Annotated in this window: 113 protein-coding genes and 2 tRNA genes (1 of these 115 only partly in view); 60 read left to right on the top strand and 55 right to left on the bottom strand. The window is 65.7% G+C overall.

The window, feature by feature from the left end; genetic code table 11:
* Nucleotides 1-133: 133 nt before the first annotated feature.
* Together ggt and BM167_RS11760 are read left to right on the top strand one after the other, a co-directional pair.
* Nucleotides 134-1,765, top strand: coding sequence for a gamma-glutamyltransferase (ggt, locus tag BM167_RS11765; RefSeq protein ID WP_092892672.1), 1,632 nt, complete (start codon nucleotides 134-136; stop codon nucleotides 1,763-1,765).
* Between the two features lie 537 nt (nucleotides 1,766-2,302).
* On the top strand, nucleotides 2,303-2,809 hold the full coding sequence (locus BM167_RS11760) for a DUF7974 family protein (RefSeq protein ID WP_092892670.1): 507 nt from the start codon (nucleotides 2,303-2,305) through the stop codon (nucleotides 2,807-2,809).
* Nucleotides 2,810-2,816: 7 nt separating this feature from the next.
* Here BM167_RS11760 and BM167_RS11755 read toward each other — a convergent pair whose 3' ends face one another.
* From BM167_RS11755 to BM167_RS11735, 5 genes are all read right to left on the bottom strand, one after another.
* Nucleotides 2,817-4,103 (bottom strand): ABC transporter ATP-binding protein, encoded by a 1,287-nt coding sequence (locus BM167_RS11755; RefSeq protein ID WP_092892668.1) that lies wholly within the window; start codon nucleotides 4,101-4,103, stop codon nucleotides 2,817-2,819.
* On the bottom strand, nucleotides 4,100-5,218 hold the full coding sequence (locus BM167_RS11750; protein ID WP_092892666.1) for an ABC transporter ATP-binding protein: 1,119 nt from the start codon (nucleotides 5,216-5,218) through the stop codon (nucleotides 4,100-4,102). The genes BM167_RS11755 and BM167_RS11750 overlap by 4 nt, the downstream gene beginning before the upstream one ends.
* A complete protein-coding gene (locus tag BM167_RS11745; RefSeq protein ID WP_177213345.1) occupies nucleotides 5,218-6,258 on the bottom strand; it encodes an ABC transporter permease in 1,041 nt (346 codons plus the stop codon). The genes BM167_RS11750 and BM167_RS11745 overlap by 1 nt, the downstream gene beginning before the upstream one ends.
* A 2-nt stretch (nucleotides 6,259-6,260) precedes the next feature.
* Nucleotides 6,261-7,259, bottom strand: coding sequence for an ABC transporter permease (locus BM167_RS11740; RefSeq protein WP_092892664.1), 999 nt, complete (start codon nucleotides 7,257-7,259; stop codon nucleotides 6,261-6,263).
* Nucleotides 7,260-7,355: 96 nt separating this feature from the next.
* On the bottom strand, nucleotides 7,356-8,999 hold the full coding sequence (locus BM167_RS11735) for an ABC transporter substrate-binding protein (protein WP_092892662.1): 1,644 nt from the start codon (nucleotides 8,997-8,999) through the stop codon (nucleotides 7,356-7,358).
* Between the two features lie 379 nt (nucleotides 9,000-9,378).
* Between BM167_RS11735 and trmY the strand changes: the two genes are divergently transcribed.
* The 4 genes from trmY (at nucleotide 9,379) to BM167_RS11715 (ending at nucleotide 13,044) form a co-directional block, all read left to right on the top strand.
* Entirely contained in the window at nucleotides 9,379-9,975 is a 597-nt protein-coding gene (gene trmY, locus BM167_RS11730; RefSeq protein WP_092892660.1) for a tRNA (pseudouridine(54)-N(1))-methyltransferase TrmY, read from the top strand.
* Nucleotides 9,976-10,043: 68 nt separating this feature from the next.
* A tRNA-Pro gene (locus BM167_RS11725) sits at nucleotides 10,044-10,116 on the top strand.
* A gap of 155 nt (nucleotides 10,117-10,271) precedes the next feature.
* The gene (locus tag BM167_RS11720; protein ID WP_092892658.1) at nucleotides 10,272-12,608 is read left to right on the top strand and encodes a PAS domain-containing protein; all 2,337 of its coding nucleotides are present in this window, start codon (nucleotides 10,272-10,274) and stop codon (nucleotides 12,606-12,608) included.
* Nucleotides 12,601-13,044 (top strand): response regulator, encoded by a 444-nt coding sequence (locus BM167_RS11715; RefSeq protein ID WP_092892656.1) that lies wholly within the window; start codon nucleotides 12,601-12,603, stop codon nucleotides 13,042-13,044. Before BM167_RS11720 ends, BM167_RS11715 begins: the two co-directional genes overlap by 8 nt.
* 24 nt (nucleotides 13,045-13,068) lie before the next feature.
* Here BM167_RS11715 and BM167_RS11710 read toward each other — a convergent pair whose 3' ends face one another.
* A complete protein-coding gene (locus BM167_RS11710) occupies nucleotides 13,069-14,847 on the bottom strand; it encodes an amidase (RefSeq protein ID WP_092892654.1) in 1,779 nt (592 codons plus the stop codon).
* Between the two features lie 397 nt (nucleotides 14,848-15,244).
* Nucleotides 15,245-16,756 (bottom strand): DUF4397 domain-containing protein, encoded by a 1,512-nt coding sequence (locus tag BM167_RS11705; RefSeq protein WP_177213344.1) that lies wholly within the window; start codon nucleotides 16,754-16,756, stop codon nucleotides 15,245-15,247.
* Between the two features lie 292 nt (nucleotides 16,757-17,048).
* Here BM167_RS11705 and BM167_RS11700 point away from each other — a divergent pair, with 292 nt between their 5' ends.
* The 13 genes from BM167_RS11700 (at nucleotide 17,049) to BM167_RS11640 (ending at nucleotide 27,924) form a co-directional block, all read left to right on the top strand.
* Nucleotides 17,049-17,789 carry a profilin-fold protein gene (locus tag BM167_RS11700; RefSeq protein ID WP_092892650.1) on the top strand — a complete coding sequence of 247 codons (741 nt, stop codon included), beginning with the start codon at nucleotides 17,049-17,051 and terminating at the stop codon, nucleotides 17,787-17,789.
* Nucleotides 17,790-17,995: 206 nt separating this feature from the next.
* Complete coding sequence (locus BM167_RS11695; protein ID WP_092892648.1) at nucleotides 17,996-19,459, top strand: sodium-dependent transporter; 1,464 nt, start codon at nucleotides 17,996-17,998, stop codon at nucleotides 19,457-19,459.
* Nucleotides 19,460-19,461: 2 nt separating this feature from the next.
* The gene (locus BM167_RS11690; RefSeq protein ID WP_092892646.1) at nucleotides 19,462-19,779 is read left to right on the top strand and encodes a DUF8026 family protein; all 318 of its coding nucleotides are present in this window, start codon (nucleotides 19,462-19,464) and stop codon (nucleotides 19,777-19,779) included.
* A complete protein-coding gene (locus BM167_RS11685) occupies nucleotides 19,776-20,780 on the top strand; it encodes a proline racemase family protein (protein WP_092892644.1) in 1,005 nt (334 codons plus the stop codon). The genes BM167_RS11690 and BM167_RS11685 overlap by 4 nt, the downstream gene beginning before the upstream one ends.
* Before the next feature lie 55 nt (nucleotides 20,781-20,835).
* Nucleotides 20,836-21,558 carry a helix-turn-helix domain-containing protein gene (locus BM167_RS11680; protein ID WP_092892642.1) on the top strand — a complete coding sequence of 241 codons (723 nt, stop codon included), beginning with the start codon at nucleotides 20,836-20,838 and terminating at the stop codon, nucleotides 21,556-21,558.
* A 66-nt stretch (nucleotides 21,559-21,624) separates the two neighbouring features.
* Nucleotides 21,625-22,014, top strand: a complete 390-nt coding sequence (locus BM167_RS11675; RefSeq protein WP_092892640.1) for a VOC family protein — start codon at nucleotides 21,625-21,627, stop codon at nucleotides 22,012-22,014.
* Nucleotides 22,015-22,073: 59 nt separating this feature from the next.
* Nucleotides 22,074-23,357: a hypothetical protein gene (locus tag BM167_RS11670; RefSeq protein ID WP_092892638.1), complete on the top strand. Its 1,284-nt coding sequence runs from the start codon at nucleotides 22,074-22,076 to the stop codon at nucleotides 23,355-23,357.
* 47 nt (nucleotides 23,358-23,404) lie between these two features.
* Nucleotides 23,405-23,971 (top strand): NUDIX hydrolase, encoded by a 567-nt coding sequence (locus BM167_RS11665; protein WP_092892636.1) that lies wholly within the window; start codon nucleotides 23,405-23,407, stop codon nucleotides 23,969-23,971.
* 162 nt (nucleotides 23,972-24,133) lie between these two features.
* Entirely contained in the window at nucleotides 24,134-24,841 is a 708-nt protein-coding gene (locus tag BM167_RS11660; RefSeq protein ID WP_092893087.1) for a CPBP family intramembrane glutamic endopeptidase, read from the top strand.
* A 70-nt stretch (nucleotides 24,842-24,911) separates the two neighbouring features.
* Nucleotides 24,912-25,565, top strand: coding sequence for a type 1 glutamine amidotransferase (locus tag BM167_RS11655; RefSeq protein WP_092892634.1), 654 nt, complete (start codon nucleotides 24,912-24,914; stop codon nucleotides 25,563-25,565).
* 155 nt (nucleotides 25,566-25,720) lie between these two features.
* Nucleotides 25,721-27,208: a tRNA guanosine(15) transglycosylase TgtA gene (gene tgtA, locus BM167_RS11650; RefSeq protein ID WP_092892632.1), complete on the top strand. Its 1,488-nt coding sequence runs from the start codon at nucleotides 25,721-25,723 to the stop codon at nucleotides 27,206-27,208.
* A gap of 80 nt (nucleotides 27,209-27,288) precedes the next feature.
* Nucleotides 27,289-27,564 carry an ArsR/SmtB family transcription factor gene (locus tag BM167_RS11645; RefSeq protein ID WP_092892630.1) on the top strand — a complete coding sequence of 92 codons (276 nt, stop codon included), beginning with the start codon at nucleotides 27,289-27,291 and terminating at the stop codon, nucleotides 27,562-27,564.
* Between the two features lie 54 nt (nucleotides 27,565-27,618).
* Entirely contained in the window at nucleotides 27,619-27,924 is a 306-nt protein-coding gene (locus tag BM167_RS11640; protein WP_092892628.1) for a DUF8036 family membrane protein, read from the top strand.
* 86 nt (nucleotides 27,925-28,010) lie between these two features.
* Here BM167_RS11640 and BM167_RS11635 read toward each other — a convergent pair whose 3' ends face one another.
* Nucleotides 28,011-28,973, bottom strand: coding sequence for a Yip1 family protein (locus BM167_RS11635; protein WP_092892626.1), 963 nt, complete (start codon nucleotides 28,971-28,973; stop codon nucleotides 28,011-28,013).
* A 27-nt stretch (nucleotides 28,974-29,000) separates the two neighbouring features.
* Nucleotides 29,001-29,495, bottom strand: coding sequence for a pyridoxamine 5'-phosphate oxidase family protein (locus tag BM167_RS11630; RefSeq protein WP_092892624.1), 495 nt, complete (start codon nucleotides 29,493-29,495; stop codon nucleotides 29,001-29,003).
* 92 nt (nucleotides 29,496-29,587) lie between these two features.
* On the opposite strand from BM167_RS11630, the gene arcS reads away from it, so the two are divergent.
* The gene (arcS, locus tag BM167_RS11625; protein WP_092892622.1) at nucleotides 29,588-31,345 is read left to right on the top strand and encodes an archaeosine synthase subunit alpha; all 1,758 of its coding nucleotides are present in this window, start codon (nucleotides 29,588-29,590) and stop codon (nucleotides 31,343-31,345) included.
* A 7-nt stretch (nucleotides 31,346-31,352) separates the two neighbouring features.
* On the opposite strand, the gene BM167_RS11620 is transcribed toward arcS, so the two are convergent.
* The gene (locus BM167_RS11620; RefSeq protein WP_092892620.1) at nucleotides 31,353-32,645 is read right to left on the bottom strand and encodes a sialidase family protein; all 1,293 of its coding nucleotides are present in this window, start codon (nucleotides 32,643-32,645) and stop codon (nucleotides 31,353-31,355) included.
* Nucleotides 32,646-32,773: 128 nt separating this feature from the next.
* Here BM167_RS11620 and BM167_RS11615 point away from each other — a divergent pair, with 128 nt between their 5' ends.
* From BM167_RS11615 to BM167_RS11570, 10 genes are all read left to right on the top strand, one after another.
* The gene (locus tag BM167_RS11615) at nucleotides 32,774-34,816 is read left to right on the top strand and encodes a hydantoinase/oxoprolinase family protein (protein ID WP_092892618.1); all 2,043 of its coding nucleotides are present in this window, start codon (nucleotides 32,774-32,776) and stop codon (nucleotides 34,814-34,816) included.
* Nucleotides 34,813-36,576 carry a hydantoinase B/oxoprolinase family protein gene (locus BM167_RS11610; RefSeq protein ID WP_092892616.1) on the top strand — a complete coding sequence of 588 codons (1,764 nt, stop codon included), beginning with the start codon at nucleotides 34,813-34,815 and terminating at the stop codon, nucleotides 36,574-36,576. Before BM167_RS11615 ends, BM167_RS11610 begins: the two co-directional genes overlap by 4 nt.
* Nucleotides 36,577-36,678: 102 nt before the next feature.
* Nucleotides 36,679-36,957, top strand: coding sequence for a DUF8103 family protein (locus BM167_RS11605; RefSeq protein ID WP_092892614.1), 279 nt, complete (start codon nucleotides 36,679-36,681; stop codon nucleotides 36,955-36,957).
* Between the two features lie 127 nt (nucleotides 36,958-37,084).
* The gene (locus BM167_RS11600; RefSeq protein WP_092892612.1) at nucleotides 37,085-37,381 is read left to right on the top strand and encodes a helix-turn-helix domain-containing protein; all 297 of its coding nucleotides are present in this window, start codon (nucleotides 37,085-37,087) and stop codon (nucleotides 37,379-37,381) included.
* Nucleotides 37,382-37,538: 157 nt separating this feature from the next.
* Nucleotides 37,539-37,940 carry a DUF7971 family protein gene (locus BM167_RS11595; protein ID WP_092892610.1) on the top strand — a complete coding sequence of 134 codons (402 nt, stop codon included), beginning with the start codon at nucleotides 37,539-37,541 and terminating at the stop codon, nucleotides 37,938-37,940.
* A gap of 48 nt (nucleotides 37,941-37,988) precedes the next feature.
* Nucleotides 37,989-38,267, top strand: coding sequence for a ubiquitin-like small modifier protein 1 (locus BM167_RS11590; protein WP_092892608.1), 279 nt, complete (start codon nucleotides 37,989-37,991; stop codon nucleotides 38,265-38,267).
* A 2-nt stretch (nucleotides 38,268-38,269) separates the two neighbouring features.
* Entirely contained in the window at nucleotides 38,270-38,545 is a 276-nt protein-coding gene (locus BM167_RS11585; RefSeq protein WP_092892606.1) for a MoaD-like domain-containing protein, read from the top strand.
* A 2-nt stretch (nucleotides 38,546-38,547) separates the two neighbouring features.
* Entirely contained in the window at nucleotides 38,548-38,937 is a 390-nt protein-coding gene (locus BM167_RS11580; protein WP_177213343.1) for a DUF8048 family protein, read from the top strand.
* An 87-nt stretch (nucleotides 38,938-39,024) separates the two neighbouring features.
* Nucleotides 39,025-39,759: an AzlC family ABC transporter permease gene (locus tag BM167_RS11575; RefSeq protein WP_092892604.1), complete on the top strand. Its 735-nt coding sequence runs from the start codon at nucleotides 39,025-39,027 to the stop codon at nucleotides 39,757-39,759.
* The gene (locus tag BM167_RS11570; RefSeq protein ID WP_092892602.1) at nucleotides 39,759-40,100 is read left to right on the top strand and encodes an AzlD domain-containing protein; all 342 of its coding nucleotides are present in this window, start codon (nucleotides 39,759-39,761) and stop codon (nucleotides 40,098-40,100) included. The genes BM167_RS11575 and BM167_RS11570 overlap by 1 nt, the downstream gene beginning before the upstream one ends.
* Nucleotides 40,101-40,263: 163 nt before the next feature.
* On the opposite strand, the gene BM167_RS11565 is transcribed toward BM167_RS11570, so the two are convergent.
* The 4 genes from BM167_RS11565 to BM167_RS11550 form a co-directional block, all read right to left on the bottom strand.
* A complete protein-coding gene (locus BM167_RS11565) occupies nucleotides 40,264-42,204 on the bottom strand; it encodes an aldehyde ferredoxin oxidoreductase family protein (protein ID WP_092892601.1) in 1,941 nt (646 codons plus the stop codon).
* A 36-nt stretch (nucleotides 42,205-42,240) separates the two neighbouring features.
* Nucleotides 42,241-42,879, bottom strand: a complete 639-nt coding sequence (locus BM167_RS18155; RefSeq protein ID WP_143095499.1) for an Ig-like domain-containing protein — start codon at nucleotides 42,877-42,879, stop codon at nucleotides 42,241-42,243.
* 275 nt (nucleotides 42,880-43,154) lie between these two features.
* Entirely contained in the window at nucleotides 43,155-44,297 is a 1,143-nt protein-coding gene (locus BM167_RS11555) for an Ig-like domain-containing protein (protein ID WP_092892597.1), read from the bottom strand.
* A gap of 73 nt (nucleotides 44,298-44,370) precedes the next feature.
* Nucleotides 44,371-45,426: an Ig-like domain-containing protein gene (locus BM167_RS11550; protein ID WP_092892595.1), complete on the bottom strand. Its 1,056-nt coding sequence runs from the start codon at nucleotides 45,424-45,426 to the stop codon at nucleotides 44,371-44,373.
* Between the two features lie 95 nt (nucleotides 45,427-45,521).
* Here BM167_RS11550 and BM167_RS11545 point away from each other — a divergent pair, with 95 nt between their 5' ends.
* Nucleotides 45,522-46,598, top strand: a complete 1,077-nt coding sequence (locus BM167_RS11545; RefSeq protein ID WP_092892593.1) for an archaeosine biosynthesis radical SAM protein RaSEA — start codon at nucleotides 45,522-45,524, stop codon at nucleotides 46,596-46,598.
* A gap of 275 nt (nucleotides 46,599-46,873) precedes the next feature.
* Here BM167_RS11545 and purQ read toward each other — a convergent pair whose 3' ends face one another.
* Together purQ and purS are read right to left on the bottom strand one after the other, a co-directional pair.
* On the bottom strand, nucleotides 46,874-47,557 hold the full coding sequence (gene purQ / locus BM167_RS11540; protein WP_092892591.1) for a phosphoribosylformylglycinamidine synthase I: 684 nt from the start codon (nucleotides 47,555-47,557) through the stop codon (nucleotides 46,874-46,876).
* Between the two features lie 112 nt (nucleotides 47,558-47,669).
* On the bottom strand, nucleotides 47,670-47,921 hold the full coding sequence (gene purS / locus BM167_RS11535) for a phosphoribosylformylglycinamidine synthase subunit PurS (protein WP_092893085.1): 252 nt from the start codon (nucleotides 47,919-47,921) through the stop codon (nucleotides 47,670-47,672).
* A 221-nt stretch (nucleotides 47,922-48,142) separates the two neighbouring features.
* Between purS and BM167_RS11530 the strand changes: the two genes are divergently transcribed.
* Complete coding sequence (locus BM167_RS11530; protein WP_092892589.1) at nucleotides 48,143-49,147, top strand: formyltetrahydrofolate deformylase; 1,005 nt, start codon at nucleotides 48,143-48,145, stop codon at nucleotides 49,145-49,147.
* Between the two features lie 3 nt (nucleotides 49,148-49,150).
* Here BM167_RS11530 and BM167_RS11525 read toward each other — a convergent pair whose 3' ends face one another.
* A complete protein-coding gene (locus BM167_RS11525; RefSeq protein ID WP_092893084.1) occupies nucleotides 49,151-50,380 on the bottom strand; it encodes an outer membrane protein assembly factor BamB family protein in 1,230 nt (409 codons plus the stop codon).
* A gap of 83 nt (nucleotides 50,381-50,463) precedes the next feature.
* Between BM167_RS11525 and BM167_RS11520 the strand changes: the two genes are divergently transcribed.
* The gene (locus BM167_RS11520; RefSeq protein ID WP_092892587.1) at nucleotides 50,464-50,673 is read left to right on the top strand and encodes a hypothetical protein; all 210 of its coding nucleotides are present in this window, start codon (nucleotides 50,464-50,466) and stop codon (nucleotides 50,671-50,673) included.
* Between the two features lie 4 nt (nucleotides 50,674-50,677).
* Here the strand turns inward: BM167_RS11520 and BM167_RS11515 are convergent, their stop codons facing one another.
* Nucleotides 50,678-51,700 (bottom strand): phosphoribosylaminoimidazolesuccinocarboxamide synthase, encoded by a 1,023-nt coding sequence (locus BM167_RS11515; RefSeq protein ID WP_092892585.1) that lies wholly within the window; start codon nucleotides 51,698-51,700, stop codon nucleotides 50,678-50,680.
* A 149-nt stretch (nucleotides 51,701-51,849) separates the two neighbouring features.
* On the opposite strand from BM167_RS11515, the gene BM167_RS11510 reads away from it, so the two are divergent.
* A complete protein-coding gene (locus BM167_RS11510; protein ID WP_092892583.1) occupies nucleotides 51,850-52,626 on the top strand; it encodes an SIR2 family NAD-dependent protein deacylase in 777 nt (258 codons plus the stop codon).
* Between the two features lie 60 nt (nucleotides 52,627-52,686).
* On the opposite strand, the gene BM167_RS11505 is transcribed toward BM167_RS11510, so the two are convergent.
* On the bottom strand, nucleotides 52,687-53,169 hold the full coding sequence (locus BM167_RS11505; protein WP_177213342.1) for a DUF5518 domain-containing protein: 483 nt from the start codon (nucleotides 53,167-53,169) through the stop codon (nucleotides 52,687-52,689).
* A 150-nt stretch (nucleotides 53,170-53,319) separates the two neighbouring features.
* Here BM167_RS11505 and cofH point away from each other — a divergent pair, with 150 nt between their 5' ends.
* Both cofH and BM167_RS11495 read left to right on the top strand, forming a co-directional pair.
* On the top strand, nucleotides 53,320-54,714 hold the full coding sequence (cofH, locus tag BM167_RS11500) for a 7,8-didemethyl-8-hydroxy-5-deazariboflavin synthase subunit CofH (protein WP_092892581.1): 1,395 nt from the start codon (nucleotides 53,320-53,322) through the stop codon (nucleotides 54,712-54,714).
* 14 nt (nucleotides 54,715-54,728) lie between these two features.
* Nucleotides 54,729-55,277: a hypothetical protein gene (locus tag BM167_RS11495; RefSeq protein WP_092892579.1), complete on the top strand. Its 549-nt coding sequence runs from the start codon at nucleotides 54,729-54,731 to the stop codon at nucleotides 55,275-55,277.
* A gap of 35 nt (nucleotides 55,278-55,312) precedes the next feature.
* On the opposite strand, the gene cofG is transcribed toward BM167_RS11495, so the two are convergent.
* The 5 genes from cofG to BM167_RS11470 form a co-directional block, all read right to left on the bottom strand.
* Nucleotides 55,313-56,470 carry a 7,8-didemethyl-8-hydroxy-5-deazariboflavin synthase subunit CofG gene (gene cofG, locus BM167_RS11490; RefSeq protein WP_092892577.1) on the bottom strand — a complete coding sequence of 386 codons (1,158 nt, stop codon included), beginning with the start codon at nucleotides 56,468-56,470 and terminating at the stop codon, nucleotides 55,313-55,315.
* A gap of 263 nt (nucleotides 56,471-56,733) precedes the next feature.
* Nucleotides 56,734-57,372, bottom strand: a complete 639-nt coding sequence (gene cofC, locus BM167_RS11485) for a 2-phospho-L-lactate guanylyltransferase (RefSeq protein WP_092892575.1) — start codon at nucleotides 57,370-57,372, stop codon at nucleotides 56,734-56,736.
* A gap of 22 nt (nucleotides 57,373-57,394) precedes the next feature.
* On the bottom strand, nucleotides 57,395-58,189 hold the full coding sequence (locus tag BM167_RS11480; RefSeq protein ID WP_092892573.1) for a DUF4398 domain-containing protein: 795 nt from the start codon (nucleotides 58,187-58,189) through the stop codon (nucleotides 57,395-57,397).
* Complete coding sequence (locus tag BM167_RS11475; protein ID WP_177213341.1) at nucleotides 58,158-59,342, bottom strand: tubulin/FtsZ family protein; 1,185 nt, start codon at nucleotides 59,340-59,342, stop codon at nucleotides 58,158-58,160. Before BM167_RS11475 ends, BM167_RS11480 begins: the two co-directional genes overlap by 32 nt.
* 227 nt (nucleotides 59,343-59,569) lie before the next feature.
* The gene (locus BM167_RS11470) at nucleotides 59,570-60,463 is read right to left on the bottom strand and encodes a complex I NDUFA9 subunit family protein (protein ID WP_092892571.1); all 894 of its coding nucleotides are present in this window, start codon (nucleotides 60,461-60,463) and stop codon (nucleotides 59,570-59,572) included.
* A 125-nt stretch (nucleotides 60,464-60,588) separates the two neighbouring features.
* Here BM167_RS11470 and tmk point away from each other — a divergent pair, with 125 nt between their 5' ends.
* Nucleotides 60,589-61,191 carry a dTMP kinase gene (gene tmk / locus BM167_RS11465; protein WP_092892569.1) on the top strand — a complete coding sequence of 201 codons (603 nt, stop codon included), beginning with the start codon at nucleotides 60,589-60,591 and terminating at the stop codon, nucleotides 61,189-61,191.
* 15 nt (nucleotides 61,192-61,206) lie between these two features.
* Here the strand turns inward: tmk and BM167_RS11460 are convergent, their stop codons facing one another.
* Nucleotides 61,207-61,527, bottom strand: a complete 321-nt coding sequence (locus BM167_RS11460; RefSeq protein ID WP_092892567.1) for a DUF7991 family protein — start codon at nucleotides 61,525-61,527, stop codon at nucleotides 61,207-61,209.
* Nucleotides 61,528-61,632: 105 nt separating this feature from the next.
* Here BM167_RS11460 and pdhA point away from each other — a divergent pair, with 105 nt between their 5' ends.
* The gene (pdhA, locus tag BM167_RS11455) at nucleotides 61,633-62,679 is read left to right on the top strand and encodes a pyruvate dehydrogenase (acetyl-transferring) E1 component subunit alpha (RefSeq protein ID WP_092893082.1); all 1,047 of its coding nucleotides are present in this window, start codon (nucleotides 61,633-61,635) and stop codon (nucleotides 62,677-62,679) included.
* 18 nt (nucleotides 62,680-62,697) lie between these two features.
* Here pdhA and BM167_RS11450 read toward each other — a convergent pair whose 3' ends face one another.
* Nucleotides 62,698-62,931 (bottom strand): Lrp/AsnC family transcriptional regulator, encoded by a 234-nt coding sequence (locus tag BM167_RS11450; protein WP_092892565.1) that lies wholly within the window; start codon nucleotides 62,929-62,931, stop codon nucleotides 62,698-62,700.
* An 85-nt stretch (nucleotides 62,932-63,016) separates the two neighbouring features.
* On the opposite strand from BM167_RS11450, the gene BM167_RS11445 reads away from it, so the two are divergent.
* The gene (locus tag BM167_RS11445; protein WP_092892563.1) at nucleotides 63,017-63,700 is read left to right on the top strand and encodes a potassium channel family protein; all 684 of its coding nucleotides are present in this window, start codon (nucleotides 63,017-63,019) and stop codon (nucleotides 63,698-63,700) included.
* Between the two features lies 1 nt (nucleotide 63,701).
* Entirely contained in the window at nucleotides 63,702-63,932 is a 231-nt protein-coding gene (locus tag BM167_RS11440) for an Lrp/AsnC ligand binding domain-containing protein (RefSeq protein WP_092892561.1), read from the top strand.
* Nucleotides 63,933-63,984: 52 nt separating this feature from the next.
* On the opposite strand, the gene BM167_RS11435 is transcribed toward BM167_RS11440, so the two are convergent.
* The 6 genes from BM167_RS11435 to BM167_RS11410 all read right to left on the bottom strand — a co-directional run bounded on the left by BM167_RS11435 (nucleotide 63,985) and on the right by BM167_RS11410 (nucleotide 68,765).
* Nucleotides 63,985-64,488, bottom strand: coding sequence for a DUF5813 family protein (locus tag BM167_RS11435; protein ID WP_092892559.1), 504 nt, complete (start codon nucleotides 64,486-64,488; stop codon nucleotides 63,985-63,987).
* 413 nt (nucleotides 64,489-64,901) lie between these two features.
* Complete coding sequence (locus BM167_RS11430) at nucleotides 64,902-67,172, bottom strand: methyl-accepting chemotaxis protein (RefSeq protein ID WP_092892557.1); 2,271 nt, start codon at nucleotides 67,170-67,172, stop codon at nucleotides 64,902-64,904.
* Between the two features lie 70 nt (nucleotides 67,173-67,242).
* Nucleotides 67,243-67,428, bottom strand: a complete 186-nt coding sequence (locus BM167_RS11425) for a DUF8015 family protein (RefSeq protein ID WP_092892555.1) — start codon at nucleotides 67,426-67,428, stop codon at nucleotides 67,243-67,245.
* Between the two features lie 164 nt (nucleotides 67,429-67,592).
* A tRNA-Leu gene (locus BM167_RS11420) sits at nucleotides 67,593-67,677 on the bottom strand.
* Between the two features lie 73 nt (nucleotides 67,678-67,750).
* Nucleotides 67,751-68,107, bottom strand: a complete 357-nt coding sequence (locus BM167_RS11415; protein ID WP_092892553.1) for a ferredoxin — start codon at nucleotides 68,105-68,107, stop codon at nucleotides 67,751-67,753.
* A 118-nt stretch (nucleotides 68,108-68,225) separates the two neighbouring features.
* On the bottom strand, nucleotides 68,226-68,765 hold the full coding sequence (locus BM167_RS11410) for a peptidylprolyl isomerase (protein ID WP_394327239.1): 540 nt from the start codon (nucleotides 68,763-68,765) through the stop codon (nucleotides 68,226-68,228).
* Nucleotides 68,766-68,852: 87 nt separating this feature from the next.
* On the opposite strand from BM167_RS11410, the gene BM167_RS11405 reads away from it, so the two are divergent.
* Nucleotides 68,853-69,857: a succinylglutamate desuccinylase/aspartoacylase family protein gene (locus BM167_RS11405; RefSeq protein ID WP_092892551.1), complete on the top strand. Its 1,005-nt coding sequence runs from the start codon at nucleotides 68,853-68,855 to the stop codon at nucleotides 69,855-69,857.
* A gap of 27 nt (nucleotides 69,858-69,884) precedes the next feature.
* Here BM167_RS11405 and BM167_RS11400 read toward each other — a convergent pair whose 3' ends face one another.
* Entirely contained in the window at nucleotides 69,885-70,970 is a 1,086-nt protein-coding gene (locus tag BM167_RS11400; protein ID WP_092892549.1) for an anthranilate phosphoribosyltransferase, read from the bottom strand.
* Nucleotides 70,971-71,138: 168 nt separating this feature from the next.
* Between BM167_RS11400 and ahbB the strand changes: the two genes are divergently transcribed.
* Nucleotides 71,139-72,191, top strand: coding sequence for a siroheme decarboxylase subunit beta (gene ahbB / locus BM167_RS11395; protein ID WP_092892547.1), 1,053 nt, complete (start codon nucleotides 71,139-71,141; stop codon nucleotides 72,189-72,191).
* A 56-nt stretch (nucleotides 72,192-72,247) separates the two neighbouring features.
* Nucleotides 72,248-73,726 carry a sensor histidine kinase gene (locus BM167_RS11390; RefSeq protein WP_092892545.1) on the top strand — a complete coding sequence of 493 codons (1,479 nt, stop codon included), beginning with the start codon at nucleotides 72,248-72,250 and terminating at the stop codon, nucleotides 73,724-73,726.
* 402 nt (nucleotides 73,727-74,128) lie between these two features.
* On the opposite strand, the gene BM167_RS11380 is transcribed toward BM167_RS11390, so the two are convergent.
* The gene (locus BM167_RS11380; protein WP_092892541.1) at nucleotides 74,129-74,905 is read right to left on the bottom strand and encodes a CehA/McbA family metallohydrolase; all 777 of its coding nucleotides are present in this window, start codon (nucleotides 74,903-74,905) and stop codon (nucleotides 74,129-74,131) included.
* A 217-nt stretch (nucleotides 74,906-75,122) separates the two neighbouring features.
* Between BM167_RS11380 and BM167_RS11375 the strand changes: the two genes are divergently transcribed.
* Together BM167_RS11375 and BM167_RS11370 are read left to right on the top strand one after the other, a co-directional pair.
* On the top strand, nucleotides 75,123-76,868 hold the full coding sequence (locus tag BM167_RS11375; RefSeq protein WP_092892539.1) for a Rieske (2Fe-2S) protein: 1,746 nt from the start codon (nucleotides 75,123-75,125) through the stop codon (nucleotides 76,866-76,868).
* Between the two features lie 55 nt (nucleotides 76,869-76,923).
* Nucleotides 76,924-77,433 (top strand): redoxin domain-containing protein, encoded by a 510-nt coding sequence (locus tag BM167_RS11370; protein ID WP_092892537.1) that lies wholly within the window; start codon nucleotides 76,924-76,926, stop codon nucleotides 77,431-77,433.
* 3 nt (nucleotides 77,434-77,436) lie between these two features.
* On the opposite strand, the gene BM167_RS11365 is transcribed toward BM167_RS11370, so the two are convergent.
* Complete coding sequence (locus BM167_RS11365; protein WP_092892535.1) at nucleotides 77,437-78,474, bottom strand: NAD(P)/FAD-dependent oxidoreductase; 1,038 nt, start codon at nucleotides 78,472-78,474, stop codon at nucleotides 77,437-77,439.
* Between the two features lie 164 nt (nucleotides 78,475-78,638).
* Between BM167_RS11365 and BM167_RS11360 the strand changes: the two genes are divergently transcribed.
* From BM167_RS11360 to msrB, 4 genes are read left to right on the top strand one after another with little or no spacing between them, the layout of a single operon-like run.
* On the top strand, nucleotides 78,639-79,448 hold the full coding sequence (locus BM167_RS11360) for an aldo/keto reductase (RefSeq protein WP_092892533.1): 810 nt from the start codon (nucleotides 78,639-78,641) through the stop codon (nucleotides 79,446-79,448).
* Nucleotides 79,449-79,505: 57 nt separating this feature from the next.
* Nucleotides 79,506-80,210, top strand: coding sequence for an RAD55 family ATPase (locus BM167_RS11355; protein WP_092892531.1), 705 nt, complete (start codon nucleotides 79,506-79,508; stop codon nucleotides 80,208-80,210).
* A gap of 4 nt (nucleotides 80,211-80,214) precedes the next feature.
* Nucleotides 80,215-80,622 carry a DUF8057 family protein gene (locus BM167_RS11350; RefSeq protein ID WP_092892529.1) on the top strand — a complete coding sequence of 136 codons (408 nt, stop codon included), beginning with the start codon at nucleotides 80,215-80,217 and terminating at the stop codon, nucleotides 80,620-80,622.
* Nucleotides 80,623-80,663: 41 nt separating this feature from the next.
* The gene (gene msrB, locus BM167_RS11345; protein ID WP_092892527.1) at nucleotides 80,664-81,080 is read left to right on the top strand and encodes a peptide-methionine (R)-S-oxide reductase MsrB; all 417 of its coding nucleotides are present in this window, start codon (nucleotides 80,664-80,666) and stop codon (nucleotides 81,078-81,080) included.
* Between the two features lie 36 nt (nucleotides 81,081-81,116).
* Here the strand turns inward: msrB and BM167_RS11340 are convergent, their stop codons facing one another.
* Entirely contained in the window at nucleotides 81,117-81,554 is a 438-nt protein-coding gene (locus tag BM167_RS11340) for a universal stress protein (protein ID WP_092892525.1), read from the bottom strand.
* A gap of 123 nt (nucleotides 81,555-81,677) precedes the next feature.
* On the opposite strand from BM167_RS11340, the gene BM167_RS11335 reads away from it, so the two are divergent.
* Both BM167_RS11335 and BM167_RS11330 read left to right on the top strand, forming a co-directional pair.
* On the top strand, nucleotides 81,678-82,469 hold the full coding sequence (locus BM167_RS11335) for a ZIP family metal transporter (RefSeq protein WP_092892523.1): 792 nt from the start codon (nucleotides 81,678-81,680) through the stop codon (nucleotides 82,467-82,469).
* Nucleotides 82,470-82,537: 68 nt separating this feature from the next.
* Entirely contained in the window at nucleotides 82,538-83,563 is a 1,026-nt protein-coding gene (locus BM167_RS11330) for an NAD-dependent epimerase/dehydratase family protein (RefSeq protein WP_092892521.1), read from the top strand.
* A 6-nt stretch (nucleotides 83,564-83,569) separates the two neighbouring features.
* Here BM167_RS11330 and BM167_RS11325 read toward each other — a convergent pair whose 3' ends face one another.
* Nucleotides 83,570-84,241, bottom strand: a complete 672-nt coding sequence (locus BM167_RS11325) for a helix-hairpin-helix domain-containing protein (protein WP_092892519.1) — start codon at nucleotides 84,239-84,241, stop codon at nucleotides 83,570-83,572.
* A 151-nt stretch (nucleotides 84,242-84,392) separates the two neighbouring features.
* On the opposite strand from BM167_RS11325, the gene BM167_RS11320 reads away from it, so the two are divergent.
* Nucleotides 84,393-84,785, top strand: a complete 393-nt coding sequence (locus BM167_RS11320) for a pyridoxamine 5'-phosphate oxidase family protein (protein ID WP_092892517.1) — start codon at nucleotides 84,393-84,395, stop codon at nucleotides 84,783-84,785.
* A gap of 44 nt (nucleotides 84,786-84,829) precedes the next feature.
* Here BM167_RS11320 and BM167_RS11315 read toward each other — a convergent pair whose 3' ends face one another.
* Both BM167_RS11315 and BM167_RS11310 read right to left on the bottom strand, forming a co-directional pair.
* Complete coding sequence (locus BM167_RS11315; protein ID WP_092892515.1) at nucleotides 84,830-85,486, bottom strand: hypothetical protein; 657 nt, start codon at nucleotides 85,484-85,486, stop codon at nucleotides 84,830-84,832.
* A gap of 136 nt (nucleotides 85,487-85,622) precedes the next feature.
* Nucleotides 85,623-86,231 carry a translation initiation factor IF-2 subunit beta gene (locus tag BM167_RS11310; protein ID WP_092892513.1) on the bottom strand — a complete coding sequence of 203 codons (609 nt, stop codon included), beginning with the start codon at nucleotides 86,229-86,231 and terminating at the stop codon, nucleotides 85,623-85,625.
* 122 nt (nucleotides 86,232-86,353) lie between these two features.
* On the opposite strand from BM167_RS11310, the gene BM167_RS11305 reads away from it, so the two are divergent.
* A complete protein-coding gene (locus BM167_RS11305; RefSeq protein WP_092892511.1) occupies nucleotides 86,354-86,569 on the top strand; it encodes a DUF8015 family protein in 216 nt (71 codons plus the stop codon).
* A gap of 22 nt (nucleotides 86,570-86,591) precedes the next feature.
* Here the strand turns inward: BM167_RS11305 and BM167_RS11300 are convergent, their stop codons facing one another.
* The gene (locus tag BM167_RS11300) at nucleotides 86,592-87,722 is read right to left on the bottom strand and encodes a hypothetical protein (RefSeq protein WP_092892509.1); all 1,131 of its coding nucleotides are present in this window, start codon (nucleotides 87,720-87,722) and stop codon (nucleotides 86,592-86,594) included.
* A gap of 210 nt (nucleotides 87,723-87,932) precedes the next feature.
* On the opposite strand from BM167_RS11300, the gene BM167_RS11295 reads away from it, so the two are divergent.
* Entirely contained in the window at nucleotides 87,933-88,892 is a 960-nt protein-coding gene (locus tag BM167_RS11295) for a nucleoside hydrolase (RefSeq protein WP_092892507.1), read from the top strand.
* A 6-nt stretch (nucleotides 88,893-88,898) separates the two neighbouring features.
* Here BM167_RS11295 and BM167_RS11290 read toward each other — a convergent pair whose 3' ends face one another.
* From BM167_RS11290 to BM167_RS11280, 3 genes are all read right to left on the bottom strand, one after another.
* Nucleotides 88,899-89,738, bottom strand: a complete 840-nt coding sequence (locus tag BM167_RS11290) for an ion transporter (protein WP_092892505.1) — start codon at nucleotides 89,736-89,738, stop codon at nucleotides 88,899-88,901.
* 80 nt (nucleotides 89,739-89,818) lie between these two features.
* On the bottom strand, nucleotides 89,819-90,256 hold the full coding sequence (locus BM167_RS11285) for a hypothetical protein (protein ID WP_092892503.1): 438 nt from the start codon (nucleotides 90,254-90,256) through the stop codon (nucleotides 89,819-89,821).
* Nucleotides 90,257-90,390: 134 nt separating this feature from the next.
* Complete coding sequence (locus tag BM167_RS11280; protein ID WP_177213340.1) at nucleotides 90,391-92,586, bottom strand: alkaline phosphatase PhoX; 2,196 nt, start codon at nucleotides 92,584-92,586, stop codon at nucleotides 90,391-90,393.
* A 320-nt stretch (nucleotides 92,587-92,906) separates the two neighbouring features.
* Between BM167_RS11280 and BM167_RS11275 the strand changes: the two genes are divergently transcribed.
* Complete coding sequence (locus BM167_RS11275; protein ID WP_092892499.1) at nucleotides 92,907-94,550, top strand: spermidine synthase; 1,644 nt, start codon at nucleotides 92,907-92,909, stop codon at nucleotides 94,548-94,550.
* 50 nt (nucleotides 94,551-94,600) lie between these two features.
* Here BM167_RS11275 and BM167_RS11270 read toward each other — a convergent pair whose 3' ends face one another.
* From BM167_RS11270 to BM167_RS11255, 4 genes are all read right to left on the bottom strand, one after another.
* The gene (locus BM167_RS11270; RefSeq protein WP_092892497.1) at nucleotides 94,601-95,845 is read right to left on the bottom strand and encodes a CBS domain-containing protein; all 1,245 of its coding nucleotides are present in this window, start codon (nucleotides 95,843-95,845) and stop codon (nucleotides 94,601-94,603) included.
* A gap of 256 nt (nucleotides 95,846-96,101) precedes the next feature.
* The gene (locus tag BM167_RS11265; RefSeq protein WP_092892495.1) at nucleotides 96,102-96,896 is read right to left on the bottom strand and encodes a hypothetical protein; all 795 of its coding nucleotides are present in this window, start codon (nucleotides 96,894-96,896) and stop codon (nucleotides 96,102-96,104) included.
* Between the two features lie 105 nt (nucleotides 96,897-97,001).
* The gene (locus tag BM167_RS11260; RefSeq protein ID WP_092892493.1) at nucleotides 97,002-97,856 is read right to left on the bottom strand and encodes a formate/nitrite transporter family protein; all 855 of its coding nucleotides are present in this window, start codon (nucleotides 97,854-97,856) and stop codon (nucleotides 97,002-97,004) included.
* A 66-nt stretch (nucleotides 97,857-97,922) separates the two neighbouring features.
* Nucleotides 97,923-99,068 carry a sugar-transfer associated ATP-grasp domain-containing protein gene (locus tag BM167_RS11255; protein WP_177213339.1) on the bottom strand — a complete coding sequence of 382 codons (1,146 nt, stop codon included), beginning with the start codon at nucleotides 99,066-99,068 and terminating at the stop codon, nucleotides 97,923-97,925.
* Between the two features lie 130 nt (nucleotides 99,069-99,198).
* On the opposite strand from BM167_RS11255, the gene BM167_RS11250 reads away from it, so the two are divergent.
* The gene (locus tag BM167_RS11250) at nucleotides 99,199-100,017 is read left to right on the top strand and encodes a GNAT family N-acetyltransferase (RefSeq protein ID WP_092892489.1); all 819 of its coding nucleotides are present in this window, start codon (nucleotides 99,199-99,201) and stop codon (nucleotides 100,015-100,017) included.
* A 15-nt stretch (nucleotides 100,018-100,032) separates the two neighbouring features.
* Here the strand turns inward: BM167_RS11250 and BM167_RS11245 are convergent, their stop codons facing one another.
* A complete protein-coding gene (locus BM167_RS11245) occupies nucleotides 100,033-100,863 on the bottom strand; it encodes an aldo/keto reductase (RefSeq protein WP_092892487.1) in 831 nt (276 codons plus the stop codon).
* Between the two features lie 160 nt (nucleotides 100,864-101,023).
* On the opposite strand from BM167_RS11245, the gene BM167_RS11240 reads away from it, so the two are divergent.
* Complete coding sequence (locus BM167_RS11240) at nucleotides 101,024-101,461, top strand: hypothetical protein (protein WP_092892485.1); 438 nt, start codon at nucleotides 101,024-101,026, stop codon at nucleotides 101,459-101,461.
* 84 nt (nucleotides 101,462-101,545) lie between these two features.
* Entirely contained in the window at nucleotides 101,546-101,788 is a 243-nt protein-coding gene (locus BM167_RS11235; protein ID WP_092892483.1) for a hypothetical protein, read from the top strand.
* Between the two features lie 28 nt (nucleotides 101,789-101,816).
* Here BM167_RS11235 and BM167_RS11230 read toward each other — a convergent pair whose 3' ends face one another.
* On the bottom strand, nucleotides 101,817-102,464 hold the full coding sequence (locus BM167_RS11230; RefSeq protein WP_092892481.1) for an ERCC4 domain-containing protein: 648 nt from the start codon (nucleotides 102,462-102,464) through the stop codon (nucleotides 101,817-101,819).
* A 119-nt stretch (nucleotides 102,465-102,583) separates the two neighbouring features.
* On the opposite strand from BM167_RS11230, the gene BM167_RS11225 reads away from it, so the two are divergent.
* On the top strand, nucleotides 102,584-103,129 hold the full coding sequence (locus BM167_RS11225) for a hypothetical protein (protein ID WP_092892479.1): 546 nt from the start codon (nucleotides 102,584-102,586) through the stop codon (nucleotides 103,127-103,129).
* 63 nt (nucleotides 103,130-103,192) lie between these two features.
* Here the strand turns inward: BM167_RS11225 and BM167_RS11220 are convergent, their stop codons facing one another.
* Nucleotides 103,193-103,435: a DUF7127 family protein gene (locus BM167_RS11220; RefSeq protein ID WP_092892478.1), complete on the bottom strand. Its 243-nt coding sequence runs from the start codon at nucleotides 103,433-103,435 to the stop codon at nucleotides 103,193-103,195.
* 165 nt (nucleotides 103,436-103,600) lie between these two features.
* Between BM167_RS11220 and BM167_RS11215 the strand changes: the two genes are divergently transcribed.
* Nucleotides 103,601-104,377: a YihY/virulence factor BrkB family protein gene (locus tag BM167_RS11215; RefSeq protein WP_092892476.1), complete on the top strand. Its 777-nt coding sequence runs from the start codon at nucleotides 103,601-103,603 to the stop codon at nucleotides 104,375-104,377.
* 580 nt (nucleotides 104,378-104,957) lie between these two features.
* Here the strand turns inward: BM167_RS11215 and BM167_RS11210 are convergent.
* From BM167_RS11210 to BM167_RS11190, 5 genes are all read right to left on the bottom strand, one after another.
* On the bottom strand, nucleotides 104,958-106,322 hold the full coding sequence (locus BM167_RS11210) for a GntP family permease (RefSeq protein WP_092892474.1): 1,365 nt from the start codon (nucleotides 106,320-106,322) through the stop codon (nucleotides 104,958-104,960).
* Nucleotides 106,323-106,477: 155 nt separating this feature from the next.
* Nucleotides 106,478-107,167 carry a triose-phosphate isomerase gene (locus BM167_RS11205; protein ID WP_092892472.1) on the bottom strand — a complete coding sequence of 230 codons (690 nt, stop codon included), beginning with the start codon at nucleotides 107,165-107,167 and terminating at the stop codon, nucleotides 106,478-106,480.
* Complete coding sequence (locus tag BM167_RS11200) at nucleotides 107,164-107,955, bottom strand: class I fructose-bisphosphate aldolase (protein ID WP_092893080.1); 792 nt, start codon at nucleotides 107,953-107,955, stop codon at nucleotides 107,164-107,166. Before BM167_RS11200 ends, BM167_RS11205 begins: the two co-directional genes overlap by 4 nt.
* 149 nt (nucleotides 107,956-108,104) lie before the next feature.
* Entirely contained in the window at nucleotides 108,105-108,953 is an 849-nt protein-coding gene (locus BM167_RS11195; protein ID WP_092892470.1) for a phosphogluconate dehydrogenase C-terminal domain-containing protein, read from the bottom strand.
* 63 nt (nucleotides 108,954-109,016) lie between these two features.
* A protein-coding gene (locus BM167_RS11190) for a four-carbon acid sugar kinase family protein (protein WP_092892468.1) crosses the window boundary here: on the bottom strand, nucleotides 109,017-109,890 show its 3' portion. Its footprint extends 527 nt past the window's final position; 874 of the gene's 1,401 nt are visible here — the last part of the coding sequence; its start codon lies beyond the right edge, outside the window; the stop codon is at nucleotides 109,017-109,019.

Raw genomic sequence — 109,890 nt, 5'->3', positions numbered from 1 at the left:
ATTTACGACCCCGGTCGGTGCCGCGGTCCGTCGGCGTCGGTCGGTCGGAGGCGGCGCGTCGCGGGCCGACCGATACCCGCCCTCTCGTTCCCCTTCGGGTGGACTTTTGGCCGCCGTTTTCGAACGTGCGAGCATGGATATCGACGGGAACGCCGACTTAGACCGGTTCGGGTCGCGGCGGTCGACGGTGTACGGAAAACGGGGCGTCGTGGCGACGAGTCAACCGCTCGCGGCGGAGGCGGGCATCGAGACGCTTCGGGAGGGCGGCAACGCGTTCGACGCCGCCGTCGCCACCGCGGCGGCCCTCAACGTCGTCGAACCCACCTCGACTGGACTCGGCGGCGACGTGTTCGCCCTCTATCGGACCGCAGAGGGCGAAGTGGGCGCGATGCGGAGTTGCGGCGGCGCGCCCGCCGACGCGACGAGAGAGAACGTCCGAGAGGCCGTCGCAGAGGCGGACGGCGTGGACCCCGAGGACGCGGAGATGCCCGACACGGGCGCACAGACGGTGACGGTGCCCGGCACCGCCCGCGGGTGGGAAGCGACCGTCGACGAACTCGGGCGACTCTCCCTCGCGGACGTTCTTGACCCGGCGATTCGCTACGCTACCGACGGCTACCCCGTCTCGGAGATAATCGCCGACGCGTGGCGACACGGAGAAGACCTGTTCGAGACCGACAACGCCCGCGAGGCGTACCTGTTCGACGGTGCCGCGCCCGAGGTGGGCCAGACCGTCACGTTACCGAAACTCGGCGCGACGATGGAGCGAATCGCAGAGGAGGGCGCGGACGTGGTGTACGAGGGCGATATCGCAGAACAGATCGCCGCGGAAGTACAGGAGGCGGGCGGCTTTCTGACCGTCGCGGACCTCGCGGCCTTCGAACCGGAGTTTCCCAACCCCGTCTCGACGACGTACAACGGCGCGGAGATATTCGAACTCCCGCCGAACAACCAGGGCCTCGTCGCTCTCGAAGCGTTGAACATCGCGGAAGAACTCGGCGCGGGCGACTACCCGCTCGACTCGCCGGAACGCGTCCACTACTTCGCGGAGGCGACGAAACTCGCCTTCCGCGACGGCCACCGGTACGTCACGGACCCCGAGTACGAGGAGATTCCGCCCCTCGCGTCGGAGGCGTGGGCGCAAAAGCGGGCCGAAGAGGTGAGAGAAGAGGCGAACCGCGACGTGTCGTTCGGCGTCCCCGACGCCAACGCCGAAGACGCGGATACGGTTCTTCTCACCGTCGCCGACGACGAGGGAAACGTCGTCTCCTACATCAACTCCCGGTTCGCCGGGTTCGGGTCGGGACTCGTCGCCGGCGACACCGGTATCGCACTCCAGAACCGCGGGAGTTCCTTCTCTCTCGACCCCGACCACCCGAACCGCATCGAACCGGGGAAACGACCGTTCCACACTCTCATCCCCGCACTCGCGAAGTTCGACGAGGACGACTGGGCGGCCTTCGGCGTCATGGGCGGCTATATGCAACCGCAGGGTCACGTCCAACTCGTCTCGAACATCGTCGACTACGAGATGCCGCTTCAGGCGGCGCTCGACTACCCCCGGTGGCGGTACCGCGAGGACGACACCCTCGCCGTAGAGGAACGCCTGAGCGACAGTCTCGGGACGAAACTCGTCCGCAAGGGACACGACGTCTGTCTGCTCTACCCGAGTCTGTTCGGCGGCGCGCAGATAGCGCGCAACGACGGCGGAACGCTCTCGGCCGCCACGGAACCCCGGAAGGACGGGAACGCGCAGGGCTACTGACAGGGGGCCATATCGAGTTCCCCACGGAAACAATCGAGTCCTCAGACTCGTCACGTGAGGACAATGACCGAGGGAGACCGGCGTAACTTTCTCGCACGCCTCGGAGCGACTTCGCTCGGCCTCTCCGCGGCGAGTTCGAGTGTCCTCGCCGAACGCGGCCCGAGGGGCCGTCGAACGGCGTTCGGCGGTGTTGCCGTTGAACGTCGCGTCGATGGCGACGCCGAGGACGACGGGCGGTAAGAGACCGACCAGTCGCCCGAAGATGCTCGCGAGCAAGCCGACGGCGAACCACCGGACGTCCGCGCGTCCGCGCGTCCGTCCGTCCGAAACAGTCGGACCATCGGGTCGCCGCGCGATTCGTCCGCGGCCGGTACCACACCGTCGTCTCCGTCTCTCGTCGCCGCAGTGCTCAACTCCCGTCCCGTCTACCGGTCGCGGTACCGAGGCTCCCCCCGAGTAAGCGTCGAGCGGAGATAACGAGAGCGGTCGCCGACCGACGAAAGTAAACGCGCTCTCGCCGTACGTCGGGGCGATACGATGCCGCCCTCGAACGGACCGACCGACCGGCAGAACCGCCACGGGTTCGACGAGACCAAGAGCCCCATCGCCGCCGCCGTCGGGAAGTTCGTCCCGCAGTCCGTCGTCCGCCGGTGTCTCTCCGTGACCGTCGAAACCGACCGCGAGGCGTACGAACGGGGCGACCCCGTGGAACTGACCGTCACCATCGCGAACTCGCTTCCCCTCCCCGTCGAAGTCGAGACGGAGACGCGACGGCTCTGGGGGTGGACGGTGGACGGCGAACTCGACGCAAGCGACGAACGCGTCTACGTCGGTGACGCCACCGGAACGCTCACCTTCCGGGCGAAAGAGCGGAAAGTCCTCTCTACGACGTGGGACGGCCGGTTCAAGCGCGTCGGGGGAGTCGGCGACGACGGCCGGACGCGGTGGGTCGAACCCGAACCGGGCGTCCACGAAATCGGCGCGTTCGTCCCCGTTCCGGGGGCGAACCCGAGCGACAGCGTCGAGATACGAATCGAGAGATAGCGCGGAGTCAGTCCGCGGTCTGGCCGCCGTCGTCGCGGTGGAGGTGACACGCCGCGAGGTGGCGTCCGGTCCCGACTTCGGACTCGACGTCGTACACCGGGAGTTCCTTCGCGCAGATGGACTCCTCTGCGAACGACTCGACGAGCCGTTCGGCGGCGGCGTCCCACTCGTCTTCGAGAACCTCGTCGATGCTCGTCTCGACGATGCGTCCGGGTTCGCCGCCGGGCGTCCCGTCGGGGAAGAACTCCGCGCGCAACGACGCCTCGCCGTCCGTCTCGAACGTCTTCCGTTCGACGGCGCGCATGAAGCGTCGCACCTCTTCCCACTCGTCTTCGGTCATGTCGTACTCGTCGGGTGCGATGAGTTTCGGACACCGCGTCCGGAAGCGACACCCCGAGGGCGGGTCGATGGGCGACGGCACGTCGCCTTCGAGGACGCCGCGTTGGCCCCTCGCCCGCGGGTCCGGTACCGGAATCGACTGGAGCAACGCGTCCGTGTAGGGGTGTTGGGGGTTCTCGAACAGTTCGTCCGTCTCCGCGAGTTCGACCAACTGGCCGAGGTACATCACGGCCACGCGGTCCGAGATGTGGCGGATGACCGAGAGGTCGTGGCTGATAAAGAGGTACGTCAGCCCGAACTCCTCCTGTAGGTCCCGCATCGTGTTCAACACCTGCGCTTGGATGGAGGCGTCGAGCGCCGACGTGGGTTCGTCGCAGACGATGAAGTCGGGGTTGACCGCGAGTGCGCGCGCGAGGTTGACGCGTTGTCGCTGTCCGCCGGAGAACTGGTGAGGGTACCGGTTGTAGTGTTGGGGGTCCAGACCGACCTTCTCCAACAGCATCCGGGCGCGTTTCTCGCGTTCGCCCTCGTAGAGACCGTGGGCCTTCATCGGTTCCTCGACGATGGGGCCGACTTTCATCCGCGGGTCCAGCGACGACTGGGGGTCCTGGAAGATCATCTGCATGTCCTTTCGCATCGAGCGCAGTTCCTCGCCGTCTATCTCGGCGAGGTTCCGGCCCTTGAACAGGACGGCCCCGTCCGTCGGTTCGAGCAGTCGGAGGATGGTCCGAGCGAGCGTCGACTTGCCGCATCCGGACTCGCCGACGAGGCCGACGGTTTCGCCCTTCGCGATGTCGAACGTCACGTCGTCGACGGCTTTCACCGTCTCGGTCTCGAAGAACGCAGAGAGCAGGCCGCCGCCCTGCGTGAAGTGTTTGGTCAGCCCCTCGATTTCGAGGAGCGTCTCGCCGAATCCGACCGAACTCGTCTCGTCTCTGGCTATGGCTTTGCTCATTCGTCGTCACCTCTCGCTTCGACGAGGCCGCCGCCGAACGCCGACGTGGCCTCCGTCTCTAACGGTTCGGCGTCGTCGTACCCGACGTTCTCGTACTTCACGCACGAGACCATGTGCCTCGACTCGCCGGGGTCGCTCACGTCTTGGTACTCCGGACGGACCTCCGGACAGACGGTTCGAGCCTCCGGGCACCGCGTGTGAAAGCGACACCCCGAGGGCGGATTGATTGCTTCGGGCATCACGCCTTTGATGGGCGTCAGTTCCCCCACCGACTGGTCCGGCCGGGGGATAGAATCCAAGAGCGCGTCCGTGTACGGGTGACGCGTCTGGTAGAACAGGTCGTCTACGTCCGCCTGTTCGATTATCTCGCCGAGATACATCACGTTCACTCGGTCGCATATCTCCGCGACGACGCCTAAGTCGTGGGTCACCCAGATGAACGACGTGTTGTACTTCTCTCTGAGGTCGTCCACCAGGTCGATAATCTGGCCCTCGACGGTGACGTCGAGCGCCGTCGTCGGTTCGTCGGCGATGATGAGGTCCGGTTGACACGACAGCGCCATCGCGATGAGGACGCGTTGTCGCATCCCGCCGGAGAACTGGTGCGGATAACTGTCGTAGCGTTTCTCCGGTTCGGGGATGCCGACTTCCCGGAGCATGTCCACCGCGATCTCTTTTGCCTTCTTCTCGGAGACGCCGCGGTTTATCTCGATGAACTCGCGGAGTTGCGCCCCGACTTTGAAAACCGGGTTCAGAGCCTCCATCGGGTCTTGGAAGATGATGGCTATCTCCTTGCCTCGAATCTGCTTTCGCATCTCGGCGTTCGAGAGCATCTCGGGCGAGCGACGGAGTTCGCCGTCCGGCCCCTCCTCGAAGTCGACTATCTTCGTTCCTTTGTACGTCACCGTCCCGCCGACGATTTCGCCGGGATCCTCGACGAGCCGCATGATGGAACTCGTCGCGACGGATTTTCCGGCGCCGGACTCGCCGACGAGGCCGACGAGTTCGCCTTCGTTCACCTCGAAGGAGATGCCGTCCACCGCGCGGACGGTTCCCTCTTCGGTGAAGAACTGGGTCTTCAGGTTCTCTACTTTGAGTAGTGGTTCTGCGCTCATCAGTTGTTTATCCGGGGGTCGAGTGCGTCTCTCAGCCCGTCACCGATGAGGTTGAAGCCGACGACGGTGACGAGGATGGCGATGCCCGGCCAGATGCTGAACCACGCGTTGGGTAGCATATACTGCCGGGAGTTCGCGAGCATCTGTCCCCACGACGCCGTCGGGGGCTGTGCTCCGTACCCGAGAAACGAGAGGCCGGCGATGATGAGGATGTTCACGCCGACCTGCAACGTCGCCTGCACGAGCACGGGTGCGAAACTGTTCGGGATGACGTGCCGGAGGATGATGTTTCTGTCGCGAACGCCTGCGGCCCGCGCCGCCTCGACGTAGTCCTCCTCGCGCACCGAGAGCACGCGAGAGCGGATGAGGCGGGCGAACGTCGGTATGGTGGCGATGCCGACGCCCACCATCGCGTACGTCAGGTTACGGCCGAACGCCGTCATGAACGCGATGACGAGCACGAGAAACGGGATGGCGTACAGCGTCTCGGACCCGCGCATCAGCGCGTCGTCTATCCAGCCGCCGTAGTAGCCGGCGACGGAACCGACGAGCATCCCCAGAGCCATCGCGATACCCGTCGAGACGATGCCGACGGTGATGGCGATGCGCGTCCCGTAGAACAGGCGCACGAGGATGTCGCGCCCGCGGTGGTCGGTTCCGAGCGGGTTCGCCCACGTCCCCGGCTCGTTCGGGTAGAGTTGGTTCGTGAGTCCCACCGGCGGGCGGAGAATCTGCGCGGAGTTCGGGTCGACGTTGGGGTTGACCCAGAACGTCTCTGCGAACCAGTACGGGCGAACGCCCATGTCCGCGAGGAACTGCACCTCCGAGAGCACGTCGAAGACGATGCTGTCTACGAACGCGATGGCGGCGACGAGCACCATGACCGCGATGATGAACAGTCCGGCCAGCGCCGTCGGGTCGCGCTTGACTTGCGACAGCGTGTACCGCCATCCGACGCGCGACTCTAGCTCCTCGGCGACGCCGTCGCCGGTGTCGCGGTCGGCGTCCGCGTCCATTCCGGTCGTTGATTCGTCTACCATCGTCACTCACCCCCCTCGAAGGTGACCCGCGGATCGACGTACGCGTACGAGAGGTCGGTGATGATGACCCCGATGACGAACACGAGACCGAACACGAGCGTCGTCCCCATGACGAGCGGGAAGTCTTGGTTCTGTATCGCCGTGATGATGAGCCGGCCCATCCCGTTGATGGAAAAGACCGTCTCCGTCAGTACGGCCCCGCCGAGCGCGGAGGTGAGCTGTAGTCCCACGAGCGTGATGAGCGGGAGCTGAGCGTTTCTGAAGGCGTGCTTCCGGACGATTTTTCCCTCGCTGACGCCGTAGGCGCGAGCGAGCTTCACGTACTCTTCGCCGAGCACTTCGAGCATCGAGGAGCGCTCGATGCGCGTGAACGCCGCCATCTGCAGCGTCCCCAACGTTATCGTCGGGAGGATGAGGTGGTGAATCGACGTGGTGATGACGCCGAGTTGCGTCGCCGCGCCGTCCACGCTCGCGGGCGGTGCCCACGGCAGGATGAGGCTCGTCGAGGGGAAGACGTCGAGCCAAAACGAGAACACGATGATGAGCATCAGCCCGATCCAAAAGGAGGGCGTGCTCACGCCGAGTAGCGCCACGACTCGCGAGACGTGGTCGGTCGGCTTGTTCCGGCGCTTCGCGGAGACGATACCCAGCGGTACCGCCGTCACCAGCGCGAAGGTGAAGCTCGAAAGCAGCAGATAGAGCGTTACCGGCAGTCGCTCTGCTATCTTCTGCGTCACCGGCACCTGGTAGTAGATGCTGGTCCCCAGATTCAACTGGACCACGTCGACGAGGTAGTTGACGTACCGGACGTACAGCGGTTGGTCGAGTCCGAACTTCGCTCGGATGGCGTCGGCTTGTTGTGCGCTCGGCGACGGTCCGAGCATTATCGATACCGGGTCTCCCGGGATGGCGTCGGTGAGGAAGAACGTGATAGTAATCACGCCCACCACCACCGGAATCGCCTGGAGCAGTCGGCTGATCGTGTACCGAAGACGTCCCATTATTGCACCACACGTTGTGAGGCGTTCATGTCTCTACTCGCCGTTTTGCGGACGTTTTGTACATAAATATGACGTAGCCGTCTCCGTTCTGTCAGTCTACTTGTTGACGGAGACGTTGTTGTGGCCCGTACACAGCGTGAAGCTGAGCACCGGGTGAGATGCGAAGTCATCGACGTAGTCCTTCACACCGAAGCTGTTTTTGAGGTTGTACGCGGGCAGGTGCGCGCGGTCTTCGAGAACCGTGGTGGTCCCCTCGACGTAGAGCTGTTTGCGCTCTTCTTGGTCGTTCGACTCGCGGGCTTGGAGGAACTTCTCGGTCGCCGTCGCCGCCTTGTCGCTGCTGTCGTGGTAGAACGTCCCGTCGGTGACGCCGAGCGTGGAGTCGTCCGCCCCGAACATGTAGTAACTGAACGCGTCGGGGTCCGGCGTTCCGGACCACCCGAGCGTGTAGATGTTGTAGTCGTCCTCGCTCCCGGAGATGTACTGGTCGAGGAACGCGCCCCAGTCGAGACGCTGGACGCTCGCGTCCCATCCGGCCTCCTTCAGGCCGTTGGAGATGGAGGTGCCTATCTGTTGGCGCTTGTCGTCCGGGGGGACGATGATGCGGAACGAGTAGTCGTCCGGCACGCCCGCCTCGTCGAACAGTTCCTTCGTTTTATCGACGTTCTTGTCGTGGGGAATCTGCTTCCACTCGTCGACGGGGAAGCCCCAGTCCTCGGCGATGGTCTTCGGGTACGGGCTGTACTGACGAACGCCCGTCGGTTCGACGTAGTTCGACACCGCCTGGTCCATGTTGAACGCGTAGTCGACGCCCTCGCGGACGAGGGGGTCGGTCGTGGGACCTTCCTTGCAGTTGAACGCGGCGTAGAAGTACCCGATGCCGGGGACTTCCTCGATGCTCGCGTCCTCGATGTTGCGGACGGTCGAGTACTGCTTCGGCGGAATCTCTTTTACGACGTCGTTCTCGCCGTTCTTGAGGGTCGTGACGCGCGTCGTCGCCTCCTCTACGGGGACGTACTCGACTTCGTCGACCTTCGGCTTTGGTTCGCCCCAGTATTCGGGGTCCGCTTTGATGCGCGCGTAGTCCCCTTCCTGCCATCCTTCGAAGGTGAACGGCCCCGACCCGATGAGGGCGTCGCCCGTGTTGAACGCGTCTTTGTCCTCTTCGCGGACCGACTTCGGAATCACGTACCACGTCAGAGTCGTCGGGAACGGCGCGAAAGCGTACTTGAGGTCGAACTGAACGGTCTTTTCGTCGACGGCCTCTATCGTGTCGACCATGTTCAGTTCCGAGGCGTTCTGTGTCTCCTCTTTCACCGGCGCCTCGAAGGAGTATTTGACGTCCTCCGCGGTCACGGCGTCGCCGTTAGAGAACGTCGCGTCCTCTTCGATTTCGACGACGTAGCGCGTCCCCTCTTGGGACACTTCGGGCTCACCGGTCGCGAGGACGGGGACGATGCCCGTGCTCTCGTCGTAGGTGTAGAGGCCCTCGACCACCCGGTCGACGACTTCGGTCGACGGGACGTCGTTCAGGACGATGGGGTCGAACTCGATCGGACTCTTCGTCTGACCGATCTTGAGTTTGGTCGACGACCCACCGTCGCCGGTCGTGTTACCCGTTTGGTCGCCGCTACCGCCCTGTCCCGAACATCCCGCGATGCCGGCCAGGCCGACGCCACCGAGTCCCTGCAGGACCCGACGACGGTTCAGCTTACTGTGGAAGGTTTTCTCGTCAGACATTGGGTTAGTACACCCTTTGTTGAGGGATACCGTGATTCAAACTCCCACCGAATAAATAACTGACGAATAACCTTGGTATCAGGCAATTCATGCAACACAGCACCTGTAAAGTCCGAATATTTCACATTACGTGGATAGATTGTAGAAATAAACCCGCGGAACAACTCTACCGCAGTAAATAATTTTTCCTGTCTGGGAACTACAATCCGAGATATTTTGGACAATATGCAAAATAGATCCCATATTAGAACGCGATTGATGATTTATGTATCCAAACGAACTTCCATTAACATTACGCGCCGTAAGTGAACGACCCATGTTAACGTTTCGGATGCAACAATGAGATAGACACATGAACCGGAGGGGCCACGACGTATCTATGCGACAGTTCCTCATCAGCGGGCACGACGCCCCGACGACGGCGGAGTTCTCCCTCGACGATATCGCCGGTGGCGCCGGGCGACTCGACGTTCTCTGCCGGTGTGTCAACTCCGCGTTCTTCCTCTCACACGACATCCGCGAGGCGGTTCGCGTCCACCTCGTCCTCGGAGACGAGTTCACCGTTCGGTTCGAGGGGGCGGAACTCCGTCGCCTGAACCCGGACGAGCGGACGACTGCGGCCCTGGTTCGGAAGGCCTTGGAGAAACGCGACGAGGCCGTCGGCCACATGCCCGCAGAGAGCACCCCCGGGGTGAGCATCCGCCGAATGGGGTTTTCGGAGACGCTCGAAGCGATTTCCCGCGACGCCACCGTCTTCGAACTCCACGAAAACGGTGACCCGGTCGTGGACGTCGAACCTCCCGAGAACCCCCTTTTCGTCCTCTCGGACCACCACGACTTCACCGACGAGGAGGCGTCGCTTCTCGCCGACGCGGCGGACAGACGCGTCCGTCTCGGGCCGCAACTCCTGCACGCCGACCACGCCATCACCGTCGCTCACAACTATCTCGATACCGATGGATTCAGCCGTTACTGACGCGTTTCGGCGTGATTCGACCGTGAATCACAACTGTTAAACGCGGCGCAGGACTCAAACAGACATGCGGGCCGGTGGGGTAGCTTGGTATCCTTCGGCCTTCGGGTGGCCGTAACCGCAGTTCGAATCTGCGCCGGCCCACTTCTCCCGCATTCTTCGCCTTCGAGCGGCGTTTGTTCGAATCTGCGCCGTCGTCGTGAGCGGAGCGATATCGCCGTGTCTCGCCGCTCTGGGGACTCCGAGTGACTCGTCTCCCCGCGAAGGTTTTAGGGTCGCTCCGCAGATAAGAGTGATAGATGGATTCCCCCGCCGAGGCAGACGCGGAACCGCACGTGCGTATCCGCCAACAGGAGGTCGTCTCCGAACTCGGCCAACGAGCCCTCGAATCGGACGACCTCGACCAGTTGATGCACGACGCGTCTGTCGCCGTCGCCGAAACGCTCGACGCCGAGTACGCGAAGGTTCTCGAACTGCTTCCCGACGGTGACGAACTGTTCCTCCGACAGGGCGTCGGATGGCGCGAGGGACTCGCCGGGTCGGCGACCGTACCGGTAAACCGGGCGTCGCAGGCGGGCTATACGCTCCGCTCTCAGACTCCCGTCGTCGTCGACGACCTCCGCACAGAAGAGCGGTTCTCCGGCCCCGAACTGCTCACCGACCACGGCGTCGTCAGCGGAATCAGCGTCGTCATCGGCTCCGTGTCGGACCCGTGGGGCGTCCTCGGCGCGCACGCGACGGAGGAACGCGAGTTCACCAGCCACGACGCACACTTCGTCAAGAGCGTCGCGAACGTTCTCGCGTCGGCGATCGAAAACGAGCGGACACAGAGCGAACTCGAGGAGATTTACGGCCGCATCTCGGACGCGTTCTTCGCGCTCGACGCGAAATGGACGTTCACGTACCTCAACGACCAAGCGCACGCGCTGATCAACCCCGAAGAGCGAACGCTGATCGGAGAGAACATCTGGGCGGCGTTCCCGGAGGGGGCCGAACGGAAGTTCAAGCCGAAGTACGAGGACGCGATGTACGAACAGGAGACCGTCTCGTTCGAGGAGTACTATCCCGACCCCCTCGACACGTGGTTCGAGGTGCGAGCGTACCCCTCCGAAACCGGGCTGTCCGTGTACTTTCGCGACATCACGGCGCGCAAGGAGCGAGAACGGGAACTCGAAGAGACGGAACGGCGGTTCGACGCGATTTTCGAGGACCCGAACATCCTCGTCGGTCTGCTCGACCTCGACGGGACGGTGATAGACATAAACCGCACGGCGATGGAGTACATCGAGGCCGACATCGAGGATGTGACCGGCAAACCGTTCTGGAACACGCCGTGGTGGGGGACGGGAGACGAGGTACGCGGCGACATCAAGGAGTGGACAGAACGGGCCGCGACCGGCGAGTACGTGGATTTCGAGGCGGACCTCACCCGACCCGACGGCGAGCGATACACGCTCAACGGCGTCTTCAGACCGGTCACGAACGACGACGACGAGGTGGTGTCCGTCATCGTCTCCGACCGCGACGTGAGCGAACGCCGCCAGTACGAACGCCGACTCGAAGAGAGCGAGCACCGATACCGGACGCTCGCGGAGTCGTTCCCGAACGGTATCGTCACCCTGTTCGACGACACCCTCCGCTACACGCTCGCGGAGGGCAGAGCGTTCGACTATCTACCGGTCTCGAAGGACGACGTCGAAGACAAGACGCCGAAAGAGGTCTGGGGCGAAGAGATGGGCTCGAAACTCGAAGACGGATTGCGAGCCACTCTCGACGGCGATGAGCGGCGAATCGAAGTCACCTACGCCGGTCGAGAGTGGGTCGTCCACACCGTTCCGCTCACCGACACGAAAGGCGACGTCTCCACGGGGATGACGATGGCGCAAGACATCACAGAACGCAAAGAGTACGAGCGCAAACTCGAAGAGTCGAACGAACGCCTCGAGGAGTCGAACAGACGGCTCGAACAGTTCGCGTACGCCGCCTCTCACGACCTCCAAGAACCGTTGCGGATGGTATCGAGCTATCTCCGCCTCGTCGAGCGTCGGTACGCGGACGAACTCGACGAGGACGGACGAGAGTTCATCGAGTACGCCGTCGACGGGGCAGACCGGATGCGCGACATGGTCGAGGCCCTCCTCAAATACTCCCGCGTCGAAGCGAAGGGCGACGCCCTCGAACCGGTCGAGTTGGATGCGGTGCTCGACGACGTCCTCGCCGACCTACAACTGCGCATCGAGGAAACCGGTGCCGACGTCACGGTCGGGTCTCTCCCCCGCGTCAACGGCGACGCGAGCCAGTTGCGCCAACTGCTCCAGAACCTCCTCGACAACGCGCTCACGTACTCGGGCGACGAACCGCCGACGGTCGAGGTGTCGGCGGAGCGACGCGGCCGAACGTGGGTCGTCTCGGTTCGCGACGAGGGCGTCGGTATCGACCCCGACGAGACAGACACCGTCTTCGAGGTGTTCCAACGACTCCACGGGCGCGAGGAGTACGCGGGCACCGGGGTCGGACTGGCGCTCTGTGAGCGAATCGTCGAACGCCACGGCGGGGAGATATGGGCCGATTCGGAACCCGGCGAGTGGTCGACGTTCTCGTTTACGCTGCCGGAGGCGGGTGAGTCCGATGAGTGAGGCCACCCCCGTAGAGATACTGCTCGTCGAAGACAACCCCGGTGACGTTCGGCTGACGCGGGAGGCGTTCAAAGACGGCTGTATCGAAAACGCCCTCCACGTCGCGGGTGACGGCGTCGAAGCCCTCGATTTCCTCTATCAGCGCGGCGACCACGAGGACGCTCCGCGGCCCGACATCGTGTTGCTCGACCTGAACCTCCCGCGGAAGAACGGCGACGAAATCCTCGAAGAGATCAGAAACGACCCCGACCTAAAGCGCATCCCGGTCATCGTCCTCACGAGTTCGACGACGCACGAGGACGTCGTCAACTCCTACGACCTCTCGGCGAACGCCTACCTCACGAAACCGGTCGACCCGGACGAGTTCATGGATACCGTCCGGGTGTTAGAGGAGTTTTGGTTCTCTATCGTCCGGTTGCCGGACCACGACGAGTGACCGAGACGCGGCGGACGCGTCGTCTCACTGACCGTCACCGCAGCCGAGTCTCGCCACCGTCTGTTCTTCGTGTTGCGCCTCGTTCCACGAGTCGATGCGCTCTGCGGACCAGTCCTCTCCCGACGCGTCGACCGGCCCGAATCCCTCCGGGGGACGCCGCTGGTTGCTCTCTTGTTCGTACGCGTAGCCCAACTCGAAGAGCCTCTCCTCTCTGTACTCTCGGGCCACGAACTCGATTCCGACCGGCATCGAACTGCCCTCGGTGAGTCCCGCAGGGACCGTCATCGAGGGGAACTCCAGCGCGGGCGTCAACTGTGCGTTCGACCCCCACGGTTCGTCGCTGTCGATGTGAGGCGGCGTGTGTCGCAACGCCGGGTAGACGATGGCGTCTAAGTCGTGTTCGGCCATCGTTCCGAGAACGAACTCCTGCAGGTCGTCGCGCTTGCTCAGTCCGCGCAGGTAGTCCACGTTCTCGTCGAGTGCGTCCTCGTCTACCTCCTCTCGCTCTCGGATCGACTCGCAGATGGCGGGCGCGTACTCGTCGGACTCGACTATCGCTTCGAGCGAGTCGGGCGTGTCGTCGCCCCGTCCTTCGAGGTACGCGTCGATGTCTCGGTTGAACTCGTCGCTCGACGAGACGTTCGCCTCGTAGACGAACTCCCACGACGGGGCTTCGACCGGGTCGACGACGGTCGCGCCCGCGCGTTCGAGGTCCGCGAGTGCGTCGTCGAACACCGCCGTGACCGCCTTTGCGTCCTCGACCACGGCTTCGTCCGCCTCGTCGACTTCCTCCTCGGTCGGGCCGACGTAGTCGCGGTAGACGCCGATGCGGGCGCCGTCGAGGCCGTCTTCGTTCAGGTAGTCGGTGTAACTCCCGCCCTCGGCGTGGGGCGTCCGCCCGACGCTCTCTGCGGTCTCGGGGTCTGCGGGGTCGTAGCCGACCAGCGCGTCGGTGAAAACCGCCGCGTCGGCGACCGTTCTCGTCATCGGACCCGCGGTGTCTTCGGTGAGTGCGAGCGGAACGATGCCGTCTCTGCTCACGAGACCAGTCGAAGGGCGAAGCCCGACGAGTCCGGTCGCCGCCGCGGGGACGCGGACGGAGCCGCCGGTGTCCGTTCCGGTCCCGAGGACGCCGAGACTCGCCGCGATGCCCGCGCCCGTCCCACCGCTCGACCCGCCCGCGTATCTGTCAGTGTCGTACGGGTTGTGCGTCACGCCGCCGAGCGAACTGACCGTGTCGTAGCCGAACGCGAACTCGTGGAGGTTCGTCTTCGCGAGCACTATCCCCCCGGCATCGCGTATCCACGAGACGATGGTCGCGTCGTCCGGCGGGGTCGATTCTTTCATCGACACCGAACCGGCCGTGGTGGGGATGTCGGCCGTGTCGTTGTTGTCTTTCAGAAGGACCGGAACCCCGTGCAGTGGCCCGACTAGCTCGTTCGATTCGAGCGCCGCGTCGAGTTCCGCCGCGCGGTCCATCACGTGGGGGTTCACCCGGATTATCGCGCCGAGTTCCTCCTCGTACGCCCGTATCCGTTCGAGGTACCGTTCGACGACGTCGGTGACGGTCGTCTGGTTCGTCCGGTACAGCTCTCGAATCTCGGCCGCCGTCGCCTCTCTGGGGTCGAACTTCGACGTTCGCTCGGAGGTGCCACCCGACGATTCGGCGCTGCCGATTCCCGAGAGCAGCCCCGCTCCGCCGAGTATCCCGACAGACTTCAGAACCGAGCGGCGAGAAGTTGATAATCGAGCACTATCTACGGGCGTTTTCTGCGTTTCGTCGTCTACATCTCCGCCATACATGCAAGAAGAGGATTGATAACGAGACACATAGGCTCTTTGTGGGATACTCCTTACCGTCTAGAATATCTACGTGTTGACAATTGGATCACACACGCGACCCCGACGAGACGCGGTCGCTCTCGAACGGTTCCGACTCGACGCCGCGGCGAATGGGCGCGCCGCCGTTCTCCGGGCTGTGACGCCCGAACGCCGCGCGACAGCACTCTGTCAGTCTGTGTCGAGTCGCGCGCCGTAGGAGAAGAATCCGTCAACCGCACATCCGTCGTGGACGAACCGTCCCGCGCGGCGACGTACCGTCACCGCCGGGACGAGTCCACTATGCCCCATTTTCGGAGGTCACCAACCTCCGAGACGCCGGCAGTTCGAACCCCGCCGGAGTCCCATCGCCGCCGCGTCGTCAGTCGCTCGTCGTCGTCGCGTTGCTCGCTTCGGTGGTGGTGCCGTTAGTAGCCGTGTCGTTCTCGGCGGTTTCCGTGGCGACCGTACCGTTCTCGGCGGTTTCCGTGGCGGTCGTGCCGTTCTCGGTCGTCGCGTTCTCGTCGGATCCGTCGTCGCCCGAGAGGTCGACGGGCAGCAGGTCGTCGGCGCTGGGCGTCCCTTCCTCTTCTGCTTCTTCGAGGACGCTACCGGTGCTGTCTTGGACTCCGACGATGCGGAACGCTTCCGGCAGTGGCTGGTCCTCGGAGTCCTCGGTGGCCATTCCGGACTCGGTGGTCGTCTCGTTCTCGGCGGCCATTCCGGATTCGGTGGTCGTTTCGTTTTCGACACCCATTCCGGACTCGGTGGTCGTCTCGTTCTCGGCGGCCATTCCGGACTCGGTGGTCGTCTCGGCAGCCATTTCGGACTCCGTAGTCGTCTCGTTCTCGGCGGCCATTCCGGATTCGGTGGTCGTCTCGTTTTCGGCACCCATTCCGGACTCGGTGGTCGTCTCGTTCTCGGCGGCCATTCCGGACTCCGTAGTCGTCTCGTTCTCGGTGTCGGTCTCGGTTTCGAGGCCGCCCTCCGCCGTCGCGGCTTCGGGGTCGACCATTCCGACGAGGAAGAGGTTGTATCGCTCGCCCGCCTCGAACTCGTAGGCCGCGGTGCTGACGGGGTCGGCCGAACCGGTCGGGAGCACCTCGACCTGGGTGTTTCCGGTCTGGACGTCGGCGTAGTCGCTCGCTTCCTCGTATTCGATGGCACCGGCGACGACGTGGCTGTCGGCTCGCACCTTGACCGTCGGCGCGTCGGGAGAGAGGTGGACTGCGCGGACCATCGCGGTGTCCGAGCCCTCGTCGTCCTCGCTTCCGTCGTCTTCGGGTTCGTCTTCGAGGACGAGAGCCTCGATGTCGTCGAGTTGGTTGATGGCCGCGACGGTGTAGCTCTGGCCGCCCTCGACGGTGACCGTCTCGTCTATGACCGGGTCGCCCGAGGGCATCTCCCCCGTGGACTCCGTCTCGGTCTCGGTCTCCATCTCCGTCTCGGTCTCCATCTCCGTCCCGGTGCCCGTCTCGTTCTCGGCCGTGGCACCGGCCTCCGTCGTCTCGTCGCCGAGACCGCCGGATTCCGTCGTCGTCTCGTCCTCGGCCGCGGTACCGGCTTCCGTCGTCGTCTCGTCTTCGGCGGCGGCAGTGGTCGTCTCGTTTTCGGTACCGGTCGTGTCTTCGCCTCCGTCCTCGGAGGGATAGACCTGCACGTCTACTGCGCCCGGGGAGAGTTCGAGATAGCCCGTGATGTTTCCGAACTCCACGCCCTGGGCCGCCTGCTCGCCGTCGACGTAGACGTCGACCGCGGGTGCGTCCGGCGAGGCGTGCAGAGCGCGCAGAAGCGCCGTATCGCCGCTCGGGGGGAGGGTGACACCCTCTCCTCCGTCCGAATCAGTTTCGGTATCCGTCTGTGCGTAGCCCGCACCTGCACCGAAAGCGAACACTGTACCTCCAACGCCAAGTGTCTTCAATAGCGACCGTCTGGTTGTTTGGGACATGTGTAGTCTCGCAGGCAGTCGTTACTCCTGTCGGCGTAAAATACGCGTTGGCGGATAACCAGAGAGTGTTGCAAGAAATACACTAAACTGACGCGTTTTGTTCCGTCAGATGCCTACTCTCCCTCGCGGGAGTCTCTCGGAAGTCTACCTCTCTAATCGCGGTACTACTCGGGGTTCGACTTCGCTCACCGCGCCTCGACAGAGAGGTTATACCCGTCGCGTTACTAGAGGCGGACAGATGAGCGAGGCTCCAGCGTTCGACGTTACCGATGCACAAGATGTCGTCGCGCACCGGGACGAGGTGGTTTCGTGGGTGACCGACCACGCGGGCCAGATTGCGCGACAACTCGCGCTGCTACAGGGCGGCGATTACGGACAATCGACGTTCAAAACCGAAAGCGGGACGTGGACCGTGAAGTTCGAGGCCGGTGACCTCCAGTATCTTCGATTCGAGGGACGGGGGGGCGGCGAGACGTACGTCGTCTCGACGCAACACCCGCCCGCCCCCGAAGAACTGGCGCGCGCGATGACGGACTACGACGCGTTCGTCGCGGCGTACAACGAACACATCGACTCCCTCGACGGCGTCCTCGACGACGTGCCTTCGGAGTTCCCCGCCGCCGTCTCCACGGAGACTGTCGTCGCCCAACGCGACAGAATCGTCGGGCGAATCCGCGACGTGGCGGACAGAATCGCCTCGGAACTGTACCGCTACGAAGGCTCGAACTACGGGACGTTCGCGACGACTGTGTCGGGGACGCGGTGGGAACTGAAGTGGGAGGACGGCCGGGCGTCGTACCTCCGCGTCGGCGGCGAGGGCGGTATCTACCTCCTCTCGCAGTACGAACCTCCTTCCGCGCCCGACGTTCGCCGCCTCGTAGACGAGTTCGCGGAGTTCGTCGAGGCGTACAACGACCACGTCGCCGAACTCGAATCCGACCTCGCGACGGTGACACTCGGCGGCGAACGGAGTTCGTAACGTCGCCCCCGCCGCCTCTCTCACCCGCGCGGGCGATTCGAAGTCGCGGTCGCAGTTCTACAGATGAACAAGGCGAGAGCCTCGGGGTCAAGCCCCGAGGCGGTTCACGGGAAACCGAGCGATACGTTCACAAACGCAGATATCACCGTCCATGATAGGGTACCTCTATAGAGGTTTCTCCGGTCGTCGTAGTTGCGTGTGATATAATGGCAAACGATACTGCGAGGACCGCACGAGAAGAGTGGGGTAGTCGGTTCGGCTTTCTGATGGCGATGGTCGGAGCGATGGTCGGGGCGGGGAACATCTGGCGCATGCCGTTCACGACCGGACAGAACGGCGGCGGCGCGTTCTTGCTCGCCTACATCTTCCTTCTGTTCCTCATCGCCGTCCCCGGACTGATGGCCGAGACGGTACTCGGTCGCTACACCCAGAAGGGAGTCATCGGGTCGTTCAAACAGGTCGCGGGCGACAGCCGATTCCGCGGTATCTCCTTGGTCGTCGTCATCGTCAACATCGCGTTGATGTCGTACTACGCGCCGATCATCGGGCAGGCGTTGTACTACGCGGTCCACTCGGTGCTCATGACGTTCTCTCAACCCGGGTTCGACGCCACGGCGTTCTGGGAGTCGTTCGCCGGGTCGCCGCTTTTGATGATCGGGATGCACACGATCACGGTGGCGATGATAGCGGGCGTCCTCCTGTTCGGCATCCGACGCGGCATCGAACGCGTCGTCAAGTGGATGATCCCGTTCATGGTCGTCGCCCTCGTCGCCATCGCCGTCCGCGGAGTCACTCTCCCCGGCGGGATGGACGGACTGGCGTTTGCGTTCACGCCCGACTGGCAGTACCTCGTACAGGGTGACACGTGGATCGCGGCGCTCGGACAGGCGCTTTTCTCGACCGGTCTCGGGTGGGGTATCGCGCTCACGTACGGGAGTTACCTGCGGAAGTACGACGACGTGCCGTTGGGTGCCGGCATATTCACGGCGATCGGCAACACGAGTATCGGTCTGCTGGCCATCTTCGCCGTCTTCCCCGTCGTGTTCGCGTTCGGTCTCGAACCGACGGCCGGCGCTAACCTGATGTTCATCTCGCTCGTGCAGGTGTTCCCCGAACTCATCGGCGGACAGCTGTGGGCGATGATGTTCTTCCTCGGATTCTTCTTTGCGACGTTCACCTCGGGTCTCGGTATCACGGAGGTGGGCGTGACGACCGTGGCCGAGGAGACGCGCTTGGACCGAAAACAGACCGTCGCGGCGGTGTCGTTCCTCATCTGGCTGTTGGGCATCCCCAGCGCCTACTCCTCGGAGTTCCTCGGGCAGATGGACTTCGTGTTCGGTAACTGGGGGCTGCCGCTGGCGACGCTGGCTATCATCGTCCTCGTCGGATGGAAGTTCGGCGCCGACCGCATCCGCGTCCTCGAACTCAACCGCAACTCGAACCTGTTCGTGGGGTCGTGGTGGAACGGCATCATCAAGTACGTGATTCCGGTCGTGATGGTGTTCATCATGGCGTACGGCGCGGTGACGAGCCTCGGCACCGAGAACGAACTGCTCATGTTCGGCGGCATCGCGCTGATGCTCGCGCTTCTCGCGGTCAGCACTGTGCTGATGAAGTTCTTCGACAGTCGAACGGAGTCGATACCGAAAGCGACGGACGGAGGGAACTGAACATGGCACTCACTCCGATAACGTGGACCGTGATGCTCGCGTCGATAGTGGTACTGGTCGGAACCGCCATCGTCTCGCTGACGAAGTCGCTCCGAGACGAGGACCGGAAGCTCGAACTGCTGAGAGAGCAAGAGCGGATCGACACCTACTCGCCGCGCGGACTGGCGGAACTCCGGTCGTGGATACAGTCGAACCCCGACGACCCCCTCAGAGACGAAGCGGTGCGGCGGTACAACGACTGCGTGGAGTCGCTCCGGAGCGTAGAGGAACCGTTCTACGACTGGACCGACGAGGAGATAGCGTCGCTCGAAAAGCTATGACCGCGGAGACTCGCTTCGAGACGCTCGACACGCACACCGGCGGCGAACCGACGCGGCTGATAACTGACGGTCTCGACCGCTCGGAGTTCGAAGGCGGGAGCGTCCGAGAGCAGAGAGACGCGTTCGCCGAGACGCACGACCGGGTGCGTGAACTGCTGATGAAAGAACCCCGCGGCCACGACGACATGTTCGGCGCGGTTCGCGTCCCGCCGGAGGCCGAGGAGGCCGACGTCGGCCTCTTCTTCATGGACGGCGGCGGCTATCTGGACATGTGCGGTCACGGCACCATCGGCGTCGTGACCGCGTTGGTCCAACGCGGGGAACTGGAGCCGAAATCGCAGATTCGCGTCGAGACGCCGGCCGGCGTCGTCACCGCGAAACCAACGGTCGAAGACGGGCGCGTCGAACGCGTCGCCGTGCGGAACGTGCGCTCGTTCGTCGTCGACGAGACGACGGTCACCGTCGACGCCGACGGCGGCGAACTGACGGTAGACGTAGACGTGGTGTACGCGGGCAACTTCTTCGCGATGGTGGACGGCGAGGCGGTCGAACCCCCGGTGGACGCGGACCACGCGGGCGAACTCGTCGACCTCGGACTCGGAATCCGAGCGGCGGTCGACGACGCCGTAGACGCCGTCAACCCTCTCACGGGCGAGTCCGGCGAGGTGTCGATAACGGAGTTCTACCGGTCGGACCGCGACGCGGACCGAACGCTCGTCGTCTTCGGCGAGGGGTCCGTGGACCGGTCGCCCTGCGGGACGGGCACCTGCGCGAAGATGACGCTCCTCCACCGGGAGGGCGAACTCGCCGTCGGCGAACGCTACGCGCACGAGAGCGTCGTCGGGTCGCGCTTTACCGGCCGACTGCTGGACGCCGAGACGCGCGACGGTCTGACGGTGACGACGCCGGAGGTGAGCGGACGGGCGTACGTCACCGGCGAGCACAGCTTCGTGAGTCGGCCCGACGACTCGCTCGGCGGGTTCAGCGTCGCCGACCGCTGACCGCCGGTCGCTCCGCAGTCACAACCGTTATCGTCGTCGCTCGACGAGACGGTATATGGCAGATGTTGACTCGCACAGCGGCCAGTCGCGCCTGACGCTCGAAATCTGGCATCCCGACTGCTGGACGCTCGAGGTGACAGACGAGACGCCCGCGGGTCTGCTCGCACACACGGTGTTCAACACCTCCGGCGAGCAAGTGAAGGGACACTTCACGGCGTACGGCGACACGACGGCGGACGTGGACGAACTCGTCGCCGCCGCCGAACGGTCGGCGCTGACCTCCGCCGTCTCGGAGATGCAGCGTCGCCACGACTTCAGGGGCCGGACGCCCGGGAACACCTCGCGGGAACTGTTCGTGGAGTACGACCCCGAAAACAGCGTGAGCGACGCCCTCGTCTCGAACGACTTCATCCAAGCCGCGCCCGTCCGCGTGTTCGACGGCCGCGAGTACTGGTCGCTCTTCGTCGACGACGACAGGGAGGGCGTCCGTAAGCGACTCGACGCGGTTCGCGACGAGACGAACGCCGACATCACCGTGACGAAGATAACCCGTCCGGACGCGGGCGTGGGCGACGCGGCGTGGCGGGCCGACGAACTGTCCGCTCGCCAGCGCGAAGTGTTCGAGTTGGCGCGCAAGCGCGACTACTACGACTGGCCGCGCGGGATTTCGGCCCGCGACCTGGCGGACGAACTCGACATCTCGAAGACGACGCTGCTCGAACATCTCCGGAAGGCGGAGTCGAAGCTCCTGAACCCGGACAGTTCGACGCTCTCGTAGGAACGGCCGTTTCGAGGGGCCGACGGCGGGCGGACCGTTTTCACCTCCCCGACCGAACACTCGCGCATGGACGTCGAAGCAATCGACCACGTGAACCTCCACATCCCCGAAGACGGCGTCGACGAGGCGGTGGCGTTCTACCGCGACGGGTTGGGTCTCGAACTGGAGAACCTCGACCTGTTCGAGGCGGGCGAGAAACCGTTCTTCTCGGTCCGCCTCGCGCCGGCCCACGTCGTCCACGTCCAACCGGACCCGGCGTTCGAACCGCCGTCGTCGTCGAACTTCGACCACCTCGCGGTGACCGTCTCGGGCGACGCGGAGTCTCTGAAGGCCGAACTCGACGCGGCCGGAATCGAGGTGGACCGAGAACTCGACCCGTTGGGCGCGACGGGGACGAACCCCGCCGTCTACGTGACGGACCCGTTCGGCTACACGCTCGAACTGAAAGTCGCCTGAGCCCCCGCCGACCGTTCCGAACGCTTTTTCGTCGGTCCGCCGGTTTGGATAGCCAACTCATGGCTCCATCTCTCGGCGACTCGCCGCGGCGCGCGGGGACGGCGTTGGCCGTCTTCGGCGTCGCCCTGCTTCTCGTCTCGTTGGCTCTCGGCGCGGTTCTCGCGCCGGACGTCGGCGCGGCGTCGGGCGGCGACGACTCCCAGCAGACGCTCGTCGGGTCGCAAGGCGGCGGCCCCGGACTCCACGAGAAAGGCTCCGTCTACCTGCTCGAAGGCAAGGAGACGGCGTGGCGCGCGGGCGACACGGACAGCTACTTCGACGTGACGATGCTCGAAAACGGGAGCGTCCTCGCGGGGTTCATGGACTCCGGCTACGAGGACTGCGGCCCGTACGACTCGCCCTGTACGCAGACCGGGTTCCGCGTCATCGACCCGAACGCCGACGACGGGAGCGCCGCCCCCGAAATCGTCTACGAGTACTCCTTCCCGGTGCGGACGCGCGTGAACAGTGAAGTCCACGACGTGGAACTGCTCTCCTCCGGGGAGTTTCTCGTGACGGACATGGAGTACGAGCGCATCTTCACCGTGAAAGGCGACGAGGTGACGTGGCAGTGGAACGCGAGTTCGCAGTACGACGCGCCCGACGACCCGACGCGGGAGGATTGGCTCCACATCAACGACGTGGACGTCGTCGGCGAGGACCGCTATCTCGTCTCCGTCCGTAACGCCCACCAACTCGTCGTCGTCGAACGCGGCGAGGGCGTCGTCGAGGTGATAAACGAGGACGAAAGCGGCAACGGCAGAGGCGACCCGACGCTCCTGCGCCAACAGCACAACCCCCAGTGGCTCGATAACGGGTCGGTCCTCGTCGCGGACAGTCACAACGACCGAGTCGTCGAACTCCACCGCAACGAGGAGACGGGCGAGTGGGAGGAGGCGTGGTCGCTCTACGGCGCGGAGGGCGTCCCGTTCAGTTGGCCGCGCGACGCCGACCGCCTCTCGAACGGGAACACCCTCGTCACCGACTCGCTGAACCAACGCGTCGTCGAGGTCAACGAGTCCGGACAGGTGGTCTGGAGTTACAAGACACCGCAGGTGCCCTACGAGGCCGAACGCCTCCCCGAGGGCGAAACCGTCGGCGGCACCACTTACGGTGACGCCGGAGACGGGGCGGTGACGGGCGAGGGGAAGATACCGGTGCTTTCGTTCCTCCTCATGGTCGTCCAGACGGGCCTCCAAGTTCCGTTCTGGTTCTCGGAGGTTCACGTCGCCGTCTCTCTCGTCTCGCTTCTGTCGGTTCTCGCGGGCGGCGGACTCGTCGTCTGGGGAACCGTCCGCGACTGAGACGCCGACCACGCGCTTTTTTGCACGCGACGGTTCGACTCGGAGCCATGACGGACGAGACGAGAGCCGAGACGGACGAGTTGGCGTGGGAAACGGCGGACTCTGCGGTCGATTACTCCTGTCCGGGGTTCGACGTTCGCAGAGACGACGTGGTGTTGCCGGACGGGACGGAGTCGGAGTTTCACTACGTCGAGGAACCCCCCGCGGTGGTCGTTCTCCCCTTCACGCCCGACGGCGACGTGGTCGTGATAGAGGAGTGGCGACAGGCCGTCGGCCGAGTCAGTCGCGGCCTCCCGGCGGGAACCGTCGAACCCGACGACGCGGACCTGAGCGTCGCGGCGCGGCGCGAACTGGCCGAGGAGACGGGGTACGAGGCGGGCGAGGTGTCGCACCTCTGTACGGTCGAACCCGCAAACGGCCTGTTGAACAGCGTCCACCACTTCTTCGTCGCGCGCGACTGCGAACCGACCGCAGAGCAGGAACTCGACTTCAACGAGAGTATCCGCGTCACCGTCGAAGACTACGACGACGTTCTCGCGGCGGCCGTAGACGGCCGCCTCCGCGACGGCCGCGCCGTCGTCGGACTCACCCGGTACGAACTGACAGAGCGGTGACCGTGAGACGCGTCCGCGAAGACGAACCATTTTGATAGCTGAGAACGAAGTGGGGGTGTGTCCTCGGAAACCTCCACGGAGACGGCCGAATCCGGCCTCGGCGGTCCTGATTCGACCGACTCGTCCGGAAGCGCACTCCGCGCCGTCGTCGTCGCCATCCTCATGGCCGGCGTCGGCATCGGCCTCGGTTCGCTACTGGTCGTCGCCGCCGTCGTCTCGCTTTCTCTCGCGGGCGTCGAGATAACGCCGCTCGTGGCTATCGTCCTCTCGTTGGTCCTCGCGACGGGCGTCGGATTCGGCGGCGTCGCCGCCGCGTACCTCCGGTTCTGCGGCTACGACTGGTCGTGGGTCGGCGTCCGCGTCCCGACGTTCCGCGACCTGGTCTTCGTCGCCGTCGGGTTCATCGGCGCGTTCGGCCTCGCCATCTCCGCGTCGTACGTCGTGACGACGCTGGGCGTCCAGACGGCGCAGAACCAAGCCGCACAGACCGGGTTCGAGAACCCCGAGGTGCTGTTGCTTCTCATCCCCGCGGCGATTCTCGTCATCGGCCCCGGCGAGGAGTTGCTGTTCCGCGGCGTCGTCCAACGCCGCCTCCGAGAGTCGTTCTCGCCGTTCGTCGCCATCCCCTTCGCGAGCCTCATCTTCGCGGCGATACACTACACGTCGCTCATCGGCGCGCCGTCGGCGCGACTCGTCACCATCTCCGTTCTCGTCCTTCCGACACTCGTGTTCGGGACGGTGTACGAACTGACCGACAACATCGTCGTCCCGGCGTTGACCCACGGGTTCTACAACGCGACGCTGTTTTCGATACTCTACCTCGGCATCAAACTCTCCGGATCGATGCCGCAGGGCGTCCTCGGCTTCTGACCGCCCTGTCGCGTCGCCGGACGCCCCGGACCGTACTGTTATCTCTCGGCCGTTCGTACCTCGGGGCGACGTGAGTTCCCCACGGATAGCCGTCGTCCGAAACGAGGTGGAGTCGGAGTACGAGTACCACTGCGATGCCCTCTCCGAGAACGTCCCCGACGCTCGCGAAATCGACTTCCCGGTCGGCGAACGCCTCGACCCCGGCGCGGTGGACGGCGTCGTCCTCACGGGAAGCACCGCCGGCGTCTACGAACGCTCGGACCGCCCGTGGATAGACGACCAACGGCGATTGGTCGAGGAGTTGGTCGAGCGGGAGATTCCGACGCTCGGCGTCTGCTTCGGCCATCAAGTCGTAAACGACGCGCTCGGCGGGAGCGTCGAGAACGTCGGGACGACCGCTCGGTTGGTCGCCGCGGAGTTCGAAGACGACCCGCTTTTCGACGGCGTCTCGCCCGTCGTCCCCGCCGTCCACGGCGACGCCGTCACCGCCGTCGGCGACGGGATGGAGGTGATAGCATCGGCGGACTACTACCCCGCTTTCGCGACGCGACACCGGAACGCGCCGCTTTGGACCGTCCAGTTTCACCCCGAGTTCACCGCCGGACTCCGCGGCCGGTTGGAGGCTGATTTCGGGTGGACTGACTCCGACCTGCGGTTCGAGGACGCGAACGCGACGCGCGTCTTCGAGAACTTCGGGTCGATAGTCGAAGATTCGACCGCGTAAGCTGACGCTCCCCGCGGCAGTTCCGCCGGACCGACCGAACGCAACCTCTTCGGTCGGCAGTTCCGCCGGACCGACCGAACGCAACCTCTTCGGTCGGCAGTTCCGCCGGACCGACCGAACGCAACTCTTAGCAACGCGCCGGGGAAATCCCACCCATGCGCGACCACTTCGAGATACGCGACGGGGACGTCGCCGGGCGAATCGGCGAACTCGCCGTCCCCCGCGCGGGAGTGACGGTGGAGACGCCGGCGCTCCTTCCCGTCGTCAACCCCAACATCGTGACGGTCTCTCCCGCGCGCCTGCAGTCTGAGTTCGGCGCGGAGATTCTCATCACGAACTCCTACATCATCAAGACGAACGAACACCTCCGCGAGGAGGCCCTGGAGGTCGGCCTCCACGAGATGCTCGACTTCGACGGCGCGATAATGACCGACTCGGGGTCGTTCCAACTCGCGGAGTACGGCGACATCGACGTGACGACCGACCAGATTCTGCAGTTCCAACGCGACATCGGGACGGACATCGCCACGCCGGTGGACATCCCGACGCCGCCCGACGTCTCCCGAGAACAGGCCGAACGCGAACTCGACGTGACCGAGCAAGCCCTCCGCGACGCAGAAGAGGCGGACACCGGCGATATGCTCGTCAACGCGCCCGTACAGGGCTCGACGTATCCCGACCTCCGCGAACGCGCGGGGCGTATCGCCGACGCGACGGACCTCGACGTGTTCCCGGTCGGTGCCGTCGTCCCCCTAATGAACTCCTACCGCTACGACGACATGGTGGACGCCGTCGCCGCCGCGAAACGCGGACTCGGCGCGGACGCGCCGGTGCATCTCTTCGGCGCGGGCCATCCGATGATGTTCGCTCTCGCCGTCGCTCTCGGCTGTGACCTGTTCGATTCCGCCGCCTACGCTCTCTACGCCCGGGACGGCCGCTATCTCACCGCCCACGGCACCGAACATCTCGAAGACCTCGACTACTTCCCGTGTTCCTGCGCCGTCTGTTCCGCGTACTCGCCGGACGAACTCCGCGAGACGCCGAGCGACGAACGCGAACGACTGCTCGCGGAACACAACCTCCACGTCTCCTTTGCGGAGATACGCCGCGTGAAGCAGGCGATTCGCGCGGGCGAACTCCTCGAACTCGTCGAGGAACGCGCCCGGTCGCATCCGGCGATGCTCGACGGCTACCGCGCCCTGTTGGACCACGCCGACCAACTCGAACGCGAGGACCCCGCCTCGAAGGGGTCGTTCTTCTATCTCTCCTCCGAGAGCGCGCGGCGTCCCGAGGTGGTGCGTCACCACGACCGACTCGACAGACTCGACGCCGAGGGACGCATCCTCCTCACGGAGGGCGGCAAAGCGTCCGGCGACGCGTTCGACGCCTCGTGGCGCGTCGTCCCGCCGTTCGGTCCGTTCCCGCGCGCCCTCTCGGAGACGTACCCGCTGACCGCCGAGGTGCCCGAGCGAACCGACCCCACGGCCTACGAGATGGCCGCCGAGGGCGTCGCGCGACTCGCCGAGTCGAACCCCGACTCCGAGTTCGTCCTCGCACACGACGGGTGGCCCGAGACGGCCCTCGCGCGTGTTCCGGACGACGTGACGGTGGAGATGCTCGGGCGCGTGCCGTCCGACGACTGAGACGACCGGTCGCGGGCGAATCTCCGCGGTTGCCGACGTGTCCGGTGTGCTTACATGGTTTCGGGAAGCTCTTTCGAGTGATGGAGGCTGCCCTCTGGTACGTGCTGACCGGGACGCGCGGCGGGCCGAACCGCGCGCGCATCCTTCGCACGATAGAGGAACAGCCGCGAAACGCGAACCAACTGGCCGAGGAGTTGGAGTTAGATTACAAGACGGTCCGTCACCACCTCGACGTGTTGATGGACAACGACGTCGTCGAAAACAGCGGCGACGACTACGGAGCGGTGTATCTCCCGTCCGGCGTGGCCCGGGCGAACTGGGAGACGGTGGAGACGATTCTGGAGAAGGTGGACTGAGTATGGCGAGATTTGGGAAAGTGTATATCACGAACGGAAGGAAACGGAGAACAGATGAGCATCTGGGTTGACGTCGCGCGCGTCGCGTCCGCCGCGAACGTCCTACTGTTGCTCGCGTTGGTGGCGCTCTGGAGTCGGAACTACCTCGCGCTCCGTTCGAAGCACACGCTCGGACTCCTCGTCTTCGCCGTCTTCCTCCTCGCGGAGAACGCGCTCGCTCTGTACATGTACCTCGTCGATCCGAAACTCTCCGCGTGGTTCAGCACCGCCGTGCCCGTCATCGTCTGGCGACTGATGATGCTGTTGGCAGTCTTCGAGACCATCGGGCTGGCGTTTCTCGCGTGGGTCTCGTTCGATTGAGCGCACTCGCCGTCCGTCGGTCGCCCTCGGCCGCCCGTCTTCTCCCGTCCGGTGTGACCGAGTCGCCGACTCTCTGATCGGCGTGTTCAAACCAAAAGCGACGGACTCCCGGTGAGAGCGTATCCGAGTCCGACGAGTGCGAGGCCGCCGAAGCGGTGAAGCGCGACGTACCACTCCTCGGGTTCGACCCGCCGCGTGTTCCGGAAGCCGATGAGTTCCGTCTGCTTGTTGAGTTCGATGACTCCGCGCGGTGCACCGACGAGAAGCGCTCCGACGAGAGCGAAGACGACGCCGTAACCGACCGCTTCTCCGGGCACCGGTCCGACCGCGTTTCCGACCGAAGAGAGGATTCCGAGGAGTACTGCGGGTCCGAACGCCGCGAGGGCGGCCCGTCCGGGTGTGACATCCCGCGTCCGCAGCGCACCCCCGGCCACGACGTACGCGGACCACGCGAGAGCGACGAACGAGAGCAAAGCGAGCGGTTCGCTCTCGAACCCGACGAGAATCGCTCGGACGCCCGCGGCGACGCCGTCGAGCGTTCCGGGGAAGTCGAACGCCCGCGCGGCGGATTCGGCGAGGAACGGGCGGGCCGCCGCGGGGAGGAGAAACGGAACCAACCCCCACGCCGTCCCCGAGAGAACGTCGCGGAACGTCCCGGCACCCTGCGACGCGCCGGTGAACGACCAGACGACCGCCGCGGCGACTAGCCACCCGAATACGACCGCGAGTCCGAAGGGGACGACGAGGTTCGAGGCCGTCTTCGCGGCGTGAGCGCCGAGGTCCTTCTCGACCGTCTTCGGTTCGTCACAACCGCTCGGTGTCCGATCGAAGGCGTCGTTCTCGCAGAGGACGTCCCCGGGGTACGACGGGTTGTCGATGACCGACGTTCCGGAGACGTTCGTCTCGAAGAGAGGGACGGTGGCGGCGACGCTCCACGCGACGAGGGCGGCGACGGCAAGGACGACGAGGACGGCGAGCGTCGGGTTCGCGGGTTCGTCGGCGCGGAACGGGAGAACCAATCGCACGAGGGGGCCGGGGAGGGCGGACATCGACCGAACCGTCAGCCGTGCGTACTATCAGTCTTTCTCACTAGTCGCCGTCTCGTCTCTCTCTCCGACGTCTCGCATTCGCTCCGTGAAGTCCCACGTGTGGAGTCGTTCGGGGGTCACGCGAATACGAACCTCCTCGCGGTCCGCCGACAACAGCTTCTTTCCGAGTTCGTTGTCGGTGCCGCCGAGATATCGCTCCAGAAGCGACCGAAGCAGCGTCTTGCTATCGTCGGGTTCGATAGTCGCCGTTCCGCGCCCGCGGACGCCGCGGTACGGCGGGTCGTTCTCCGACACCTCGAACGCCACCTCGGGGTCGCCTCGGAGATAGCGAATCACGTCCGCGTCGGCACCGGTCGCACAGCGCAGTTCGGGCGTTCCGTCGCCGTTCTCGGTCCACTCGTACCAAAGCGAGAGCATCCACGGGTGGTCGTCGGGCGTCCGACAGGCGAGGCGAACCGGGACCGTCGTCTCGCGGAGGTACGCCGCCGTCTCGGACGCGGACCACGGTCCGGTTCGTTTCACGGTCGTCGGTACGGAGGGCGGACGCAAAAAACCGCAGGCGCGGGCCGTCGGAGAAAGGAAGATAGTTCACTCTCCGCGGCCGACTCGCAGCCATGACCGAGTATTTCGAGATTCACTCGCGGGACGGGGCCGCCCGCATCGGCGAACTCCGCCTGTCGGACCCCGTTACGACGCCCGCCCTCGTCGACCACGTGGTCGAAGACGCGGGCAGTCTCTGGGCCGCAGAACAGGAGGTCCCCGAGGGGTCCGAAGACGCGTTGACCGTCCTCCCCCACCGGGCGTTCCCGGCCGGGACCGACGAACGAGTGCAGTCTTCCTTCGTCGTCGAGTACCCCGACGTCGAGTACCCGCACGCCGCCGTCGTCACCGCCGAGACGGCGGCCGACTACGGCGCGGACGCGTACATCGTCGCCGACGCCCAGGGGTTCGTCGGCCACGCCTCCGCCTTCGAAGACGAGATCCGCGCGGTGAAAGACGTGATACCCGCAGACACCGCGCTCTACCTCTCGGGCGTCGCCACGCCGCGGAACGCCGCCACCCTCGCCTACGCGGGCGTGGACCTTCTGGACGCGAAACTCGCCCGCGTGAAGGGCAGAGAGGGGATGTACCTCACGAGCGAAAACGAGTACTTTCTCGAAGACCTGGACGAACTCCCGTGTTCCTGCGCGGCGTGTCGGACGCCCCGCGAGGAGTTCACTCTCGCCGACTGCGCCGACCACAACGTCACGGCACTGCGGACGGAACTGGCGACGGTTCGCCGCCGCGTCCGCGACGGACGCCTCCGCGACTACATCGAGGGGCAGGCGCGTCACGACCAGTGGTTGACCGCGGCGTTCCGTCAGTTCGACCAGCAGTACGGCTACGTCGAGGAGCGAACGCCCTTGCTCCGGAACGCCGAACTGTCGGCGGCGACGTCCGACACCATCCGGCGCGTCGAGATTCAGCGGTTCGCAGAACGCGTGACGACGCGGTACCAGAGCCGGTTCGACAACCCGCTCGTTTTGGTTCCCTGTTCGGCGAAAAAGCCCTACAGCGAGTCCCAGAGTCACGGCCAGTTCCACGACGCGATTCAGTTCCGCGGCCACCTCGCCTCCATGACCTCGCCCATCGGCGTCGTCCCGCAGGAACTCGAACTCACCTACCCGGCCCAACACTACGATTCGGTGGTGACCGGCCGGTGGTCCGAGGACGAAAAGCAGTTCGTCGCGCGGGTTCTCCGGCGGTATCTCGAACGCAACGACTACCCGCGCGTCATCGCGCACGTGCCCGACCACGGCTACCGCGACATCTGCGAACGCGTCGAGAGCGAGGTGGACGTTCCGTTCGAGTACACCGTCGCGGACCACCCGACGACGACCGAATCCATCTCGAACCTCATGTCGGCGCTGGACGGCGAACTGAAGTACTCGAAACGAGAGCGAGAGCACAACACGGTCAAAGCTCTCGCGGACTACCAGTTCGGCCCCGGCGCGGGCGACGAGTTGTTCGGAGCGGCGGACGTCCAGATGACGAGTCGCTACCCCAAACTGCAGGTCAGAGACGGCGACGGCGAGCAACTCGCGACGATGGTGCCGCAGTACGGCGTGCTCTCGTTCACCCTCCGCGGCGCGCGGATGTGGGCCGAGTCGGACGCTCCGACGAAGCGCGTGGAGATAGACAACTTCGCGCCGCACGGCAGCGTTCTCGCGCCCGGCGTCGTGGACGCGGACAACGACATCCGCTCCGGCGACGAAGTCGTCGTCGAGGGGCCGAAGGCGTTCGCCATCGGCCGCGCGGAGATGTTCGGACGCGAGATGACAGAGAGCACTCGCGGCGTCGCCGTCGAAGTCCGCCACGTCGAAGAGAAGTAACGCGCTCTCACGCCGCGTCCGTCTCTCGGCCGAGTCGTTCGACGATACTGCCTTCTTCTCCGACGCCGACCGCCCTCGCGTCGCCGACCGCCACGCCGCGGAGCGACGCCGACGTCGGCGTCGAAACCTGGGTCCAGTCGCTCGAATCGGACCGCTCGTACACTGTGCCGCCGTCGGCGCACGCGACGGCCCGATTTCCGCTCGCCGAGAGCGCGCGGAGTGGGTCGTCGCCGAGGCGGTGGGGTGTCCACGTCGTCCCGTCGTACCTCCGAATCACGCCGTCGTCGGCGGCGACGAGGCACGTTTCGGGTTCGGTCGCCGCCACGTCGGTGAGCGTTCCGTCCGCCCCGACCGGACCGACCGACTCGAACGTCCGGCCGCCGTCTCTCGTCGCGTAGACGCCGTCGCTCGTGTCGCAGAGGTAGCCGCTTCCGTCCTCGCGGAGCGAGATAGCCGCGATGCTCGACCCGCTACCGGGTTTGGTCGGGTCGTCCCATGCGAGCTCACCGTCTCGATATCGCCCCCGACGAACTCGCCCGGACCCGTCGGCCAGAAGCACCGTCTCGTCGCCGGGTTCTCCGGCCGCGGCGACGGCCGCGACGTTCGACGTGTCGCCGTCCGGCGCGGAGTAATCGACGTGTCTGTCGGTGTCGGGGTCCAAGCGGCCGACCGCGCCGCCGTCACCGGCCACCCAGACGCCGCCGCCCGGCACGGCGTCGATTCCCCGAAGCGCGTTCGCCCCCGCTCCGGGGCCGTCGGAGAGGACGACGCGCCAGTCATCGGTACCGGCCCCGGCGACGACGACACCGTCGGACCCGACGGCGTAGGCGTCGTCGCCCGCTATCGCGGCGTCGAACAACGTCTCCCCCGTCGGCGAATCGACCGCGGTCCACCGCGGTTCGGACGACGAGTCGGTCCCTGTGGTCGTCTCCGAGTCCGCCGTCTCGGTCTCCGCCACCTCCGCTCTCGACGTCGGGTCCGACGGCGTCGCGTCCGCGGCATCCGTCCTCGACGCCGGCCCACCGTCCGTCCCCGACGCCGACAGCTCGTCCGTCTCCACCCGACCGTTCGACCCCGCGCCGTCCGCTGTCCGGTCCGTCTCTCCGGAGGCGTACCTCGCGTACTGGACAACCAACGGGAGGAGGTACGCGACGATGGCGACGACGGCGAAAAAGCGGTGAACGGTGGTCAGCGTCCCGAACGCGGTGAGGGCGACGGTGGCGAGCGCGTGAATCCACGTCTTCGTGTACCCTCGGTAGAACGCGACGAAGCCGTCTTCTCGGCGTTCGGGACGAGTCATCTGTTCTGAGTTGTGTCTCCGCACGCTTGAGGGCTTTCGCCGCCCGCCGGGATGCGAACGTTCAGTTGGGTCGCCGCACACATCGGACGTATGCGAGCGAGCGACACGCGCGAGCGAGGTGGCCCCGAGTGACAGAGGAGACGCGCGTCGGCGTCGACGTCGGCGGGACGTTCACCGACGTGGTGACCGTCCGCGACGGCCGATTGAGCGTCACGAAAGTCCCCTCCACGCCGGACGCACCCGAACGGGGCGTCTCGAACGGGCTGGACGCCGCCGTCGAACGTGACGGGGTACAGGCGTCGTCCGTGTCGTTTTTCGGCCACGGGACGACGGTGGCGACGAACGCCGTCCTCGAAGGCGAGTGGGCCGACACCGCACTCGTCACGACGGCGGGCTTTCGCGACGCCCTCGAAATCGGCCGACAGAACCGACCGGACATCTACGACTTCGACGTGGAGAAGCCCGACCCGGTGGTCGAACGCGACAGGCGGTACGAGGTTCGCGGCCGGGTGGACGAACGCGGCGAGGAGTTAGAACCGCTCTCGGAGGCGGACGCGCGCGCCGTCGCCGCCGAACTTCGCGAGTCGGGCGTCGAGAGCGTCGCCGTCTCCCTGCTCTTTCCGTTCGAGAACGACGCGCACGAACGGCGCGTCCGCGAGATTCTCCGTGAAGAGGGCATCGACGCGTCGATTTCTCTCTCCTCGACCGTCCTGCCCGAGATTCGCGAGTACGAACGAACGCTGACGACGGCGCTGAACGCCGCTTTGAAACCCGTGATAGACCGCTACGTGGGAAACCTCTCCGAGGACGTGCGGGAGGCGGGCGTCGAGGCACCGCTGAAGATAATGCAGTCGAACGGCGGCATCATCACCGCCGAGGCGGCGCGCGAACGCCCCGTCAACACGCTCCTCTCGGGCCCGGCGGCGGGGGTGCAGGGCGCGACGCACGTCGCGACGGCGTGCGGGTTCGAGGACATCGTGACGATGGATATGGGCGGTACCTCCTGCGACGTGTCCGTGGTCACCGACGGCGACCCACTCGTGACGACGGAGACGACGGTGGGCGACTACCCCGTCTCCGTCCCGACGGTGGACGTCCACACCGTCGGCGCGGGCGGCGGGTCCATCGCGTGGGTGGACACCGGCGGCGCACTCCGCGTCGGCCCGCGTTCGGCGGGCGCAGAGCCCGGACCAATCTGTTACGGCCGCGGCGGTACCGACCCGACGATCACGGACGCGCACCTCCTCTTGGGCCGTATCGACCCGGAGGCGTTCCTCGCAGACGACCTCTCGGGGACGCGAGACGCCGTCGAGGCGGCGTTCGAATCGCTCGCCGAGGAGGCGGGGACGACGCCCGAGGCGGCCGCCCAAGGCGTCGTCGACGTCGCGAACGCGAACATGGAACGCGCGCTTCGAGTCGTCAGCGTCGAACGCGGCTACGACCCCAGGGAGTTCGCCGTCGTCGCCTTCGGCGGCGCGGGCCCCCTGCACGCGGCGGAACTCGCGGACGCCCTCGACGCGCCGCGCGTCGTCGTCCCGCGGACGGCCGGCGTCCTCTCGGCTCTCGGTCTCCTGATAAGCGACGTGTTGTACGACTACAGCACCTCTCGGGTTCGGCCCCTCGCGGAGGTCGACCCCCGCGACGTTCGCGACGCGTTCGCCGACTTCGTCGAAGACGGCCGCGAACGACTCGAAGACGAGGGGTTCGCCGGTGACGCGGCGAGGTTCGAGGCGTCCGTCGACCTGCGGTACGCCGGGCAGTCGTTCGAACTCTCCGTTCCGGTGGCCCCCGAGGTGGACGAGGCGGAACTCGCGGACGCCCGAGAGCGGTTCCACGAGGCGCACGAACGGCGGTACGGCCACGCGTACCCCGAGGAACCGGTCGAACTCGTGACGCTCCGGCTTCGGGCGCGCGGACTCGTCTCGCCGCCGAATCTCGAACCCGAGAGGCGGGAGGGGTCCGTCGAGGATGCTATCACCGAGACGCGCCGCGTCGTCCTCTCCGGCGAGGCGTTCGACGCCCGCGTGTACGACCGGACGCGACTCCCGACGGACGCCGCCTTCGAGGGCCCCGCCGTCGTCGAAGGCGAGGAGAGTACCACCGTCGTCCATCCCGGACAGACCGTGCGCGTGGACGACGCGGCCAACCTCGTCGTGGAGGTGGGCGAATGAGCGACGACTCGGCGGGCGGCGCGCCCGGCGGCGCGGCGGACGACGTGGACCCGGTGACGCTCGAAGTCGTCAGAAACGCCTGTACGGCCATCGCAGAGGAGATGAACGCGAACCTCGTTCGGACCGGCTACTCGCCGAACATCAAGGAACGGCGCGACTGTTCGACCGCTCTGTTCGACGCCGACGGGGAGATGATAGCGCAGGCCGAGACGATGCCCGTCCACCTCGGCGCGATGCCGTTCTCCGTGCGCGCGGCCATCGACCGGTATCCGCCGGAGACGCTGGACCCGGGCGACTCCGTCCTCCTCAACGACCCGTTCCGCGGCGGGGCGCATCTCCCGGACCTGACCCTCGTCTCGCCGGTGTTCCGCGACGGCGACGTCGTCGCGTACGCGGCCAACCGCGCGCACCACGCCGATATCGGCGGCGCCCGCGCGGGGAGCGTCGCCGCCGACTCCACCGAGATATACCAAGAGGGGCTTCGGATTCCGCCGGTGAAGTTCGCCGAGGGCGGCGAGACGAACGAGGACGTCCTCGACATCATCCTCGCGAACGTGCGGACGCCCGAGGAACGACGCGGCGACCTGCGGGCCCAAGAGGCCGCAAACGCCACCGGGCGGCGGCGGTTCTCCGACCTCGCGGCGGACCACGGCGACGAACTCGACGCGACGCTGGACGCCGTCAAAGACTACTCCGAACGGCGGATGCGCGCGGAGATAGCGGAGTTACCCGACGGAACGTACGAGTTCTCCGACGTACTCGACGACGACGGGCGCGGAAACGAGACCCTACCCGTCGAGGTGGCGGTCACCGTCTCCGACGACGAAGTCGTCGTTGACTTCGAGGGTACCGCGGCACAGACCGAGGGGCCCGTAAACGCCGTCTTCGCCGTCACCGCGTCGGCGACGTACTACGCCGTGCGGTGCGTGACCGACCCGGATATCCCGCCGAATCACGGCTGTTACCGACCGGTGACGGTCGACGCCCCCGAGGGAACCATCGTGAACCCGACGCCGCCCGCGGCGGTCGTCGGCGGGAACTTAGAGACGAGTCAACGGGTGACCGACGCCGTCCTCGGCGCGTTCGGCGGCGTCGTCCCCGACCGGGTGGTCGCGGGGTCCCAAGGGACGATGAACAACGTCACCTTCGGCGGGACGGACCCCCGAGACGGCAGTCCGTACGCGTTCTACGAGACGCAGGGCGGCGGGTTCGGTGGACGCGCCGGGAGAGACGGCGTCGACGCCGTCCACGTCCACATGTCGAACACGATGAACACGCCCGCGGAGGTGTTGGAGACGGCGTACCCCCTCCGGATCGAACGGTACGAACTCCGCCCTGACTCCGGCGGCGCGGGCGAGTTCCGCGGCGGTCTGGGACTTCGGCGCGACATCCGCGTTCGCGACCACGAGGCGACGTTCAGCCTCCTCGCCGACCGGCGGACGAACGCCCCGTACGGACTCGACGGCGGCGACGACGGGAGTCCGGGTCTGGACGCTCTCGTCGACGACGACGGGGCGGTTCGAGAGCGACTTCCCGCGAAGACGACCCGGTCGCTCCCGTCCGGAAGCGTCGTTAGCATCCGAACGCCGGGCGCAGGCGGATACGGCGCGCCCGAAGACAGAACCCCAGAAGCACTCGGCCGGGACCTTCGTCTCGGGAAAGTGACAGAGGCGGCGGCGCGCGCGGACTACGGCGACGCTCTCGTCTCCGCCGCGTTGGACACCGTCGAACGGACGGACGACCCGTACGACGCCGATTAGGGGTCGTTTTCGAGATTAAACCGGCCGTTCTACCGCTCGAAATACTCTGTTCTGCGTGAAAGGTCAACGAGTTGAATACAGACGAGATTCTGAAATGACATCATGTGTGACCGCTCGGACGATTCCTCCGACGCTCTCGACGAACTACCCGACGTGGACGCTCTCGATTGGACCGCAGTCCAGAGTCTGTTGGCGGCGGACGCGGAGACGACCCGAGCGCTCCAGTCGTACCTCGCCCGCGTCCACTACCGCGACGACGGAGCGACCGACCTCTCGTCGGTGAAGCGGCATCTGCGCGAGGCCATCGACCGACACGAGTCCATCGCCGAAGAGTTAGAGTTCGCACTCGCCGCCGTCGACGAACGGGAGCGAGTCGACTGACCGTCCTCGACCCGTTTCGAATTTCTCGCTTCGGCCGCCTTCATCCGCGTTCATCGATTTTGACCGCCGTTCATGACACTCAGATAAGCAGGGTCTATTTACCCTCGGCCCCGGATTGTTTGCCCGTATGAAGCTGGCGGTGCCTACGGATTTCGACATCTTAGAGGCCCTCTCCGACGGGCGACGAAACACGGCCGTCAACCTCTCTTACGTGCTCGACAAAAATCGGTCGTACATCAACACGCGCCTCCCGATCCTCGCGGACTACGAACTGGTCGAACGCGTCGGTCCGGCACCGAACTCCGGGCTGTACGAGATAACCGAGAAGGGCCGAACGGTGGTCGAACTGCGCGAAAAGTACCGAACCGAGGGCGTCGACTTCGACGCACTCGTCGCCGAACGACTCACAGAGCGAACGGAGTAGCCTCGGTCGGGCGACATCGTCCGCCTGCGACGCCCGCCGCCAGCCACACCGCGGTTCGTCGACGATTCTCTACTGACGGTATCTGCTACGCGTATTCGGCCGCCGCGGCGACGGCGTCGTCCCGCGACTTTTTGGGGTGGCAGTTCGACTACCCGATATGGTAGACGACACCGAGCGAGAACTCTCGTTGGGCGTTCCCCAGCAGATACTCGACTCGCTCCCCGAGGACGGCGGCAGCGCGAAAGCGGATATGAAGCGAGCAGTCGAAGGCCTCGAATCGCGACTGAACCAACTGCTCGTGAGCGCCGAAAGCGACGCGCAGGCGGCGGGTCACGTCGTCGACTTCGTCGAACATCTCGAAGACCGAATGGAGACGTACGACGAGTTCGTCCCCGAACTCCGCGCGTGGGGACAGTCGCCGATATACGCCATCGCGTGGCGCAACCTGCAGGCCGATCTCGTCATGCAGATTCACGAACACGAGTGGCTGGCAGAACACATAGACCGGGAGCGAAACTACCGCCTCGTCGAAGACGGCATCCGGTTCGGAAAGCGCTGACGACGCGCGGGCGCGCACCTTTTTGCCCGCAGAGACATACCGCCACGTATGGATGTGGAGTTACGGTTCTTCGCGACGTTTCGCGAGGCCGTCGGGTCGAAGACGATCGAACGCGAGTACGCCGAGGACGCCACCGTCGGCGACGCCCTCCGCGCTCTCGAAACGGAGTTCGACGGCCTCTCGGGGCAGTTGCTCGAAGACGGACGCGTCCGTTCGCAGGTGAACGTGCTCCGGAACGGACGAGACGTCGAGTACCAAGACGGGTTGGAGACGCGGTTCGACCCGGGCGACACGCTCAGCGTGTTTCCGCCCGTCGCGGGGGGGTAGCCGTGTCCGACGACGCGACGAGGGTCACGCGCGAGAAGTCGTTTCGAGGCATCTCCAAGCGACTCGCCAGACACTACCTCGGAAACCTCGGCGGCAGAGAGGCAGACGAAGACACCGTCGTCGCCGACGACTGGCGGGCGACGCTCGCCACCGAGAAGGTGTCCATCGGACCGACGATGTCGCTCACCGAGGTGACAGTGTCGTTCGAGGGCGACCCCGAGGTGCTGGACGAACTCGTCGACCGCTTCTCGCAGAAGGCGATGCGCGCCGGAGGGTAATCGTGAGCGAGGATGTCACAGAGCGGTCGGGCGACCTGCCCCTCGACGGCGACGTTCTCGTCCTCGCGGGGGCGAAAGCCAGCGTCTCTCCCGACAGACTCCCCGAACTCGTCCGCCGGGCGCAGCGACGTCTCGTTTCTCGTCTCGACGAGTACGAACGCGCCTACGAAACCGTCTACGACGACGGCGAACGCGTCGTCTTTCTCGTCTCCACCGACTTCTGGACGGAGGTGGGTGCGGAACTCGACTTGGAGTCCCGCGAGGCGGACGCACTCAGGCGCGCCCACGGTCAACAACTGCGGCGAATCGGGTCGAAGACCGATCGGAGAGAGGAGTTCGTCACGGCACTCGAAATCCGCGAGGCTCTCGTCGTCGGTCGCGACTCGACGTAGGGCCCGCCGAGAGAACGTCCCGACGGCGCGGCGGCGTCGCCTTCGAAACGGTATCTGTTTGTGTGACCGCGGTCGAGTCACCACTCCATGACCCTCCCCGTCCCGCCGGAGGTCCGCCGCGGCGTCCGCGACGCCGCGCCCATAGCGTTGGGACTCGTGCCGTTCGGTCTCGTCTCGGGCGTGGCCGCCGTCGAGGCCGGTCTCACGTTTTCGCAGGCCGTGGGACTCTCCGTCTTCGTCTTCGCGGGCACCTCCCAGTTGGCCGCTATCGACCTCCTCGGCAGAAACGCCGAACTCGCCGTCGTCTTCGTCACGGCACTCGTCATCAACCTCCGGATGTCGATGTACTCGGCGTCCATCGCCCCGTACTTCCGGTCGTTCCGCAGTCGGTGGAAGGCGCTCTGTTCGTACGTGCTGACGGACCAAGCGTACGCTCTCGCTATCGCTCGATACGCGAACGACGAACTCGACTCCGACGCGCGCCGCCGGTACTTCGTCGGCGCGGGGTTTTTCATCTGGAGCGTCTGGCAGGTGTGCACCGTCGCGGGCGTCCTCCTCGGGACGGGCGTCCCCGCCTCGTGGGGGCTCGAGTTCGCCGTTCCGCTCGTCTTTCTCGGCCTCTTGGTTCCCGTCGTCTCGAACCCGCCTGCGGTGTCCGCGGCGGCAGTCGGAGGGTCCGTCGCCGTCGTCGGCGACGCTCTGTCCCTCCCGTTCAATCTCGGTCTGATGGTCGGCGCCGCTGCGGGCGTCGTCGCCGGCGTGGTCACCGAAACACTCACCGGCGGCGTCTCGGACGCTGACCCCACGGAGGTGGAGTCCTGATGCCGACGGAGTACGGACCGCTCTCCATCTGGGCCGTCATCCTCGCCGCCGGCGTCGCGACGTTCGCCATCCGGGGGTCGTTCGTCTACCTGTTCGGTCGAATCGACGAGGTACCCGAACCGGCCATGCGCGCACTCCGATATGTCCCGCCCGCGGTGTTCGCCGCCCTCGTCGCGCCCTCTCTTGTCATCGTCGACGGTTCCGTCGCCGTCACGCCCGGAAACGAGCGTCTCGTCGCGGGCGTCGTCGCCGCCGTCGCGACGTGGTACGTAAAAGAGAGCATCCTCGTCACCATCTCCGTCGGGATGGCGACGCTTTGGCTTCTGCGGTTCGTCGTCTGACGGCGTCGCCGGACGCGACGCTCAGCAGCGGGAAAGCGCGAAAAAAGTCCGTGCGAGTCGGTCAGTCGTCCGTGGCGGCCGTCCCGCCGTCTCGGTCAGTCGTCCGTGGCGGCCGTCCCGCCGTCTCGGTCAGTCGTCCGTGGCGGCCACCTCGCCGCCTCGGTCAGTCGTCCGCGGGTGTCGCGCCGCCACTGCCGCGCGAGACGCCGGTTCCGGGGCCGATGTCGATGCCGAGTTCTTCGAGGCGTTCGTCCGGAACGACGCCGTCGACCCACCCGCGTCGCTCGTAGTACTCTTCTTTCATCTGGTCGAGTTCGCACAGTTGGCCCTCGGAGGCCCCCTGTCCGGGCATGGCGTTGTCGCCCTCGACGAACCGGTTCGGAAGCGAGTCGTCGGACCCGTCGAAGCCCGCGAGGTTGTTGTAGTAGCGTTCGAGCGTGTAGATGCGGTCGCCCGTCTCCATCAGTTCGTCTTCGGTCACGTCACGGCCGGTCATGCCGTTGTACTGGTTGACGTACTCCTCTATGCCCTCCGCGAAGGCGTTGAACTTGCAGATGTCGAAACTGTCGGAGATGGCGTGCATGTCCTGGAAGAGGGCGCACAGTTCGCCTTTGCCCTCCCACTCGTAGGGATCGACTTTCTCCGGGATGCCGAGAATCTCCGCGGACGGCGTGTAACCGCGAAGGTGACACGCCCCGCGGTTCGAGGTGGCGTAGCCGATGCCCATCCCCTTCATGCAACGGGGGTCGTAGGCGGCGATGGTCTGGCCCTTGACGTCCAACCGGTTGTCGTGGGCGTCGTGTCGTTCCGCGATGCGTCGCGCGCCCTCCGCGAGGAGGTCGCCGAGTTCGGTTTCGCGGTGGGCGATGTCCTCTATCACGTCCATCATGTGGTCCACGTCGCCCCACTCTATCCCTTCGCCCAAGTCGTCGAGTTTGCCCTCCTCGGTCATCTCCATCGCCATCGCGATCATGTTGCCCGCCTCGATGGTGTCGATGCCGAGGTCGTTGCACATGTCGATCATGACCGCTATCTTGTCGCGGTCGTCGTTCATCGAGTTCGGACCGAGGGCGTACGCCGACTCGTACTCGTAGGACTCGCCGCGGACGTTCAGTTCCTCACCCTTGCGTTCGATGGTGACTTCGGTCTCTTTCTTACAGGCGACCGGACAGGAGTGACACGTCGGTTCGTCAACGAGGATGTTCTCGCGGACGTTCTCCCCGGAGACGCCCTCCGGGTCTACGTTCACGTCGTCGGGCATCGCCTCGGCCTCGCTGTGACCGGAGGTGAACTTCCCGTTGCGGACCGGGAGTCCGTCCATCTCCTCGGTCAGGTTCATCAGGACGTTCGTACCGTAAAGCGAGAGGCCGCCCTCGTTGGGGGCAGTGACGTCGGACTCGGTGATGAGTTGCATCGCCTGCTGGTAGCCTTCGGTGAACGTCTCGGCGTCCGCGGGCTTTGGCATCTTCGTTCCCGACTTGATGACGATGGCCTTGAGGTTCTTCGACCCCATGACGCCGCCCGTGCCGCCGCGTCCGGAGGCTCTGTCGTCTTCGTTTATGATGCAGGCGTAGCGGACCTGATTCTCGCCGCCGGGACCGATGGCCATCATGCTCATGTTCTTGCCGTACGACCCCTCGTGGTCCTCTTCGAGTCGGTCTCGCGTCTCGTGGATGCCTTTCCCCCACAGATGCGAGGCGTCGTGGAGTTCGACTTCGCCGTCTTCGACGACGGCGTAGACGGGTTCGTCCGCCCGCCCCTCGAACAGGAGGCCGTCGAAGCCCGACCACTTGAGTCGCGCCCCGGACCACCCGCCGTGGTGCGAGTCCGTCACCGTCCCCGTCAGGGGCGATTTCGTACAGACGGCGATGCGACCGCTCATCGGAGCCTGTGTCCCCGTCAGCGGGCCGTTCATGAACGCGAGGAGGTTGTCCGGCCCCAACGGGTCAACCTCCGGCCCCTGATCGAACACGTACTTGACGCCGAGCCCTCGCGCCCCGATGTACTTTTTCGCGTCCTCGTCGTCGATGCCCTCGTAGCGCACGTCCCCCGTCGAGAGGTCCACTCGCGCCACGTGGTCCTGGAATCCACCTAATTCTGTCATTGTTATTATTCAGGGTTAACTACGACCTGTGCCCTGTTAGTCGTTATTACGACGGGGTAACCGCGAGCGGTTACGTAAGTCGCCCGTCCGGTCGACGCCGTAAGGACCGTCGACGCCGAGTCGAACGACGAGTCGCGGCGTGGTCTCCATCCGCCAGACGAGCGACGTCGTCTCGTCGTCTGTCGTCTCTACTACGACGTGCGTCTCGCCCGAGTGCTGCGGCACCGGAAGCGAAATCGTCGTCGCCGCAGGGATGCGGTACCGGTAGTCGAGAATCCGCGGTGTCCGCCCGACTCGGACGTAGGACCACCGCGTCTCGTCCGTCTCGTTTCGGAGTCGTATCTCGCAGTCCGCCCGGCGGCCCCGCGGGTCGAACCCGCCTCTCGGATAGCCCCGCGCCGTCCCACCTCGCGAGAGGGGGTCGCAGTCGGGCGCGCATCTGACCAGTTGCGTCGCGGTCACGCCGTCGTCGGTTACGCTCACCGCCGCGTCACCGACGGGCCCCGTCGCGTCCCACTCGAACGCCGTCCGCGCCCCCTCGGCCGTCTCGACGACGACGCGGTATCGCCCCGACTGTCGGACCGCCGCGGGGAACCGACTGCCGGTGTCGGCGGGGAGGCGCCTGCTCTCTGCGAACACCGTCTCACCCGCGTCCGTTTCGACGACGACGGTCACGTATCGGGGTCGCCCCTCGTTCGAGACGCGGACTCCGCGGGCCTCGTCCTCGCCGCCGTCCTCGACGGGACCGTCGGTCGGAGTCTCCGGTTCCGCCGTCGCTCTCTCGGCCGACTCGGCCTCTTTCGGCCCCGCGTTCCCCGTCGTCGTCGCGTCGTCCGGCGTCGCGAGGCCTCCGCACCCCGAGACGGCGACGCTACCTCCCCGACGACGGACGCGAGGAGTCGTCTGCGCGTGAGTCGCACGTCTCGATATCGGGCCGTCGGCGGGAAAAGTTAGCGTCGCGACGACGAGACTGATACGTCGCCCGTGGCGTCGACGACGACGGTCAGGGGTCCGTGCGGGGGACACGACCACCAGTCGGTCCAAGAGGGGTCACCGTCGTCCACCGCCACTCGCAGGCGGTACTGTCCCGAGGCGCTGACGGGCGAGACGCTCCGCCGGTCGTTCGGTTCGAGCGTCGTGCTAGCGTCGAACAGTTGCTCGTCCTCGTCGGGCGAGTAGACGCCGACGTTCATCTCGTGGTCGACGTCGTCCGCGTTGACGAGGACGAGTTCGCTGTTGGCCGGACCGCACCCCACCGTCGCGGCCGGAAGCGTGACCACGAGCGTCGGTTGTTCCGGCACGCGCCAGTCGGTCACCGTCTCCCCGCCGCCGTGTTCCACGCCGACGGAGTACGCCCCGGAACGGAACGTCACCGGCAGTTCGACCCGCGTCCGTTCGGGCAGTTCGTACGATGCGTCGAGCACCGTCTCCCCGCCGAGCGAGACGCTCACCGCCACGTCCGTCGCCGCCGCCGCGGCGTTCTGCACCGCGACGCTCGCCGCCGCGTACCACCGGCCGCGACCGTCGCCCAGGAGAGGCGAGTCGGCCGCCGTCTCCGACGTCGAGAGCGAGCAGTCGGCCCTGCAGCGAACAGTTCGCCAGAACGACGCGCCGTCGGGGCCGAGCGTCACCGACAGTCCGTCGAGTCGTTCGTCGATGCTCCACTCGAACGTCTCTCGCGGACTCTCGGCGGGTTCGACGACGACGCCGTACGCCTCCGCGGAGTCGAGAGTCAGATCGAAATGCCTCCGTTCGCCGGGGAACAGGTCGAAACTCCGGACGAACGGCGTCTCCCCGGTCTCCGGTCCGTCGCTCGCCCCGCCCGGCGCTTCGACGACGACGGTGAGATACGTCTCGTCGGGGGTCGGATTCCCGACGGACAGTCGCTGGTCGAGTCTGGACGAGGCCTCCCCGCCCGCGTTCGTCGTTCGGGACGGTTCGACCAGCGTCGTCTCGGATCTCCGGCCCGTCGTCGGCGTCGACCGTTCCTCGCTCGACTCGTTGCATCCGGCCACGGCCGCAGTCCCGACCCCCGAGACCGACGCGAGGAGCGACCGACGCGTGAGGCGCAGACGCCCGCCGTCTCGTCGCATCCGTCTCCACAGTCGGTCTCTGTCGGGATATATCCACGGCGCGTTCGTCGGGGGCGTCACCGGACGAGATGCGTCACCGGACGAGATACACGTCCACGCCGTCGCGGGCGCGTACGAGGAGTCGGCCCCGCCGCGCGACGACGAACGTGCGCGTCACGGTGGCGTTTCCGACGACTCGCACGTCGTAGACGCCGGGTTCCGAGAGGAAGTCAGCCACCCGCGTCGTCTCTCCGCGGTCCAACTCGACCGTCTCCGCGGCGACTCGTTCTCCGTCTCTGTAGGCTTCGACCGTCACGTCTCGACGGCCGCGTTCGTTCCGAACCGTCAGGTCCGCGCCCGCGGCGGGCCACGCGTCGACGCGGACCCCCCGCCCGTCGAACGCCAGCGGAATCTCCGCGCTCCGCGCGTCGTCCCACGCCGCGCGCCACGTCCGGTCGGCGGCCGTGACCGCGAGTGCGAACCGCCTCAGTGGCGGCACGACGGGCAGGCGGAGTTCCGTTCCCGGGTGCGGCCGGTACCGGTAGTCCAACACCCGACGGCCGTCTACCTCGAACTCGACTTCGACCGGACGCGCCTCGTCGCCGACGTTCGCGATACTCACCGCATACCCCGTCGATGCCTCCCGTCTCGGCCACGGTGAGTCGCCGAACCGCTCGAACTCGCCGTCCACCGAGACGGGACCGCACTCGGGCGAACACCGCACGCTCTGTCGGACCCGTATCTCCTCGCCGACGGTCACTTCGGCATCGCCGTGAACGGTATCGACGCGAACCGTCCCGCGCGCCGCCGCCCCGTCGGCCGTCTCGACGGCCACGTCGTACTCGCCGAATCGGGGAACTACGGCCGAGTACCGCCGCGTCTGTCCGGTTCCGTCGGGCGCGTACGACTCGCTCTCGGCGAACAACTCCTCCCCGCCGTCTTCGACGACGACGGTGACGTACCGCGCGGACGGAGAGACGTTCTCGACCACCACGCCTACCGCGCGTCCGGCGTCTCCGCTCCGCGTCGTGGTCGTCTCCGTCGTCCGGTCCGCCGTCTCGTCGGGCCGGGACCGGAACGCGTCGCACCCCGAAACAGAGAGGCTCCCGGCGGCGGCGACTGACGCGAGGAGGCGTCGCCGAGTTCGCACGGCCGTCGTTCGAAGCCGAGGGACGTGAATCCACCCCCCGAATCGCCCGGGCGTAGACGAAGCGGATTTACGGACTCACCGGGTACGAGAGTACAATGAGTAAGCCGAGCCCCGAAGTGTACGAACGGGGGAAGGGCATGGACGCCCACAATCAGGTGATGCGCGAGATACGGTCGCGCAAGGACAAGACGTACGACCCGCACGAACCGACGCGCGTCTGGATAGACGAGGACAACACGCCGGACGGCGTCAAACAGTCGCTCACTATCATCCTCAACACCGGCGGCTGTCGGTGGGCGCGCGCCGGAGGGTGTACGATGTGCGGGTACGTCGCCGAGTCCGTCGAGGGTGGCAGCGTCGCCCACGAGGCGCTGATGGACCAGATTCGGGTCTGTCTCGACCACGAGGAGGAGAACGCCGAGGGGCCGTCCGAACTGATCAAAATCTACACCTCGGGGTCGTTCCTCGACGAACGCGAAGTCGGCGCGGAGACGCGCGCGGCCATCGGCGAGGCGTTCGCCGACAGAGAGCGAATCGTCGTCGAGTCGCTTCCGGACTTCGTCGAACGCGAGAAACTCGAAGACTTCACCGGCGTCGGCTTGGAGACGGACGTGGCCGTCGGTTTGGAGACGGCGACGGACCGAGTGCGCCACGACTGCGTGAACAAGTACTTCGACTTCTCGGACTTCGAGGACGCCTGCGAGGAGGCCGCCGCCGCCGCCGCGGGCGTGAAGGCGTACCTCCTGATGAAGCCGCCGTTCCTCTCGGAGTCGGAAGCTCTCGAAGACATGAAATCCTCGGTCCGTCGCTGTGCGGCGGTGGAGAACTGCCACACCGTCTCGATGAACCCGACGAACGTCCAGAGTTACACGATGGTCGACGAACTCTTCTTCAACGGCGGCTACCGCCCGCCGTGGCTCTGGTCGGTCGCGGAGGTGCTCGAATCGACCGCCGACGTCGACGCCATCGTCGTTTCGGACCCCGTCGGCCACGGGTCGGACCGCGGCCCGCACAACTGCGGTGACTGCGACGATATCGTCCAGAAGGCCATCAAGGACTTCGACCTGCGGCAGGACCCCTCGGTGTTCGAGCAGGTGTCCTGCGACTGCGAGGACACGTGGGCCGTCGTCCTCGAAGAGGAGACGAGTTACTCGATGCCGTTGACGCGGTGAGTTAAGCCGCCCCGAATTACGGTAGTTGACCACTACCGCGCGCGAAGGCGGCGCGTAGTCTTGTTCTCCCCCCTCGTTCGTCTCGACGGGCGCGACGCAACGTATCGTTCCCCGCACGATGCGTCGTCGGCCCTTTCACAACGATGTACACGTACAACACGGTTTACTACGACGACGGGTGGTTCGAGATATCCGCAGAAGAGAACGCCGACGCGTGGATCGCAACCAGTTCGCCGCGAGAGATAACCCCCTGACGAGGGGACGAGGCGTCCGCCTTACGCGTCTTCGAAACCGCGGAGGACGCCCTGACCGTCGGTGCTTCCCCCCAGGTCGGGAAGAGACGCGCGCTCTGGGTGCGGCATCAGCACGGCGACGGTGTCGCGTTCGCCGAGGATGCCCGCCACGTTGCCGCGAGAGCCGTTCGGATTCGCCGCTTCGGTGACGTTGCCGTCGGCGTCGCAGTAGCGAAAGAGGACGCGGTCGTCGGCTTCCAGCGTCTCGTAGCGGTCGTCGCTCGTCTCGAAGCGACCTTCGCCGTGCGCGATGGGCAGTTCTATCACGTCGCCCTCCTCGTACGCCGCGGTCCACGGCGTGTCGGCGTTCTCGACGCGGAGGAAGACGGGTTCACACTGGAAGCGGGCGCTCTCGTTCGTGGTGAACGCGCCGTCGGTGAGACCGGACTCGGAGCCTATCTGCGCGCCGTTGCAGACGCCGAGAACGGGGACGCCGTCGTCCGCGGCCGCCCGGACTTCCTCCATGATCGGCGACCGCGCCGCCATCGCACCCGCGCGGAGGTAGTCGCCGTAGGAGAACCCGCCGGGGAGGACGATACCGGTCACGTCGTCCGGGAGGCCGTCCTCGTGCCACGCGCGTTCGGCGTCGATGCCGAGATGCGAGAGGGCGGCCACGGCGTCTCTGTCGCAGTTCGACCCGCCGAACTGGACGACAGCCACCGTCATCGGGACGCACCTCCGTGGGCGGCCTCGACGGTGACTGTCGAGGAAGCCACCGTCATCGGGACGCACCTCCGCGGAGAGATTCGACCGCTCGGACCGGAATACTGACGGACATCTACGCTTCCGCCACCTCGACCTCGTAGTCGTGAATCGTGGGGTTCGCCAGCAGTCGCTCCGCCATCTCGTCGGCGCGGTCGGCCGCCTCGTCCGCCGAGGGAGCGTCGAGGTCGACTTCGAACTGGTCCGCCGAACGGAGCGTCTCCAACTCGAAGCCGAGTCGCTCCAGCGCGCGCTTCGTGGTTTCGGCCTCCGGGTCGAGGACGCCTCGCTTCAGGCGGACCGTCACCGTCGCGGTGTAGGTCGTCATCGAGTAGTGGTGCGCGGTCATGGGCAAAAGACGTTTTGGACCGTCTCCGATATACACGAACGTGCGTTTTCGTCTCGAAGCGCGCTTTTCACTCGTTCGGTGTCGCGGGGCTGTACTGTCCGCCGTACGGTGGCGAGACGGGCGGAGATGGACACCCTTTTGCGTTCGCACACCCTCGAACCGTCGATGACTCCGTTCGAAAGCAGTTGGAGGTGGGACCGATGACCGACCTGACCGAGATTACCGTCATCGGAGACGACAAGACTGGACTCATCGCGAACGTCACCACCCTGCTGTTCGAGCGCGGAATCAACGTCGAGGACCTGGACCAGGCGGTGCGAGACGGCATCTTCCGGATGACGCTCCACGCGGACACCTCGGAGATGGTCTGCACGCGAGAGACGCTCCGCGAGACGCTCTCGGAACTCGGCGACGAACTCGGCGTCGACGTGCAGGTGCGCTTTCCCTCGGACCGCGAGACCAAACAGATCGCCGTCCTCACGACCAAAGAGTCGCACTGTCTCGAAGCCATGTTCGAGGCGTGGACGAACGGCGAACTCGGCGCGGACATCTCCGTCGTCGTCGGCAACCGCGACTCCCTCGAACCCCTCGCCTCGCAGTACGACGTGCCGTTCCACGACATCGGCGACGAGAAGGGAACGCCCGACGAGGACGAACTGCTCGACATCCTCGAACAGTACGACGTCGACCTGATAGTGCTCGCGCGGTACATGCGAATCCTCGGACCGAACGTCGTGTTCCGCTACGAGGACCGCATCATCAACATCCACCCCTCGCTTTTGCCCGCCTTCCCCGGCGCGGCCGCCTACCGGCAGGCCAAAGAGGAGGGCGTCCGCATCGCGGGCGTCACCGCCCACTACGTGACGACGGATTTGGACCAAGGCCCCATCATCACCCAACGGGCGTTCGACGTGCCGGACGACGCGAGCGTCGAGGAGATAAAGCGACTCGGCCAACCGCTGGAAGCGGACGCGCTCATCGAAGCGGTTCGGCTCCACCTCGACGACGCTGTCAGCGTCCACCGCGGGCGGACCAGTATCCGCGAGGAGGCCGACGCGTCGGGCTACCAACTCGGGACGACGCCGGAAGCCCGCGAGGCGAACCCGGACCGACCCGTCGACGGACTCGGCGACGCACTCGCCGACGCGTCCGAGGCGGGCGAGACGGCGGCCGACGGAGCGACGCCCGACCCCTCGGACGACTGATTTTCAGGGGCCGAAGCGGTCGAATCCGCCCTGCCACCTTTCGACGCGCTCCCCGGTTCGACTTCCGAAGTAGAGCGCACCCTCGGCGAGCGATGGCGCACTCGTCACCGTCCGGTCCAGCGACCGACGCCACCGCTCGGTCCCTTCGACCCCGACTTCGTAGACGGTCCCTTCCCGCGTGACGCCGTAGACACCGTCGGCGGCGACGACGGGCGCGTAGTGGCGTTCGTCGGCGGGACCGGCGGTCCACGCCGTCTCGCCCGTCTCGCGGTCGAACGCGCGGAGCGGTGCGTTCGCCCCACCGACGAGGACGACTCCGTCGGCGAGGACGGGTTGCTCGTACCGGGAGCGGTCGCCGTCTGCGGCCCGCGCCCGCGTCCACTGCACGCTCCCATCGGCCGTCGAAACCGCCGAGAGAGCGCCCTCGTCGTCCACCGAGAAACACCGTCTCTCCCCTACCGCCGCGGGGTCGTGGGTCGGGGCTACGTCCGCTTCCCACCGGACGCTCCCGTCGGCGGCGTCGAGACAAAACAGGCCGCCGCCGTTCTCGGCGTACCCGTTCGAGGCGACGACGCGGCCCGCCGTCGCCGAACACGTCTGTACGGCGGGCATCTCCTCGTCCGTCCGCCACAGACGCTCGCCGGTCGCGGCGTCGAGTGCGAGGAACCGACGGCCGCCGACGTAGACGCGCCCGTCGCGGACGGCGGGCGAGACGTGAGGGAAACCGTAGCCGCGCCGGTAGCGCCAGTTCACTACGCCCGTCTCGGCGTCGACGGCGCGAGTCAGGTTGCTCTCCTCTACGAACACGGTGTTTCCGACGGCCGTCGGCACTCCCACGTCCGGTTCGGTGCGGAGACGCCACCGTTCCGACCCCTCGCGGTCCACCGCGACGACGCCCGAGAACAGTTCGTCGTCTCGGTCGTTTTCCCGCCACCGCCGGACGACGAACAGGAGGACGTCCGAACCGACGACGACCTGACGGTCGGGGAACCGATTCGCTTCGGTCAGGCGCGTCACTCGCGCGTTCGCGTCCGGTCCGGTCCCGGCGACCGACGCTGTCCGGCGGGCGTCGTGACCCAGCGTCGGCCAGGGGCCGTCGTCGCCCGACAGGTCGGCGTCTCGTTCGTGCGTGCGTGGGACGTAGCGGTCGCGCAGGCCGAGACAGCCCGCGGTCCCGAAAGCGGCGGCGCTTCCGACGGCGGCGAGGGCGCGGCGGCGGGATAGCGGACACACGAACACACGCTCGAATAACGGAGTGAAAGCTCTTCTGTCACGTCGTCGCCACGCATTTGCCGAGCGAACGGCTAGACCCTGTCGTGAACTCCGGACTCCGCCGACTCGCGTTCGTCCTCTACGGCGGATGGCTGTTCGTCACCGTACTACTCGTCGGCGCGCACGCCAGTTTCGCCCCCAGACTCGACGTTCTGCCGTGGACGGCCCTCGCCGGTGCGGGCGTTCTCACCGTCGTCGGTGCCGCCGGACTGGGCGAGAGAGCGGTCCGCCTCGTCCAGTCGTGGGTCGAGTAGCGTCTCAGAGGCTTCGGACGCGTTCGACGGCGTCGGCGATGTCTGGCGCGTCGAACCACTCCGCGCCCGTGTAGGCGTTCGTCCCGGCGGCGTACATCTCCGAAACCGCGTCGAGGACGTCCGCCGGCAAGGGGTCGGGGTCGCGTTCGCAGAGCGACCGCCAGTCGGCGACGCCCTCGGCGTCGGCGCGCGACTTCGCCTCGGAGACGGCTTCGACCCACTCGGGGTCCGCGCGCTTGTAGTACTGGCGGACGACCTCTTTCGACACCTCCTGACCGTCGTAGGAAAAGCGGTTCTCGTCGAATGTTCCGACCACGTCCGCGACTTTGATCGTCCCCTCGTGGTACAGACACTCTATCTTCCCGTCTTCGTGGACGAACCCGCCGCGTTCCGCGCGGCCGTTGAGGATGTGGTTGACGGCGAGAGCGAGTTCTTCGAGTCGGTCGACGTCGGCGGCACCGGCGATTCGGTCCGCCTCCTCGCGGTCCAGATAGCGGTCTCTCTCTTCGTACTTGGTGGAGAACTCGACGACCGGTTCGGGGAGTTCGACCGCCTCGTCGGGCCATTCGGTCGAATCGAGGCCGTACTCTCGGGGCGACCCTCGCGTGCGGAGACTCGACCCGACGGGGACGGTGTTGCGGAAGACGATTTCGAGCGGAATCAGGTAGTTCTCGCCCGCCGCCTCGCGGTAGGCGTCGTAGTCGTACGCACCGTCTCCGAGGAACGGCAGGTCGGGCACCTGCGTGAGTTCGATAGCCATCTCCGTCGGCGGCCGCTTGCACTCGCCGAGTTCTCTCACCTCGCCGTCTTCGATTACGCCCACGTAGTGCGTCGGAACGTGGTTCACGTCGAGGAGTTCGAAGTTGTGCGCGCCCATCGTACAGAGGGACGCGCCCTTCCCACCGACGTGGTCGGGCATCTCTCCCCAGTCGAACACGGAGTACTGGTCGGTGAAGACGAACCGCCCCCGTCCGAGTTCGTCGGGCGTCGGCGTCTCCTCGACTCGGAACTCCTTCACGCTGGTCATGCGCGTCGGTGGTTCCCCATCGCACAAGTAAGCTTCCACTTCCGTGCTCACCAACCCCGTTAACGATGGATTTTATATGCACGTTCGTGGTTATGGGGTCGTTAAACGGGCGGCGCGACGTTTTTCATCTAGGACTCTCTACGGGTAGTATGGATGATGAGTTAGCCGAGGTTGCGGACGCGTTGGCGGCCGCCGACAGTGCGGCCGTGATGACGGGTGCGGGTGTTAGCACGGCGTCTGGCATCCCCTCGTTCCGCGGAGAAGACGGCATCTGGAACGACGAGTTCGACCCGGACGACGTCGGCATCGACCGATTCAGAGCCGACCCGGACGGCTTCTGGCGGGACCGACTCCAGTTACACGAACGGATGTACGCCGACGACCCGGAACCGAACGCGGCGCACGACGCACTCGTCCGACTCGAAGAACGGGGCGTCATAGACGCCGTCGTGACGCAGAACACCGACGGCTTGCACGACGACGCGGGCACCGGACGCCTCATCGAACTCCACGGCAACGCCTCGCGGGCGGCCTGCGTCTCGTGCGACGCGACGGTGCCCGCCGAGGAGGCGTTCGAGGCGGTTCGGGCGGACGAGACGCCGCGGTGTCCCGCCTGCGACGGCCTCATGAAGCCGGACGTGGTGCTGTTCGGCGAGGAACTCCCCTACCACCCGTTCGACGCCGCGCGTCGGATGGCCCGCGAGAGCGACCTGTTTATCGTCGTCGGGTCGTCTCTGACCGTAGACCCCGCCGCGTCGCTTCCCGAGGAAGCGTCGCGGTTCGGCGGCGAACTCGCCGTCGTCAACCTCGGAGCGACCGAAAAAGACCGACTCGCCCACCACGTCGTCCGCGACGACGCGACGACGGCGCTTCCGGCACTCGCCGAGATGGTCGAAGCGAGACTGGCCGCAAAGCGGTCGGCCTGAGACCGGTCGACGTTCGTCCGCGGCCGACCCGACCCCACCGCCAGCGACGCGTCTCGTCTCTCACGCGGACGAGCGCTCTCTGTCGGCCTCCTCGCCGGGTGCGTCTCTCGCCCGCGGCGGTTCGCCGCCGTCCGTCTCCTCGCGGAGGTAGACGCCGACGTATCCGCCGAGCGCAGAAAGCCCCGCCGAGAGCAGAAGCGTCACCGAGACGGAGATGCCCAAGAGTGCGACGAAAAGCAGCGTCCCGGCGAAGGCGTTCTCTATGACGGTGAACAGTCCGAGTCCGGCGAACACCAGGGTCAGAACCGCCACGATGGGGACGGCGGCGATGGCTCCCGAGACGGCGCCGACTTTCACGCCCTCCTCGCGGGTTCCGCGGTAGAGATAGCCCGCGACGCCCCCGCCGAGGACGGGCGAGAACGGGACGAACGACGCGACGATGCTGACGAGTGCGCCGAGAAGCGCGCTCACCCAAAATCCGGTTCCCGCGTCGTCGGTGCCGACGTCTGACCACTCCGTTTCTATCGTAGGGTCTGTGCTCATACTCCGTACTACGCGCTCTGCGACAATAACCGCTCTCACGTCTCGCGTCCCGTCCCATTCCGCGACGTCGACCGACTCGCCCCGACGCCGTCCGTCGGTCCTCTTCCGCGACCGCCTCACTTTTGTGTCTGCCAATCGTGTCCTCGTAGCATGACCGACGCGTCGGCGCCGGACTCGGACGACCAGTTCGACTTCGAGCACACGCCCGAGACGGACCAGTCGTTCGAGAACGCGTTGGCGAAGGCGCGAGACGGCGTCCGCCTCACCGTCGCCGACGGAATCGAACTGATGACGGCGGGGACGGAGTCGCCCGAAATCGACCCCGTCCGAAAAGAGCAGGTCCTGGAAGCCGCGGACCGACGCCGGGCGGAGGTGGTCGGCGACGACGTGACGTTCGTCGCCAACGTGAACAACAACGTCACGACGGCCTGCAACACCGGCTGTCTGTTCTGTAACTTCAAGAACACCGCCCACCAGTTCGAGTCCGACCACGACGAAGAGCACACGGGCTTTACGAAGACGCCCGAGGAGTCACGCAGCGTCGTCGAAGACGCCCTCGAAGCGGGCGTCTACGAAGTCACCTCCGTCTCCGGACTCCACCCCGCGTTCGTCCTGAACGAGGACCACCGCGAGATTCTCGAAGCGCACGACGACCCGTACGCCGAGGTGGACTACAAACCGCCCGAAGCGTACGACAAAGACCCCGGCACCTACGTCGAACAGATGCGCGCGATGTCCGTCGGCGGCGCGCACCTCCACTCGATGACCCCGGAGGAGGCGTACCACGCCCGTCGCGGCACCGACTGGTCCTACGAGAAGGTGTACCGCGAACTGAAGGCGGCCGGTCTCTCCTCTGCGCCCGGCACCGCCGCGGAGATTCTGGTTCCCGAGGTGCGAGATGTCATCTGCCCCGGGAAGATAGGCACAGACGAGTGGGTCGAAGGGATGGAGGGCGCGGTGGCCGCCGGCTTAGACGTGACGGCGACCATCATGTACGGCCACGTCGAGAACGAGGCCCACCGCGTCATGCATCTGAAGGTGATTCGTGACCTACAGGACCGAACGGGGGGAATCACCGAGTTCGTCCCGCTCTCGTTCGTCCACCGGAACACCCCGCTGTACGACCGGGGACTCGTCACCGAGGGCGCGTCGGACGACGAGGACGAACTGATGATAGCCGTCTCGCGACTGTTCCTCGACAACGTCGACAACGTGCAGTCGTCGTGGGTGAAGTTCGGGAACGCGAAGTCGCTGAAACTGCTGAACTGCGGCGCGAACGACTTCATGGGGACGATACTTTCCGAGGAGATTACGAAGCGCGCCGGCGGCGGGTTCGGGGAGTATCGGTCGTTCGACGACTACGTCGAGATGGTGTCCGCCATCGGTCGCACGCCCGTCGAACGGTCGACGGACTACCGGAAACGTCGCCGCTTGGACCCCGACGACGCCCCGCACGGTCCGACGCTCGGACCCCGCGCCGACGGGACGCCGATGCTCGACGGCCACCCCGAGGAGACGAACTCGCCCGCGCGCGCCGACGATTGAGGCTTCGATACGCCATGATGGTCACGACGCACGCGGCGGCGGGACTCCTCCTCGCGATACCCGTCGCGGTGGCGGCCCCGGAACTCGCCGTCCCGGCCGTCGTCGGCGCTCTCGCGGGCGGCGTCCTTCCGGACGTCGACCTGTTCGTCGGCGTCCACCGCAGAACGCTCCACTTTCCGGTGTACTACACCGTCGCCGGGGTGGTGGCCGCGGGCGTCGCCGTCGCGGTGCCGACGCCACTGTCCGTGGCCCTCTCGCTTTGTCTGCTCTCTGCGGGCGTCCACTCCGCTTCCGACTGGTTCGGCGCGGGCGAGGAACTCCGTCCGTGGGAGCGAACGTCGCCGCGCGCCGTCTACGTCCACCCCCTCCGGCGGTGGCTTCGACCGAAGTACGTCGTCCGCTACGACGGTGCGCCGGAGGATTTCCTCCTGACCGTCGTCCTCGCCGCCCCCGCCGCCTACGTCTTCGACGGCGGCGTCCGCATCGTCGTCCTCTCGGGCGTCGCCGTCGCACTCGTCTACACGGTGTTCAGAAAGCGCGTCCCGGACGTCCTCGGAATCTGACCCCGTCTAAATCGAACCCCCTTCGCGCGTCGCTCTCAGTCGTCGGCACCGACGGCGAGGGGGCCGTCTCGGCGCGCGACGCCGCGGTATCGTTCTCCGTGAACGTCGTCGGCCTCCAACGCGTTCGTCACCGCCGGAGAGAGCCACTCTCCGGGGGCCGGTCGTCCGCCGAAGTCCTCGCGCCGGTGGTCGTCGGGGAGATACCGGTCGTAGACGGGGAGGCGTTCGTGGAGGGGAACGCCCGCCTCCGTCGCGATGTCGCGCAGTTCTCGGAGGGCGGGCCACTCGTAGTCGGGGTTGATGTAGTCGTCCGTCACGGGCGAGACGCCGCCCAAGTCGTCGACGCCGCAGTCGAGCAGTTCCCGCGTCGGCGAGAGGTTCGGCGGCACCTGCACCGACACCTCCTCGGGGAGACCGACGCGCGCCATCGAGACCACTCGACGCATCGTCTCCACGGAGGGCCGTTCGAAGTCCGACCGTTCGTTCGGGACGACGTTCTGGACGATGACCTCCTGTACGTGGCCGTACCGTTCGTGAAGGTCCCGAATCGCGAGCAGACTCTCCGCTCTGTCGCGCCACGTCTCGCCGATGCCGACGAGGATGCCCGTGGTGAAGGGGACGCCCGCCTCGCCCGCGGCCCGAATCGTGTTCAACCGCTGGCCGGGCGTCTTCCGGCGATTCCCCGAGTGCGCCCGCACGTCCGCCGTCGTCTCGAGCATCACGCCCATACTGGCGTTGACCGGAGCGAGCGATTCGAACTCCGCTTCGGTCAGGTCGCCGGGGTTGCTGTGGGCCAGTAGCCCCTCCTCTATCGCCATCTCGCAGACGTCTCGCAGATATCCGAGGACGTCGTCGTACCCCCACTCTGCCAACTGCGCGTGTATCTGTTCGTAGCGTTCGTCGGGTTCGTCGCCGAAGGTAAACAGCGCCTCCGTACATCCGGCGTCCGCGCCGACTCGGAGTCGCTCTCTGACCTCCTCGGGGGAGAGAAGCGACGCCTCTCCCGGCACGTCGTAGTAGGTGCAGTACGTGCAGGTGTACCGACAGGCCGTCGTCAACGGTAGGAAGACGTTCCGAGAGAAGGTGAGTTCCGGCGCCGCGTCCACGTCGTCGGGCGAGGCGTCGAGCAGTCGTTCGACATCGTCCTCCGAAACCCGGATGGACACGTCGTACTCGTCGGTGCCGGAGACCATGCGTCCGGGTGCGTCCCGGGGGCACAAAAGGATGCACACTCCCCGAGGGGGAGCGGGGAGCGTACAACCGCGGGAGGGCCGCCGCGGGACGGGGGAAACGCGGCGGCCCCGAGAGACGGACGGTGGAAGTCCGCCACGAAGACAGGGGATGGGGCGACGCGCGACAGTGCGGTCAGCCGGTATTCCGGACGACCAGGTCTGCCACGCGTTTCGATACACTCACTCTACGCATATGTCTTTACTGGCAGAGTATGTAGGGTCGTCTACGACTCGCGAGTGACGCCGACGCGCCCTTCGGAGACGGCCAGTTCGAATCCGGCGTCGACCAACCACCGCCGCGACTCGCCGCGGCCGTGGAGCAACACCTCCGCGAGGTCCGACGGTTCGTCCACGTCCGTCGCGAGGCGCATCGAATCGACGACGCCGACGGACGCGCCCACCTCCTCTGCGATGCGGCGGTGGTCCCGGTACGACGCGCCGTGGTAGTCGACGCGGAACGACGGGTGGCGGACGACGAGCGCGTTCGTCCCGCCGCCGCGTCCGGGGGCGACGACGACGTCGCCCTCGGCGTCCGCGAGTCGGCGGATAGCGTCCGGCGTCGCGAGTGCGAGGTCCGCCATCACCACCGCCACTTCTCCGTCGTCGGCCGCGTCGGACCACTCGAAGCCGTCGAGAACGCCGTTGACCGCGGCCGTGAGCGGTCTATCGTCGACGACGACGTCGGCGTTCGAAACCGAGACGGCCTCCGTCGCGAGGACGGTCGGGTCGTGCCCCGCGCGTTCGACCGCATCGAGGACGTCACGCAACATCGCCCGGGAGAACGCCCGTCGCTCGGACTCGTCGAGGCGACCGGCGAGTCGGCTCTTCGGGTCGTGACCGTCGTATGGGACGACGACGCGCATAGAAAGTGTGTTCGGGGCGGAGCTATCCCAGCTTGTCGTAGCTGTCCTGCTGTGACCGCCAGTAGAGGAATCCACCGACGAGCAGGGCGACGACGAGCAGACCGCCGACGCCGTACATGGCGAGCTGTTTCGTCTCACTCGACTGCTGTGCGTTCTCCGCTTTCGTCTGTGCTTCGTTCGCGAGGTTCGCCGCGAGGTTGAACTCGCCGCCCTCGTAGGCCTCCACCGCGTTGGCGAGCTGCTGTTCGGCCTCTTGCGTGTTCGCGCCCGAAGCGCTCTCGATGGCGGCTCGCGCGTCGTCGAGCGCGGTACGCGCCTCGTCGCTCTCGGACGTGAAGTGGTGGGCCGTCCACGTCTCTATCTCGTTCGAGGAGCCGCCCTCCCGCGTCTGCGTCAGTTCCATCGCGGTGAACTCCTGGGCGGGGTCGTAGCTGTACGACTCCACCTCGGGGACGGTGCCGGTGACGGTCACTTCGACGTCGCTCGTCCCGTCGGCGGCCGAGATATCCGCCCCGGTGAAGTTCTGCCCGTCGAACTCGTCTTGCCCGACTTTCGCGCCGGTCTGGTCGTAGTAGACGACGGTCCACGTCACGTCCGTCAGTTCGGTGGAGCCCGCGAGCGTCCACGACTCCAGTTGCGGGTCTTGGTACAGTTCGTCGAGCGTCACCGTCGCGGTGACCTGCTTGTCGACTTCGCTCTCGGCGGGAACGTCGTCGTCCCCGACCGACACGGCTGCCGCCGGAGCGGCCGCCAGCGAGAGGACGAGCAGACAGGCCACGGCGAGCTTAGAACAGCGATTCCAGCTCGTCTTCGTCATCGTTGATTAGGTTCTGCAAGTTGTCGTTGCTCTCCTCTCGGATCTCGTCGATGTTGTCTTGCGCCTCGATTGCGACCTGCTGGAGCTCCTTGATGCGGGGGACGTTCGTGACCCCCGAAAGCAGGATGACGGACGCGACTTTCCCGGCCCCTTTGATGGGGTAGTCGCCGCCGCGGACTTCCATGCTGCCGGTCTGCTCCTCGATCCACTTCCGCCCGCGCTCTATGCCTTTCCGGTTGAGATGCTCCGGCGGGCCGGCCATCACCAAAAGCGCGCGTTCGGTGCCCTCTATCTCACAGGGGAGCGTGAGGCGTCCGAGCGCGGCCTTCCGCACGAGCGACGTGATGCGGTTCGTCGTGTGGGCGGTGTCGAGATTCGTGTCCTCTTCGCCGCCGGTGAGCCGAGAGAGCAGTCCCCCGCTGGAACCGCCCGCTTCCTCGACCGTCTCGGAGGCGTAGCCGACGGTGGAGACGCCACCGCCCGCGAGCGTGTTGATTATCTCGGAGGAGTCGACGACGCTCTCTGCGACTTCGCCTCCCTGTTCGACCTCTCCGGCGCCGAAGAGGACGCCGAAGCGGTTGACTATCTCCTCGTTTATCTCGTCGTAGCCGCCCTGTACGGACTCTCCGGTTTTCCGCCACGCGTCGTTGTCGAACACCATGAGGTTGTCCACCTCACGGACGAACGTCTGGAACGACCGCGCGGCGTTGAGGGTGTAGATACCCCCTTCGTCGCTGCCCGGCAGGATGCCGAGACCGTACACGGGTTCGGTGTAGATTCGTTTCAGGTGTTTCGCCAAGACGGGCGCGCCGCCGCTCCCGGTCCCGCCGCCGAGTCCGGAGACGACCAAGAACGCGTCCACTTCGTGGACGGGAATCGAGTCGATGGCCCCTTGAACTTCGTCGATGTCCTCCTCTGCGATCTCGGCGCCGAGTTCGTTGTCGGCACCGACACCGTGGCCCTTCACGCGCGACTGCCCGATGAGCACGCGTTGGTCCTGCGGAATGTGTTCGAGTCCCATCAAGTCCGCCTTCGCCGAATTGACGGCTACGGCCGCGCGAACGATGCCCGACCCTTGCCGCTTGTCGTATTCGACGAATTTGTCGACTACTTTTCCCCCAGCCTGCCCGAATCCGATCATTGCGAGCTTCATCGTTTCTCCAGTCCCCTCACCATTGGATATATGCCAACACCAACGTGGACATAAACCTTGTGATGCTAAAATGTCGTTTCAGGGGATAAATAACGGTGCAAACCGCTGGACGTGGCGGTGATCTTAACGAGTCGTTACGCCGACTGATGTCAGTTAATCGAGGATGAACATCCTATTTCATATATATGCTTCGGCCGGCCGTCGGAGAACGAGGGTCGATTTACTCCTCACTCACTCCGGCGGTGGAGGTACGCGCGCAGTGTCGTGAGGTCGGCGACGCTGACGCCGAACGCGTCCACGTCGTTGTCGTCAGTCGTGTTGTCGAACTGAAGCGACCGGTACTGATCGGCCCCCATCGGGAACCCCGGAATCGCCCCGCCGACGGAGAGTCCGATTCGCGCGAGTCCCATCGGAATCGGCACGACGGTCGTAGAGCGCCCCTCGGACTCGTGGATGAGTTTCGCTATCTCCGCGAGGGTGAGTTGGTCCGGCCCGGCGACTTCGTAAATCTCTCCCGCGTGTCTGTCGTCTTCCGCCGCGTCGGCGAGCATCGGGACGAAGTCACCGACCCAGAGCGGCTGAAAGCGCGTCCGACCGCCGCCGGGAAGCGGACTCACGTACGGCGGCGCGAGCAGTTTCGTAAAGGAGAGGAACTCTCCGCCCTCACCGAACACCACCGACGGCCGGAAAATCGTGTAGTCGAGGTCCGAGTCGGTCACTACCTCCTCGGCGCGTCCCTTTGCGCGAATGTACGCCGTGGGGCCGTCTGAGTCCGCACCCAACGCGCTCAGGTGGACGTAGCGGTCCACGTCGTTGTTCTCCGCGGCGCGGACGACGTTCTCGGTTCCCTGTCTGTGCACCTGGTCGTGCATCTCGTTGCCGCCTTTGGGCTTGAACAACGGCGAGAGCGCGACCAGATTGAACACGGCGTCTACCCCCGCGAACGCGTCTTTGATGGAGTCGTAGGCTCTGACGTTCCCCATCGCGCTTTCCACCCCCTCCGGCAAGTCGTCGTCGCCGGGACTCCGCGAGAGGGCCGTCACCTCGTGCCCGCGACCGTCCAGTTCTCGACACAGATGACCGCCGATGAACCCGCTTCCGCCAACGACGAGTACGTTCATGCCGTCTACGTCGGATTCTGGACGGGTAAATCTACTCCCATCCCGCGGTTTCGCTCCATCTCGTACCGCCGGACGGTCGGACTCATCCCGCGACGCTTTACTCCTCCGACGCACCACGTCGGAGTATGCTCATCACGCTCGAAGGACTCGACGGAAGCGGGAAGACGACCGTCTGGGAGGCGTTGCACGACGTCTACCCCGACGCGGTGTTCACCCGCGAACCGACGGAGTCGTGGTACGGCGACGCCGTCTCTCGGTCGATGTCCGACGAAGACGCCGACCCGTTGGCCGAGCTGTTTCTCTTCACCGCAGACCACGCCGACCACCTTTCGCGGGTGGTCCGACCGGCGCTCGACGCCGGAAAACTCGTCGTCTCCGACCGGTACTCGGACTCCCGGTTCGCCTATCAGGCTGCCACGCTCTCGCGGACGGACGTCACCCGACCGCTCGAATACGTGCAGGGGATTCACGCGGCGTTCTCCCGTCCCCCGGACGCCACCGTCTATCTCGACGTGGACCCCGAGACGGCCGCCTCCCGGGCGGGCGCGACGAACAAGTTCGAGCGAGCGGAGTACCTCGCGGAGGTCCGAGACAACTACGAGGAACTCATCGACGCGAACCCGGAGCGGTTCGTCCGCGTCGACGCGACGGAACCGCCGGAGGACGTGGTGGAGATGGTCGAACGGAGCGTCGAACGACTCGTCCGAGAACACGACCGGCGCGAGTGAGGCCGTGACGGCCCCTCAGCGCGTGTCCGGCATCTCGTACTCCTCCGGCGGCGGCACGTACAGCGTGTCGATGGCGAACCCGAGAGCCAGCGGCATCCCTACCGACGCGCCGAGCAACGCCGGAACGTTGAGGTTCAACCCCGCGCCGATGGGAAACACCCCGAAGAACACGAGCGTCGAGACTCCGAGGACGACCGGAATCAGAGCGAACGCGTAGACGACGTATCCCCACTGCGTTTTCAGTCGGATGCGGAAAAACCGGGTCAACACCGCCGCGACGAGGGTGTGGCCGACGAGGACCGCCCCGAACAACACGAGGTTGATGACCGAGACCATACTCGGTGTACGTCGCCACCGAACTTTACACTCCCGGGTTTCGCGACGAAGTCGCTCGCCGCCGGACCGCGGAACTTTATGACGGGTCGCGGCGAGAACTCGATCATGCACCGACTCCTCGGTGAACGGTCGCTCGAAGAGACGTGGCTCACCGACACCGACGCTCGCGCCGCCTTCCGCGATATGGTCCGAACGCGACGGTTCGACGACCGCGCTCTCGCCCTCCAGCGACGCGGATGGATGAGCGGGTATCCGCCGTTCCGCGGGCAGGAGGCGTCGCAGGTCGGCGCGGGACACGCGCTTCGAGAGGACGACTGGCTGTTTCCCACCTACCGCTCGAACGCCCTCCAACTGGCCCGCGGCGTTCCGATGAGCGACATCCTGCTCTTCCGTCGGGGCCACGCGGAGTACCGCTCGGATCACGATATCCCGGTCTTCCCGCAGGCGGTGCCCATCGCCACGCAGATACCGCTCGCGACGGGCGCGGGGATGGCGGCGAACTACCGCGAGGAGGACCACGCGATTCTCGTCTGCTTCGGCGACGGCGCGACGAGCGAAGGCGACTTCCACGAGGGGCTGAACTTCGCGGGCGTCTTCGACGCGCCGGTCGTCTTCTTCTGTGAGAACAACGACTGGGCCATCTCGATGCCCCGGGAGCGACAGACCGCGAGCGACTCCATCGCGGTCAAAGCCGAGGCGTACGGCTTCGAGGGGGTGCAGGTGGACGGGAACGACCCTCTCGCCGTCCGCGAGACGGTGACGGAGGCGTTGGCGTCGGCGCGGGACGGCGACCCCGTCCTCGTGGAGAGTCTGACCTACCGGCGGGGGCCGCACACGACGGCGGACGACCCGAGCGTCTACCGCGACGACGACCCCGACTTACCGGAGTGGCGGACGCGCGACCCGCTCGAACGGTACGAGGAGTTCCTGCGCGAGGAGGGAGCGATAGACGACGAGTTCGTCGAGGCGGTCCGCGAGGAGACGGAGGCGGAACTGAAGGCGGCCGTCGAGGAGGCCGAATCCGTCCCGCCCGCGGACCCCGACGACGTGTTCGACCACGCCTACGAGTCGCTCTCGCCCGATATCGAGCGACAACGGGCGGCGATGCACGACTACCTCTCACGGCACGACCCGAACGAACTCGACCGCTGACGCGCGAGAACGCCCCGCTTACTCTTCCATCGAGATGTACGTCTTCGTGTCAGTCACACCCTCAAGCCCCTGTATCCCGCTTGACGCCGTCTTCAGAACCTCGTACACCTCCTCGGACTCCACTTCGGCGATGATGTCGTAGTCGCCCGCGACGACGTGCCCCTCCGTGACTCGGGAGAGTTTTCGGATGGGGTCGAGCAGTCGTTCCGACTCGCCCGCGGCGGTCTTCACCATGATGAAGGCGTGAACCATGGTATTCGTATGCACGCATCGACCCAAAGCGTTTGCGCCGACGACCGGGGCAAGGTTATTCATCTCACGCGGCGTACGCTGTTCCATGCGGTTCGTTATCATTGGTGCCGGACGTGTCGGTCTCCGAACGGCCCGGGTGCTCAAAGAGGAGGGACACGAGGTGACCCTCGTCGAGTTAGACCGGGACCGAATCGACAGGGCCAGAGACGCGGGGTTCGAGGTGGTGGAGGGCGACGGCTCTCACGAGGAGATTCTCGAAGAGGCGGGCATCGAAGACGCCGACGCTCTCGGCGGCCTCACGAGCGATCTGAACGTGAACTTCGCCGCCTGTTCCATCGGAAAACACTACGGACTCCGGACGGTCCTCCGCGTGGACGAAGACTACCGAGAGGAGGTGTACCAACAGTACGCAAACGAGGTTGACGAGGTCGTCTACCCCGAACGCCTCGGTGCCATCGGCGCGAAAAACGCCCTTCTCGGGGGGTCGATCCGCGCTATCGCCGACATCGCACAGCATCTCCAAGTCGTCCTCATGACCGTCTCGGAGAAGTCGCCGATGCACGGCTACACCATCGACGAGGTGGCTCTCCCGGCGAACTCGCGCATCCTCGCGTTCGGGAAGGCGGACGAACCGATGGGACTGCCGATGCCGGACCACTCGCTCGAATCGGGCGATAGAGTGGCGATTCTCGCTGACTTCTCGGTGTTGGACGAGGTTCGGCAACTCGTCGTCGGCGAGGAACTGTCGGCGGCGACGGGGGGTGCCTGAGATGGTCACCTCGTACGTGATGGTGAAAGCCTCCACCGGGGAGGTCGACCGCCTGAAAGAGGCGATGTTGTCGCTCGACGACGGCGTACAGAGCGTCAGCATCGTCGCCGGAGACGTCGATTTCGTCGTCAAAGCCGAGGTGGGCTCCCCCGCGGAGGTGAAAACCATCGCGGCGGGCATCCACGAAATCGACGGCATCGAAGACACCCGGACGTACATGGCGATGGACTGACCCGCGCGCCGCCTCGACTCGGTTTCTCTCGGTTGCAGGGTTTCTGCGCGGTTTAAAGAGGCGTTCCGCTATCGCTGCCCGCCGCTTCGCTCGCCCGACTGATGAGACTCGCCACCGGGTCGGTGTACTCGTACCCCGGGATGACGCCCTGTACGTACGTCCCCTCGACGTAGTCGATGACCGCGCCGGCGTCGTCGACGCCGCGGCGTTCGTTCACGTCGCTGAACGAGGTTTCGACCACCGCCTCCTCGCCCTCTCTTCGCACGTCCACCGTCAGGTCGCGGTCGGCTTTCGTCACGCCGCCGATGTCCTCCGTGCGGAGTGCGAACGTCTCGTACCACCCGTCTTCGACCACGTCGGCCACGTCGCCTTCGACGACGGCGTCCAGCATCGGCACGCGAACCGTCACGTCGAACGTCACCTCCGCGCCGTCCTCTTTGACGCCGACGCGGCCGTCGAACGCCGTCGCCGTCGATTCGAACGTCCCGCCGTCTCTGTTCTCGAAGGAGTTGTGGTCGCCGAAAGCTCGCCGAACGCGTCCGGATACGTCGCTCATGGTCGATAGAAGGGTTCGACGGGGCAAAAGCCCCTCGTGTCCGAACCGCGCCGCCCGCGGTCTTCCGGCGTGGATGCTCCTCGGACGAATCGGATATCGGGGCTCTTTCGAGGCTAGTGCGGCACTTTTAAGTCGCTCCCAGCCAACCCAGAAAGTGACGCTTCGCTTTGGAGGGCCGAAGCGTCAGCGGGGACCAATTCAGGGCGGCAGCGGCTCGCCGGGCTGTTCCCGGCCGGCCGCTACCTTTTCCCACTTACTACGCGCCGAGTTCCGACTCCGTCGGCCGACGATACCGTCTCGTCCCCGAGAGACGTCTTCTATGCGGACTCGAACCGACTCGGCCCGCGTCCGACGGCTTCTCCCTGCAGTTCGCACGAAGGAACCGGTACAAACGAAAGAATCGCAGAGAGTCGTCAGTCGTCGCCCAGTGCCGTCGTTGCGTCCGCCGTCACCTCCGAATCCGTCTCGCCCGTCGCGGCCCCGCCGTCCCCGTCGCAGTCGACGTCGAACCCCTCGACCAACGTGACGAGTTCGTGCGTCCGTTCCGAGAGGGTGTCTATCTCGTCTGCGACGGTGTCCATCGACGCCGTCTGCTGTCGGGCGGCGGCGGCGACGCGTTCGGCTTCCGCGTGCGTCTGTTCGGCGATTCCGGCCGCGTCGTCCGTCTGCACGGCGGCGTCCTGCGTCGAGGAGGCCTGCGAATCCGTCGCGTCGTCGATAGACTGGACGCCCACGTCCACGTCCTCGACGGTATCGACCGTCTCGCGGATGGCTTCGGCTCCCTCCGCTATCGTACTCGCGCCGTCGTCGACTCTCTCGCTCATCGCGTCCATCTCGGAGACGGTGTCCTCCGTCGCGTCGCGGACGGTATCGATAGACGACGCGATGTCGTCCGTCGCCGCCGCCGTCTCCGCTGCGAGGTCTTTGACGCTCTCTGCGACGACGGCGAACCCCTCGCCCGCCTCGCCCGCCCGCGCCGCCTCTATCTGCGCGTTCAACGCGAGGATGTTCGTCTGCTCTGCGATGCCGTCGATGAGGCCGACCACGGTTTCGATGTCCGCGACTTCGTCGTCGAGACGCCGGACCCGTTCGGTCGCCGTCTCGACGCGAGATTCGATGGCTTCCATCTCCGAGAGCGCCGCCATCGCGGCCTCTCGCCCGTCGTCGCCGCGGGTCGCCGCCCGTTCTGAGAGTTCGGAGAGTTCGTCGGTGGAGGCGGCTATCTCCTCGACGGTCGCCGACAGTTCGCTCATCTCGTCGGAGACGGTCCGTAGCGCGTCGAGTTGGTCAGCGGACCCGTCAGAAATCTCCTGCGTGGACCGACTCACCTGTTCGCTCGCCGTCGTCACCTCTCGCGCCCCGGCGTCGACGCGCGCACTCGCGGCGGCCGCCCGGTCCGCGAAGTTCGCCACCTCCGCCATCGTCGCCTCCAGTTCGTCCATCATCGCGTTGAACCGGCGGCCGACAGTCGCCATCGCCTCGGCGTCGCCCGCCGCGTCGGCGTCCATGCGGACGGTCAGGTCGCCCTCGGCGGCGGCGTCCATCGTCTCGCCGTACTCCGTGGCCGCCCGTTCGAGTGCCGACGCCGTCTCCTCGGAGTCGCGAATCCGTTCGCGAAGCGACTCGCGCATCTCGTCGAACGCCGCGTAGAGCGACCCGAACTCGTCTACCTTCCGGGTCGTCAGGTCGACGTCTAAATCCCCCTCGGAGAGTCGGTCCGCCCGCGTCCGGAGGCGTCGAAGCGACACCACCGTGCTTCGGCCGAGCGTGAGTCCCACGACGACGAACCCGAAGACGGCCGCACCGATGAGGCCGACGAGGTTGGTCTGTACCTCCGTCAGGATGGCGAAGACGTTCTCTCGGGGCGCTTGCACGAGAACCACCCAGTCGGTTCCGCCGACGGGTGCGTACGCGACGACCCTGTCGTCGGACGACCGTTCCACGACGCCGCCACCGTCGAGACTGCTATCCTCGTTTGCGGCGTCCAGTCCGGGCGACGTCTCGCTCTCGCGGTACTGCGTGAGGACGTTCTTGCCGTACCGGTCGAGCAACACCGTCCCGTCGGTTCGGACGACCTGCGTGCGCGTCCCCTCGACCGGTTCGCGAAAGGCTTTCGCGTGTTGCGTCGCGTCGAGGACTACCATCACGCCCCTGTCGGTGCCCGGAACGGGGCTGAGAAAGCCGACGAGTTCGAGTCCGCCGTTGCGGTACACTTCGGTCATCGCCACGTCCGTCGACTGCGACATCGACCGGTCGCCGCCGACCCACTCGACGTCCGCGTCCGAGAGCGTCTTGGTCTCCATCTGACTCGCGGTACTGCGGACGACGCTCCCGTCCCCTATGTCGACGTAGTGGATGGCGTAGACGTCGCTCGGGAGTTGTCCGAGTTCCGCCAAAAGCGCCCTGTCGGCTTCGTCCGGGTCGTCGGTCTGGAGCCCTCGGTGTTCCGAAAGCATCCGCGCTCGGTTCTCGTTTGCGTCTATCCACCGGCCGAGTTCCTTCGCCTCCACTTCCGCCGTCATCTGCAGTTGGCCGTGCTGGTTTCGGGTCAACTCCTCGCCCACTCGCTCTTGGGTGTAGAACCCGTAGCCCACCATCAGACCGACGAGCAACAGGAGAACGAGAGCGTACTTCCTGAACTGACTCTTCCGGACGAAACGCGGAAGAACGTCAAACTCTCTCATGGAGAGCGGTCGACCGTTCGATATTTAGTGGTATCCCGGCGGGAATCAACGGCGATAATCGGGGCGGCTCTCAGGCGAGTTCGGTGGCCGTCCCGACGACGACGACGACCGCCGCCACCAACGCGCCGAGACTCCCGGCGACGTACAGCGGAATCGAAGAGAGGAGACCGACCACGCCGCCGCTTGCGAGACTCATCCCCATCGCGCCGAGTTGGTAGTCGTATCGGGTCGGCCCCGCGGGCGGTCGTTGGCTCATTGCGTAATTACATCTAATTAGGCAGCCACGAATAAGTTAGGGCCGGTTCAGGCTCCGTGCGTGTTTCTCAGTCGTTGCGAACGCCGCCTCCGTCGCCGACCGATTCTCCCCCGGTTCGGTGACGTCGGTCGCGGAACTCCGCAGAGAACTCACGGCTCGGAGAATGCGGGGGACGAGATTCGAACTCGCGAACCCCTACGGGAGCGGATCTTAAGTCCGCCGCTTTTGGCCTGGCTCAGCCACCCCCGCGCGTCATCCTCTTTCGGAGACGCCCCAAAGATGGTTTCGTTTCTCTCTTCGGAGACGCCGCGCCGCGGACCGATTACCAGTCCACGCTGAGCGTTCCGTCGCCGTTCGGGTCGGGCGCTATCTCCTCGTCCGTCCGGCGGTCCACGACGTGGATGACTCCCCGTCCCTTCTTCGCGGGGCAGATTTCCGCCGCCCGGATGTTCTCCTCCAGTTCGTCCTCGCCGACGAAGTACGACTTCGGCTTGGCGAGGTTCGTCGCGAGGTCCATCTCCCAGTTGTCTGCGACTTCGGCGCACCGCCCCGCAGCGAAGCATTTGTTCGCCTCGAAGATTATCTTGTACGGCTTCTCCGCTATCGGCGGCGCGTCCTCGTCGCTTCCGATATCGCTCGCGCGGACCGGCCCCCCGTCTGATTCCTCGGACTCGCTCATCGGGTGCGCCTAGCGGGGCACCGGACTTTGCGCTGTCGGTTGTCGGCGCTCCGAGAGAGTCGGACCGTCGGCTCTCGGGTCGCGAGCGGTCTCGAAGAAAAACAGGCCGGAAAGGCGCTTACTCGTCGATTTCGACCGATTCGAGGACGACGTCCTTCATCGGTTCGTCGTTTCGGTCCGTCGGGAGGTTGCCTATCTCTTCGACGACGTCCATCCCCTCGCGAACCTCTCCGAAGACGGCGTGCTTGCCGTCGAGGTGGGGTTGGGCGTCAAGGGTGATGAAGAACTGCGACCCGTTCGTGTTGGGGCCGCGGTTGGCCATCGACAGTTTCCCCGCGCTGTCGTGGTTCAGGTCGTCGTGGAACTCGTCGTCGAACGTGTAGCCCGGGCCGCCGCGACCGGTTCCCTCGGGGTCGCCGCCCTGAATCATGAAGCCGTCGATGATGCGGTGAAAGACCGTGCCGTCGTACAGCGAATCCGTCCGCGTCTCGCCCGACTCGGGGTCGCTCCACTCTTTGTCGCCCGTCGCGAGGCCGACGAAGTTCTCGACGGTTCGCGGGGCGCGTTGCTCGAACAGTTCGACGACGATGTCGCCTCGGTTCGTGTGAAGCGTCGCGACCGGATTCTCGGGGTCGTCCATCGCGGATTCGTCTACCATAGCGGATGGTAGGTCGTCGGGTACAAAAACCGTGCCTTCGCGGGTCGCCCCCACATGATACAAGACGCACCCGCCCCAGGTGCGGGTATGCACACGGCCGAGACGCTCACCCTCGCACGCCTTCCGTCCGGCGTTCCCGTCCGTACCACCGTCCACACGTACGGCGACGCCGCAGAACAGGGCTCGACGGGCCAGGCCGCGCCCGGCGGCGGTCCGACGCTGTACGTACAGGCGGCCCAACACGGGCGCGAGGTCAACGGGACGGAAGTCCTCCGCCGCGTCCACGAACGACTCGACCACGAGGCCGTCTCCGGAACTCTCGTGACCGTTCCCGTGGCCGACCCTCTCACGTTCGACCGCGTCTCCTACACCACGTCCGAGGAGATAGACGCCGTCAACTCGAACATGAACCGCGTCTGGCCGGGCGACGACGAGGGGTCGATCCACGAACGGATGGCGGCGGCCCTCTGGGAGTACGCGGGCGAAGCGGACGCGATCATCGACCTCCACACCGGCAGTCCGGACATGCTCACGCACACCGTCTACCTGAAGGGAGACGACGAATCGCGGCGTCTCGCGGCGGCGTTCGGGTCGGACCTGCTCCTCGCGGAAGCGGCGGGCGACGAGGCGGACACGGAGTGGACGGAGCGGAACTTCGGCGGCAAACTCCGCGTCGCGGCCACCCGCGAGGGTATCCCCTCTCTCACGCCCGAGTTGGCCCACAACAAGCAACTCGTCGAACCCGCGATAGAAACCGGCGTCCGCGGCGTGCAGAACGTCATGAAGGAACTCGACATGCTCTCTGGAGAGCCGGAGATACCCTCGAACCTGACGACGGCGCGGAACCACCTCGGGCGCGTCACCGCCGCCGACTCCGGACTGTTCCACCCCGGACCCGACACCGCCCTGGGCGAAACCGTCGCCGAGGGCGACCACCTCGGACGCGTCTACGACCCGACGACCTACGAGGTGCTTCAGGAGGTGACCGCCGACCGCGCGGGGTTCGTCTACTCCATCGCGCGCGAGGCGACGGTCACCGCCGGAGAGACCCTCGTCGGCGTCGCGCTTCCGTTACGCGACGGCGTGGAGTGAAGAAGGCCCGGCGGGTCGACGCCCGCCTCAGAACGCGCGCAGGTCCTCGAGGACCGCTTCGGCGTCGCCGCTCTCTATCGCGTCGCGGGCCGCTTTCAGTCCCTCGTCGATGCTGTCTGCGTCCTCGCGGGCGTAGATTCGGAGCGCCGCGTTGAGTGCGACGGCGTCGGCGAACCGGTCGTCGCGTTCGCCCGCGAGGACAGACTCCGTTATCTCCGCGGAGTCGCCCGCCACGTCGCTCTCGTCTACGCCCAAGTCGTCGTACTCGAAGTCCATCCCGTACTCCGCCGTCTCTATCTCGAAGTCGTCGAACTCGCTTCCCTCGTCGGTCTGCGTCCACTCCGCCACCTTCGTGTAGCCGGGCCGGATGTCGTCGTAGCCCTCCATCCCCTGGAACATGAGGACGCGCCGCAGGTCGTGGTGTTCTGACTGCTCGAAGGTGTCTATCATCTTCTTCGCGAACGCGAGGTGGTAGAACGACCCGAGGTGCACGTCGGCGTTGGCGGGGTTCGCGATGGTCTCGACCGTGTTTACGAACGTGCGGACGCCCATCTGGTCGCGGCGGTCCCATAGGTCGTGGACGACCGGGTTGAAGTTCGGCTGGTAGTAGAAGCCGAAGCCGGTGTCGTCAACCATGTCGGCGCTCTCGCGCGGTTCGAGTTCCGTCCGGACGCCGAGTTCGTCCAACACCTGCTTGTAGGCGTCCTGTTTCTGCGTCGGCACTCGGTCGCCCGAGTGGACGACGACGGGCGTCCCCGCGGCGGCGGCGACGATGCCCGCCGCCGCGCCGAGAATCGCCGTCTTCCCCTTCCCGTCGTAGTTCGCGCCGCAATCGACGGGGTCTGCGTCGGGTTCGGCGTACTCGACGTGTTCGCACATCACGTCGGTGTACGCGGCGAGTTCCTCGGCGTTGTTGTGTTTCCAGCGGTTCGCGAGCCAGAAGGCGCCGAGGGTGGTCGGGTCGGGTTCGCCCGCGAAGATGCGGCGAATCGCATCCTGCGCCTGTTCGCGCGTCATGTCCTCCGCGGACTTGGTACCGGAGCCGACCACTTCGGTCATGAGGCGCTTCAGCGGCCACTCCCCGAACTCGGACGTTTCGGACGCTTGAGCCATGCTGTCACGTTGGCGTGCGTCCGACAAAAGTAGTCCGTTCGCCGTCCGGAGTCCGCCGGTCGCACCACTCTCGCACCCCCCGCGGACGACCCGGACGGGCAACGCCGTCCTCCGGCGCGCCGTCGGGAATCCGAAACCGGTAGGTTCGCTCGCACCTACCGCTACGTAATGAGCGCACTGGAGGGTGATTGGCGTGCGGAACTGGACGACGTGGATGCCGCCCTCATCGACGAGTACCAGAGCGGATTCCCCGTCGAACCGCGACCGTTCCGCGCGGTGGCCGGGGAACTGGGCATCGAAGAGTCCGAAGCGGTCGAACGCGTGCGGCGACTGCGCGAGAAGAAGGTGTTCCGGCGATTCGGCGCGGTGTTGAACCCGCCCGTCATCGGAAGCTCGACGCTCGCGGCCGTCAGCGCCCCCGAATCGCGGTTCGACGAGGTGGCCGAGGTGATAAACGGCTACCGGCAGGTGAACCACAACTACCGCCGGGACCACGAGTGGAACATGTGGTTCGTCGTCACCGCCGCCTCGCGCGAACGCCGCGACGAGATTCTCGCCGAAATCGAGGCGAAAACCGGGTGTACGGTGCTGACGCTCCCGATGCTCACGGACTACTACATCGACCTGGAGTTTCCCGTGGTGAACGAGGACCGCTTCGCCCGCGAGAGTCTCGACGCGACGGACGTCTCGGCGACGCGCATCTCAGAGGAGGCGACCGGCGACCTCTCGACGCTCGAAGCCGACCTCCTCGTCGAGATTCAGGACGGCTTTCCGCTCTCTGAGACGCCGTACGCGGACGTCGCGGCGGCAGTCGGCGCCGACACGGAGGACGTCGTCGCCGCCGTCGGCCGACTCCGCGACGACGGCTGTATCAAGCGAATCGGCTGCGTCGTCAACCACGTCGTCACCGGGTTCGACTCGAACTGCATGGTCGTCTGGGACGTGCCCGACGACGAACTCGACGCGCGCGGCGAGGCCGTCGGCCGCCTCCCGTTCGTGACGCTCTGTTATCACCGACCACGCAGAGAGGAACTCGACTGGAACTACAACCTGTTTACGATGATTCACGGGCGCGAGGCCGACGCGGTGGACGAGAAGATAGACGAACTCGCGGCGGACCACCTCCCGTTCGACCACGAACGCCTCTACTCGACGGCGACGCTGAAACAGACCGGCGCGCGGTACGAGGCGTTGGTCGGATCGGCCGAACGAGGCGGGTGAGTTCCGGGTCGGTGGGTTATCTGTACCCTTAACTACCCCGCGAGCGAGAAACCGCTGTGAGCCAGACTGAGTCGAGTACTCACCGAGACGAAACCGCCGAGTGTGCACTCGACACGTTACGCCAGAGTCCGGAGTTTCGCGGACCGGTCCGCGCTCCCGACCACTCCCACGCGAACGACCACTTCGCGCTCGTCTACGAGAACCGAGAAGAGCAGTTCGCCGCCGTCGTTCCGTTCGTGCGTCAGGGACTCGAACGGGGCGAACGCTGCCTGTACATCGCCTACGAGAACTCCCGAGAGGACGTACTCGAAGCGATGCGCGAGGGTGGAATCGACGTGGACGCCGCCCTCGATTCGGGCGCACTCTCCGTTCACACCGAGCGAGAGACCTACCTCCGGAACGCGACGTTCGACGCCGACGACACGATTTCGTTCCTCGATTCCGCCATCGAGGAGGCCAGCGAGCAGTACGAGGCGTTGCGCGTGACCGGAGAGATGAGTAGTGTCCTGCAGGAGGACCCGGAGGGCGCGGAACTCGTCAAGTGTGAGGCCAAGGCCAACTACCTCTTCGACGAGGCCGACGGCGTCGCACTCTGTCAGTACAACCGAACGCGCTTCCCGTCGGATGTCATCCGGGACGTCATCAGCACCCACCCTCTCCTCGTCCACGACAACAGGGTCAGTCACAACGTCTACTACACGCCTCCCAGCGAGTTCTTCGGCCCCGACAAGTCGGAACGCGAGGTCACGCGATTACTGAACACGCTGGTGGAGCAAACCGACACGAAGACCGAGTTAGAGGAGCGCACCGCGGAACTCGAAGAGACCGTGGCGCGACTCGAACGGTCCAACGCCGAGTTGAAGCGGTTCGCACACGCCGCCTCTCACGACCTCCAAGAGCCGTTGCGGATGATATCGAGCTACCTCCAACTGCTGGAACACCGCTACGCCGACGCCCTCGACTCTGACGCCCGAGAGTACATCGACTTCGCCGTCGACGGCGCCGACCGGATGCGCGAGATGATAGACGGGCTTTTGGCGTACTCTCGCCTCGACCGAACCCCCGAGAAGTTCGAGCAGGTCGACTGTGTCGCCGCCCTCGACGAGGCGGTGGCGAACCTCGAAGTCGCCGTCGAAGAGAGCGGTGCCGTGATCACGTCGGACGAACTGCCGGCGGTCAGAGGCGACGGGACGCAACTGGTGCAGCTATTTCAGAATCTGCTCGACAACGCCATCACGTACGCCGGCGACGACCCCCCGCGAATCCACGTCGGCGCGAAACGCGGCGACGGCGAGTGGGTGTTCTCCGTCACGGACGACGGAATCGGTATCAGTCCCGAGAGGACGGAAGAGATATTCGACGTGTTCACGCGCCTGCACACGCCCGACGAGTACGAGGGGTCGGGCATCGGCCTCGCCATCTGTCACCGGATCGTCACCATCCACCGCGGCCGAATCTGGGCGGAGTCCGAACCCGACGAGGGGTCGACGTTCTCGTTCACCGTTCCCGACGAGGACGCGACAGAGGTCGTCTGAGTCGGACCCGCAGACGAGCGAGAACCCCACGATTCTGTCGGTCGAGGCCAATCCGGGGGACTGCCGTCTCGTGCAAGTCGCGTTCGGCGAGTGCGAAACGGAGTTCCGCGTCCGTGTCGCCCGAGAGGGAGAGGACGCTTCCGACCTCCTGTTCGGACGGCGGAGAACTGCTCGACGAACTCGAAACCGACGCTCCGGAGGATACCCGTCCCGTCGAGTTCGACCGATCACGACGACGTCGAAAAGGCGTACGACCGCGGTGCGAACGCGTACCTCACGAAACCCCTCGACCCCGTGGAGTTCTTCTCGCTGGCGAGGACGAGAGACGAGTTCTGGTCTCCCTTCGCGACTCGGCCGTCGGCGGAGTGAACGGCATCCCGCGAGGGAGCCGAATACGGCGCGTCACCGCGAGAACGGCCCGGCGCGCGCTATCGTCCGCGCCGCTTGCACGACGCTCGCCTTCGCGAGCGACCCGCTCTTTATCGCACCGACCTTCGCGTAGTAGCCGCTCTTTCGGGCGGCCGCGCCGCCGTAGTGGCGAGTGCTCGTCGGAATCGGCGTTCGACGTCCTTCGACGCGCGTCGTCCCGTGGTAGATGGCGTCGAGAACGTCGCGCGCGGTGAGTGTCGCGCGGGTCACGTCGGGCACGTCTATCTCGGTGTACGCGCGGCCGACGTATCCGACCTTGTGCGCGTCGCTCCCCGCGACGCCGGGGTAGCCGTACTCGCGCGCGAAGCGACGCGCGCGGCGGTTCTTCCAGCCGGTGAACAGCCACGAGTTGTAGACTTCGATGGCGTCGGCGTCCGTCAGTTGGCTCTTGCGGACGCCGTGGCGACTCCGCTGGAACGGATGCGGAACGATGGCGACGCCGCCGTGGTCGCGAATCCACTCGACCGTCTCGCCGAGCGGTTCGCCCCGCGGCGGCATCGACTCGACGCCGAGGGCGAGAAGGTGACCGTCCGCCGTCGATACCTCCACCCCGGGGATACCGACGAGCCCGTACATCGGCGCGAGTTCCGCGGCCCGAACCGACTCGTGGATGACGTCGTGGTCCGTGATGACGACGGCGTCGAGCCCGATTTCGGCCGCCTGCTCGAGAATCAACTCCACCGGGTCGGAGCCGTCGTACGACGCCTCCGAGTGAACGTGTGGGTCGATTCGGACGGTGAGGGCAGACACGGGGTACCGTTCGCTCTCCTCAAGTAAAAGCTATCGGCAGACGAGTGTCAGCGCTGCGCACGCCAGACCAACCGGGTAAATAGCAGATTAACCCGCTCTCGGGGCTCTCTCGCCACAGTTAGGTCCGTCCGCGCGGCGTCCGTTCGATAGATGTCGAACTTATTACTTATATTCGATTCGGCGAACGTTTACGGTCCGAGCCGTGGTGTATGATACCATGGCTTCCGAACCGCGGGACGAGTTCGTGTACGCGTGCGCTCTCGACGACCTACGGGAGGACGGTCGGAGAGTCGTCAGTCGTCCGGGGACGCCGCTTGCCGTCTTCTACCACGAGGGCGAGGTGTTCGCGACGGACAACCGGTGCCCGCACATGGGATTTCCGCTGGCGGAGGGGAGCGTGGACGAGGGCGTCCTCACGTGTCACTGGCACCACGCCCGGTTCGAACTCTCCTGTGGCGACACCTTCGACCCGTGGGCGGACGACGTGCAGACGTACCCCACCGAGGTGCGCGACGGCGACGTCTACGTCGGTCCGCGTCCCGCCCCGGACGAACCGCCCGCGGACCACTGGGCCGGGCGACTGGAGGACGGACTCGAACGGAACCTCGCACTCGTCGTCGCCAAGTCGGTCATCGGCCTCGAAGACGCGGGCGTCCCGCCCGCGGAGGTAGTCGAGACGGGAATCGCGTTCGGCGCGCGCTACAGAGAGGCGGGGTGGGGTCCGGGCGTGACCGTCCTGACGGCGATGGCGAACGTCCTCTCTGACCTCCGCGCGGAGGACCGGAGACGCGCGCTGTATCAGGGCCTCGTCCGAGTCGCCGACGACTGCGCGGGCGAACCGCCGCGCTTCGACCAGGAGGCGTTCGGCGCGCGCGACGTCTCGTACGACCGGTTGAAGTCGTGGTTCCGCGAGAACGTCGAGGTTCGAGACGCCGACGGGGCCGAACGCGTCCTCCGGACGGCGATAGCGAACGACTGCTCTGACGCCCGACTGGCCGAGATGCTGGCCGCGGCGGCGACGGACCACCGCTACCTGAACGCCGGTCACACGCTCGATTTCGTCAACAAGGCGTGCGAAGCGCTCGATACCGTCGGCTGGGACCGCGCGGAGGCGGTCCTCCCGAGTCTGGTCCGCGGCCTCGCGACGGCCGACCGCGCCGAGGAACGGTCGTCGTGGCGGCAACCCGTGAACCTCGCGTCGATGCTCGAAGCGACGTTCGCCGAACTGGACGAACTCGTCGCGGCGGGCGAGTCGAAGACGTGGTCCGCCCCCGAGGGGTTCGCCGAGACGCTCCGCGCTGACGACCCAGAGACCGTCTTCTCGGCGCTCACGTCGGCGATAGCCGACGGCGCGACGGTGGACGAACTCGCGGGCGAAGTCGCGTACGCCGCGGGGACGCGAGTCGCCCGGTTCGCGACGGTCAACGAGTTCAGCGACTGGAACACCGTCCACCACACGTTCACCTACGCCAACGCGCTCCACCGACTGGCGCGGCGAACGGGGGCGCGAGAACTCTACCGCGGCGTGTTCGACGCGGCAACGAACGTCTACCTCGACCGGTTCCTGAACACCCCACCCGCACCGCTGCCGGAGATGCCGGAGGGCGACGGAGACTCCGAGACGCACCTCGACGAACTTCTCTCCGCTTTCGACGTGGAGGGCGAAGTGAACGCCGCCGGACGGCACGCCGCGCACTTTCTGGACCGCGGCGGCGACCCCGCGCGACTCCGCGAACGACTCGGGCGGGGGCTTCTTCGAGAGGACGCCGGGTTCCACGCGTTTCAGTCGCTCGAAGCCGGATTCGGGCAGGCCGAACTCCGAGACGACCCCGAGGAGGTGCGGACGCTCTGCGTCGCCGTCGCGCGGTATCTCGCCGCGCACTTTCCGACCAGACGGGAACGCGAACAGACGTTCACTATCGCCTCGCGCCTCCACCGCGGAGAGAAGATTCACGAGTCGTGACGCGGGTGGCCCGGAGACGGCCAACGCTCATGTGTCCGGGCGCACAGGGAGAGATATGGTTCGCGAAGGCGACAGCGCACCGGACTTTACGGTGCCGAAAGCAGGCGGCGACGCGTACAACGACATCGACGAGTTCACCCTCTCGGACGCGTTGGGGAACGGACCGGTCGTCCTCGCGTTCTACCCCGCGGCGTTCACCAGCGGATGCACGGAGGAGATGTGCACGTTCCGCGACCGGATGGACGAGTTCGACGGACTCGACGCCGACGTGTACGGGGTGAGCGTCGATCTCCCGCCCGCACAGAACGTCTGGATGATGGAGAACGACCTCCAGTTCCCGATGCTCTCGGACTGGGACCACGAGGTCATCCGCGCGTACGACGTGGTCCTCGACGACATGTACGACCTGTTCGAGGCCGCACAACGGAGCGTCTTCGTGCTCGACTCGGAGGGAACCGTGACGTACCGGTGGGTCCGCGAGGGCGACAACCCCGACTTCGACGAGTTGGCGTCGGAGGTCAGAGACGCGGTCGAACGGACCGCCGAACCCGAGACGGCCGAGTAACGCTCAGTCGCGGTCCGCGATTCGCTCGCCCGCGTCGTACCCGTTCCAGAGGGCGCGTTGCACGCGTCCCTCGCCGACGACCCAATCGCCCGCGAAGTGAAGCCCGGCGTCCGCCGTCGAACGGAGTACCGCTTCGTCGACGCCCTCGTCGGGAAGCGCGAGTCGCCAGCCTTGGTCGTCCGTCCAGTCCGGCGCGCGGTACCGGTCCTCGCCGAGGAGTTCGGCCACGAGTCCGGCCGCGGCGGGACCGACTTCGTCGAGGGGTTCGGCGTACCGTTCGGCGGACCACTCGGGACTCATCTGCGCGACGAGGAGGCTCTCGCCGTCGGGGACGTGGCCGTCTTTGCACTCCTCGCGGGAGAGCCACCCTATCTCGTGTTCCTTGTCGGCGTTCACGAGGCCGTACCACGGATACTCCTCTGCGAACGGGTAGTGGAGGACGACGGTTCTGATGGTCCGATACGGCACGGCACCGACGGCGCGTCTGACCTCGTCCAACCGGTCGTCGTCCCAGCGGGTCATATCGAGGAGCGCTGCCGTCTGCGGCGCGGGCGGCGTCAGGAGGACGTCGTCGAACGGGCCGAACTCCTCGCCGTCGCTCTCCGAGAGCGTCCACGCGCCGTCCTCCTGTGCGACTGTCTCGATTCGCGTTCGCAGGTGGAGGTCGGCGTCCGTCCGGTCGAGAAGGCGTTTCGCCAGTTGCGTGATTCCCTCGGTCCACGTCCACTTTCGGGACTCGTTCTCCGCGCGGTCGCTCTCTGAGAGTTCGCCCGCGGCGTCGAACGTCCACACCGGTTCCTCGATAGTCGTCAAGCCGTCCGCCCCGAGGTCAGAGATGAGCGATTCGGTCCGTTCGTCCACGTTCTTCACGTAGTTCGCGCCGTGGTCGTAGTGGCAGTCGTGTCGTCGCCGCGTCGCGGCCCGCCCGCCGACGCCGCCGCTTTTCTCCAGAATCGTCACCTCGGCGTCCGCGTCGGCCAGTGCGTGCGCGGCACCGACCCCCGCCACTCCCGCGCCGACGACTCCGACGCGTCTCGTCACGCCCGCCCCTCGCAGTCTCTCGGCTCGACTCTCGACTCCCGATTCGGCTGCTCGCGGTCGTGCCGTTCGCTCGGACGTCTCATAGACCGGTCTACGGTCCCGTCCCGCATTACGGTTCGGGCGCGAACCCCACAGCTGAAACCCCTGCGGTCCGCGCAACGGGTATGGACGACGAACCGGAGATTCGGACGCTCGGAGACGCGAACGTCCCCGCGGTCGGACTGGGAACGATGGGTCTCGACACGCCGTCGGACGCCGAGGCGGTGACGGCGGCCGTGGAGATGGGCTATCGACACGTGGACACCGCACAGATTTACGGCAACGAGTCCGTCGTCGGCGACGCGATAGCCGTCTCCGACGTTCCGCGCGAAGACGTGTTCCTCGCGACGAAGGTGTGGGCGGACAACCTCGCGTACGACGACGTCATCGAGAGCACGCGCGAGAGCATGGACAGACTCGGCGTGGACTACCTCGACCTGCTGTACGTCCACCGCCCCATCGACGCGTACGACCCCGCGGAGACGCTCTCGGCGTTCGACCGCCTCCGCGACGAGGGCCTGATTCGCCACGTCGGCGTGAGCAACTTCGAGGTGGCGGAGTTGGCGACGGCGCGCGCCCACCTCGACGCGCCCATCGCGGCCCACCAGACGGAGTACCACCCGCTTTTCTCTCGGCCCGAACTCCTCGAAGACGCGCGGGAACACGGAACCGTCCCGGTGGCGTACTCGCCGATGGCGGGCGGGAAGGTGACGGAGGTAGACGACGTCGTCGCGGTGGCGGAGAAACACGGGACGACGCCGCAGGCGGTCAGTCTGGCGTGGCTCCGAGCCAAGGGGATGGCGGTCGTTCCGAAGTCGAGTTCGACGCCGCACCTCCGCGCGAACCTCGATGCGGCGACCGGTCTCGCTCTCGACGAGGCGGACGTAGCGCGCATCGACGCCGTCGAACGCGAGGTCGAACTGTACCCCGAGTGACGGGTTCGCCTCGCCGTCCCCGGAATCGTTATAACCCAGTCTTCGGAGAATATCTCTATGCGGATTCCGAGTGGGGTTAGCGGGTTCGACCACCTCATCGAAGGTGGGTTCCTCCCCCAACGACTCTACGTGTTGTCAGGTCCGCCGGGAAGTGGAAAGACCACGTTCACGGCGCAGTTCATCGCCGAGGGGCTTCGTAACGGCGAAAACTGCATGTACATTACGATGCACGAGACGCAAGAGGAACTGGTAAACGACATGTCGGGGTACGACTTCGGCTTCGAGACGCTCACGTCCTCCGAGCAGTTCCGGTTCATCAATCTCGTGAGCCAGAAGGGAAAGCACCTGCTGAACCAGTTCTCGCAGGGGAACAACCCTTCGAGCGTCCAGAGTCTCACCGACAAGATCGTGGCGTTCGTCAACTCACGGCAGGTCGACCGCCTCGTCGTCGATTCGACGATGCTGCTTCGGCTCTTTTTCGCCGACGGCGACGAGGAGATGACGAGGTTCCTCACGGCGTTGAAACAAGGGGAGGCGACGACGCTTCTCATCTCGGAGATGACCGACCCGAGTTCGTACTCGGACGAACACTACCTCGCACACGGCGTCGTCTTCTTCCACAACTACCTCGAAGCGACGGGGATGACGCGCGGGATACAGGTCGTGAAGATGCGCGGGACCGATATCGACTGCGACATCCGCTCTCTCGAATTCTCCGACGAGGGGTTGGTGGTCGACCCGACAAAGCGCGTGGACCTGTAGGCCCATGTACGACCAGGTCTTCGACACCGATTGGCAGACTCTCGAAGCGGAGGACGCTCTCAGACGGATGTACGCGCTCGGTATCGCCAGCGAACTCGGCCACGAGTTCCCCGACGAACGGACGCGCATCCGGCGTCTCACGAGCACCGCCTACCAGCGGAGCGTCCTCGATTTGGCGTACAACGAAGGCCGCAGGCAGGTCCAAGACGTCCGCGGCGACTTCGACACGGACGCGGAGATGTGGGACGCTCTCGTCGACGAGGACGGGACGCCGAAGGCGCCGCCGAACTTGGACGTCGACCAGACGCCGGCGGACGTCCCGAAGGCGGTGACGCGGGCGTCGATGCTCGAACTCGACGTCGACGAACTGGAGATGCTCCGTCTCCCGTCGCGTCTCCGGCGCGACGAGTAGGCGCGGAAAGCCGTTTTCCGTCCGCGGCGCGTACCACGTGTATGAGCGAACGCGCGACGGAGACAGACGACGTGCCGAACAGCGAAGACCAGTGGCGCGAACGACTGAGCGACGAAGAGTACGAGATTCTGCGAGAACGCGGGACCGAACCTCGGTTCAGCGGCGAGCATCTGGACCGCTCCGAGGACGGCCAGTATCTCTGTGCGGGGTGCGGCGCGGAACTGTTCGACTCCGAGACGAAGTACGACTCCGGATGCGGGTGGCCTGCCTTCTTCGCCGCGAACGACGACAACGTCGAGACGGAGACGGACACCCGCCACGGGATGCGCCGCATCGAGGTGCTCTGTAAGAACTGCGGCGGCCACCTCGGACACGTCTTCGACGACGGCCCGGACCCCACCGGGAAACGCTACTGCATCAACTCCGTCGCCATCGACTTCGAGAGCGACGAGAACTGACGACGCCGACGCAGAGAACCGCCCGCCGGTATCGGCTCACTCCCCGTCGCCGTTGAGGTTCGCGGTCAAGACCGGAACGCTCGACCCGGCGACGACTTTCTGCGAGACGCTTCCGATGAGGTTCTTCGTGTAGTCGCCGCGGCGCGTCCCCATCGTTATCAGGTCGGCGTCCATCTCGTCGGCGTACGCGAGAATCTCGTCGGCGGGGTCTCCCTTCCGTACGGCTTCGGTGACGGAGATGCCCGCCTCGGAGAGGCGGGTCGCCGCACGGTCGGTCGCGGTTTCGGCCTCGCCTTCGAGTTCGGCGAGTACGTCCGCTTGCATCTCCTCTTGGAGTGTCAGAAAGGCTCGGTCGTCGACGACGTAGAGGACGTGTACCTCCGCGTCTCTCCGCGTGGCGATGTCCGCGGCTGTTTCGACGACCGTCTGCATCGACTCGGTTCCGTCCGTGGGCAACAGGATTCGCTGGAACATATCCCTCAGTCGGGCGTTTGCGCCCGGGACGCCTATATCCTCGCTTCCGTTTTCGCTGGGTGATACCCGCGCGCTCACGGTCGGCGGAAGGTACACGTACCCGCCGACCGACCATCGAAAAAGATGAACGCCGCGGAACTTTTCGTCTCCCTGTTCGGGACCGACCCCCTGATACTCGGACTGGCCGGGGGCGCGTTCATCGCGCTCTGTAACACGGTGGGCGCACTCGCCATCGTCGTCTACCCGAATCCGAGCGAACGGACGTTAGACGCCGCACTCGGCTTCGCCGCGGGCGTCATGCTCTCTGCGAGTTTCACGAGTCTCCTGCTCCCGGGCATCGAACTCGGCGGGCCGTTTCCGGTGTTCGTCGGCTTCGCACTCGGCGTTGTCCTCCTCGACAAGGCCGACGACTGGGCGCCGAACGTCCAACAGGTCGTCACCGGCCGCCGAGTCGATCCCTCGGACGGCAGGATGGCGTCCGTCGTCCTCTTTATCGTCGCCATCACCCTCCACAACATGCCGGAGGGACTCGCCGTCGGGGTCGGATTCGGGTCCGGCGATATCGGCAACGCCGTCGCCCTCATGCTCGCCATCGGCGCGCAGAACGTCCCCGAGGGTCTGGCCGTCTCACTCGCCGCCCGGAGCGCCGGCCTCGGGTCGTACTTCTACGCCGGTATCGCGGGGATACGCGCCGGTCTCGTCGAGATTCCGCTGGCCGTCGTCGGCGCCGTCGCCGCGGCGTTCGTCGCGCCCGTCGTCCCCTACGCGATGGGCTTTGCCGCGGGCGGAATGCTGTTCGTCATCAGCCACGAGATCGTTCCCGAGACGCACGCGCGCGGCCACGAACACGTCGCCACCATCGGTCTCATGGTCGGCGTCGCCGTCATGCTCTATCTCGACGTCACGCTCGGGTAGTCGTCGCTCGCGTCGTCGTTTCTGGCCGGGACGCCGAGGTTTTTACCTCCCGGGGACGGCCCGGACCTATGCACGTTCTCGTCGTCGGCGGAACCGGTCTGATAAGCACCGAAATCACCCGACAGTTGGTGGATTCGGGCCACGACGTCACCGTCTACAACCGCGGCGAAACGGAGGCCGAGATTCCCGAAACCGTCTCGGCCGTCCGGGGCGACCGGACCGACTTCGACCGGTTCGAAGCGCAGATGCGCGAACTGGACCCCGCACCCGACTGCGTAATCGACATGGTCTGTTTTACCGAGGCGGAAGCCGAGAGCGCCGTCCGCGCCTTCCGCGGCCGAATCGACCAGTACGTCTTCTGTAGCACCATCGACGTCTACCACCGGCCGCCGCCGCGAAACCCGGTGACCGAAGAGGCCCCTCGTCGCCCGCCCGTCAGCGACTACGCCGCGGGCAAAACCGCCGCCGAAGACGTCTTCTTCGACGTTCACGGGGAGGCGTTCGACGTGACCGTCCTCCGCCCGTGGAACACCTACGGCGAGGGCGGAACGCTCGTCCACACCTTCGGGATGGGGTCGTCCTACGTCGATAGAATCCGCGAGGGCGCGCCCATCGTCGTCCACGGCGACGGCACGTCGCTTTGGGGGCCGTGCCACCGCGACGACGTGGCCGCGGCGTTCGTCGGCGCCGTCGGGAACGAGGACGCCCACGGCGAGGCGTACAACGTTACGAGCGACGAGACGATGACGTGGAACCAGTACCACAGGCGCGTCGCGTCTGCGCTCGATGCGCCCGAACCGGAGTTGGTCCACGTGCCGACCGCGGTTCTCACCGCCGTCGCGCCCGAACGGACGCGGATGCTCCGGGACCACTTCCAGTACAGCACAGTCTTCGAAAACGAGAAGGCCAAACGCGAGTTGGGGTTCGAGTACACCGTCGACTTCGAGACGGGCGTCCGCCGGACCGTCGAGTGGTTGACCGAGAGAGATGCCGTCGAGTCGATGGAGACGGATCCGTTCGAGGACGAACTCGTCGAGTCGTGGCGCGAGACGACCGAGGCGTTCGTCGCGGCGAACCGGGGACTCGCGGACTGACCCCGCCTACGCCTCCGCGCCGGTGTCGTCGGCGTCGTCTTCCGGAACGTCCGCTTCGGACGCCTCGGCGGCGTCGGCAATCCACTGTTCTGCCCGTTCCGGACTGACGCCAGCGGCCTCGCTCACGTCCGTCGCGTCCGCGGCGGCGAGGGCGTCGAGTGAGTCGAGACCCGCGTCTCCGAGGACGCTGGCGTACGCCCCGCCGATTCCCGTAACCGCGGTCAGGGGTTCGTCCTCCGCCGTCGAGGCTCTCCTATCGGCGTCGGCGCCCGTCTCTCCTTCCACCGTCGCTTGGGACCGGGCGGACGCTTCCGACGTCGTCTCCTCGTCTCCGCCTCCGGTCTCTCCCGTCTCCTCCGTCGGGTTCGGTTCCCGCGCTTCCGCCTCGGCGGCCGCCGCCGCGCCCCGGACATCGACGTCCGCGTCCGTCGCCTCTCCGTCGTCACGCCCATCGGTCTCCTCGCCTCCGTCCGCCTCTCCGCTCTCGCCCGTCGGGAGGACGAACCGGAGTTCGTCGTAGGGGACGAACCCGGAGACGCGCTCTCGTCCCGGGTCCGCAAAAAGGAGAACGCCCTCCGCGATGGCTTTGAAGTTCCCGCAGGTCACGGTGGGGCCGTTCGTCAAGTGGACGGAGAGTCGCTGTGCCTCGTCTGTCGAACCGTCGTGTTCGGATGACATAGTGTGAGTTCGCAGATACGGTCCGCGGACCGAGAGCTACACGCGCGACCGACAGAAGCGTTCGGGCGGGCGCTGGCGACTGTCACTCGGTCGGACCGGTCGCGGACGCCCGCGCCGAACCGTTTTGCCGCCGGGGCGTCTCCTCCGTCGTATGTCCGACGCCGTCGATTCGGAGACGGAGGAACTGCTGACGAGCGAACCGCTCATGGCCCACCTGGCGACGTGTCGCGACGGCCGCCCGCACGTCGCCCCCCTCTGGTACCGCTACGAGGACGGCGTCGTGGAACTCGTCACCACCGGTACGAAACTGCGGAACGTCCGCGAGAACCCGAAGGTGGCGCTGTCGGTGCAGAAAGACGAGGGCGGACACGCGAAGTGGATGGTGACGCTCCTCGGCACCGCCACCGTCGTAGAGGACGAGACGGAGACGCGGGCGGCGACCCGAAAGATAAACGAAAAGTACGGCGTCGATTCGGACGCGTGGGACGAGAACGTCCTCGTCAGAGTCGACGTGGGTTCGGCGTCCTCGCAGACGTACGACTGAGTCCGACTCTCGGACGCCGTTCTCCGGCCGCGAGCCGACGATACTCACCCGTCGGTCGGACGCCCCGGGGCCGGTCCGGACGGTCCGTCCCGCCGGTTTTCCCACCACCGTCCGACTATCGCTCCGGCGCCGAGGACGGCGACGAGAGCCCCGAACACGAGATTGAGTAGCGGCACGTTGACGACCAGCGACCCGACCACGAGCGCGACCCAGAGGCTCGGTTCCCCGCCGCGCACCCTCCGGAGCAGGGCGGACCCGAGCACGACCGTTCCGACCGCGGACGCGACGGACAGAAACAGCAGTCCGCCGAAGACGGGAACGGCGGCGACCAAACTGAGCGGTTCCGGAGCGCCCGCGTTCACGAGAACGAGAAGCACCACCGCGAGGAGGACGGTTCCGGCGATGCCGCCGACGACCACGCCGATGCCGAGCGCTCCGGTCCGAACGGGCCGAGCGTAGAGTCGCTTCTCCGCGTCCCGGACGTACGACCCGGAGGAGACGAACTCCGAGACGGCAACGACGAGCCCGCAGAATACGACTGAGACCGCGACGTAGACCGCGTACCCCAGTAATCCGAGGACGACGAGTTCGGCGGTTCCGGCACCGAGTCTCAGCGAGTCGGGGGCGAACTGTGCAGTCGCCGTCGCGGGGACGAACGCCGAGGGGAGGGACGCCCACGCGAGCGAACGATGAGGGACCATAATCGCGAGTCGAACCGGACGCCTGATAAAATCCTGTTACCAGTTTCTCGGCCGCGGTGCCGTCGCTCTCTTCTGTACGGGGGTGGTTCTCACAGGCGCGGCACGGTCGAAAATCGGCGAACGTCGGAGCGAGCGCTCAGACGAGGCGGGCGAACGCGAGGGTGCCGCTCACGTTCTCTATGATGATGCGGACGACCTGCCCCTCCTGTGCGCCGGGGACGAATATCGTGTACTTGCCTTTCTCGGCGACGCCGTCGCCTTTGCGACCGGTTCCGGTGATCTTCACTTCGTAGGTGCGACCCTCCTCGACCGCCTCTTGGGACTGCGTCTGCGACTGCGAGGAGCGCTTCTGGACGGGGCGGAACGCACCGCAGGCCTCACAGCGGAGCATGTCCACGCCGTCTTCGGTCACGAGACGGGTGTCGGGCAGTCCGCACTCGGAGCAGGTGACGTACTCCGCGACGTAGTCTTCGAGGGCCTCGTCGAAGTCGGCCACCGAGAACGACCCGCTGTACCGCGCGCGCTTTTCGTCGAGTTGCCCGCTGGTCCCGAGCGTCCGCTGGATGAAACTGTGGACGTGTTCGGGTTTCCGAGAGAGGGCGTCGGCGATGGCGCCGAGGTTCGTCAGTCGGGTGAACGCCCCGTCCGTCTCCCCCTCCGGGTCGGGAATCGTGAGCCGAGACTCTTCTTGCGAGCGGTCCGGGAGATCCTCGAACGCTCGGTCGAGAGAACTAGTGTACTCCATACCTGTCTCAGTATCTCCCGGCCCATAGGAGTTCCGTGGTACTCGCTCGCAGGTAGTTCGCCCGCGCCGTTCGAGCGCGTTCCACCGCCAGAACTTCGGGGTTGGCGGCGCTCGATGTGAGCATGTACACCTGGCAGTACTACGACGTGATTCTCATCGGCGTGTTCGTCAGCATGGCTCTCGGCGTCCTCGTCGGTCTGTTCACCTCGATACCGCCGAGCGTCTCCGTCGCGGGGTTCGGCCTCGTCTCCGCCGCGTTCATCGGACACGGTCTGTTCGTCAACGGCCCGGTGGACGACGCGAGCGACCTCACGGACGAAGTCGACGCGCTGAACTGAGACGCCGCAGTCGCCCGTCGCGCTACGTCTCGACCGGCGCGATGCCGACGACTTCCACGAGCGGAATCGACCGTTCGGTCCTCGTCGCTTCGGTGGCCCCGCGGACGGTTCCCCACACCTGCACTCGCTCTCCGTCGAGTAAGCGAAACTGCACGGCGTCCTCGTACAACCGTCCGGAGGGCCACCGACAGGCGACGTCGTCGACCCACGTCCCGTTCGGACCGCGGGTCACCGCGAGGCGGATACCGCGTTCGGTGACGCCCTCGACGGTTCGCCGGACCGTCCCGTCGTATCGGACGGCGTGCCCGGCGCGTGACTCCGGGTCGGCGGCGAGTTCGTCGTACGGTATCGCCGTCGCGTTCTCGACTCGCCGTCCGCTCGTCGGATTCCCGTAGGTCGGCGTCCGGGCCGTCGCGTCGCCCCCGGACGCGGACGGAGACCCCACGCCGCCCGCGGGTATCGTCGGGAGACGATTCCGGAGCGGTGCCGCCCGCTCTCGAACGGCCCGCCGGAGTTCGGGCGACGCGCGCACCGCGTCGGACAGTCCCTCGACGAACAGGTACGTCACCAAGCCACCGACGACGTACTTCCCGGCGATTCGGACGGCGTCGCGTCGAGTCAACTGCTCCTCTTCGTCTCCGTCCGCGTCGTCGTCTCCCTCGTCGCGTTCCCCGTCGTCTCCGTCGCTCTCGCTCTCTTCGACCGGGTCTCCGAACCAGTCTTCGACCGTCTCCGTTTCCGTCTCGGGGTCGGAGTCGGATTCGAGGGCGCGGACCGCCGACTCGACGCCCGCCTCGCGGACTTCGACTGCGAGGCGCGCGGCGTCGAACTCCCAGACGCTCGGCACGTGGGCGTCGTCGTCTATCTCCGCGGGTCCGAGCGTGACGACGTGCGGTTCGACGCCGTCCCGTTCGCAGGCGTCCGCGAACACCCGCATCCTCCGGCGGTCGATTCGACCGCCGGCCGAAATCCACGAGCGAATCCGCCGAGACGCGCCGTCGTCCGTCCGCCCTCTCGCCTCGACGTACAGGTCCGGTCCGCTGAACCGAATCGCCGTCTCGTAGCCGCGAGCCTCCCACATCCGACGGACGACGCGCGCGCCCTCCCTGTCGGGCCGTCGGTCGAGTATCTCGCGAAGCGACGTCTCGTTCATCCGGTTGCCTCCCCGTCGCTCCGGCCCATATCTGTTTTCACTTGCTCTCGAAACTGATAATCGAACTGTAGCGTAGCGGTCCAACCGTAGCGTGATTAGATGGTTCTCCCTACGCCCCCATCGAAATCGACACGCGGGCCGACGTTCCGCGGTCGGAGCGGCGGTCTGTCAAATCACGGTAATTAAGAACGTCCGTCCCGATTGGGGGGTATGTCTCGTCGAGTTATCGTCGATACCGACACCGCGGGCGACGACACGCAGGCCATCTTGCTCTTGGCGACGGCCGACTCCGTCGAGTTGGAGGCGGTCACCATCGCCGCCGGAAACGTCGAGTTCGACTACCACGTCGAGAACGCGAAGTACACCCTCGAGGTGGCCGACGCGGCCGACGAGGTGCCCGTCTACGAGGGCGCGCGCCGACCACTCGTCAAAGACCACGAACACGTCTCGCACATCCACGGCGAGGGCGGACTCGGCGGCGACTTCTTCCCCGACACGGGCATCGACTCCGCGGAGGGGTTCGCGCCGGACGCCATCGTCGAGGCGGCCCGCGAGTCGCCCGGCGAGATAACCCTCTGTTGTATCGCGCCGTTGACGAACGTCGCTCTCGCCCTCCGCCGAGAGCCGAATCTGAACGAACTCCTGGACGAGGTGTGGGTGATGGGCGGAGCGGTCAACACCCTCGGCAACGACACTCCCTCCGCGGAGTACAACTTCTGGGTCGACCCGGAAGCCGCGAAGATGGTGATGCGAGAACTCGACGTGACCCTCGTCGATTGGGGTCTGACGGTTCGAGACGCGACGTTCGAGGCGGAGTTCCTCGACCGACTGGAGTCGATAGACTCCGAGTACGCCGAGTTCTATCAGACGGCGAACGAGCAGGTCCGTCGGTTCAGCCAGAAGCGCTACGGCGAGGACACCACCACCCAACCGGACTCTCTGACCGCCGCCTGTCTCGTCGCCGACGACGGACTGATAACCGAGTCCTCGGAGTACTTCGTCGACGTGGACGAACGCGAGGGGATGACCCGCGGGTACAGCCTCGTCGACGAGTTGGGAATCACCGACGGGGACCCCCGGACGCGAGTCGTCGAATCGGTCGACGAGGAGACGTTCCGCGAGATGTTCGTGCGGATGCTCGCGGAGGGCGCGCCAGAAAAGCCGCTCTGAATCCAGTCACCGCCGCGAATCGTACTCCTGATAGACGACGTGACCGCACGACTTGCAGTGTGAGGCGTCCGGGTCGTGATGCGAGAGGCCGCAGTTCGGGCAGGTGACGTTCACCTTCTCCTTGTTCGACCACTCGCGGACTATCTTGCTCGCCTGCCACGGGACGAGGACGATGGCCGCAAGAATCGACACGACGGTCACCAACCGACCCGTCGACGTTACCGGCACGATGTCGCCGAATCCGACGGTGGTGAGGCCGACGACGGCGAAGTAGAAGGCGTCGCCGAAGTTCGAGACGTTGGGGTTCGCCCCGCGTTCGACGCTGTAGAACAGTCCCGCGGAGACGAAGAAGATAGACATCACCGTCAACAGTAGCTTCATCACTCGAAGCGTCTCCACGGAGACGGTGCCGAAGAAGAACTCCTCGTTCTGCGTGAACCGGAAGAACCGCAGGATTCTGACAACTCGAAGCACGCGGAGGAATCCGATGCTCGCGGCGAGGGGCGTCGGTAACAGCAACACCGCGAACGTCGGCAGGATGGCGAGAAGGTCGACCACCGTGTACGGACTCAGAAACTCGGCGGCGGTGTCGCGCGCGCCGTACAGTCGAAGCAGGTACTCCGCGAGAAACAGCACCGCGATACCCACTTCCGCGCGCCACAGAACCGTCCGAGTCTCCGCCGATACGAGGTACGTCTCGGCGACGACGATACCGACGAAGAGGAGGTTCCCGAGGAGCAACGCGACGTCTATCGCCTTCCCGACTCTCGTCCGGTGGTCGAGGAGGTAGAACCGAACCGTCTCGCGGAGGTCCATCTCCTCGGAGGGGTACGCCTGACCGCCCATGAGGTATCAGTTACGGTACCAGGGGAATAGCGTGACGGCGTCTCGCACCGACGCCGAACGCGAGAGGGGAGAGCGTCGGATTACTCCTCGCCCATCTCCATCACCCCCTCGCGTATCTTCTCGGCTCGCTTCCGCACCCGATTGGCGTACCGTTCTACCTTCTCGGGTTTCTCGCCGTAGTAGGAGGCGACCCACTCGACGTCCACGCGCGGTTGCGTGAGGAAGTAGCCCACGAGCGTGTCTCGCCCGGCCTGGATTATCTCCGGCGGCACGCCGCGTTCGCCCGTTCCCGCCTCTTGAAATCCGTTGACGTCGAAGTAGACGTCGGCGTACAACTCGGCCGTCGCCGGGTCCTCGAACTCGATGCCCGCGTGGTGCGGTGCCTCGAACCGGTAGACGGTGTCGTCTCCCGCGGTCGTTCGCTCGACGATGCGGACGTCGAGGACGTAGTCGCGGTGGACTGAATCGGTCGGGACGGCGGTCTGTTCGCTTTCGGCTCGTTCGTTTGTTCGTGACATCTTCGTGTCTCTGTAAGTGGGAGAAAGACGGCTACCGGCGGGAACGCGGCCCGCGGCGCCTCGTCCCGCGTCGGTCGTCTCTCTGGCCCGCGTCGGTCGTCGGAGTCGGTTCGCTCGCTCGCTTCGGTTCCGGTTCAGTCCTCGTCGCCCCCTTCGTCGTCACCCTCATGGTCGCCGTCCTCGTCGCCATCTTCGTCGTCGTCCTCGTCGCTCTGGCTCAGGTAGTCGGAGACCGTCTTGCCGACGCTCTCGGGCTGGTAGACGTAGAGTCCGTCGTTCGGGTACGACCGGGCGGGCCCGCCGAATCCGTCCTCGCAGCAGAGGACGCGGCCGTCGCGCATCGTGTAGACGTTGTCGATGTTTCGGAGTGCGTCGTCGGCGTCCTCCGGCGGGTCGGTGAAGTCCGGGCCGACGATGACGGGTTCGAGTTCCGAGACGTTGTAGTCGTCTTCGAGTTCGGCGCGGTAGACGACGCCGCCGTCGACGCGGTCCATCTGGACGTCGCCCTCGTCGTCGGCGAGGGCATCGTTGAACTCAGAGATGCCGAAGTAGACGTAGTCGCCGGGTCCGGCGTCGTCGACGCTGTCGACGCCCTCGGCCTTGTTGAACTCGATAGAGGCACCGACCTCTTTTGCGGCCGCTCGGGTCTCCAAGAACGGGACGCGCCGGAGCTCCTCGTCGACGCCGTTCGGCCCGTTCTCCTCGTACTGTTCGGCCCACCTGACGATGTCCCTGTTGTCGATGTAGTTCGAGTTACCGTTGTGGATGACTTCGAGGTCGGCCTCTCGCAACGCCGTCGCCGGGTCGTCGGCCCAGTTGGTCTCGGCGTGGGCTTCGAGGTAGTCGACCTGCGTGACGTTGTCGTAGTCGTCGATCCACGACTCGACTTCCGCGTTCGTCGCGTGTCCGAGTTCCAGCCACTCCACTTCGAGCGGAACGTCCGCCGGGGAGTTCCGTTGGCCCGAGTCCTCGACGCTCGCCTCGTCGTTCGTGATCTTGGGCGCGTAGAGCGTTCCGGCGACGTCCATCGGGTCGTCGTAGTCGGGGATGGGCTCGTCGGCGACGAACTTGTAGATCCCCTTGCTGTCGCCGTCCGAACAGCCGTACACGGTCTTGAGGTCGCCCTCGAAGTCCGGCGCTTCCCAGGCGGCCCGACCCATCACGTAGTACTTGACCGCTTCGGGCTCGTCGGCCGTCGGTTCGCGGAAATCGACGAAGTAGCCGTAGCGGTACGGGTTCGGGTAGACGTCGTCTATCGGCGACGTCCTGAGGTTCTGGTCGTCGACCTGGTCGTTCTGGTCGGAGCCGAGGTAGTACGCGAGGAACTCGACGCCGGTCAGCGACCAGTAGCCCTGCGGGCTGAAGTCCTCGTCGAGGTAGTCTTCCTCGGCGTACGTCGATATCGCGTCCGATATCTCGCTGGGGTTCGGTCGGTTCCAGAAGTGGGCCGCGCCGACGAGTCCCAACCCGGAGCCCGCCTCGGCGATGTCGCTCACTTTCGCCGTCAAGTTGACGCGCGGGTGCGAGTAGTTCTCTTCGGCGGAGACCATCGTCCCCCACGGGGAGAGGTCGCCGTAACAGTTGATCCGCGTACCGCCGTGGGCGCGAAGCGACTCCGTGTTGGTCAGGTTCATCGCGTTTTCGAGGTCGGCGTGCCACTCTCCGTCCTCGTCTTGACTGATGGGAACCCGAGAGACGGAGCCGGGACTGTTCTCCCAGTTCGTGAACAGATATCCTTCGGTCCCCTCGTCGTTCGACGGAACGAACTGGTTGCAGTCGGGGTTGCTCGCGGCGAGTCCGTACTGCGTGCCCGCGAAGTACGGCCGTTCCTCGCGTTCGGGGTCCTCGGGACTTTCGCGCATGATGTCGGTCCCGTCCGGCGTCTGGGTGACGCCGAGGAGTTCGTCGCCGCCGTTGATCGGTTCGCGCCCGTAAAAGAGGATCTCGTAGTCCCCGCTTCCCGCGCGGACGTCGCGTTGTTCCTCCTCGGTTTCCGGTATTCCGATCTCATCGAAGTCGTCGTTGTCGCCGTCGAAGTCGAACTGGAACCCGCTGAAGTAGCCGACGGCCGCCCGCCCGAACGGGTCGCCGTTCTCTTCGGACGGGTGCTGGAGGCTGTACAGCAACGACCCGTCCTCGAAGACGAACGGCCCCGTCACCTCCGCTCCGAACGCGGTCGTCGAGAATCGCTTGAGATCACCCTTGACACTCGGTGCGCCCGGTGTGTCGCTCTCCTCTACTTCTTCGGCGGCCACCACGCCTGGTACGGTCGCTCCGAGCGATGCGGCGACCGACGTCGCCATGAGCTGTCGCCTGCTGAATTCTACCATGCCACATATGAAGATTGGCTGTCAATATAATTATTTTTATAATGTGTCTAACTATACACACATATTCGAGCGTATATCTCGGTAGTAACGCGTTATGCTAGGGACGGACAGCCCCATAGACGAGCTTGTTCTCCCGTTTATAGTCGGACAAAGATAAATTATTTCTAAACAATATGTGTTCCGATCGTGTTTCTATCTATGTCGCGAATCAGATAATTACCCGTTTCTGGCGGTGAACTGTCTCGAAATCAGATATGTGACACGTCCGGCCGCTTCGCCACTCGTTCAACACTTAATGGCTCGTCGTCCGTAGACCCTCTATGGCGTCGACGCTCTCTCGGTCTGCTCTCCGACTGTCGAAACCGGAAGTCGCGGTGTTCTCCTCCGGCGTGGCCAGCATGGGGTTGGAGATTCTGGCCGGACGGATGATCGCGCCCCAGTTCGGCAGTAGCATCTACACGTGGGGTAGCATCATCGGCGTGTTTCTCGCCGCCCTCAGTCTCGGTTACCACCACGGAGGGCGGCACGCCGACTCGCAGGCCTCGAACGACCGGATGGTGAAACTGTTTTTGGCAACTGCGCTCTACGTGGCCGGGGTCATCTTCTTCGGCGACGTCATGCTGCAGGCGGCGGTGGCGTTCCCCCTTCCGAGTCGGTTCGCCTCGCTTCCGGCTATCACGCTTCTTTTCGGCCCGCCGACGTACCTGCTCGGGTTCATCAGTCCTTACGCCGCGGAACTCTCGGCGAAAGAGGGGACCGGCGAGGCGTCGGGGCACGTCTACGCCGTCGGAACCGTCGGCAGCATCGTCGGCGCGTTCGCGACGACGTACTTTCTCATCCCCTCTTTGAGCGTCGAACAGATCGGACTCGTCTTCGGTCTTCTCTCCGTCGCCACCGCGGTGTACGTCGCCGCCCCGAAACTCGGACGGCAACGCGCGGGACGGAGTCTGGTCGTCGCCCTCCTCCTCGTCGTCGCCGCCGCGTCCGGCGGCGTCGGACTCTCAGCGACGGGCGACACCGTCTACCAGACGCAGACGCCGTATCAGGAGTTAGAGGTGGTCGATAGCGGCGACACGCGCACGCTGTACCTCGACGGGCAACCCCACAGCGCGATGAATGTAGCGGACCCGACGGCCCACGTCTTCGACTACACGCCGTACTTTCACCTCCCACTCTTGATGACAGACGACGTGGACCGAGTGCTGTTCATCGGCGGCGGCGGGTTCACCGGTCCGAAGCGATTCGCCGAGGAGTACGACGTCGAGGTGGACGTCGCCGAAATCGACCCCGAAGTCGTCGACGTGGCAAAGCGGTACTTCGAAGTCGAGGAGTCGGAGAACCTGACCATCCACACCACGGGCGGACGGCAGTTCCTCCGAGAGACAGACGAGACGTACGACCTCATCGTCCTCGACGCGTACAAGAAGGACAAAGTGCCGTTCCAGTTGACGACGGTAGAGTTCATGGAACTCGCCAGCGACAGACTCACCGAAGACGGCATCCTCTTTGCGAACGTCATCTCCGCGCCGAGTGGCCCGGCCTCGCAGTTCTACCGCGCGCAGTACAAGACGATGTCGCAGGTGTTCCCGCAGGTGTACAGTTTCCCGACACAGCAGGGTATCGTCGTTCAGAACATCGAAGTCGTGGCGACGAAGAACGGCACGCGCATCTCCGAATCGGAACTCAGAGCGCGCAACGAACGGCGCGACATCGGAATCGACCTCACAGAGGAGATAGCGTCGTACCGCAACGAGGAACGGACCGACGACGTGCCGGTTCTCCGCGACGACAGAGCGCCCGTCGATAGCTTGCTCGACCCGATGGTGGGGCAACGCTACGTCGTCGGAGAGACGGAAAACAGCGGGACGGCGGAAAGCGAGACGAACGCGAACGAGACTGCGACGGCCGAGGCGGCGTCGAACGAGTCGCGCGTCGCGGCGGCGACGCGGGCGACGGCGCGGTAGGTCGATATCCCGCCGGTTCGGTCAGCGCCGAGAACCCGGAGCCGCGGGGGTCAGCCTTCGACCCACCAATCGACGACGCTCTCTACTTCCTCTCGCTTCTCCGGCGTCGGCCGGTCGTTCCGCGACGTCACGTCTCGGCTCTTGTCTTCGAGGACGTTCTCCTCTACGATTTCGCTCGCCGTGCCGAACGACGACTCCGCGCCGTACTCCTCGGCGGACCCGAAGAACCGACCCCTGTCGGTGAACAGTCTGACCGTCGTCTCGACGAGGGGCATCCCCCGGAGGCGTTCCTCGTGTTCGTGGAAGACGACTTTCGCTTCGAGGATATCCATCTCGGCGTGTTTCGCGTCTATCTCCTCGATTCGCCTCGCGACGTCCTCCCGCGAGAGGGTGTCCAGCATCTTCACGTTGAAGATTTGGACCGGGATGCGCTCTTCGTCGCTGTTCGTGAGGGCGTCGAGGGCGTCGGTCACGGTCACGATACCGACGACGTCGTCCGTCTCCTCTTCGACGACGATCAGCGAAGAACAGTTCTTCTCCAGCATCTCTCCGATGGCGTCGCCGAGTTGCGCTCGGGGCGTCGTCGTGTAGGCGGCTGGCGTCATCACGTCTCTCGCGGGGAGGTCGAGCAACCGCGCCGAGTCCCCGGCGCGTTCGCCGTATCCGCCGCTCGACGCCCGGAAGTCGGCGGTCGAACCTTCGCCGCCGTGGCCGTCGAACCCGTCCGCGTTTCCGCCCTGTTCTTGGTCCACCTGCCGGACGGTGAACTCGACGAGGTCGGACATGCTGACCATCCCCTCTGCGGCCCCGTCTTCGACGACCGGCACGCGCGAGATGCGGTTTTCGAGGAGGTGATTTATGACCTGTCCGACCGTCGTCTCGCGTTCGACCGAGATGAGGTCCTGCGTGTAGACGTCTTCGACGTCGAGTGCGTTGAGATTCTCCTGTACCTCGTCGACGAGATTCATCGCCTTCACGACGCCGACGAACTTCTCTCCCTCGTCGAAGACGGGGAGCATCTTCAGTTCGTTCTCGACCATCAGTCGGGCGACTTCGCGGACGTCCTCGTGTCGAGATACCTTCGGCGGCGCGGTGGCGACGTTCAGCGCCGTCTCCTCGGGCGGGTGGTGCGACGACAGCAGTTGTTTCTGCGAGACGACGCCCTCGAACGAGCCTCCGTTCGTGATCACGATGACGCGGTCTTCGTTCGTATCGAACGCACCGCGGAGTTTCGACACAGGTGTCTTGGCGTCTTGTTCGACGTAGTCCGTCGAGACAACTCCGTCTATCTCCATACTGTCGGCGCTTCGTCCTCCACCCGCTTGAGAGGTGGGCCAGTAGACTCATATTCCACCTCGATTCGACCGTCCCGCCCTCGAATCGTCCCTCCGTGATTGCTCGCCCGGCGCGTACGCCGCGCGGGCGCGGACGACTCCTCAGAAGAACCCGCCGGTTGTCGAAGGAACCTCAATTTTCGCCCCGGTTCACCCCGAACGACGCTCCCGCGGGGCGTCGAACCGCCGCGGACGGCCGGCGACGACTACCTGCCGACTACTCCTCGGAGCGCTCTTCGCCCACGATTTCAGTCACCGCCTCGTCGTCGACGTTCATCTCGCCCGGGTCCGGAGACTCCGATTCGACGTCTTCGGCCGCCCGTTCGTTTATCTCCTCGTCGGTTCGCTCCTCTCCGGGGAGGTCGTCTTCGCCGTCTTCCTCGTCGGTCTCTGCTTCTTTCTCGCCGTCTTCGTCGTCCGTCTCTCCGATGTCCTCCTCAGTTTCGACCGTTTCCTCGTCGGCCTCGTCGTCGTCCGCCTCCGCTTCTTCGTCGTCGCTCGCTTCGTCGTCGCTCGCTTCGTCCTCGTCGTCCGTCCGTTCGGCCGTCACTTCGACTTCCGACTCGACTTCGATTTCGTTCTCTCCCTCTCGTTCGAGTTCGGTCTCCGCTTCGACTTCTACCTCCACGCCTTCGCCCGTCTCTATCTCTATCTCCGTCTCGACCTCCATCTCCTCTCGTTCTCGTTCGCTGTCGTCTCCCTCAGTTTCGTCGTCCGACCCCTCGGCGGAGACGACGCTCTTTGGGTCTTCTCGCGCTTCTTCGACCGTCTCGCGAACCTCGTCGGCGGACGGAGCCGACGCGCCGGACCCCGCGCGGCGGGTGGCGAAGTACGCCAACGCGGCCGCTCCGCCGCCGAGGAGCAGAACCTTACGCGGGAGTTGCGACGCGACCGACCGCACGGTCCGCGCCGCCTCCGACTGGCCTTCGCTGTCGTCTTCTATCGCCTCTTCCGCCGCCGCTTCGACCGTCTCTTCGACCGCGTCGTTCCGGAAGAATGCTCTCAGACTCATGACACACGTACTTGCCCTCCCGCGAGGAAGTGCGTTTGGGCCCCTCCGTCCTCGACGGGAGACGAACGGGCCGCCCGCGGCCGGCGCGTCCCGACGCGACGACTGTCAGTCCTCTTCCATGGCGTCCGAACCCGGTTCGATGGTGACGTCTTTCTCTTCGCCCGCGAGGGCGGCGTGACCGTAGTTGAGACCGGCGACGAACACGCCGCCGCCGAGGGTGTTACCGACCGTCGTCCAGAGCAGGAACGTTCCGAACTCGCCGAGGCCGACGCCGGTTCCGAGAAACATCGCTCCGAGAACTTCCGTCGTCCCCAAGATGGCGTGGTGGAACGGACCGAAGCCGATGGCGGCGGTGACGACGAGCGTGATGACGACTCGTCCGATGGTGTCGCGACTGGCGGCGACGAGCCACGTGACGAGACCCATCAACCATCCGGCGACGACTCCCGACAGGAGGATGACCCACCACGGGTGAGCCAAGAGCGTCCGCGCGAGACTGTCGAACGCCGACGGGGCGACGATTCCGAGTTGGGGTCCGAGAACGGCGATGAGACCGGCGAACACCGCACAGCCGGAGAGATTCGCGACGTACACTATCCCCCAGAGGCGTCCGAGTTCGCGGAGGGCGGTCCGTCCGTCGAGCACCGGCAACACGGCGAGCGTCGTGTGAGCGGTGTACAGTTCCGTCTGCCCGAGGATGACGAACAGAAACGCCACGGACGACGCCGACGCGAGGACGAACTGCTTTACGAGGTCCGACGGAAACTCCGTCGAGAACGTCAGTACCATCCCCATGAACAGAGCGCCGAAGCTGAGATTCATCCCCGCGGAGAGACCGGAGAGAAACAGCCCTTTGCTCGGCCTGCCGAGTTCCTTGAGCGCGTTCTCCATCTCCCGTTCGAGGATGTTGCTGTAGGAGAGCGACGCCCCGGACGGCCCTCCCTCGTCGTCAGTACTCATCTCCGAATCGTACACGACGACGGGTGAAGAGGTCCGTGGCTGTTCGCACCCGACGAACAGAGCGAGTCACGAGTCGCTCCGCGGCCACCGCTCGGAGTCCACGAACTCGTCGTAGAACTCGACCACCCGGTCGTCCGCCAACAGCGGTTCGTTCGCCTGTATCAGATCGACGTCGCACTGGTTGTTCCCCTCCAGTACCACGAACTCGCCCGAGTCGGTGACCAACAGGTCCCACCCGACGTACGGCATGTCGGGAAACGCCTCGGCGAGTTCGAGCACGGACGCCTCGATTCGGTCCCACCCCGGGACCGACCGCCCCTCGATGCGGGCGCCGGTGTCGGGGTGAGAGTCGAACCACCGTAGTTTACCGTCAAACGGGAACCGAGTCGCCCGACGCAGTTCGCCCCGCTCTCGGTCTATCTCGCAGGCGATACCGCCCCGCGACCAGTTGTCGACGCCGCCGGACCCCGCCGCGCCGAACCGGTGGACGACGGCGGCGACGAACGGGTCGTCGTCCCCGGGATGCATCGTCAGGACGCGAACCGTGTTCGGCGAGTTCGGATACACCTCCGCGGCGTACTCGGCCTGTTCGTTGAACTCCGTGACGAGATAGCCGCGGACCGACGCCACGACGGACCGCACCGCCGAGGCGGGAACGGTATCGCCGTTGACGAGGTAGCCGTCGCCGTCGCTCTCACAGATGTAGACGCCGCTTCCGCCCGCGCCCGTCGCGCCCTTCAAGACGAGTTTCTCGCCGCCGTCGAGGAGTTCGAGCACGTCGTCGGCGTCGATATCTTCGACGTTCTCCCGTCCGCCGCCTATCGCGCCGAACAGGTTCGGAAGCGCGTCTTCGAACCCCCGACTCCGCATCGCCGCGTAGAACTCGAACTTGTCGTCGAGGTACGTTCGCGTCCGACCGTTGATGTGGGCGGTGTACGCCATCTTCTCGTACTCCGAGACGTAGTCGCCGTAGTTCCGCCGTTCGTCGAAGCCGTAGAGGTAGTACGACGAGGAGAGAAAGCCGTGCCGGAGCATCCGGAGGCGGTTCCACGGGTCGAGCGGTACCGTCCGGCCTTTCGTCCACTCGAAGAGAAGGAGATCCAACCGGAACCGGTCTCGAAACGGGAGCGTCGACCTGACCGCCTCGTAGGCGAACGACCCGACTCCCTCCCTCCGGACGCGTTCTCTCGCGCGCCGCATTCGTTCGAGCATGCTCCCGTCTACAGACAGCCCACACATACGAGTTCTGCCGGATTCGTCTATTCTGATTTGGGGACCTGAACGTCCGGATTTCGTGAACTCCGCCCCCGCGCTTATCCCGATTGTGGACGAGGTGAGAAACATGGAACTCCGCGACCCGACCCCGGAGGACACAGACCGGATACGCCAGATGGTCGATAGTTCGATGACCACGTCGTACAGGCTGAGTCCGCAGCAAATAGATGCGGTGACCCAAGAGGAGTTCGGAGATGACGCTCTGCGGCGGACGTTCGACGACGAGGACGCCGTCGCCGTCGTCGCGGAGAACAGCATCGACGACGCGGACCCAACCGTCGCCGGCATCGTTCTCGGCAGCGTAGACGGCGACGTCGGCGAGGTTCGCTGGTTGTTCGTCGACCCCGAACACCGGGGCCTCGAAATCGGAACGGAGTTGTTCGAGGCGGCGATGGACGCGTTCCGAGAACGGGGCGTCGAGCGGATTCAGGCGACGGCGTTGGAGAAAAACACCGAGGGCGAGCAGTTCTTCGAGCATCTGGACCTCGAACGGACCGAGGAACGGACGGTCGAACTCGGCGACGAATCGTTCGTCGAGTACGTCTACACCGAACCCTCGGCGGCGACCGACAAGACCGACTCCGCGAAGACCGACGACGGCGACATCGACTTCCCCGACACCGAACTCGAAGACGGAGTCAGAACCGCGACGACCGAGGACGGACAGAACGTGTACGTCGACACCGACAGCGACGGCGCGTCCGGGACTCAAGCCCCCTTCTTCGTGACGTATCTCGACGAGGAGTGGGGCGAACGGTACGGCTACTACTGCGCCAACTGCGGGTCGCTGGACGTCCAGATGGACGACATGGAACGGTTGGAGTGCGGCGAGTGCGGCAACAGTCACGCTCCTGACTCCGAGGAGTACGACGACTCGTATCTCTGAGGCCGCGCGACGCCGTCAGCGCGGAATCCCGTACGTCTCGTCGTCGACGTCGATCATGTAGACGCGCTTTTCGGTGTCGATGTCGTCGATTCGCGCGGCGTCCTCGGCGTCGAGTTCCCACTCGCCCACCTCGAAGTTCGACCGGATGTGGTCGGGCGTCGAGGATTTGGGAATCGTGACGATACCTTTCTGAATCTGCCAGCGCAGGACGACCTGCGCCGGCGTTCTGTCGTACGCCTCGGCCACGTCGCGGACGACGGGGTCGTCGAGCACTTCAGTTCGGGCCAACGGGGCGGCCGCGGTGAGGACGATATCGTTGTCGTCGCAGTACTGCAGAAGGTCGTCTTGGTTGAGCCACGGGTGGAACTCAACCTGATTGACGGCGATGGGGACGTCCGCCACGCGCCGCGCGAACATCAGTTGGTACTTCGTGAAGTTGCTCACGCCGATGTTTTTGACCTTCCCCTCCTCGTGGAGGCGTTCGAGCGCCTGTATCGTCTCGCGCAGCGAGATGGTCGGGTTCGGCCAGTGTATCAAGTAGAGGTCGAGGTAGTCAGTCCCCAAGCGGTCGAGGCTGGCCTCGCAGGATTCGAGAACCGACTCGTAGTGGAGGTTCGAAGGGAGGACCTTCGAGGTCAGGAAGATGTCCTCGCGGTCGTACTCCGCGAGCACCTCGCCGATTTCGGCCTCGTTTTTGTACCCCTCGGCCGTGTCGACGTGGGCGTACCCCGCGTCGAGCGCCGTCCGGACGGACTCTTTGACAGTCTCTCCGCCGATGTCCCACGTCCCCGCGCCGACCTGCGGCATCTCGACGCCGCTTGGCAGGGTTCGAGTCGGAATGTTCATACGTCCTCTGCGTTCGGCGGAATCACTCATATGTCTGGTGACGAGGTACGTCGGTTGCTGGCTTTTGCGGGTCTCTGAGCGACGGGCGGGGTCGGGAACTCTCTCGAATCGTTACACGTCCGCCTCAGCACTTTTTCCGCTCCGGAGTGTGGAACGGTGTGTGCTCGACGTAACAGGCAACGCAGAGGACGCGTTAGTGTGGCTCGGACGAAGCGGAGTCGAGACGGGAGAGCGACGCGTCACCCTCCCGGACGCGGTGTTCGAGTTCGACGTACTCGACGCCGACGACCGGGTTTATTGGGCGGCCGACCCGGAGGTACCCGCCGCCTACGTCACGAACGAGGAGTCGCTCTTCGAGGAGGACGACGGCGTGCTCTTTGCGGGCGCGGGCGACGTGGAACCGGGGACGCGAGTGGAGATGCCCACGTTCCTCTTCGAGTCCGAGGACGGGACAGAAGAGACGGTCACCATCCTCGAACCGGGCGCTACGGCGCACTTCGTGACGAACCCGGAACTGACGAACGCGGGCGTCTGCATGGTCGCACCGGAGTCCGTCGTCCGAGAACTGTTCGACCTCCGACTCGGCGAACGCACGTGAGACCGGCGACGCGAGAACGGGCGGAAACCAGTTGAACGACCCGGCGGCGGTATTTTTGTCGTCGCTGGCGTCGTCGTCGCCGAGATGACGGTCGAACTCTCGAAAGGCGACCGCGAGAAGACGGTCGTGAGCGGAAACGAGCGCATCGGCGTGGTGACGGACGTTCGAGGCGGCCGGGCATACGTCGACCCCGAGTGGGACAACGTCGACGAGGGCCTCAGAGAGACACTCGACTGGACCGAAGACGACGACGCCCACACCGTCGAGGAGTCGGCGTTCGCGACGGCGCAGAACGACGAACTCCGCCTCCGCTCGGACCTGTTCTGACGCCCGGCGGTCGCCCCCGCGAGCGTCGTCACCCCCCGTCTCTGAACGCGGCGTATATCGCGTCCGCTCGTTTCGGACCGACGCCGTCGATTCGCATCAACTCCTCGGGCGACGCCGCGACGGCGTCCGCGACGGCGGGGTACGCCTCGTACAGTCGGCCCGCAGTGTCGGTTCCGACGCCGTCGATACAGCCGTACATCCGCTTCGCGGTCGGCGCGCCGAGCGTCGTCACGGACCCGTTCGGAAGCGCGGGCGTCGAGGGCTCTTCGACGTGTTTTCGGCCGAGTCGAACGGCCATATCGACGAGTCGGTCGAGGTCCGAACACGGGATGACCGGCGTTCCGAACCGCGCCGTTATCGACGCGGCCGACCCCCGGACCGCGGCCGCCGGAACCCCCTCGTCGCCGTCCGCCGGGAGTTCGGCCTCCAAGAGGAGATACGAGTGGGGGTGCGCCTCGCTCAGCCGACGCACTTGGTCGTAGAGGTCCGGCGCGCTCCGCCCCAGAAGCGTGCTCACGTAGTCCGAGAGCGTCTTTCGCTCGATTCCGACGTCTCCCACGACGACGTCTCCGGACGCGAGTCGGCGCGAGGCGACGGCGTCCACGTCGGCGTGCGCTCGGACCGCCTCCGCGACGGCGGGCGGTTCCCTGTCGTCGACGACGACTGAGAGTGACATCGAGAGGAGACGGTTGGCGGGCGACGACCAAGAGTCCGCTGCCGCCGACGTCCGCGCCCGCCTCGCAGTTCGCTCCTCCGCCCGAGAGACTAACTGACGCCGGTCCCGAACGCCGAGAGATGGTCAACGCGTTCTGGCTCGACCGCGACCCGGATACGGCGGTCACGTGGCTCGTGGACAAACACGTCACAAGCAGCGTCTTCGAGTGTTCGATGGTGCTGACGACCGCGGCGCAGTTAAACGGGGCCGCGGGCGAAGAGCTCTACTTCACGCACCAGCACCATCCGCTCACCCGGTGGGCCGCGGAGTCGCACGGCAACTGGCGGTATCTCAGGGAGTACACCGAGGCGGCGCACCGCGAGTGGCGGTACCGCTGGGACCACGACGAAGAGCGGAGACACGGCTGTTGGGCGACCGTCGAGACGCTCGACTCAGACACCGTCCGCGGCTTCGAGTGGCCGAGCGAAGCGACGAGCGACCCCCCGCGACTCACCGGGCGATGGGAGGCGGACGACTACGTCGACGCCTACAGATACTACTACGCGAACGAGAAGCGCCACCTGTTCGAGTGGTCGAAGGACCGCGAGGAACCCCCGTGGATAGACGAGTACATCGTCGCTCTCGGAGAGGACTCCGAACACCGCCGCGACGCGGAGGACGAGTGAACCGAGCCGGCGGTTCGGACGCCGGATACGTGGCCTCCGCCCCGCGGGCGCGCCGTCTCTCCGTTACTCCGTTATCAGGAGAATACCGTCGTTCGTCGTGACGTCGGTCGCTTCGGGCGGAATCTCGAACTCGTACTGGCTCTCGCCCGCGACGACGATGGCCGTCTCTCCGACGATATCGAGCGTCGCTTCGACGCCGGGGCCGAAGTCGATGGCGACGACGTTCTCGTCCTCGTACTCCCGGTGAGCGATGGTGATCTCCTCCCGTTCCGCCGCCGCAGAACGCAACTGTCGGGGTGCCTCCATGCGCACGAGATTGGGTCCGTCCGTCCCTAAGTGCTGTGCCCGCCGTTCGACGCTCGTCTTCCGGCCATTCCGGGGGCGAACGACGGTCTCACGTCGGGTTCGTCGCCTACGGCGTCGCACCCCGCGGCCACAACCGGGTTTACGACAGCGGTTCTGATGTTCCGTATGTCGACCGCCCGATCCGTCGTCGCTCTCGCACGGGACCGAAATATCACCTATCTGGCCGCGGGAATCGCCTACTACGCGTTCGTGTCGATAATCCCGATGATACTTCTGGCAGTCTCTATCGCGTCGTTCGTCGGGGGAGAGGCGTTTGCCACCCGCATCGCCGACATGCTCAGCCAGCAACTCTCCGATGCGGGGCAAGGCGCCGTGACGGAGACGCTGACCAACACCACCGGACGGGGTGCCGCGTCCGTAGTCGGGTTTCTCACGCTGACGTGGAGCGCGCTGAAACTCTTTCGCGGCCTCACGCAGGCGTTCGACAACGTGTACGCGAACGACCTCGACGTTTCCCTCCTCGAACAGGTCCGCGACGCCCTCGTCGTGACCCTCGGCATCGCTCTCGCCGTCGCACTCGTCGTCGGCGTCGGCGTCGCGCTCTCGGTTTTGAACCTGCAGATTCCGCTCGCCAACGTCCTCGGAACCGCCGTGTTGATACTCGCGTTGACGCTGGCGCTCCTCCCGATTTACTACGTTCTCCCGCCGGTCGACGTGACGGTCGGCGAGGTGTTGCCGGGGGCGGCCGTCGCCGCGGTCGGGTGGGTACTCCTGCAGATCGGCTTCCGAATCTACGCGTCCAACGCCGGTCGTTACGCGGCGTACGGGATAATCGGGGCCGTCCTTCTTTTCGTCACGTGGCTGTACTTCGCCAGCATCGTGGTACTGTTCGGCGCGGCGGTCAACGCCGTTCGCCGGGGAACGACGACGGAGACGTGGTAGTCACTCCGAACGTCGGTGACGTTCGCTCGGCGAACTCCGCGGCAATCTCGAACGCCGATTTCCCGGGTTCGGTGCGGTATTTGCCACCGAAACACAATTTGACATCCGGACAATAATCACGAATCCGCACGAGACCGAAAAATGTGGGGATAAACGAAAAATAACTCCACAGTCGGGTATTAGTGTGGCATAAATATCGCAAACTACAATTTATTTCTGATATATCTGGGGTAATAAAATAGAATAGAGGTTACAAATACTTGGGCTATGTTCTTTTATACCTGAGATAAAATATCTTTCTAACATAACCTGCTGTATTTATGATGGGGCGAAGCGCTACTCGTGCGCGTTTCAGCGTCGGTTCCGACGAACGGTGACCCGACGCCTCTGGAACGGACGGCTTCCGCTCGCTCGGCCGTCACGGTGACGGTTTCGACTGGGTACCGCCCTCCGATGTCTATTGGAGTCGGCGCGCTCCCGCGAGAGTCTCACGGGCCGGGCTCTCGGACGTGCGTCGTACCGGCGAGGGAGAATCCGACGAGTGCCGCGTCGGTTTCGCGGGGGAGGTCGCGCCTCTCCCTTACTGGAGGGGCATCAGCGTCGAGAGGACTAACACGACCGTTATCCCGGTCACGGACATCACCAAATTAACCGCGGAGAACGTCTTGAACGTCTCCGCTTGCGTGATTCCCGCGACTTCTTTGACGATCCACCAGCCGCTGTCGTTGTACCACGCAAACAGCATCCCGCCGGTGCCGACCGCCATCATCATGTAGACGGGATGGACGGAGAGCGGCCCCGTAAGCGGTGCCATGATAGACGCGCCGGTCAGGATTGCGACGGTGCCCGAACCCTGAGCGATTCGGATCAACCCGGCGATGAGCCATCCCGTCATGAGAAGCGGGATACCGACTTCGCTGAGGTTTCCTGCGATGTAGTCTCCGATTCCCGCGCTCTGGAGCATCGCACCGAACGCACCGCCGGCCGCCGTTATCGCGATGATGTTGCCACCGCTCTTCAGCGCCTCGGTCAGTTCGGATTCGAGTTCTCTCCTGGTCAGGTCCTTCATCCGGTAGAACGTCCACGACGATAGCAGAGCCGCCGCCGTGAGCGCGATGTTCGGGTCCCCGAAGAACGCGGTCACGGAGAGTATCGACGCGCCCTCAGAGAGGAGAACGCCCGCGATGGTGTTCGAGGCGATGAACACGACGGGGACCACGATGGGCAGCGTCGCTTCGACGATTCCGGGGAGTTCGTCTATCGGTTGGTCCGCGTTCTCTCTCACGCTCTCTGCGGTCGTTCCCATCGCGTCGCGGAGCGGAATATCCATCCGAGGGTCGATCCAACGGCCGTACACGACGCCGCCGACGAGAGTCGTCGGAATCGCGACCAACGCGCCGACGCCCATCGCGACTCCGAGGTCCACGTTGAGTTCGGCCGCCATCGCCAACGGACCGGGGGTCGGAGGGACCAACATGTGCGTCCCGAGCGCTCCGGCACTGAGAACCGAGATGTACACCGCGAACTTGTCGCCCGTTCGCGCCCGCATCGACCGACCGATAGGCGCGAGCAGGTAGAACACGTTGTCGAAGAACACCGGAATCGACAGGATGTAACTGCTCCCCAACAGCGCGTACTCGGAGTTCTCGTTCCCGGTGATGCCGAGGAACGCGCGGACGATTCGTTCGGCGGCACCGCTCTCCATCAGCGTCTTCCCGATGACGGCCGCCATCAGGATGGGGATACCGATTCCGACCAACACGTCCCCGAACGCCTCCGCCGTCGTGGTCGGTACTTCGGCGAACGGTACCTCCGGCGTCACGACACCGACGATGACCGTAGCGATGATGAGTCCGACGAACGCCGGGAGTTTCAACCACACCAACAGCAGGACCACTGCAAGCAACCCCACGACGAACGGGACCATCGGGTTAGATAGTACCATGCATACCGGGGTTCAACATAGAATATAATTAATTTAATGTTCTATGTTGTTACTTCCGATTCTACCCCCGATGACGATAGAGTCAACCGAGTATCGGAACTGTTCTCTCGGTAGCGGAAGTACGGCGGTCGAGAAGCGCCCCGTGACGCGGTTCGTCAGGCCTCCGCCAGTACCTCCGCGATCGCTCTGAGAGTCTCCTCGCGTTCCTCGACCGGCACGTCCGACGATATCCACGAGGCCGACCCGGTGGCGTCCGCCAGTTCCAACGCCGCCTCGACGTCCGCCACCGAGGAGATGCCGCCTCCCAGAAAGACGTTCGTCCGCGGGTTCCGTTCCGCGACCAACTCCGAGAACCGTTCGACCGCCTCGGGGTCGGTCTCGTTGAGAGACGTCGTCGTCCCGAGTAACTCCGGTTGCTCGAAGACGACCCAGTCTGGGTCCCACTCCAACACCGCCTTGCCGAACTCGTAGTTCTCGACGCAGACGACGGACGTGAGACCGACTTCGCGGCACCGGCGTATCTTCGTCTCTAACTCCGGAGCCGTCTCTCTGCGTTCGGGGTGGTTCATCATCACCCCCGTCGCGCCGGCCTCCCGGAGGGACTCGGCGAGGATGTGTCCGAGTCCCCGACCGGGTTCGTGCGGGGACATCCCTTGCGCCAGAATCGGGAGGTCGGTCTCCCGAGCGACGAGTCGGATATCCGCCGTCTGCGGTGAGAGGACGAAATCGACGCCGAACTCGTCTGCGACGCGCGCGGCCGTCTTCGCGAACTCGAGTCCGTCCTCTCCCCACGTATCAGGGTACAGTTTGTAGTTTATCTGGAAGAACGGTGGCTCGAAACTCATCTGTCGAAGCGAGCGAGCGATTCGTCGGGCGTCGCACCGTCGTGAACGATATCTTTGAGCGCTTCGACGACGCTCGCGGGGTCTTCGTGTTGCCAGACGTTGCGGCCGTATATCACACCGTCCGCGCCGGCGTCCACCGCGTCCGCGGTCATTTCGAGCACCGCGGATTCGGATTCGGCTAGCGGCCCTCCCGCGACGTACACGGGGGACGGCGCTCGGTCGACTATCGGGGCGAACGCGTCGGCGTCGCCGGGGTAGTACAGTTTCAGGATGTCCGGACCGAGTTCGGCCCCGATTCGCGCCGCTTCGCCGATCAGGTCCGCGTCGAGGTCGTCCTCGATTCGGGGGCCCCAAAGCGTGGGTTCGAGGACGACTTCGAGACCGTGGTGCCGCCCGTTCCGCGCGATACGGGCGGCGAACTCGAGGTTGTCGCCGAGAACGCCGGGATCGTTCCGTCCGTATATCAGACAGGCTTTCACCGCGTCCGCGCCGACCCGCGCCGCGTCTTCGAGGTCGAACACCTGTCTGTGAATCTCGTCGGACGCCTGTTCTCCGGGAATCGTCGAGTCGTGGATGATATCCACCGTCCCTATCGTGTACACCGAGGGGTGGTCGTCCAACAGGTCTCGGTGCTGTTCTAAGAACGGAACGCTCGCGAGAATTCCGTCCGGGCCGCCTTCGAGCACCGCCTCCAGCGTTCGGCGGCGGTCCTCGAACCCGTCGAAGACCCCCCAGTGAAGGCCGTGATCGAGTGCTACGACGACTGCACTGCCTAAACTACCCGTCATCGATTTCTCCGTGGACATCGTTTTGTGAACGTGGTATCGGTCGGTTCTTCGGGACCGGTCGGTCGCGGGGACTCGGCGTCTCGTCGCCGTTCGGAACCCCTCCGGCGCGTCGGTACGTTACTTCTGTGACGACTCTCCGAGGGGCGTCTCTAGTCATCGGCGACGATCTCCTCCGCACTCTGTGCGACGTTGTCTCGGGCGAATATCTCGTCTTCCCAGTCGTCGGTGAAGATGTCTTCTCTGGCCTGTTCTATCGCCGCTTGGGCGCCGTCGGAGAACGGGAAGTCGGTGAGTCCGAAGACGATACCGAACTCGATTCGGAAGTGACCGAACAGGAAGTCCCGGGCGGCCTCCTCCGGGACGCCCGCCTCGACGACGCGCCGGTATCCGTCGCGAATCGCGTACAGACACGACCCCAACAGGGATTCGACGAGGGCGGGTTCGAGCATCGCCATCTGTTCTGTCGTCACGCGGTGGGCGTCGCCGACGGGCGCGTAGATGTCGCGCGCTATCGCCTCGCCCCGTTCGTAATCGCTCTCCGGGCCGCGGTGGAGAGCGCAGACGATGTTCTGTTCGTCTCGCCCCTGTCCGCCGAACCAGTCCGTATCGTCGTCGGCCATCCCCGTGTCGGCGGTGAAAAATGAGGGATGACAGGGGTGCGCGACGAAGTAGGTCACGTCCTCGCGGTCGTAGAGCACGTCGGCGTGGGCGGCCGCCGGGTCGAGCAAGACGACCATCGTCCCCGCGTCGAGTTCGGGAACGACGTCCGCGGTTATCGACCCGATCAGTTCGTCCGGTACCGCGAGCAGTACGATGTCGGCGCCCGATACCGCCTCGTGTTCGGGTCGTGCGGAGAGTCCGCGCTCGGCCAGTCGTTCGCGCCCCGCTTTGCTCGGTTCGACGCAGCGGAGTTCGTACCGGTCGGCGTCTCGGAGTTGATCGGTTATCCGACAGCCCATCTTGCCGCCGGCTCCCATCAACGCGACTGTGGTTGCCATTGTCTTCCGAGGTACAGCTCCACACTGCGGCGGAATAGTATTTGTGGTCGGGTGTCCGCGGGGTCACCGGGCGGCCCCGCCCTCCATCACCGCGCCGAAGAAGTCCGCCTCGTCGCTCGTGGTCTGTACCTGCCCCCCTTTGAGCGCGATTTCCAGTCCGTCGAACGCCGTCTCGCGCGACGCCGCGCGGCAGAGCGGGCCCCCCGGGCCGACGCGGGAGAGAAACTTCAACGCGAAGATGTCGAGGTGCGGGGCGACGTGTCCGCTCGTGTCGCCGCCTGCGATACAGACTCTGTCGAGACCCGCCTCGGCGCATATCGTCCGCGTTATCTTCCCCTGTTGGTCGCCGAGTCTGTCGCCGATTCGGTCCGGAGTGACGCCCGCCGCCTCGGCGCGGGCCCTCGTTCGCTCGATGGCCGGGTCGTCGGGGCCGCGAGCGGAGTAGAGGAGCGGGCTCCGACCCGCGTTCAACGCCTCGAACGCCGCCCGAATCGCCTCCCCGCGGGCCTCGTCGGCTTTCTCGGGGTCGACGAGTCGTTCGGTATCGAGCCGTATCCCCTCGAACCCGCGTTCTACCGCCCACTCGATCTGCGCCTCGGTGACGGGCGACGCGCTCCCCGAGACGACGAGGATGCGGTCGACGGCGTCCGCTGGCGTCGGCGGTTCGGACGCGTCGACCACTCCGGCCGACCGCCAGTACTCCGTCAGCGCGTAGTCGAGACCCGACGACGAGGCCGAAAACAGCGGGGCCGCGTCCTCCCCTCGCGACTCGCAACGCTCCCAGACGAGACGACCGACCTTCCGTTGGTGGTCTCGGTTCAGACCGTCGAAGAAGACTATCTCGTCGCTTTCGACGACGTCGTCGAGGGCGGCGTCGAGGTCCGCGCCCTCCTCGCCGTCGATGCTCCGGATATCGAGCAACCCGATATCTCGGTCA

This window comes from Halopelagius inordinatus, from assembly GCF_900113245.1.
In the GTDB taxonomy this organism is placed as follows: Archaea; Halobacteriota; Halobacteria; order Halobacteriales; family Haloferacaceae; genus Halopelagius; species Halopelagius inordinatus.
The sequence above is the reverse complement of the archived record's forward strand: the minus strand, read 5'-3'. Positions and strand labels throughout refer to the sequence as shown.

Excerpts from the sequence above, each read along its gene's own strand:
- BM167_RS11745 (WP_177213345.1), bottom strand. The coding sequence starts at position 6,258 with ATGGTAGACGAATCAACGACCGGAATGGACGCGGACGCCGACCGCGAC.
- BM167_RS11530 (WP_092892589.1), top strand. The coding sequence starts at position 48,143 with ATGACCGACCTGACCGAGATTACCGTCATCGGAGACGACAAGACTGGA.
- BM167_RS11205 (WP_092892472.1), bottom strand. The coding sequence starts at position 107,167 with ATGAGTTTCGAGCCACCGTTCTTCCAGATAAACTACAAACTGTACCCT.
- BM167_RS11295 (WP_092892507.1), top strand. The coding sequence starts at position 87,933 with ATGTCTCGTCGAGTTATCGTCGATACCGACACCGCGGGCGACGACACG.
- BM167_RS11375 (WP_092892539.1), top strand. The coding sequence starts at position 75,123 with ATGGCTTCCGAACCGCGGGACGAGTTCGTGTACGCGTGCGCTCTCGAC.
- BM167_RS11215 (WP_092892476.1), top strand. The coding sequence starts at position 103,601 with ATGTCGACCGCCCGATCCGTCGTCGCTCTCGCACGGGACCGAAATATC.
- BM167_RS11715 (WP_092892656.1), top strand. The coding sequence starts at position 12,601 with ATGAGTGAGGCCACCCCCGTAGAGATACTGCTCGTCGAAGACAACCCC.
- BM167_RS11335 (WP_092892523.1), top strand. The coding sequence starts at position 81,678 with ATGAACGCCGCGGAACTTTTCGTCTCCCTGTTCGGGACCGACCCCCTG.
- BM167_RS11740 (WP_092892664.1), bottom strand. The coding sequence starts at position 7,259 with ATGGGACGTCTTCGGTACACGATCAGCCGACTGCTCCAGGCGATTCCG.
- BM167_RS11710 (WP_092892654.1), bottom strand. The coding sequence starts at position 14,847 with ATGTATGGCGGAGATGTAGACGACGAAACGCAGAAAACGCCCGTAGAT.
- BM167_RS11675 (WP_092892640.1), top strand. The coding sequence starts at position 21,625 with ATGGACGTCGAAGCAATCGACCACGTGAACCTCCACATCCCCGAAGAC.
- BM167_RS11250 (WP_092892489.1), top strand. The coding sequence starts at position 99,199 with ATGGAACTCCGCGACCCGACCCCGGAGGACACAGACCGGATACGCCAG.
- BM167_RS11235 (WP_092892483.1), top strand. The coding sequence starts at position 101,546 with ATGACGGTCGAACTCTCGAAAGGCGACCGCGAGAAGACGGTCGTGAGC.
- BM167_RS11720 (WP_092892658.1), top strand. The coding sequence starts at position 10,272 with ATGGATTCCCCCGCCGAGGCAGACGCGGAACCGCACGTGCGTATCCGC.
- BM167_RS11285 (WP_092892503.1), bottom strand. The coding sequence starts at position 90,256 with ATGTCACGAACAAACGAACGAGCCGAAAGCGAACAGACCGCCGTCCCG.
- BM167_RS11355 (WP_092892531.1), top strand. The coding sequence starts at position 79,506 with ATGCGGATTCCGAGTGGGGTTAGCGGGTTCGACCACCTCATCGAAGGT.
- BM167_RS11440 (WP_092892561.1), top strand. The coding sequence starts at position 63,702 with ATGGTCACCTCGTACGTGATGGTGAAAGCCTCCACCGGGGAGGTCGAC.
- BM167_RS11265 (WP_092892495.1), bottom strand. The coding sequence starts at position 96,896 with ATGAGTCTGAGAGCATTCTTCCGGAACGACGCGGTCGAAGAGACGGTC.
- BM167_RS11415 (WP_092892553.1), bottom strand. The coding sequence starts at position 68,107 with ATGAGCGAGTCCGAGGAATCAGACGGGGGGCCGGTCCGCGCGAGCGAT.
- BM167_RS11370 (WP_092892537.1), top strand. The coding sequence starts at position 76,924 with ATGGTTCGCGAAGGCGACAGCGCACCGGACTTTACGGTGCCGAAAGCA.
- BM167_RS11305 (WP_092892511.1), top strand. The coding sequence starts at position 86,354 with ATGTACACCTGGCAGTACTACGACGTGATTCTCATCGGCGTGTTCGTC.
- BM167_RS11210 (WP_092892474.1), bottom strand. The coding sequence starts at position 106,322 with ATGGTACTATCTAACCCGATGGTCCCGTTCGTCGTGGGGTTGCTTGCA.
- BM167_RS11515 (WP_092892585.1), bottom strand. The coding sequence starts at position 51,700 with ATGACCAGCGTGAAGGAGTTCCGAGTCGAGGAGACGCCGACGCCCGAC.
- cofG (WP_092892577.1), bottom strand. The coding sequence starts at position 56,470 with ATGGTCTCCGGCACCGACGAGTACGACGTGTCCATCCGGGTTTCGGAG.
- BM167_RS11300 (WP_092892509.1), bottom strand. The coding sequence starts at position 87,722 with ATGAACGAGACGTCGCTTCGCGAGATACTCGACCGACGGCCCGACAGG.
- BM167_RS11640 (WP_092892628.1), top strand. The coding sequence starts at position 27,619 with ATGAGCATCTGGGTTGACGTCGCGCGCGTCGCGTCCGCCGCGAACGTC.
- BM167_RS11600 (WP_092892612.1), top strand. The coding sequence starts at position 37,085 with ATGAAGCTGGCGGTGCCTACGGATTTCGACATCTTAGAGGCCCTCTCC.
- BM167_RS11665 (WP_092892636.1), top strand. The coding sequence starts at position 23,405 with ATGACGGACGAGACGAGAGCCGAGACGGACGAGTTGGCGTGGGAAACG.
- BM167_RS11555 (WP_092892597.1), bottom strand. The coding sequence starts at position 44,297 with ATGCGACGAGACGGCGGGCGTCTGCGCCTCACGCGTCGGTCGCTCCTC.
- BM167_RS11510 (WP_092892583.1), top strand. The coding sequence starts at position 51,850 with ATGGATGATGAGTTAGCCGAGGTTGCGGACGCGTTGGCGGCCGCCGAC.
- BM167_RS11310 (WP_092892513.1), bottom strand. The coding sequence starts at position 86,231 with ATGGAGTACACTAGTTCTCTCGACCGAGCGTTCGAGGATCTCCCGGAC.
- BM167_RS11645 (WP_092892630.1), top strand. The coding sequence starts at position 27,289 with ATGGAGGCTGCCCTCTGGTACGTGCTGACCGGGACGCGCGGCGGGCCG.
- BM167_RS11275 (WP_092892499.1), top strand. The coding sequence starts at position 92,907 with ATGGCGTCGACGCTCTCTCGGTCTGCTCTCCGACTGTCGAAACCGGAA.
- BM167_RS11480 (WP_092892573.1), bottom strand. The coding sequence starts at position 58,189 with ATGACGAAGACGAGCTGGAATCGCTGTTCTAAGCTCGCCGTGGCCTGT.
- cofH (WP_092892581.1), top strand. The coding sequence starts at position 53,320 with ATGACCGACGCGTCGGCGCCGGACTCGGACGACCAGTTCGACTTCGAG.
- BM167_RS11430 (WP_092892557.1), bottom strand. The coding sequence starts at position 67,172 with ATGAGAGAGTTTGACGTTCTTCCGCGTTTCGTCCGGAAGAGTCAGTTC.
- BM167_RS11545 (WP_092892593.1), top strand. The coding sequence starts at position 45,522 with ATGAGTAAGCCGAGCCCCGAAGTGTACGAACGGGGGAAGGGCATGGAC.
- BM167_RS11435 (WP_092892559.1), bottom strand. The coding sequence starts at position 64,488 with ATGAGCGACGTATCCGGACGCGTTCGGCGAGCTTTCGGCGACCACAAC.
- BM167_RS11200 (WP_092893080.1), bottom strand. The coding sequence starts at position 107,955 with ATGACGGGTAGTTTAGGCAGTGCAGTCGTCGTAGCACTCGATCACGGC.
- BM167_RS11350 (WP_092892529.1), top strand. The coding sequence starts at position 80,215 with ATGTACGACCAGGTCTTCGACACCGATTGGCAGACTCTCGAAGCGGAG.
- BM167_RS11360 (WP_092892533.1), top strand. The coding sequence starts at position 78,639 with ATGGACGACGAACCGGAGATTCGGACGCTCGGAGACGCGAACGTCCCC.
- BM167_RS11595 (WP_092892610.1), top strand. The coding sequence starts at position 37,539 with ATGGTAGACGACACCGAGCGAGAACTCTCGTTGGGCGTTCCCCAGCAG.
- BM167_RS11475 (WP_177213341.1), bottom strand. The coding sequence starts at position 59,342 with ATGAAGCTCGCAATGATCGGATTCGGGCAGGCTGGGGGAAAAGTAGTC.
- BM167_RS11230 (WP_092892481.1), bottom strand. The coding sequence starts at position 102,464 with ATGTCACTCTCAGTCGTCGTCGACGACAGGGAACCGCCCGCCGTCGCG.
- BM167_RS11700 (WP_092892650.1), top strand. The coding sequence starts at position 17,049 with ATGAGCGAGGCTCCAGCGTTCGACGTTACCGATGCACAAGATGTCGTC.
- BM167_RS11400 (WP_092892549.1), bottom strand. The coding sequence starts at position 70,970 with ATGGCTCAAGCGTCCGAAACGTCCGAGTTCGGGGAGTGGCCGCTGAAG.
- tgtA (WP_092892632.1), top strand. The coding sequence starts at position 25,721 with ATGCGCGACCACTTCGAGATACGCGACGGGGACGTCGCCGGGCGAATC.
- BM167_RS11605 (WP_092892614.1), top strand. The coding sequence starts at position 36,679 with ATGTGTGACCGCTCGGACGATTCCTCCGACGCTCTCGACGAACTACCC.
- BM167_RS11325 (WP_092892519.1), bottom strand. The coding sequence starts at position 84,241 with ATGTCATCCGAACACGACGGTTCGACAGACGAGGCACAGCGACTCTCC.
- BM167_RS11690 (WP_092892646.1), top strand. The coding sequence starts at position 19,462 with ATGGCACTCACTCCGATAACGTGGACCGTGATGCTCGCGTCGATAGTG.
- BM167_RS11695 (WP_092892648.1), top strand. The coding sequence starts at position 17,996 with ATGGCAAACGATACTGCGAGGACCGCACGAGAAGAGTGGGGTAGTCGG.
- BM167_RS11565 (WP_092892601.1), bottom strand. The coding sequence starts at position 42,204 with ATGACAGAATTAGGTGGATTCCAGGACCACGTGGCGCGAGTGGACCTC.
- BM167_RS11735 (WP_092892662.1), bottom strand. The coding sequence starts at position 8,999 with ATGTCTGACGAGAAAACCTTCCACAGTAAGCTGAACCGTCGTCGGGTC.
- BM167_RS11505 (WP_177213342.1), bottom strand. The coding sequence starts at position 53,169 with ATGAGCACAGACCCTACGATAGAAACGGAGTGGTCAGACGTCGGCACC.
- BM167_RS11280 (WP_177213340.1), bottom strand. The coding sequence starts at position 92,586 with ATGGTAGAATTCAGCAGGCGACAGCTCATGGCGACGTCGGTCGCCGCA.
- tmk (WP_092892569.1), top strand. The coding sequence starts at position 60,589 with ATGCTCATCACGCTCGAAGGACTCGACGGAAGCGGGAAGACGACCGTC.
- BM167_RS11330 (WP_092892521.1), top strand. The coding sequence starts at position 82,538 with ATGCACGTTCTCGTCGTCGGCGGAACCGGTCTGATAAGCACCGAAATC.
- BM167_RS11760 (WP_092892670.1), top strand. The coding sequence starts at position 2,303 with ATGCCGCCCTCGAACGGACCGACCGACCGGCAGAACCGCCACGGGTTC.
- BM167_RS11410 (WP_394327239.1), bottom strand. The coding sequence starts at position 68,765 with ATGGTAGACGAATCCGCGATGGACGACCCCGAGAATCCGGTCGCGACG.
- arcS (WP_092892622.1), top strand. The coding sequence starts at position 29,588 with ATGACCGAGTATTTCGAGATTCACTCGCGGGACGGGGCCGCCCGCATC.
- BM167_RS11270 (WP_092892497.1), bottom strand. The coding sequence starts at position 95,845 with ATGGAGATAGACGGAGTTGTCTCGACGGACTACGTCGAACAAGACGCC.
- BM167_RS11220 (WP_092892478.1), bottom strand. The coding sequence starts at position 103,435 with ATGGAGGCACCCCGACAGTTGCGTTCTGCGGCGGCGGAACGGGAGGAG.
- BM167_RS11445 (WP_092892563.1), top strand. The coding sequence starts at position 63,017 with ATGCGGTTCGTTATCATTGGTGCCGGACGTGTCGGTCTCCGAACGGCC.
- BM167_RS11570 (WP_092892602.1), top strand. The coding sequence starts at position 39,759 with ATGCCGACGGAGTACGGACCGCTCTCCATCTGGGCCGTCATCCTCGCC.
- BM167_RS11590 (WP_092892608.1), top strand. The coding sequence starts at position 37,989 with ATGGATGTGGAGTTACGGTTCTTCGCGACGTTTCGCGAGGCCGTCGGG.
- BM167_RS11255 (WP_177213339.1), bottom strand. The coding sequence starts at position 99,068 with ATGCTCGAACGAATGCGGCGCGCGAGAGAACGCGTCCGGAGGGAGGGA.
- purS (WP_092893085.1), bottom strand. The coding sequence starts at position 47,921 with ATGACGACCTACACCGCGACGGTGACGGTCCGCCTGAAGCGAGGCGTC.
- ggt (WP_092892672.1), top strand. The coding sequence starts at position 134 with ATGGATATCGACGGGAACGCCGACTTAGACCGGTTCGGGTCGCGGCGG.
- BM167_RS11610 (WP_092892616.1), top strand. The coding sequence starts at position 34,813 with ATGAGCGACGACTCGGCGGGCGGCGCGCCCGGCGGCGCGGCGGACGAC.
- BM167_RS11460 (WP_092892567.1), bottom strand. The coding sequence starts at position 61,527 with ATGGTCTCGGTCATCAACCTCGTGTTGTTCGGGGCGGTCCTCGTCGGC.
- BM167_RS11405 (WP_092892551.1), top strand. The coding sequence starts at position 68,853 with ATGCACACGGCCGAGACGCTCACCCTCGCACGCCTTCCGTCCGGCGTT.
- BM167_RS11575 (WP_092892604.1), top strand. The coding sequence starts at position 39,025 with ATGACCCTCCCCGTCCCGCCGGAGGTCCGCCGCGGCGTCCGCGACGCC.
- BM167_RS11260 (WP_092892493.1), bottom strand. The coding sequence starts at position 97,856 with ATGAGTACTGACGACGAGGGAGGGCCGTCCGGGGCGTCGCTCTCCTAC.
- msrB (WP_092892527.1), top strand. The coding sequence starts at position 80,664 with ATGAGCGAACGCGCGACGGAGACAGACGACGTGCCGAACAGCGAAGAC.
- BM167_RS11635 (WP_092892626.1), bottom strand. The coding sequence starts at position 28,973 with ATGTCCGCCCTCCCCGGCCCCCTCGTGCGATTGGTTCTCCCGTTCCGC.
- BM167_RS11660 (WP_092893087.1), top strand. The coding sequence starts at position 24,134 with ATGGCCGGCGTCGGCATCGGCCTCGGTTCGCTACTGGTCGTCGCCGCC.
- BM167_RS11755 (WP_092892668.1), bottom strand. The coding sequence starts at position 4,103 with ATGAGCAAAGCCATAGCCAGAGACGAGACGAGTTCGGTCGGATTCGGC.
- BM167_RS11685 (WP_092892644.1), top strand. The coding sequence starts at position 19,776 with ATGACCGCGGAGACTCGCTTCGAGACGCTCGACACGCACACCGGCGGC.
- BM167_RS11290 (WP_092892505.1), bottom strand. The coding sequence starts at position 89,738 with ATGGGCGGTCAGGCGTACCCCTCCGAGGAGATGGACCTCCGCGAGACG.
- trmY (WP_092892660.1), top strand. The coding sequence starts at position 9,379 with ATGCGACAGTTCCTCATCAGCGGGCACGACGCCCCGACGACGGCGGAG.
- BM167_RS11450 (WP_092892565.1), bottom strand. The coding sequence starts at position 62,931 with ATGGTTCACGCCTTCATCATGGTGAAGACCGCCGCGGGCGAGTCGGAA.
- BM167_RS11620 (WP_092892620.1), bottom strand. The coding sequence starts at position 32,645 with ATGACTCGTCCCGAACGCCGAGAAGACGGCTTCGTCGCGTTCTACCGA.
- cofC (WP_092892575.1), bottom strand. The coding sequence starts at position 57,372 with ATGCGCGTCGTCGTCCCATACGACGGTCACGACCCGAAGAGCCGACTC.
- BM167_RS11670 (WP_092892638.1), top strand. The coding sequence starts at position 22,074 with ATGGCTCCATCTCTCGGCGACTCGCCGCGGCGCGCGGGGACGGCGTTG.
- BM167_RS11225 (WP_092892479.1), top strand. The coding sequence starts at position 102,584 with ATGGTCAACGCGTTCTGGCTCGACCGCGACCCGGATACGGCGGTCACG.
- BM167_RS11245 (WP_092892487.1), bottom strand. The coding sequence starts at position 100,863 with ATGAACATTCCGACTCGAACCCTGCCAAGCGGCGTCGAGATGCCGCAG.
- purQ (WP_092892591.1), bottom strand. The coding sequence starts at position 47,557 with ATGACGGTGGCTGTCGTCCAGTTCGGCGGGTCGAACTGCGACAGAGAC.
- BM167_RS11425 (WP_092892555.1), bottom strand. The coding sequence starts at position 67,428 with ATGAGCCAACGACCGCCCGCGGGGCCGACCCGATACGACTACCAACTC.
- ahbB (WP_092892547.1), top strand. The coding sequence starts at position 71,139 with ATGAGCGCACTGGAGGGTGATTGGCGTGCGGAACTGGACGACGTGGAT.
- BM167_RS11750 (WP_092892666.1), bottom strand. The coding sequence starts at position 5,218 with ATGAGCGCAGAACCACTACTCAAAGTAGAGAACCTGAAGACCCAGTTC.
- BM167_RS11320 (WP_092892517.1), top strand. The coding sequence starts at position 84,393 with ATGTCCGACGCCGTCGATTCGGAGACGGAGGAACTGCTGACGAGCGAA.
- BM167_RS11495 (WP_092892579.1), top strand. The coding sequence starts at position 54,729 with ATGATGGTCACGACGCACGCGGCGGCGGGACTCCTCCTCGCGATACCC.
- BM167_RS11340 (WP_092892525.1), bottom strand. The coding sequence starts at position 81,554 with ATGTTCCAGCGAATCCTGTTGCCCACGGACGGAACCGAGTCGATGCAG.
- BM167_RS11195 (WP_092892470.1), bottom strand. The coding sequence starts at position 108,953 with ATGGCAACCACAGTCGCGTTGATGGGAGCCGGCGGCAAGATGGGCTGT.
- BM167_RS11680 (WP_092892642.1), top strand. The coding sequence starts at position 20,836 with ATGGCAGATGTTGACTCGCACAGCGGCCAGTCGCGCCTGACGCTCGAA.
- pdhA (WP_092893082.1), top strand. The coding sequence starts at position 61,633 with ATGCACCGACTCCTCGGTGAACGGTCGCTCGAAGAGACGTGGCTCACC.
- BM167_RS11315 (WP_092892515.1), bottom strand. The coding sequence starts at position 85,486 with ATGGTCCCTCATCGTTCGCTCGCGTGGGCGTCCCTCCCCTCGGCGTTC.
- BM167_RS11470 (WP_092892571.1), bottom strand. The coding sequence starts at position 60,463 with ATGAACGTACTCGTCGTTGGCGGAAGCGGGTTCATCGGCGGTCATCTG.